The organism is Burkholderia reimsis (genome assembly GCF_003294055.1).
Classification (GTDB): Bacteria; Pseudomonadota; Gammaproteobacteria; order Burkholderiales; family Burkholderiaceae; genus Burkholderia; species Burkholderia cepacia.
Genome location: NZ_QMFZ01000039.1, coordinates 1 through 81,019, shown reverse-complemented (window position 1 = coordinate 81,019; position 81,019 = coordinate 1). Strand labels below are relative to the sequence as shown.

64 protein-coding genes and 2 pseudogenes are annotated in these 81,019 nt (G+C 62.1%); 24 read left to right on the top strand and 42 right to left on the bottom strand.

Annotated elements, in window-relative coordinates:
* The first annotated feature begins 325 nt into the window (after positions 1–325).
* On the top strand, positions 326–907 hold the full coding sequence (gene hfq / locus DPV79_RS33215) for an RNA chaperone Hfq (RefSeq protein ID WP_059484282.1): 582 nt from the start codon (positions 326–328) through the stop codon (positions 905–907).
* Between the two features lie 77 nt (positions 908–984).
* Here hfq and DPV79_RS33210 read toward each other — a convergent pair whose 3' ends face one another.
* The 14 genes from DPV79_RS33210 to DPV79_RS33145 all read right to left on the bottom strand — a co-directional run bounded on the left by DPV79_RS33210 (position 985) and on the right by DPV79_RS33145 (position 14,829).
* Positions 985–1,692, bottom strand: coding sequence for a DUF2968 domain-containing protein (locus DPV79_RS33210; RefSeq protein ID WP_059552078.1), 708 nt, complete (start codon positions 1,690–1,692; stop codon positions 985–987).
* A 54-nt stretch (positions 1,693–1,746) separates the two neighbouring features.
* Positions 1,747–3,138, bottom strand: a complete 1,392-nt coding sequence (locus DPV79_RS33205; protein ID WP_048020714.1) for a sigma 54-interacting transcriptional regulator — start codon at positions 3,136–3,138, stop codon at positions 1,747–1,749.
* 108 nt (positions 3,139–3,246) lie between these two features.
* Entirely contained in the window at positions 3,247–5,274 is a 2,028-nt protein-coding gene (locus DPV79_RS33200; protein WP_225740283.1) for a pilus assembly protein TadG-related protein, read from the bottom strand.
* 9 nt (positions 5,275–5,283) lie between these two features.
* Positions 5,284–5,613, bottom strand: coding sequence for a DUF3613 domain-containing protein (locus DPV79_RS33195; RefSeq protein ID WP_042977063.1), 330 nt, complete (start codon positions 5,611–5,613; stop codon positions 5,284–5,286).
* A 20-nt stretch (positions 5,614–5,633) separates the two neighbouring features.
* Entirely contained in the window at positions 5,634–6,476 is an 843-nt protein-coding gene (locus tag DPV79_RS33190) for a tetratricopeptide repeat protein (protein WP_021162471.1), read from the bottom strand.
* Positions 6,477–6,494: 18 nt separating this feature from the next.
* Positions 6,495–7,487, bottom strand: coding sequence for a type II secretion system F family protein (locus DPV79_RS33185; RefSeq protein ID WP_042977051.1), 993 nt, complete (start codon positions 7,485–7,487; stop codon positions 6,495–6,497).
* A 4-nt stretch (positions 7,488–7,491) separates the two neighbouring features.
* Positions 7,492–8,493 (bottom strand): type II secretion system F family protein, encoded by a 1,002-nt coding sequence (locus DPV79_RS33180; RefSeq protein ID WP_021162469.1) that lies wholly within the window; start codon positions 8,491–8,493, stop codon positions 7,492–7,494.
* Entirely contained in the window at positions 8,486–9,841 is a 1,356-nt protein-coding gene (locus tag DPV79_RS33175; RefSeq protein ID WP_021162468.1) for a TadA family conjugal transfer-associated ATPase, read from the bottom strand. Before DPV79_RS33175 ends, DPV79_RS33180 begins: the two co-directional genes overlap by 8 nt.
* A gap of 3 nt (positions 9,842–9,844) precedes the next feature.
* Positions 9,845–11,119 (bottom strand): fimbrial protein, encoded by a 1,275-nt coding sequence (locus DPV79_RS33170; protein ID WP_042977061.1) that lies wholly within the window; start codon positions 11,117–11,119, stop codon positions 9,845–9,847.
* A 60-nt stretch (positions 11,120–11,179) separates the two neighbouring features.
* Positions 11,180–12,511: a type II and III secretion system protein family protein gene (locus tag DPV79_RS33165; protein ID WP_021162466.1), complete on the bottom strand. Its 1,332-nt coding sequence runs from the start codon at positions 12,509–12,511 to the stop codon at positions 11,180–11,182.
* Between the two features lie 65 nt (positions 12,512–12,576).
* Entirely contained in the window at positions 12,577–13,503 is a 927-nt protein-coding gene (gene cpaB, locus DPV79_RS33160; protein ID WP_021162465.1) for a Flp pilus assembly protein CpaB, read from the bottom strand.
* A 66-nt stretch (positions 13,504–13,569) separates the two neighbouring features.
* A complete protein-coding gene (locus tag DPV79_RS33155) occupies positions 13,570–14,016 on the bottom strand; it encodes a TadE/TadG family type IV pilus assembly protein (protein WP_113047433.1) in 447 nt (148 codons plus the stop codon).
* The gene (locus DPV79_RS33150) at positions 14,013–14,513 is read right to left on the bottom strand and encodes an A24 family peptidase (protein WP_042977049.1); all 501 of its coding nucleotides are present in this window, start codon (positions 14,511–14,513) and stop codon (positions 14,013–14,015) included. Before DPV79_RS33150 ends, DPV79_RS33155 begins: the two co-directional genes overlap by 4 nt.
* 97 nt (positions 14,514–14,610) lie before the next feature.
* Complete coding sequence (locus tag DPV79_RS33145) at positions 14,611–14,829, bottom strand: Flp family type IVb pilin (protein WP_021162462.1); 219 nt, start codon at positions 14,827–14,829, stop codon at positions 14,611–14,613.
* A gap of 678 nt (positions 14,830–15,507) precedes the next feature.
* Between DPV79_RS33145 and DPV79_RS33135 the strand changes: the two genes are divergently transcribed.
* The 4 genes from DPV79_RS33135 (at position 15,508) to DPV79_RS33120 (ending at position 21,179) form a co-directional block, all read left to right on the top strand.
* A complete protein-coding gene (locus tag DPV79_RS33135; RefSeq protein ID WP_059855361.1) occupies positions 15,508–17,256 on the top strand; it encodes a collagen-like triple helix repeat-containing protein in 1,749 nt (582 codons plus the stop codon).
* A gap of 40 nt (positions 17,257–17,296) precedes the next feature.
* Positions 17,297–18,718, top strand: coding sequence for a collagen-like triple helix repeat-containing protein (locus tag DPV79_RS33130; RefSeq protein WP_021162387.1), 1,422 nt, complete (start codon positions 17,297–17,299; stop codon positions 18,716–18,718).
* Between the two features lie 144 nt (positions 18,719–18,862).
* A complete protein-coding gene (locus tag DPV79_RS33125) occupies positions 18,863–20,551 on the top strand; it encodes a ShlB/FhaC/HecB family hemolysin secretion/activation protein (protein ID WP_021162389.1) in 1,689 nt (562 codons plus the stop codon).
* A gap of 166 nt (positions 20,552–20,717) precedes the next feature.
* Positions 20,718–21,179: a DUF2147 domain-containing protein gene (locus DPV79_RS33120; RefSeq protein WP_021162390.1), complete on the top strand. Its 462-nt coding sequence runs from the start codon at positions 20,718–20,720 to the stop codon at positions 21,177–21,179.
* A 118-nt stretch (positions 21,180–21,297) separates the two neighbouring features.
* On the opposite strand, the gene DPV79_RS33115 is transcribed toward DPV79_RS33120, so the two are convergent.
* The 6 genes from DPV79_RS33115 to typA form a co-directional block, all read right to left on the bottom strand.
* Positions 21,298–21,708: a transposase gene (locus DPV79_RS33115; RefSeq protein WP_059484293.1), complete on the bottom strand. Its 411-nt coding sequence runs from the start codon at positions 21,706–21,708 to the stop codon at positions 21,298–21,300.
* A gap of 144 nt (positions 21,709–21,852) precedes the next feature.
* Positions 21,853–22,950 (bottom strand): cell division protein ZapE, encoded by a 1,098-nt coding sequence (gene zapE / locus DPV79_RS33110; RefSeq protein WP_027787679.1) that lies wholly within the window; start codon positions 22,948–22,950, stop codon positions 21,853–21,855.
* A gap of 98 nt (positions 22,951–23,048) precedes the next feature.
* On the bottom strand, positions 23,049–24,479 hold the full coding sequence (gene lpdA / locus DPV79_RS33105; RefSeq protein ID WP_048020748.1) for a dihydrolipoyl dehydrogenase: 1,431 nt from the start codon (positions 24,477–24,479) through the stop codon (positions 23,049–23,051).
* 81 nt (positions 24,480–24,560) lie between these two features.
* Positions 24,561–25,835 (bottom strand): 2-oxoglutarate dehydrogenase complex dihydrolipoyllysine-residue succinyltransferase, encoded by a 1,275-nt coding sequence (odhB, locus tag DPV79_RS33100; protein ID WP_042977010.1) that lies wholly within the window; start codon positions 25,833–25,835, stop codon positions 24,561–24,563.
* Between the two features lie 135 nt (positions 25,836–25,970).
* Positions 25,971–28,835, bottom strand: coding sequence for a 2-oxoglutarate dehydrogenase E1 component (locus DPV79_RS33095; protein WP_021162396.1), 2,865 nt, complete (start codon positions 28,833–28,835; stop codon positions 25,971–25,973).
* A gap of 317 nt (positions 28,836–29,152) precedes the next feature.
* Complete coding sequence (typA, locus tag DPV79_RS33090) at positions 29,153–30,979, bottom strand: translational GTPase TypA (protein ID WP_021162397.1); 1,827 nt, start codon at positions 30,977–30,979, stop codon at positions 29,153–29,155.
* Positions 30,980–31,305: 326 nt separating this feature from the next.
* Between typA and DPV79_RS33080 the strand changes: the two genes are divergently transcribed.
* The 4 genes from DPV79_RS33080 (at position 31,306) to DPV79_RS33065 (ending at position 36,236) form a co-directional block, all read left to right on the top strand.
* Positions 31,306–31,797 (top strand): MarR family winged helix-turn-helix transcriptional regulator, encoded by a 492-nt coding sequence (locus DPV79_RS33080; protein WP_042977011.1) that lies wholly within the window; start codon positions 31,306–31,308, stop codon positions 31,795–31,797.
* 87 nt (positions 31,798–31,884) lie between these two features.
* The gene (locus tag DPV79_RS33075) at positions 31,885–33,381 is read left to right on the top strand and encodes an efflux transporter outer membrane subunit (RefSeq protein WP_113047432.1); all 1,497 of its coding nucleotides are present in this window, start codon (positions 31,885–31,887) and stop codon (positions 33,379–33,381) included.
* Between the two features lie 52 nt (positions 33,382–33,433).
* On the top strand, positions 33,434–34,648 hold the full coding sequence (locus DPV79_RS33070) for an HlyD/EmrA/EmrK family protein (RefSeq protein ID WP_059526464.1): 1,215 nt from the start codon (positions 33,434–33,436) through the stop codon (positions 34,646–34,648).
* 28 nt (positions 34,649–34,676) lie between these two features.
* Positions 34,677–36,236, top strand: coding sequence for a DHA2 family efflux MFS transporter permease subunit (locus DPV79_RS33065; protein ID WP_113047431.1), 1,560 nt, complete (start codon positions 34,677–34,679; stop codon positions 36,234–36,236).
* Positions 36,237–36,321: 85 nt separating this feature from the next.
* Here DPV79_RS33065 and truB read toward each other — a convergent pair whose 3' ends face one another.
* The 9 genes from truB to DPV79_RS33020 all read right to left on the bottom strand — a co-directional run bounded on the left by truB (position 36,322) and on the right by DPV79_RS33020 (position 48,499).
* Complete coding sequence (gene truB / locus DPV79_RS33060) at positions 36,322–37,254, bottom strand: tRNA pseudouridine(55) synthase TruB (RefSeq protein ID WP_113047430.1); 933 nt, start codon at positions 37,252–37,254, stop codon at positions 36,322–36,324.
* A 13-nt stretch (positions 37,255–37,267) separates the two neighbouring features.
* A complete protein-coding gene (gene rbfA, locus DPV79_RS33055; RefSeq protein ID WP_021162402.1) occupies positions 37,268–37,666 on the bottom strand; it encodes a 30S ribosome-binding factor RbfA in 399 nt (132 codons plus the stop codon).
* Positions 37,667–37,780: 114 nt separating this feature from the next.
* Positions 37,781–40,705 (bottom strand): translation initiation factor IF-2, encoded by a 2,925-nt coding sequence (gene infB, locus DPV79_RS33050; protein WP_113047429.1) that lies wholly within the window; start codon positions 40,703–40,705, stop codon positions 37,781–37,783.
* A gap of 91 nt (positions 40,706–40,796) precedes the next feature.
* Positions 40,797–42,272, bottom strand: a complete 1,476-nt coding sequence (gene nusA, locus DPV79_RS33045; protein WP_006476166.1) for a transcription termination factor NusA — start codon at positions 42,270–42,272, stop codon at positions 40,797–40,799.
* On the bottom strand, positions 42,272–42,730 hold the full coding sequence (gene rimP, locus DPV79_RS33040) for a ribosome maturation factor RimP (protein ID WP_014897219.1): 459 nt from the start codon (positions 42,728–42,730) through the stop codon (positions 42,272–42,274). Before rimP ends, nusA begins: the two co-directional genes overlap by 1 nt.
* A gap of 458 nt (positions 42,731–43,188) precedes the next feature.
* Positions 43,189–44,955, bottom strand: a complete 1,767-nt coding sequence (gene rluB / locus DPV79_RS33035) for a 23S rRNA pseudouridine(2605) synthase RluB (RefSeq protein ID WP_113047428.1) — start codon at positions 44,953–44,955, stop codon at positions 43,189–43,191.
* Between the two features lie 60 nt (positions 44,956–45,015).
* Complete coding sequence (gene scpB, locus DPV79_RS33030) at positions 45,016–46,047, bottom strand: SMC-Scp complex subunit ScpB (RefSeq protein WP_113047427.1); 1,032 nt, start codon at positions 46,045–46,047, stop codon at positions 45,016–45,018.
* A gap of 272 nt (positions 46,048–46,319) precedes the next feature.
* Complete coding sequence (locus DPV79_RS33025) at positions 46,320–47,522, bottom strand: pyridoxal phosphate-dependent aminotransferase (RefSeq protein ID WP_113047426.1); 1,203 nt, start codon at positions 47,520–47,522, stop codon at positions 46,320–46,322.
* A 74-nt stretch (positions 47,523–47,596) separates the two neighbouring features.
* On the bottom strand, positions 47,597–48,499 hold the full coding sequence (locus DPV79_RS33020) for a LysR family transcriptional regulator (protein ID WP_021162406.1): 903 nt from the start codon (positions 48,497–48,499) through the stop codon (positions 47,597–47,599).
* Between the two features lie 430 nt (positions 48,500–48,929).
* On the opposite strand from DPV79_RS33020, the pseudogene DPV79_RS33015 reads away from it, so the two are divergent.
* Positions 48,930–49,325: pseudogene (locus DPV79_RS33015) on the top strand (transposase); the annotation flags it as partial.
* Positions 49,326–49,522: 197 nt separating this feature from the next.
* Complete coding sequence (locus tag DPV79_RS43500; protein ID WP_060056313.1) at positions 49,523–49,774, top strand: hypothetical protein; 252 nt, start codon at positions 49,523–49,525, stop codon at positions 49,772–49,774.
* A gap of 191 nt (positions 49,775–49,965) precedes the next feature.
* On the opposite strand, the gene DPV79_RS33005 is transcribed toward DPV79_RS43500, so the two are convergent.
* Entirely contained in the window at positions 49,966–50,283 is a 318-nt protein-coding gene (locus DPV79_RS33005; protein WP_011351791.1) for a hypothetical protein, read from the bottom strand.
* Between the two features lie 157 nt (positions 50,284–50,440).
* Between DPV79_RS33005 and DPV79_RS33000 the strand changes: the two genes are divergently transcribed.
* The 3 genes from DPV79_RS33000 to DPV79_RS32990 all read left to right on the top strand — a co-directional run bounded on the left by DPV79_RS33000 (position 50,441) and on the right by DPV79_RS32990 (position 52,053).
* On the top strand, positions 50,441–51,157 hold the full coding sequence (locus DPV79_RS33000; RefSeq protein ID WP_021162408.1) for a YdcF family protein: 717 nt from the start codon (positions 50,441–50,443) through the stop codon (positions 51,155–51,157).
* A 224-nt stretch (positions 51,158–51,381) separates the two neighbouring features.
* Positions 51,382–51,660 carry a hypothetical protein gene (locus DPV79_RS32995; RefSeq protein ID WP_011351789.1) on the top strand — a complete coding sequence of 93 codons (279 nt, stop codon included), beginning with the start codon at positions 51,382–51,384 and terminating at the stop codon, positions 51,658–51,660.
* Between the two features lie 135 nt (positions 51,661–51,795).
* Positions 51,796–52,053, top strand: coding sequence for a hypothetical protein (locus DPV79_RS32990; protein ID WP_021162409.1), 258 nt, complete (start codon positions 51,796–51,798; stop codon positions 52,051–52,053).
* A 40-nt stretch (positions 52,054–52,093) separates the two neighbouring features.
* Here DPV79_RS32990 and DPV79_RS32985 read toward each other — a convergent pair whose 3' ends face one another.
* Both DPV79_RS32985 and bamC read right to left on the bottom strand, forming a co-directional pair.
* Positions 52,094–52,384, bottom strand: a complete 291-nt coding sequence (locus DPV79_RS32985) for a putative quinol monooxygenase (protein WP_021162410.1) — start codon at positions 52,382–52,384, stop codon at positions 52,094–52,096.
* 522 nt (positions 52,385–52,906) lie between these two features.
* On the bottom strand, positions 52,907–54,115 hold the full coding sequence (bamC, locus tag DPV79_RS32980; RefSeq protein WP_059682802.1) for an outer membrane protein assembly factor BamC: 1,209 nt from the start codon (positions 54,113–54,115) through the stop codon (positions 52,907–52,909).
* 439 nt (positions 54,116–54,554) lie between these two features.
* On the opposite strand from bamC, the gene DPV79_RS43495 reads away from it, so the two are divergent.
* Entirely contained in the window at positions 54,555–54,920 is a 366-nt protein-coding gene (locus DPV79_RS43495) for a transposase (protein ID WP_244321843.1), read from the top strand.
* Entirely contained in the window at positions 54,860–55,765 is a 906-nt protein-coding gene (locus DPV79_RS32975) for an IS3 family transposase (protein WP_244321844.1), read from the top strand. Before DPV79_RS43495 ends, DPV79_RS32975 begins: the two co-directional genes overlap by 61 nt.
* A 113-nt stretch (positions 55,766–55,878) precedes the next feature.
* Here DPV79_RS32975 and DPV79_RS32970 read toward each other — a convergent pair whose 3' ends face one another.
* From DPV79_RS32970 to DPV79_RS43490, 5 genes are all read right to left on the bottom strand, one after another.
* Positions 55,879–56,163 carry a PAAR domain-containing protein gene (locus tag DPV79_RS32970; RefSeq protein WP_113047424.1) on the bottom strand — a complete coding sequence of 95 codons (285 nt, stop codon included), beginning with the start codon at positions 56,161–56,163 and terminating at the stop codon, positions 55,879–55,881.
* Positions 56,164–56,177: 14 nt separating this feature from the next.
* Positions 56,178–56,984: a hypothetical protein gene (locus tag DPV79_RS42305; protein WP_133295749.1), complete on the bottom strand. Its 807-nt coding sequence runs from the start codon at positions 56,982–56,984 to the stop codon at positions 56,178–56,180.
* 115 nt (positions 56,985–57,099) lie between these two features.
* Positions 57,100–58,263, bottom strand: a complete 1,164-nt coding sequence (locus DPV79_RS32965; RefSeq protein WP_113047423.1) for a DUF2515 family protein — start codon at positions 58,261–58,263, stop codon at positions 57,100–57,102.
* A 12-nt stretch (positions 58,264–58,275) separates the two neighbouring features.
* Positions 58,276–60,948 carry a type VI secretion system Vgr family protein gene (locus DPV79_RS32960; RefSeq protein WP_113047422.1) on the bottom strand — a complete coding sequence of 891 codons (2,673 nt, stop codon included), beginning with the start codon at positions 60,946–60,948 and terminating at the stop codon, positions 58,276–58,278.
* 972 nt (positions 60,949–61,920) lie between these two features.
* A complete protein-coding gene (locus DPV79_RS43490; RefSeq protein ID WP_244321842.1) occupies positions 61,921–62,745 on the bottom strand; it encodes a hypothetical protein in 825 nt (274 codons plus the stop codon).
* 816 nt (positions 62,746–63,561) lie between these two features.
* Between DPV79_RS43490 and DPV79_RS32950 the strand changes: the two genes are divergently transcribed.
* From DPV79_RS32950 to DPV79_RS42300, 8 genes are all read left to right on the top strand, one after another.
* Positions 63,562–64,962, top strand: a complete 1,401-nt coding sequence (locus DPV79_RS32950) for a tyrosine-type recombinase/integrase (protein WP_165843606.1) — start codon at positions 63,562–63,564, stop codon at positions 64,960–64,962.
* 82 nt (positions 64,963–65,044) lie between these two features.
* Positions 65,045–65,416 carry an IS66 family insertion sequence element accessory protein TnpB gene (gene tnpB / locus DPV79_RS32945; protein WP_133295748.1) on the top strand — a complete coding sequence of 124 codons (372 nt, stop codon included), beginning with the start codon at positions 65,045–65,047 and terminating at the stop codon, positions 65,414–65,416.
* 111 nt (positions 65,417–65,527) lie between these two features.
* Positions 65,528–65,908 (top strand): hypothetical protein, encoded by a 381-nt coding sequence (locus tag DPV79_RS32940; RefSeq protein WP_113047419.1) that lies wholly within the window; start codon positions 65,528–65,530, stop codon positions 65,906–65,908.
* Entirely contained in the window at positions 65,905–68,400 is a 2,496-nt protein-coding gene (locus DPV79_RS32935) for an Hsp70 family protein (RefSeq protein WP_113047418.1), read from the top strand. Before DPV79_RS32940 ends, DPV79_RS32935 begins: the two co-directional genes overlap by 4 nt.
* A gap of 2 nt (positions 68,401–68,402) precedes the next feature.
* Positions 68,403–69,863: an ATP-binding protein gene (locus DPV79_RS32930; RefSeq protein ID WP_113047417.1), complete on the top strand. Its 1,461-nt coding sequence runs from the start codon at positions 68,403–68,405 to the stop codon at positions 69,861–69,863.
* Positions 69,864–70,084: 221 nt separating this feature from the next.
* Positions 70,085–71,644, top strand: a complete 1,560-nt coding sequence (locus tag DPV79_RS32925; RefSeq protein ID WP_113047416.1) for an amidinotransferase domain-containing protein — start codon at positions 70,085–70,087, stop codon at positions 71,642–71,644.
* A gap of 11 nt (positions 71,645–71,655) precedes the next feature.
* The gene (locus tag DPV79_RS32920; RefSeq protein WP_425267370.1) at positions 71,656–72,930 is read left to right on the top strand and encodes an IS256 family transposase; all 1,275 of its coding nucleotides are present in this window, start codon (positions 71,656–71,658) and stop codon (positions 72,928–72,930) included.
* Between the two features lie 409 nt (positions 72,931–73,339).
* Positions 73,340–74,092 carry a lysozyme inhibitor LprI family protein gene (locus tag DPV79_RS42300; RefSeq protein WP_208866759.1) on the top strand — a complete coding sequence of 251 codons (753 nt, stop codon included), beginning with the start codon at positions 73,340–73,342 and terminating at the stop codon, positions 74,090–74,092.
* 28 nt (positions 74,093–74,120) lie between these two features.
* Here the strand turns inward: DPV79_RS42300 and DPV79_RS32910 are convergent, their stop codons facing one another.
* The 5 genes and pseudogenes from DPV79_RS32910 to DPV79_RS43905 form a co-directional block, all read right to left on the bottom strand.
* Positions 74,121–74,582: a hypothetical protein gene (locus tag DPV79_RS32910; protein WP_113047435.1), complete on the bottom strand. Its 462-nt coding sequence runs from the start codon at positions 74,580–74,582 to the stop codon at positions 74,121–74,123.
* 159 nt (positions 74,583–74,741) lie between these two features.
* Positions 74,742–76,985 carry a DEAD/DEAH box helicase gene (locus DPV79_RS32905; protein ID WP_113047434.1) on the bottom strand — a complete coding sequence of 748 codons (2,244 nt, stop codon included), beginning with the start codon at positions 76,983–76,985 and terminating at the stop codon, positions 74,742–74,744.
* Positions 76,957–78,255: an ATP-binding protein gene (locus DPV79_RS32900; protein WP_113047414.1), complete on the bottom strand. Its 1,299-nt coding sequence runs from the start codon at positions 78,253–78,255 to the stop codon at positions 76,957–76,959. The genes DPV79_RS32905 and DPV79_RS32900 overlap by 29 nt, the downstream gene beginning before the upstream one ends.
* A complete protein-coding gene (locus DPV79_RS32895; protein ID WP_113047413.1) occupies positions 78,252–80,654 on the bottom strand; it encodes a tellurite resistance TerB family protein in 2,403 nt (800 codons plus the stop codon). Before DPV79_RS32895 ends, DPV79_RS32900 begins: the two co-directional genes overlap by 4 nt.
* Before the next feature lie 252 nt (positions 80,655–80,906).
* A pseudogene (locus tag DPV79_RS43905) lies at positions 80,907–81,019 on the bottom strand (IS30 family transposase); the annotation flags it as partial.

Below are 81,019 nucleotides of genomic sequence, written 5' to 3'. Positions count from 1 at the left end.
GACCCACCCTGCCCATCGTCCCTTGCTCATGTTCTGAATCCCTGATATGCCGGCCTGCCCGGCTCGCGCAGCCAATGTACGCGTCGCGCGGAGACCAAGGTGCTACGGCGCTGCGAGAGTCGTAACGCGGCGTAACGAAATGGCATTGGCCGTTCGGCCGAATCGCGAAAATGCGCTGGAACGTCTATAGTGGGTTACGGTTCGACACAATCACGACTGCGCGTTTCCCGATTGAACAGGGTAGAATCCCGCCAAACACCTTGTGGACGAACACGCCACACACACGCACAACATATTCTCTGACGCAGGCTCCTGCCGCACCTCAATGGCCAATCCCGCAGAATCCCATCCGCAAAACGACTTCATCAATTCGGCGCGCAAGGAACGTAAGCGCGTTGAAATCTATCTCGTCAACGGCATTCGTCTGACGGGGTGTATCGAGTCGTTCGACCAGTACCTGGTGATGCTGCGCACCCCCGTGGGTCTGCAAGGCATCTACAAGCGCGCGATTTCCACGATCCAGCTCGACACGGGCGGCTCGCGCCCGGGCGGCAGCGGCGGCCCCCGCGGGCCGCGCACCGGCGGGCGCCCGGGCGGCCGTGAAGGCGGCGGTCACAGCCCGTACGGCTCGCACGGCGGCCCGCGTGAATCGCGCGGCGACGGCGGCTACGGCTCCCGCGAACCGCGTGAAGGCTATGGCTCGCGCGAACCGCGCGAGGGTTACGGCTCGCGTGAGCCGCGTGAAGGCTACGGCGCCCCGCGCGAACCCCGTGAACCGCGCGAAAGCTACAGCGCACCGCGCGATGCCGGCGACGCATCCGGCAACGCTTCGCCGTCGGATTCCCGCGGCGGCAACGGGCCGGTGATCGTGACGCGCCGCCGGCGAATCGTGCCGGACGGCCAGTAAAACAAAAGGGCAAGCCAACCGGCTTGCCCTTTTTGCTTGTGCGGCCGGCGCGGCATGTCGCCGCACCGCTGCCTGGTTCAGCGCGCCGTCGTCGGCAAACCGGCGTCGGCCTCCCGCTGCAACGAACGCACCTGCTGCTGCAACGCCCGCAGTTGCGACTGAAGCTCGGCCTGCTGCGCCTGCAATGCGGCCGTCTCGTTACGTACGGTCTTCTGACGATCCGCGACTGCTGCCTGCTGCTGGCGTGCGATCGAGATATCCGCCTGCAGACGCCGCGCGCGATCCTGCGTGACTTCGATCTGCTTGTCCATCTGCGCCTTCTGCGATTCCAGCTTCGCTGCCCGCAGTTCGTTTACAGCCAGCCGCTCCGCCTGGCGCGAGAAATCGCGGTAGATCGCTTCCGCACGCGTTTCGTCGTAAGTCTTGATCACGCGCCAGAACGCCTTCTGCTGGAACAGCGCGACGAAATACGCGCCGTCCTTTACGTTGAACAGCAGGCTCGCACCGTAGCTGCCGTTGTAGCTCGTGCGCATTTCCGTCAGCGAGTGCGCCTGGATCTGGCGCTGCAGGTCGTCGACCGTGCTCGGCCCCGTCGACTCACCTGCCTGCGGCTGCACCGACGTCTGGACCTGCGGATCGACCACCGGAATCGCAGCCACCGGCGCCGACGCCTGCTGTACTGCCGGCGACCCGCTGTCCGCCAGGCTCTGCGCATAAGCGCCCTGCATGCCTCCCACCACGGCGAGCAACACGCACGCCTTTCCCAACCCCGTCATATGGCTCATGAAGTTCTATTCCCGCCCGTGTCGTTGTAATTCAGCGCGATTTTATCTCATTAATTACTCACTTTCGCGGGTCTCGGGCTCCTCGTCAAAGATCTGATATTTGCGCATTTTTTCCCACAATACCTTGCGGCTGATACCGAGCTGCTGCGCCGTATCCTGACGCCGCCAGCCGTTGGCGTCGAGCGCCGCAATCACGCGGTTGCGCTCGTTCATGTCCCACTTGCTGCGATCGACGAAGACCTCGGCCGCGCTCTCCGCCGGTACCGGCTGCGCCGAACTGCGCGCATGCGCGATCAACCGCTGCAACCGCGCGGCATCCCACCCGCCCGTCTGCCGCACCGTCACGCCGACGCGCTCGGCGAGGTTGCGCAGTTCGCGCACGTTGCCGGGGAAATAGCTGTCCGCGACAGAATCCGTCAGCCAGTACGGCAGATCGGACAACTGGGCGAGCCGTGCCTCGCCGACCACCTGTGCGACGAACGACTTGAACAGCGCGATCTTGTCGACGGCACCGCGCTCTTCCAGCGACGGAATGCTCAGCTCGATCACCGCGAGCCGGTAGTAGAGATCGGCGCGGAACAGGCCATCCTTCACGAGTTGCGGCAGCTTCTTGTTGCTCGCCGCGACCAGGCGGAAATCGACCTTGACCGGCGACGTTGCGCCGACACGCAGCACCGCGCCGTCCTCGAGCACGCGCAGCAGCTTGACCTGCTGGTACAGCGGCAGATCGCCGACTTCGTCAAGGAACAGCGTGCCGCCGCCTGCCTGCTCGAAATAACCTTTATGCGCAACAACCGCGCCCGTGAACGATCCTTTCGCATGACCGAAGAACAGCGATTCGAACAGGCCGTCGGGAATCGCACCGCAGTTCACCGGCACGAATTCGCCGTGCCGGTAGCGCGAATGCTTTTCGTGCAGCAGTTGCGCGATGCGCTCCTTGCCGACGCCGGTTTCTCCGTGCAGCAGCACGTTGGTGTCGCAGTCGGCGAATGTATCGACTTCGTGCAGCAGTGCCTGCATCGATTCCGAGTGCGCGACGAGTTCGGTCGGATGCGACGTTTCGGCCGTATGCGCCCGCAGTTGCGTGACGAGCTTGCCGATCATGCCGCGCAGCTCGGCGCACGTGAAATCGAGCGGCAGGATGTGCGAATACTCGGGCGGATACTGCGAAGCGTCGTGATCGCGCGCCGCGCCGACCCAGACGACCGGCATGCCGATGTTGGCCTGCCAGTCGCGCAGGAACGCTGCGCCGATTTCGATCATCGTCACGCTGATGATCGCCAGTGACGGCCGCAATGCGGCGCGCTCGGGCGAGATCTCCGCGTTGTCGGCGCGGATCACTTCGACGTCGAAGCTCGCCATGCACCGGGCGACGCGGTCGACAATGTCCGCCTTGCCTTCCCAGACGTACAGGTCGAGCTCTTCGATTGCGGGCGTGGTTCTCATGATTCGGGTGCGGCTTCAGAAATTGACGAGTGGCTCGGCATTGCAGGTCAGTGAGCGGTGGCAGGCGGCAGCGACGCTGCCTGCTTTGACGACAGAATGTTCAGGCATTTATTGAACCAGCATAGGGTTGCCGCATTTGATCGAGTCCGGTGTGTTCGTGACATAGGCATTCCCGAGGCTGAGGCCGAGCAGGCCCGTGACCGAGGTCAGGAGCGAATCAATCGGTTGCAGGAGCAGCGGGACAAGTGTAGTACCCAGAGCGGACAAAATCGGCCCGAGAACGACGTTCAGCACCGGTGTGACAACATCACCCAGCAATGCGAGCAAACCGCTGTCGGCGGTCAACTGGATCGACAGGCCGCTGTTAAGTGCGCTTTGAACCGCGGGCGACAGAAGCTGATCCGTGCCGGTGCTCAACATGTATGGCGATGCAGGGGTCGGCGACGCGGATGAACCCGGACCCGGGTAGGTAAACGGCAACGGTGTCGCACTTTGATTGGCAACGGGAATGGTCAACTGTCCGGGCGTCAGGTTGATCTTGACCGAGATCTGGTTCAGGTCGAGGAGCCCCAACGTCAAGGTCTTGACCAACGTCGACAACCCGGAAATCAGGCCGCCCAGGTTCAACAGATTAAGCAGGCTCTGCAGGTTGACGGACACCAGCGTAATCGGCGTGGCGCTACCGTTCTGCGTATATCCGCTCGATGCATTGAGGTTGATCGGCGTATTCGCCGAGCCGCCGAGATACACGGCAACCAATCCGGTCTGCACGTTCACCGTTGCCCTTTTCGTGCCGTCCGCAGAACAGGTGACCGACGCCAGGCCCGCCGTTGCCGGTGCCACATAGGCGGTGATCGGCAGTTGCACCGCCGCGAGCGGCGTGGGACTACCCGACGGGCACGTGCCCCCCGGATAGACCAGCCCGCCGGTCGGACAGGTCGACAGCAGCGATATCGACGTATTGAGGAAAATGTTCCCCTGCGCGGTCGATGTATTGGTCGTGCAATTGGACGTCCCGCAATTCGACGGCCCCGGCGGACCGCTCGCCGTGGACGGAGGATTCGCCCCGAGCTTGACCGAACCCGATACGTTCACGTTCAGCAGCGGCGCGAGCAAGGTAGGCGTCTGAACCGTGACGCTGGGGATGTTGACCGAACTCGTGCCGTTCGCGATCTGCAATGCCGTCGACAGCAATCCGAGTGCATTGACGCTGGCGTCGACGGCGGAGGTTCCCGTAGCGGTAGCAGCAGAAACCAGCTGGCCGAGCGCGATCTGCGGACCGCCGCAGACGCTCCCGGAACAGAGCGCGGCGACAATCGCGTTCAGAACGTTCAGGTTCGCCCCGACCAGATTCTGCTGCGTCGCCGCCTGCACTGCGGCGTTGGCCAGTTGCCCGAGCGTCACGGTACCATTCAATACGCCCGTGGTCGTGCCGACCGGCAGATTGGCGAGAATGCCGGCCAGTTTCAGGTTGACTTGCGCCAGCCCCTGGTAGTCGAGCACCTGCAGACTCAGTGCATTCGGAGACCCTGTCAGTACCTTAAGCAACTGATTGGCCAACCCGCCGTTCAATGTCGCCAGCGACGTGGTGAGCGTAAAGGTATCGGTCGGCACGCTCTTGGCGATGGCTGATCCACCGATCGTGACGCCACCGCGAAATATCCCGTCGACCGGCTCAGCCACCGTGACACAAACGGCATTGGTCGATTGGCCATTGACTGTTCCGGCCGACAGACCGGCGCATTGGCCACCGGTGATCGGGTCTCCAGACATCCAGGTGAACTGCGCGCTGCCGCTGCCCTGAGGCGCCGTCCAGATGCCGCAGGACACGGAAACGCTCGAACCTGTCGGCAATGGATTCGTCGATGGGTTGGCGATTTGACCGGCAGCGGTCTTAGCTGCCTGACAAGTCGAGTCGGTGGCAATTTGCGACACCGCTGACAGCGCGGCCAAATCGGCCGCCGCTTGCATTCGGCGTCTTTCAGCATAGAAATGGCCGACGTCGATCGCGCCCAGCACGATAATCGCAACCAGTGCCCAGATCGTCGCCATGACCGCGACGCTCCCCCGCTGGCGATTTCTCCGCGGACCACCAGCGCCACACCGCCGCGCCGCGTGCGATTGATCTGCGCGCATGATCATCTCTTATTGCGCGCCCTGGCCGCCGCCCGACATGCCACCCGTTGCACCGAGTTGCGAACTTATCGAATCCGGGATCTTGTTCTTGAACGAATCGAGATAGCGCTGGTAGGCAAGCGATGCGACATCGCCGAACACCGGTTGCGCCGGCGCCGCCGCGCGATTGTCACGCTGCATCGCGAGCCAGTTCTTGGTCGAACGGCCTACGTCTGACGCGCCCGGTTCCACGGGTTGTTGACCATATGCCGCGCCGGAGCTCGTTACGATGCAGGCGATCGCACCGAGCGTCGCGATCCAGCCGATGCGTACGCTTCGATTATGTTTGTTCTCGTTCATGTTGCTCCCCGGATATCCGTTCATTGTGCAAACCGTTGCAACAGCGGCACTGTCTGGTCGTAGCCGACATTGTTCGCCATCGGCGTGATCGGTGTTGCCGCGCTGCGGCGCGAAACCACCGGCGGTGTCGCGACTGCACGCTGCTGGGCCCGCACGGCCGCAGCGATCTTCGCAGCATCGCTGTTGATGTCCTTGCGAACATCGGCCGACAGATGCTGCTGGTTCATCAACCGTTGCGCATCCTGCGCACGTCCTGCCGCAAACAGATACAGCGCGAGGTTGCTGACGATCTTCGGATTGCGCTGATCGAGTTCGGCCGCCTTCATCAGCGGCACCCGTGAACCAACGACGTCGCCGCTGCGCAACTTCGCGTAAGCAAGGTCGGAAAGCAGCGACGGATCCGTCGGCGCAAGCTCCGACGCCTGCGTCAATGCCTGCACCGCACGCTCGAAATCCCCCGCGGCGCCCGCCAGCAACCCAAGCCCGCGATAGCCGCGCGCAGCGAGCGGCGTCTTCAGCAACTGGTTATACGCAGCCGCGCTTGCTGCCGGCTGATCGGTCATCCGCAACGCATCCGCGCGCAGCAGAACCGATTCCGGCATGACGCCGTATGTCTTGTCGTACGCATCGATGTGCGCGAGAGAAGCGTAATAGAGCCCTTGCGTTTGCATACGCTGAATCAGGCCCAGATACATCCCCGGTGTATCCGGCACGGACTGCTTCTGATCTGCTGCCTGCATCAGCGCCGCACGCTCGGTCTGCGCACCGACGCCATACCCGCTTTCCTTGGTGGCGCATGCGCCAAGCAACAGGACCGCCGCCAACATGCCCGCCCGCGTCACTGTTTCGCCGATTCGCTTCATGGTCTGTCCTTCCGTCCTTCAATGCTGCGACGCCAATGCGCGCATCACCGCCAGCATGCCCGGCCCGGCCGTCACGATCAGCAATGCAGGCAACAGCGTCAGCACCATGACGCCCGTCATCTTCACGGTCAATCTGCCGATGCGTTCACGCAGCATCGCGCGGCGAGTCTCGCGCAAACGATCGCCGAACTGCTTGAGCGGCTCCTGCACCGCGCCGCCATGCTTGTCGACCTGAATCATCAATCGCACGATCGCGCGCAAATCCTCGTTGTCGAATCCGCCGGACAGCCGTTGCAGCGACTGCTCGCGCGTACGTCCTGCAGCGAACTGACGCTGCGCGATTCCCACCTCCGACGACAGCACCGGCAGCATCCCGCGAAAATCGTTCGTCACGACCTGCAGACTCTGATCGAGCGACAGCCCGACACCTTGCAGCAAGCGCAACATGTCGACGAGCAGCGGCAGTTCGTCGACGACGCTCTGCCGACGCGACGCCGCACGGCGCTGCACATAGAGTTTCGGCAGCATGAAGCCGAGCCCGAAGGCGACGAACATGCCGACCATCCAGACACTGCCTTTCATGCGCCCGCTCGCGAAGATCGCAAACAGCAGCGGCAGCGCGATCCCGCACGCGACCCGCGCGCTCAGAAACAACCCGCGCGTGCGTGAGTCGACATATCCGGCTTGCTCGAGCAGGCGACGATCCTCTTCCGCGACAGCGTATTTGCCGAATCCGGTATCCAGCCAGCGCATGCCCGCCGCCGACAACCGGTCCAGCAAACGCTGGACGCGTTGCCCGCCGCGCACGTCGGGTTTCGCAGGCGCATCGCCGTTCGGCGCGGTCCGTGCTTTCGCTGCCTCGAGTGCAGCCATGCGCCGATCCAGCGCATCGACCAGCGCACGTTCGGCACGCCCTGCTGCATGCGCACGCAACACGGCGACCATGCCTAGCAGCAGCACGCCAAGTGCGCCCACTGCCAGCGCAATCGCTCCGATTTGAGTTGCTGTCATAGCCTCACCTGAGCCGAGCCATTCGGTACAGCCATATGCTGCCGGCCACTTGCGCCAGGAATGCGATCGTGAGCAGCGACCGACCGCTCGGATCGCCCCACATCCCGTACAGATACCTCGGGTTTGTCATCACGACAAAGCTGCCGATCGCGATCGGCAGCATGACGAGGACGAACGCCGACAGCCGTGTTTCCGACGACATCGCTGCCAATTCACGCTCGGCCTGCTCGAGATCGCGCATGAACACCGACATCCGCTCGAGCATCACGTCCGCACGACCGCCGTATTTGACCGACAAGCGCAGCACCGAGCCGACGAGTTCAAACTCTTCCGTCCGGTAGATCTTCGCGATGTGCATCATCGCGCGATCGATCTCGATACCGCCTCGCAGCATCCGGGACACGACGTCCAGGCAGCCGCGCAGCGGCTCCTCGGTCGTCAGGAGTGCTGCCTGGAAGGCGGCCGGCACGCTGTTGCCCAGCGTGACGAGACGCACGATCCCGTCGAGGAACGACGGGATCTGCCGGACGATCTTCAACCGCCGCCGCTGAATCCGTGACGCGAGCCAGACGCCGAGTATCGCGCTTCCGCAAATGAGCGCAGCGAAACACGCGAGCATGCCGCCGTGACTGCCCGCAATGAATGCAACCACGACAAGCGCTGCGAGCGCGATGAACGCCTTGCCGCGCGCGTCGTCTATCCCCGCACGACTCGCGAGGTTCGACAGATATTCGGATGCCGTCGCATACCAATGTGCCCAGATTGCGTCGGACGATGCGTTCCGTGCCGCGCCTGGCTGCATCGGCACCGCGCGCGCGGCACCGGCCGCCGCCGGCCGTGCTGCCTGCGCGGGGACACCGGCACGTGCGCCGGGTTCGAGCCGGCTGTCGATGAAGCGCTTGGCGTCGGTTCGTACGCGCCGGGTTTCAGCGTGACGCCACAGCATCATCGCGGCAGCGACGCACACCATCGCGAAGGCCAGCGCCCACACCATCGCGCTATACATTGAAGCCCCCGCCGCCGCGGCCGAACCCGCCGCCACCGAAGCCGTCGCCGAACCCGCCGCTCGTCAGCGTCTGGCGGAAGCGCGCAAGCTTCGGCGAATGCGGATGAATGCCGAGCGTTTCCCAGTGATCGACTTCCTCGCCCTCCGCCGTCACGCGCGCTTCGTAGCGGTAAAGCTCCTGGGTCGCGATGATGTTGTCGGACAGCCCGGTCACTTCCGTGATCGACAGGATCCGCCGCCGCCCGTTCGACAGGCGCCCGATCTGCACGATGAAATCGATCGCATTCGCGATCTGCCGGCGCAGGCTCGACTCGGTGCCCTGGAAACCCGCAAAACCCGCCAGCATCTCGAGACGATACAGACACTCGCGCGGCGAACTCGCGTGCACGGTACCCATCGAGCCGTCGTGACCCGTGTTCATCGCCTGCAGCATTTCCAGCACTTCGCCGCCGCGCACTTCGCCAACGATGATCCGGTCCGGGCGCATCCGCAGCGTATTGCGCAGCAGGTCGCGAATCGACACGACGCCGGTACCGTCGAAACCGCCAGGACGGCTCTCGAGGCGCACAACGTGCGGGTGGTTCAGCGACAGCTCTGCCGTATCCTCGATCGTCACGACACGCTCGATCTCCGGAATGTGGAATGCGAGCGCGTTGAGCAGTGACGTCTTGCCGGAACTCGTCCCGCCCGACACGAGAATATTGCAGCGCGCCTCGACCGCTGCCTGGAGCAGCGTGTTGATCTCTTCGTTGAACGTCCCGTTGCCGAGCAGGTCGGACGGTTTCAGCGGATCCTTGCGGAATTTCCGGATCGATACGACCGGGCCGTCGATCGACAACGGCTCGATCACGACGTTCACGCGGCCACCGTCGGGCAGCCGCGCGTCGACCATCGGGTTCGACTCGTCGAGACGACGGCCGATCGGTGCGAGGATCCGGCGCACGATCCGCAGCAGGTGCGCGTTGTCGGTAAAGCGCACCGGCAGCTTCGCGAGAATCCCGTGACGCGACACGTACACGTCCTTGTAGCCGTTGACCAGGATGTCTTCGACTGCCGGGTCCGCGAGCAGGTCCTCGATCGGTCCGAAGCCCGCAAGCTCCTTCGTCAGGGCCTCGGCGATCGTACGCACCTCGTTCTCGTTGAGCGGAATGCGGCGCAGGCGCACGAAGCTGTCGATCTCCAGATCGACGAACTGGTTGATCGCCTGTCGGGACCAACGGCCGAACTCGGCGCCCAGTTCTTCGATACGCGTCAGCAAGTGCTCGTGCGCGGCATTCTTGATGTCGTGGAATTGCTGCGTCTGGGAGAACGGCGCTGCGCCGTCGGCGAATTGAATGTCGTGTGCCATCGCTTACGACCGCTTGGACGAGGGTTGAATGAAGCGCTTCAGCGCAGACAGGCCGGAGGCCGGTCGCGCAGCGGTCGATCTGACCGACACGCCGGGCAGCCGCGCGGCGAGCGACTCGAGCGCGCGCACGTACGGGTCGCGCTCCGTCACGTCGACGATGAGCCGGCCCTGGTTTGCCGCATGGCCGATCGCGACGCGGCGCGACGGCAACGTACCCACCAGCGCAAGACCGAGACGCTCGGCGATCTGTGCAGGCGTCAGGTCGAGTGCGGGATCGTACTGGTTGACGACGAGCCGTACACGATCGGTATCGACACCCGCGTCGCGCAGCCCTGTGAGCAGATCGGCCGCGGACACGATCGACGCGACGCCCTGGTCGCAGACGAGCCAAGCTTCATCGGCCGACATCGTAATCTGGGCAACGAACTCACGGTTCGAAAAACCACCGAGATCGACGATCTGCTGATCGAAAAATGCGCGAAACCGGTTCAGCACGCCAGCGCACGATGCATACGAGACATCACGCAGCCCGCCGAGATCGGCCGGCAGTGTCGTCAATGCAACACCGCTCCCATGCCGGGTCAGTGCGGCATTCACGAAGGTTCGGTCGATGCGACGCAGGTTGTGAACGGCATCGATGAAATGGAATTCGCAGCGGGTGTTCAGGAACAGCGCACCGTCGCCTGCCGGCAGCCCCAGGTCAACGAGGGCGGTCTGGCGACCGGCCGGCGTGCCGCCATTCGACTCGCCGGGCGCCCCCGGGCTCACCGCGTGCTTCTGCAGCCACACGGCGAGATTCGCCGCGAGCGTACTCACGCCCATGCCGGCGCGCGCGCCAAGCAATGCGACGAGCTTGCCGTGACGGCTTGCCGGCTCGCCGACGTTTGCCAGCAGCCCGCGCGTCGTGCGCAACGCCTCTTCCGCCGCAGCCGACACGTCGATGAAATCACGCACACCGGCGCGCAATGCGGCGAGCGTGCTCTCCGGCTGTGCGAGCGAGCCGAGTGCGATGATCGGCAGCCCCGGATGCGATGCACGTACCGCCGCCGCGACCACGCTCGCAGCCGCGTTGCCGTCGGAAAAATCGATGAACACGAGCGCCGGATTGAGCCCCGTGATGCGCTGAGCAAGCACACCCGGCTCGAGCGACGCGGCCTCGACCGCACCGGCCGATACGAGCGTATCGGCCAGCCAGCGGACATGCGCCTCGTGCTGTGACGCGCAAACGAAATAGTCGGTCACGGCGGGTTCACACAATGACTGGATTCGCGCATTCATGTCGAACACCCCCGACTACACAAAGCGTGGCGACGCGTCGCAATCCGCGAGACATCCCACTCATTTTGAAAACCCCGGAGCGGCGTCCGGCGACGCAGCTCCGCCCAGATACGATTTCCAGACCGGTCCATCGTGCTGCTCGGACAACTCGCCGGGTGTTGCGGGCAGCACGGCCCCCTTGGAGATCGGCGCGACAAGGTGAGGAGTCACGATGATCAGCAATTCCTTGTCGTTTTGCTGATAGTTCAGATTCTTGAAGAACGTACCGATAATCGGCAGATCGCCCAGCAACGGCACCTTGCTCACGTTCGACATCGTCTGGCGATCGATCAGACCGCCGATCACGAAGCTTTCGCCGTCGCCGAGCTCGACGGTCGTATCCGCGCGGCGCGTCGTGATACCAGGCACCGCAACGCCACTGATCGTCACGCTGTTCACAAAATCGAGCTGACTCGACTCGGGAGCAACCTTCAACGCGATCCGGTTCGGGCTCAGGACCGTCGGCATCAGCGAGAGCCCGACACCGTATTGCTTCCACTGGATCGCGGTCGAGCCGAGCCCTTGCGGTGACGGCACCGGAATCTCGCCGCCCGCGAGAAAGCTCGCGCTCTGCCCGGACAGCGCGACGAGCGTCGGCTCCGCCAGCACGCGAGCGAGATTGTTCGCCTCGAGCAGTGACAGATCGGCAAAAATGCCGCGCCCGGCGGCGTTCACGACCAGGTTGAACGCCGACGCGACCGGCGATCCGAGCGTCGGAACGTAACCTGCGGTACCTGGGCCGGACCCTCCGCTATACGACTGCACGCCCCCCGGCGAAAACGATCCGAACGAAAAGCCGTTGCTTTGCTTGAAGAAATTGAACCCGACTTGCTTGAGCACCGAACGGCTGAATTCGACGACCCGCACGTCGACCTGCACGACGCTCTTGCCGGGAACCGTCGAGCGGTCGATCACGGCCCCCTTCCCGCTCGTGTTCTTGCCGACCGCGGCCGCACGCGCATGTGCCTCGAGCGACGCCGACGAGCCTTGCAATACCGCCGTTCCGCCGTAGGCATTCACGCGCGGCGTAGAGCCGTCGAGCACCGCTTGCGCGGCCGCGTCGACGACCTCGACATTCCAGACCGTCGGCTCGTCGTGACCACGCTCCCACAACATGACGTTCGTCGCGCCGGGCGCCTTCGCGGTAAGCAGCACCGATCCCGAGCGGCTCCCCTTCATGATCAGCACGTCGGCTATCGCAGGATCGCCGACCGCGACACGCTGCAGCGTGCGGCTCGCCGAAATCTGCCTTTGCGCGCCGACCGCAAGCTCGATCGTGCCGCTCGCAGTCGCGAACGATGCGAAAGTCATGGTGAAGATGGCAATCGCGAATGCACTCAGTGTTTTTTTCATCGTTTGGTAGACCGTCGCGCGGCCTTTTACTTGTCGTCGCTAATATCGATGGCCGTCGATGTCTTTCAATAGGCAACCGTTTCCGACCGGCCGCCGCGGATCACTTCGATGTTGCCGCCCCCCCCGCTCGGCCGCACCACCGGCAGCAAACGCGGCGGTAACGGCGGCACGTTCACATTGGCCACCGGCGCTCTCGTTGTACCGGACAGTTGTTGCAACGAAACGCCCGCTGCAGCCAGTGCCGACGGCGACAGCTTGTTGTCCGTACGTACCGCAACCGTCTGTACCGCAAGCTCGTCGTCACGCGGGTTGCGCAAGGCGAACGTCAGCCGGCCGCTCGCTTCGCCGAGCGTCAGCGCGTCGACCTGCGCGGTCGGTACCGCGAGCACCGCGATGCGGACACCGGCCGGTTGCCCGTTGCCACCGTTGTTGTTCCCGCTGTCGCGATCCGCTGTCGCATCACCGAACGACAGCACACGGACCTTCGACAACAGAAGACGCGCCTGCGACTGCGAGACCTCGCCGTCAAGCATCGTGCCGCCGCCTTCACGCTTCAGATTCAGGAACACGTCGACATAATTGCCGGGCCGCAGCCGGTTGCCGACTGCATTCGATTCGTCGACGCGAACTGCAACCGCGCGCTCGCCGGGCTGTACGTCCTCGGCAAGCCCCGATACCAGCGCATCCGCAACGACCGGCGCCGAGGCCGGGATCTCCCGAACAGGCACGCGGCCGACAAGCGGAACGGGATCACTGAACGCGCCCACCGGTACTAGCGCAGTCGACTGGATCTTCAGCGCGTCAGCCGGAATCGGCTGACCGCCCGGCAAGGTCCGCGTCGCAATCACGACGGGTACGGCTGTTGTCGTCGCAGCTTGCTGGACCGGCACGGGACGCGAAGCGCTTCGTCCAAGCACCCAGGCATAGATTCCAAGCAGAACAGCGATCGCAATCAGCAGCCCCGCAATGATCTTCGTTACGTTGTTGGCCATGTTGTCGAATGGATGCAGGAATAAAAACCAGTTAGCTTCTTGCGGCGTGATTCGTGGATGACATGCTCATAGCATGGTCTGCGGGATCTGCACCACTGCAGTGCCCGTCAAAGGTGCCGTCATGAAGGCCCCCAGCAACGGCATGATCGTCATCCAGCTGTCCGGCGTATAGCTCACCGTGACCGTCAGGCAGTACAGCAACGGCGTCGGTGTCCCGTTGTAGTTGCACTGCTGCGCCACAACGTTGGGCGGACTACTGTTCAGCCAGCCAAGGACATTCTGGGTCGTCGTCTTCGCGTTCGCGACGCGTGTCGTGAGATCCGGTGCGTAGCTCAATCCAGCGCGCGCGCCCTCGCTTGCCGCCAACGTCAAGCTCTGCTGAATGACAAAAATCATCCCGAAACTCAGAATCGCGTAGAAGATCACGAAGAACAGCGGAAACACGATCGCAAACTCGACCGCTGTCGCTCCGCGTTGCCGCCGACGTCCTCGCCATGCGTTCTGTCGTTTCATCGCACGCCCCCCGTTGCGGCAAGATAGAGCAGCCATACGGCAGCCGGCACCGCGAGGCATGCGGCATAGGGCGTTGCCCGATATCTCCCGAGTCTCAGTGCAGGCTCGCGCGGTCGCCACAAGCCTCCGAGCGAGGTGCGCGACAGCACCATCAGCACGAGCGCGTGCAGGCTGGCAGCCAGACTGGCGGCCACCCACAGCCACAGCAGCGCATGCACACCACACCAGATGCCGAGCACGGCAAAAATCTTTACATCTGCTGCGCCCATCACGCGCAGAAGGAAGAACGGCATAAGCCCAATCAGGCCGACCAGCATGCCGGCCCCTGACTGAAGCATGGAAATGCCAAATGGATTCGCGGCCACGCATGCGCCGGCGAACCCACTGACCAGTCCGACCAGAACAAGCGCGTTCGAAATACGGCGGAAACGAATATCGCTGACCACGACAAAACCTGCCCAGGTCAGAAATACCCCGCTAAAAATAAGATGTCCCATCGCGCCACGATCCGCAGCAAATACGAGGGCAAGCGGATTACCGAAGCAATCCGCCCGCTACTGCGCCAAGACGACTTCCGAAAAAGAAGTGGTCAGCTTAGCCCGCCGGGGTTGCCCGGATCGCGTTGGCAGAACAGTTGGTAGCCGAAGGGGAGGACACGCAAGTGCCAAGATTAGTGAACATATTGCCGAGGCTGCTGCCGATGTTCGTCACCCCGGCAACGATTGCAACAGCAATCAGACCCGCAATCAGACCATACTCGATCGCGGTAACCCCGTCTTCTTCCTTAAGGAAGCGCTTGATGAGTGCTTTCATTTTATTCCTCGTGCCTGTATTTACGTTCGTTGGCCTTTTATACGTATACATCCCCGCATATCTGGCCGGTTGCCCCGCGCTGTTCGCCACATCTGCTGTAACGACAACCAGGTGCACTTTCTTTATAGATTGCCCCGAGGGGCATGGCTCACCATTTGATGCAAGTTAACATTCGCGATAGCAACCCTCCTCGAACGTTGTGTACCGAACCGTACATTTCCTTACATCTGCTTCGGATTCTATATCCGATCCTATTTAAGTTCCAACCTCTTTTAACGACTTGGATCGAAAAAAATGACCAGGAGCACAACGTATTTGTACGGCGTTTCGGTACGACTTACACATAGGATTTACGATAGGTTAGATGTGCACACCTAATCCATCTGTAAAACAGTTGCCTCGTCCACCAAGCCTGCTCGGCCTCCCACGTTACGTTGCACGCGTAACGCCAATGTTGTGACGTTACGTTACGAAACGATCGAAATCGTTCTCATTCGTCTGCACTTAAACAGATTCAACAATCTTTCAATTCCCATAACTTCCTTTTCTGACAAGGAATTGCCTCGTTTAAAACCTGTTGCCGAACCGTCGGGCATCGAAATGGCACGACAGTTGCAGAGTAGTCCTCGCACCACTCAACACAACGCAGTTCACAACACATGTTAATGCGAGGACAAAATGGACATTAAGGTTATCCCTCATGGCGTGTTCCGGACGACTCTGATCGCGGCCACCGTTGCAGCCATGCTTTCCCTCTCCGCGTGCGGCGGCTCGGGTTCCATCAGCCAGGGTCTTGGCGGCGGCTCGAGCTCGGGCGGCGGCGATACGATCTCCACGTCCGGCACGAGCGGAACTTCGGGCTCGTCGGGCACGAGCGGAACTTCGGGTACCAGCGGCACCAGCGGCACCTCGGGTACCAGCGGTACGTCCGGCACAAGCGGGACCTCCGGTACCAGCGGTACGTCGGGCACGAGCGGCACGTCCGGTACGTCCGGTACGTCGGGTGTGTCGTCGAACCCAGTGGGAACTGTCCTCGCAAGCAGCAGCAACATCTTGACGGGTGTCGGCGGAACCGTCTCGGGCCTCGGTTCCGTCATCGGCAGCCAGACGCTGCCGGGCGTCAACCCGGCCACCACACAAGCCGCGGGCGGCATCGTGCAAAGCGTCGGCGGCGCAGTGACTGCACTCGGCAATGGCCTCGGCAACGGTCTCGGTCAGCTCGGCGCGACGAAGGACCCGGTCGGCACCACGCTCGCCAGCACGGGTGGCGTCGTCAACCAGCTCGGCAGCGCAGTCACGCAAACGGGGACCCTGGTCTCGAGCCTCGGCAGCGGCCCGCTCTCGCCGCTCGCACCGGTCACGGGCGCCGTCGGCGGCCTCGTGTCGACGCTCGGCGGTGCCGTCTCGAACGGCGGCAATACCCTCACCAACGCACTGTCGACCGGCCCGATCCAGCAGGTCACGCAGACGGTCAGCTCCGCCATCACGCCGATCACGACGATGGTCGGCCAGACGACCCAGACGATCGGCACGGCAACCGGCCTCGGCGCGCCCGTCAACACGCTGCTCGGCACGGTCGGCAACGGCCTGAACCAGGCCGGCGCCCTGCTCGCGTCGACGGGCGGCAACCCCGTCACGACCGGTCTTGGCAACACGGTCTCGTCGACGGGCAACACCGTGAAGGCCGTCGGCGGCCTGCTCACGGGCGGCACCGGCGGCGTAACCAACCCGCTCGCGCCGCTCACCGGCCTCGTCTCGACGGTCACCGGCGCACTCGGCGGCGCAACGGGTGGCGGCAGCGGCCCGCTCGCACCGGTCACCGGTCTCGTCTCGACGGTCACGGGCGCACTCGGCGGCGCAGCAGGCGGCGGCAGCGGCCCGCTCGCACCGGTCACGGGTCTCGTCTCGACGGTCACGGGCGCGCTCGGCGGCGCAGCTGGCGGCGGCAGCGGCCCGCTCGCACCGGTCACGGGTCTCGTCTCGACAGTCACGGGCGCGCTCGGCGGCGCAGCTGGCGGCAGTGGAGGCCCGCTGGCACCGGTCACCGGCCTCGTCTCGACGGTCACGGGCGCACTCGGTGGCGCAGCAGGCGGCAGCGGCGGCCCGCTCGCGCCGGTCACCGGCCTCGTCTCGACGGTCACGGGCGCACTCGGCGGCGCAGCAGGTGGCAGCGGCGGCCCGCTCGCACCGGTCACGGGTCTGCTCGGTACCGTGACGGGCGCCCTCGGCGGCGCAACAGGCGGCGCAGGCGGCAGCAGCCCGCTCGCCCCGGTGACGAACGTCGTGTCCACGGTAACGAGCGCGGTCGGCGCACCGGCATTGACCGGCGGCACGGGCGCCGTCACGAACTCGGGCTCGGCGTCGAATCCGCTCGCACCGGTCACGTCGCTGATCGGCGGCCTGCTCGGTGGCACGCACGGCAAGTAAACCAACATCCATCAATCGACAAGACAGCGAGGAGTCAATCATGTCCCAGCAACGTTCTCTCACGACAGCCGCCCTGCACCAGTGGCGCGTGCCCCTCACGGCCTTCGCCGCAGCCTGCCTGCTGGCCGCCTGCGGCGGCGGCGGCGTGAGTTCGCCGCCGACCAGCAGCAACAACAACCCCAGCAGCACGAGCGGTACACCGAGCACGAGCGGCACCAGCGGCACGTCCACCGGCACCAAGGGCGTCGTCAGCACGGTTGGCCAGACGGCCACCGACCTCGGCAGCACGGTCGGCAACATCACCGTGCCCGGCCTCGGCGACGGTGTGACGAAGGGCGTCGGCAGCACGCTCTCCAGCACGGGCACGATCGTCGGCGCAGCTGCCGATGCCGTGAGCAACGGGCTGGGACAGATCGGTACGACCAAGGATCCGGTCGGCACGACCGTCGCGGGCCTCGGCAACGTGGTCGGCGCGACGAGCAACACGGTGTCCGGCCTGAGCTCGACGGTCAAGGCGCTCGGCACGGGGCAACTCGCGCCGCTCGCGCCCGTCACGACGCCAGTCGGCACCGTGCTCGACACGGTGGCCAATGGCTTGACGGCTGCCGGCACGACGATCGGCTCGACGCTGTCGTCGGGCGCCGTGCAGCAAGTGACGCAGCCGCTCAGCTCGGCGATCACGCCGCTCGTGATTACCGCAGGCCAGGTCACGCAACAGGTCGGCACGACGACCGGCCTCGGCCAACCCGTCTCGGGTCTGCTCGGCCAGGTCGGCGGCGCGATCAGCTCGGCCGGCAAGCAGGTTGGCGGCACGTCGAGCCAGCCGCTCGTCGGCGACGTCGGTCAGCTCGTGACGGCGGTCGGCAACACCGTGACCAACGCGGGCGGCCTCGTCAACCCGAACGGCCCGAACGGCGCGGCGCCGATCCCCGGCCTGATCACGAGCCTCGTCGGCGGCTCGACGGCGACCGTGCAGAACGGCACGTCGTCGGGTTCCGGCTCGACGAATCCGCTCGGCGGCCTGCTGTCGGGTCTCGGCTCGACGCCGCTCGGCTCGCTCACGGGCGCACTCGGCGGCGCGACCGGCGGTTCGGGCAGCAGCCCGCTCGCGCCCGTCACGGGCCTCGTCTCCACCGTTACCGGCGCACTGAGCGGTGCGGCGGGCGGTAGCGGCGGCCCGCTCGCCCCCGTCACGAATCTCGTGTCGACGGTCACGGGCACGCTCGGCGGCGCAACGGGTGGCGCAGGCAGTGCAAACCCTCTCGCGCCTGTCACCGGTTTGCTGAATACTGTCACCGGAGCAGTTGGCGGCGCAGCGGGATCCGGGGGAGCGAGCCCGCTCGCACCGGTCACGTCACTGGTCGGCAGCGTCACGGGAACGGCAACGTCGGGCGGCGGCTCGACGGGCCTGCTGGCACCGGTAACGGGGTTGCTGGGTACGCTGGGTAGCGTTGGCAAGTAAGGAGGACGGTCGCACCTTCGCAGCCGGAGCGGAGGGTGCGACCGTACAAACACAACCGGCATTGCGGCACGCGGCGCGCGGCACCCTGGTGTCGCGCGCCGGCATTACAAAGAAGACGAAAAGCAAGGCCTACGAGGAAGAACAATGAAATCCAGACTCGACAGATGGATGATGCTGCTCGCCGCCATCGCGGCAGCCAGCACGGCACAGGCACAAACGCGCGTCGGCGGTAACCCGCTCGACTCCCTGCCCCAGATCAACGCGCCGAAAACCGGCCCGAACGTAACCGTGCAGGTCGCGCCCCAGGCACCGCAACTGCAGGAGCTGCTGTCGCGCCACCTGACACCGACGACCTTCCAGGTCGAAGGCGTAAAGTCGGTACCGTTCGAGGAAATCTCGCGTCGCTTCACCCCCCTCGTCGGCAAGGACATCACGATCGGCGATCTGATCGAAACCGCCAACGGCGTGACGAAGCTGTACCAGGAACGCGGTTACGCGCTGTCGTTCGCGTTTGTTCCCGCGCAGACGTTCGAGAACGGCGTCGTGCGCATCACGGTTGTCGAAGGCTATGTGTCGGACGTCAAGGTCACCGGCAAGCCCGGGGCAATGGAATCGAAGATTCGCGCGATCGCAGCGCATATCACCGACGATCGCCCGCTGCGCCGCGCAACGTTCGAGCGCTACGTAAACACGTTCGGCCTCTTGCCCGGCCTCACGGTGAAGGCGAACGTACCACCGCCGCAAACCACCGACGGCGCCACGACGCTCGAACTTGCCGTCGACCGCAAGGCATTCAACGTCAGCACCGGTATCGATTTCAACCACCCGGGCGTACAGGGCCTCATCACCGCGACCGAAAACGGCCTCACGAAGTTCGGCGAGCAGCTGAGCATCTCCGCACTGGCGCCGCCGGGGCGTGACAAGCAGACCTACTTCGCGTTCAGCGGCGCGGTGCCCGTCGGCAGCAGCGGGCTGATCACGCGCCTCGATGCAAGCACCTATCGCGGCAAGCCTACTGACAATCCGGGCCTGCCGTCGTCCGTCCAACGCACCGTCAAGAACGAGAAGCTTGGTCTTTCGGCATCCTATCCGATACTGCTGAACAACCAGCGCAGCTTGCTCGGCACTGTGTCGGGTTATGCCGCACACAACGAAGACCGCTACCAAAGCCAGACCAACGGCAATACCCTCGAAAACCGGTCACAGGTCCGCGTGATGCAATTGCAGCTCGACTACACGAGCGTCGAACCGAAGCAGGTGCGAAAACTGAGCGTCAACGTCGCCAAGGCATTCGACATCCTCGGTGCATCGAAATCGCAGACTGGCGTGGTTAACGGTGTGGGGGTTACATACGCCGACCCGACGTCGCTGACCTTTGTCCGTACCGGCGCGACCTTCACGCAAACCAACGAATGGCCGTTCCGGATCGGCACGTCAGTCTCGCTGACCGGGCAATACAGCCCTGACTCACTGCCGACGTCCGAGCAGATCTCGTTCGGCTCGACGCGCTACGCGCTCGGCTATCAGCCGGGCGAAGCGTCGGGCGACTCGGGATGGGGGATGTCGCTGGAGGTCAACCGTGGCTTCACGCCGGGCTGGACGTATATGAAGTCTGTAACGCCGTACATCGCCTACGACATGGCGCGTGTGTACCTGCATTCAGGCACGCCGTCGCCCAACCGCATGTCGTCGGTCGGCATCGGTGTGCGTTTCACGGACAGTCGCTTCTACAGCCTCGACCTGAACGTCGCGAAGCCGGTGGGTGACGCGCCAGTCGAAAGCGCATCACGCAGCCCGCGCATCAACGCCGCATTCTCGTATCAGCTCAACTGATCGGTCACCAAACAGCCCGCGCCATGCAGGCTGTTTCGATTAGAGCCCCCTCTATCAAACGTGGCGCGCGGTTTCACGTATTCTGGCGAAGCTCGCAACATGCCCGCCCCATGCAGACGGTCGTGCGGGCAAATCGAACACGACATGCAAAACAAGGAGGACGACAATGATTCAACTGACCCGCCCGTTGCGTGCAATCGCCTTCGCCGGCGCACTGCTCGCTTGCGCCGCCCCCACGTTCGCACAGGCAGACAGCCCCATCGGCATGTGGCAGACGATCGACGACAACACCCATCAGCCGAAGGCACTCGTGCAGATCGCCGAGGACGGCGACGGTGCGCTGACCGGCAAGGTCGTCAAGGGCCTCGGCGCGAACGATACGCCCGATCGCCGCTGCACCGCCTGCACGGACGAGCGCAAGGATCAGCTCATCAAGGGCATGACGATCATCAAGGCGATGAAGAAGGAAGGCGACCACTGGGACGGCGGCAACATTCTCGACCCGGAGAACGGCAAGGTCTACAAGTGCAAGATGACGCTCGAAGACGGCGGCCAGAAACTCGTCGTGCGCGGTTATATCGGTGTATCACTGCTCGGCCGTTCGCAGACCTGGGTTCGCCAACAATGACGCGCGGCGCGCGCTGAAACGCGCGGCTCGATGAAAAAACCGGCCTGACGATGAATTCGTCAGGCCGGTTTTCTTTTGGTGCGCGTGTCGGCGCAAACAACGCAGTAAACAGCAGACATCAGGCTGCGTGCTTCATCGCACCCGGCGCATAACTGCCCGGCGTGCGACCCACGGGTACCACGCCGCTGCGCGCCTCCGCCGCCTTCGATTGCGTATGCTTGCGCATCCGCACCGACAATTCATTGCACAGGTTCACGCCCGAATCGCCGTAGAGTTCACGCATCACGCTCATCAGCGTGCCCGTCTCGTGCCAGACCTTGAAGCGGCGATGGCATGTCTGATACGAAGGGTAACGGCGCGGCATCGCCGACCACGTTGCGCCGCTGTAGATGACCCAGAGCACGCCGTTCATCACGGCACGGGTATTGGCCAGCGGCCGACCGCGCAACTCGGTGCGCGGCTGCATTTCGGGCAGAAGCGGCGCGACGCGGCGCCACTCGTGGTCGGTCAGATCGCGATACGGTGTCATGGACATCTCCAGCCTTGGTAACCATGACACAACGATATCGGCTCACCTCAACCATGAATATAAGACAAGTCCGAAAATACCCCGAGATCGCCTGAATTTGACCGGAATTGACGTTTGAATACCGCCAATTGCCGGAAATCGCACTCAGGTCAGCGACGTATCGACGATGCGGCGCGGCGTTTCGAGATACTCCTTCGACTGCATCTCGACGATGCGCGAGACCGTACGCGCAAACTCGTTGGCCATCGGACCTTCGACGTACAACTGCTCCGCCGGCACCGCCGCGGACATCAGCAGCTTGACCTTGTGGTCGTACAGCACGTCGATCAGCCACGTGAAGCGGCGCGCCTCGGACGCCATCCGCGGCGACATCTGCGGTACCTCGGACAGCACGATCGCGTGGAACCGGCTCGCGAGTTCGAGATAGTCGTTCTGCGAACGCGGGCCGCCGCACAGCGTCGCGAAATCGAACCATACGACGCCGTCCGCCTTGCGCAGCGCCTTCAGCTCACGCTTCTCGATATGCAGGAGCGGGCTTTCATCGGGTACCGCCGCAAGCTTGCCGAACGCATGGCGCAGTTCGCGATCGGCGTCCGCGCCGAGCGGCGTGTGATACATCTTCACCTGCGCGAGCGTGCGCTGGCGATAATCGACGCCCGCGTCGACGTTCAGCACGTCGAGCTTGTCCTTGATAAGCGCAATCGCCGGCAGCATGCGGTCGCGATGCAGACCGTCCGGATACAGGTCGTCGGGATCGTAGTTGGACGTCATCACGAACTGCACGCCGTTGTTGAACAGGCGGTCGAGCAGACGGTACAGGATCATCGCATCGGCAATGTCCGACACGTGGAACTCGTCGAAGCAGATCAGGCGGTAGCGCTTCGCGATACGCCGCGCGAGTTCGTCGAGCGGATCGGCCTGCCCTTTCAGTTCCTCGAGCTCGCGGTGGACTTCGCGCATGAATTCGTGGAAATGCAGGCGCGTCTTGCGCTGCACGGGCACGACCGCGTAGAAGCTGTCCATCAGGAAGCTCTTGCCGCGACCGACGCCGCCCCACATGTAGACGCCGCGCGGGAGGTCGGGATGATTGATGAGCTTCTTGAATGCGTTCGAGCGGCGCGCCTTGTACTCGACCCACTCGTCGAAACATTGCTGCAGGCGATCGACGGCCGCGCGCTGCGCGGGATCGGACTGATAGCCGCGCGTGGTCAGTTCGCGCGTGTAGTATTCGGTGACGTTCATCGGGCAAACCGGAAAAAACGAAGGCGGACGGGAAACCCCGCCCGCCCTCGTCATGAGACGGCTGCGCCGGCCGATGGCCGGCCGGCGCTATACCGCGCTCAGCTGTTCAGCGAGCGCTTGTCGACGGCGAGCGCCGCTTCGCGCATCACTTCCGACATCGACGGGTGCGGATGGCAGATACGGGCGATGTCTTCCGACGCCGCCTTGAATTCCATCGCCACCACGGCTTCCGCGATCAGGTCCGACGCGTTCGCGCCGATCACGTGCACGCCGAGCAGTTCGTCGGTCTTCGCATCCGCGATCATCTTCACGAAACCGTCCGGCGCGTTCATGCCGAGCGCGCGGCCGTTGATCGAGAACGGGAACTTGCCCGACTTGATCTCACGGCCTTCCGCCTTCAGCTGCTGCTCCGTCTTGCCGACCCATGCGATTTCCGGGTACGTGTAGATCACCCACGGAATGCAGTTGTAGTCGATGTGCGGCTTCTGGCCGTCGATCACTTCCGCGACCAGCACGCCTTCGTCTTCCGCCTTGTGCGCGAGCATCGGGCCGCGCACCACGTCGCCGATCGCGTAGACGTTCGGCACCGCCGTGCGGCAGTGGTCGTCCACGTCGATGAAGCCACGCTCGTTCGCCTTCAGGCCGATTGCCTCGAGGCCGAGGTTGTCGGTGTTCGGCACGCGGCCGACCGACACGATCAGGCGGTCGGCGTCGAGCGTCTGCGCGTTGCCGTCCTTGTCCGTGTAGGCGATCGACACGCCGTCGGCGGTCGTCTTCACTTCGCCGATCTTCACGCCGAGATGGATGTCGAGGCCCTGCTTCTTGAACAGCTTGGCCGCTTCCTTCGCGAGCGCTTCGTCGGCTGCGCCGAGGAATGCCGGCAGCGCCTCGAGCACCGTCACTTCGGCACCCAGGCGACGCCACACCGAGCCGAGCTCGAGGCCGATCACGCCTGCGCCGATCACGGCGAGCTTCTTCGGCACCGAGTCGAACGTCAGCGCACCTTCGTTGTCCGACACGATCTTGTTGTCGACCGGGATGCCCGGCAGGTGACGCGCCTTCGAGCCCGTCGCGATGATCACGTTCTTCGCGGTGACGACTTCGGTTTCACCCTCGCCGCTCACTTCGATCTGCACGCCGGCGTCGGTCTTGCCGGTGAACTTGCCATGGCCCTTCAGCCAGGTGATCTTGTTCTTCTTGAACAGGAACTCGATCCCGCTCGTCATCTTCTCGACGATCGCGTCCTTGCGGCCGAGCATCTTCGCGACGTCGATCTTCACGCCGTCGACCGTGATGCCGTGGTCGGTCAGGTGATGCGACGCGTTCTCGAACTCTTCCGACGACGCGAGCAGCGCCTTCGACGGGATGCAGCCGACGTTCAGGCAGGTGCCGCCGAGCTTCAGCGCGCCGGCCGGGTTCTTCCACTTCTCGATACAGGCAACGGTCTTGCCGAGCTGCGCGGCGCGAATCGCGGCGATGTAGCCGCCGGGGCCGGCGCCGATCACGACGACGTCAAATTCCTTGGACATGACAATCCTTTCTACTTGTACGCCTGCACGTTCGCGCGCGGGCGCGAACGTGCAGAACGGGTCGATGCAGTGAGACTCGGCTTACAGGTCGAGCAGCAGGCGTGCCGGATCTTCCAGCGCATCCTTCATCGCGACGAGCGACAGCACGGCTTCGCGGCCGTCGATGATGCGGTGGTCGTACGACAGCGCGAGGTAGTTGATCGGGCGGATCACGATCTGGCCGTTTTCAACGACCGGACGCTCCTTCGTCGCGTGCACGCCGAGGATGGCCGATTGCGGCGGGTTGATGATCGGGGTCGACAGCATCGAGCCGAACACGCCGCCGTTCGAGATCGAGAACGTACCGCCCGTCATTTCCTCGATCGACAGCTTGCCGTCCTTCGCCTTCTGGCCGAATTCGGCGATCTTCTTCTCGATCTCGGCGAGGCTCAGTTGATCCGCGTTGCGCAGGATCGGCACGACGAGGCCGCGCGGCGAGCCGACGGCGATACCGATGTCGAAGTAGCCGTGGTAGACGATGTCGTTACCGTCGATCGACGCGTTCACGAGCGGGAACTTCTTCAGTGCGTGGACAGCGGCCTTCACGAAGAACGACATGAAGCCGAGCTTCACGCCATGTTCCTTCTCGAACTTGTCCTTGTACTTGTTGCGCAGCTCCATGACCGGAGCCATGTTGACTTCGTTGAACGTCGTCAGGATCGCGTTGGTCTGCTGCGATTCGAGCAGACGCTCGGCGATACGCGCACGCAGACGCGACATCGGCACGCGCTGTTCCGGACGGTCGTTGAGCCACGTCGTCGCCGACGCCGGCACCTTCACTTCCGGCAGCGACGGCTTCGCCGCAGCCTTTGCCGGTGCGGCAGCCGGAGCGGCCTTCGGTGCGCTGCCCGCGGCCAGCGCGTCGCCCTTCGTGACGCGGCCGTCGCGGCCCGAACCTGCGACGTCGCCCGCCGACAGGCCCTTCTCTGCCAGCAGCTTCGACGCGGCCGGCGATGCCGTAGCCGAGCTCGATGCCGTTGCGGTAGCCGGCTGTGCTGCCGGTGCGGCTGCAGCAGGCGCTGCGGCCGGCTTGACTTCGGCCGCGCCCGCAGCAGCTTCGGCTGCACCTGCCTTCGCTTCCGTATCGATCGTAGCGATCAGTTGATCGGCAACGACGGTGTCACCGTCGTTCTGCAGCACTTGCGCGAGCACGCCCGCGGCCGGTGCCGGCACTTCGAGCACGACCTTGTCGGTCTCGAGTTCGATCAGGATTTCGTCCTGCGCGACTGCTTCGCCCGGCTTCTTCTTCCACTGCAGCATGGTGGCTTCCGAAACCGACTCCGAAAGCTGGGGGACTTTGACTTCTACGATAGCCATGTGATTTTCCTGGATGCTTAATCTGGGGTGTGACGAGGTTCGTGCGATTCCTTCGGCCGGTGCGGCGCGCAGCGCGCCCGGCGAGCCAAAGGAGACGGGAAAGCGCGCTGCGCCTTCCCGTTTCGCTTCCGTCGGTTATTTCGCGATCGATGCGCTCTTCAGGCGGCCGAAAGCACCTTCGATGAGGGCCTTCTGCTGCTCGTAGTGCTTCGCGTAGTAGCCAACCGCCGGCGAGGCCGAAGCCGGACGGCCGCTGTATGCCAGCTTCTGCCCTTCCTTCATGCCTTCCTTCAGGTGGTGCTCGACGTAGAACCAGGGGCCCTGGTTCTGCGGCTCGTCCTGCACCCAGACCACTTCAGTCGCGTTCTCGTACTTCTTGATTTCGGCTTCGAACTGCTTGTGCGCGAACGGATACAGCTGCTCGATACGGATGATCGCGACGTCGTTCGCCTTCGCTTCGCGGCGGTGCGCGACGAGGTCGTAGTACACGCGGCCCGAGCACACCAGCACGCGCTTGACCTTCTTCGCGTCGATGCCGCCGTCGGTTTCGCCCAGCACCGGCTGGAACGAACCCTTCGCGAGTTCCGACAGGTCCGACACGGCTTCCTTGTGGCGCAGCAGCGACTTCGGCGTTGCGACGATCAGCGGCTTGCGGAACAGGCGGATCATCTGGCGACGCAGCAGGTGGAAAATCTGCGCCGGCGTCGTCGGTTGAACGACCTGCATGTTGTGATCGGCACACAGCTGCAGGAAACGCTCGATACGCGTCGACGAGTGTTCCGGACCCTGGCCTTCGTAGCCGTGCGGCAGCAGCATCGTCAGACCCGACACGCGGCCCCACTTCACTTCGCCCGACGAGATGAACTGGTCGATCACGACCTGCGCACCGTTGACGAAGTCGCCGAACTGGGCTTCCCACAGCACGAGCGTGTTCGGCTCGGCGGTCGAGTAACCGTATTCGAAGCCCAGCACCGCTTCTTCCGACAGCACCGAGTCGATCACCGTGAACTTCGCCTGACCGTCGGCGATGTTCTGCAGCGGCACGTACGTGCCGTCGTTCCAGCGCTCGCGGTTCTGGTCGTGCAGCACCGCGTGACGGTGCGTGAACGTGCCGCGGCCCGAGTCCTGGCCCGTCAGGCGCACCGAGTAGCCCGATGCGACGAGCGACGCGAACGCGAGGTGTTCACCCATGCCCCAGTCGAGCGGCTGGTCGCCACGCGCCATGTTGCGGCGGTCGTTGATCACGCGCTCGACGAGCGGGTGAACCTTGAAGTTTTCCGGGACCGTCGTGATGCGTTCGCCCAGGCGCTTCAGTTCGGCGAGCGGCACGGCCGTGTCGGCTGCATCCGTCCACTTGCGGTTCAGGAACGGAACCCAGTCGACCGCGTACTTGCTCTTGTAGTTCGACAGGACCGGATCGACCGTGTGGTGACCGTCGTCCATCGCCTTGCGGTACGCCTTCACGTAGTTGTCGGCGTCTTCCGCGGTGATCACGCCCTGCTGCACGAGCTTCTCGGCGTACAGCGCACGGGTGCCCGGGTGCTGTGCGATCTTCTTGTACATCAGCGGCTGCGTGACCGCCGGCGTGTCCTGCTCGTTGTGACCCAGCTTGCGGAAGCAGACGATGTCGATCACGACATCCTTGTGGAACTGCATCCGGTAGTCGATCGCGATCTGCGTCGCGAGGATCACGGCTTCCGGATCGTCGCCGTTCACGTGCAGCACCGGCGCCTCGATCATCTTGACGACGTCGGTACAGTACAGCGTCGAGCGCGCGTCGCGCGGGTCGGACGTCGTGAAGCCGATCTGGTTGTTGATGACGATGTGCAGCGTGCCGTGCGTGCCGTAACCGCGCGTCTGCGCGAGGTTCAGCGTTTCCATCACGACGCCCTGGCCAGCGAAGGCCGCGTCGCCGTGGATCTGCACCGGCAGCACTTGCAGGCCGTCTTCGTCGCCGCGACGATCCATCCGCGCCTTCGCGGAACCTTCGACCACCGGGTTCACGATTTCGAGGTGCGACGGGTTGAACGCGAGCGACAGGTGGACCGGGCCGCCTTCCGTCGACACGTCCGACGAGAAGCCCTTGTGGTACTTCACGTCACCTGCCGGCAGGTCGTCGACGTGCTTGCCTTCGAATTCGGCGAACAGGTCGGCCGGCATCTTGCCCAGCGTGTTGACCAGCACGTTCAGACGGCCACGGTGCGCCATGCCGATGATGATTTCCTGCACGCCGCGCTTGCCCGCGTGCTGGACGACTTCGTCCATCGCCGCGATGAAGCTTTCGCCGCCTTCGAGCGAGAAGCGCTTCTGGCCGACGTACTTGGTATGCAGGTAACGCTCGAGGCCTTCGGCGGCCGTCAGGCGATTCAGGATGTGCTTCTTCTCGTCAGCCGAGAAGTTCGGCGTCGCGCGGGTCGATTCCAGACGCTCCTGCCACCAGCGTTTCTGTTCCGGGTCGCTGATGTACATGTACTCGGCGCCGATCGTGCCGCAGTACGTGTCACGCAGGCCCTTGACGATGTCGCGCAGCGAAGCCTGGTCGAAACCGAAATACAGGTTGCTTGCGCTGTACGTCTGGTCGAGGTCGCCTTCGGAGAAGTCGTAGAACGCGGGTTCGAGTTCGGGAATGGCGGGACGTTCGCGACGCTTCAGGGGATCGAGATTGGCCCATTGCGAGCCGAGGAAGCGATAAGCGCTGATGAGGGACTGCACGTGCACTTGCTTGCGCGCCGCAGCAAGGTTGGTGCTGCTTTCGCGCGGGATGAAGGCATTGGCCTTCGCACGCTCGGCGAACGATTCGACGATCGGGAAATGAGCGACGTCATTGGCATTCGAGCCGTCCGTTGCAGGCACGTTCTGCAGCGCGTCGAAATACTCTCGCCAGTTCTCCGGCACCGATGCCGGATTGTTGAGGTATGCATCGTACAGTTCTTCAACGTACGAAGCATTGCCGCCGAACAGATAGGAGTTCAGCTGAAACTGCTTCATTACATCTGACATTTTACGCTCACCTTTCTTCGAGCTTCTCGAGAAATAGCGGGTTACTCAACCTTCCGCGACACGGCCTGACCGTTTAGCGGATTGCGAATCAAGTCTTGCTTGGAAGGACCTAAAACTTGCGTGCGCGCAGCATATCACAGAACCGATACCGGAGTTCACGGCGAAATGTGCCTGAAAGCACCGCGCGACGGGGTTTTGCCGGATTGCCACGACCCGCGGGAACAGTGTTTTGCAGCGCACCCGGTTGCACATCGTTCAGATGCAAAAAAGGCCACCCGAAGGCGGCCTTTTTCGTCCCGCACGGAAACGATCGACGCTTAGTCGACCGCGCCTTCGCGGCTCGCGCGGCGACGCTCGTGCTCCTTCAGGAAGCGCTTGCGCAGGCGGATCGACTGCGGCGTCACTTCGACGAGCTCGTCGTCGTCGATGAATTCGACCGCGTACTCGAGCGACATCTGGACCGGCGGCACCAGGCGCACGGCTTCGTCGGTGCCCGACGCACGCACGTTGGTCAGCTGCTTGCCCTTGATCGGGTTCACGACGAGGTCGTTGTCACGGCTGTGGATGCCGATGATCATGCCCTCATAGAGCGCATCGCCCGGCTTCACGAACATGCGGCCGCGATCCTGCAGCTTCCACAGTGCGTAGGCGACCGCTGCGCCGTCGTCCTGCGAGATCAACACGCCGTTACGACGCTCGAAGACCGAACCGTCCTTGACCGGTGCGTACGAGTCGAAGATGTGGCTCATCAGGCCCGTGCCGCGCGTGAGCGTCAGGAATTCGCTCTGGAAGCCGATCAGGCCACGCGCCGAGATCTTGTACTCCAGACGCGTGCGGCCACGGCCGTCCGATGCCATGTCGAGCATCTCGCCCTTGCGGCGGCCGAGCTCTTCCATCACGCCACCCTGGTGCTCGTCCTCGACGTCGACGGTCAGCAGCTCGTACGGCTCGTGACGCACGCCGTCGATTTCCTGCATCACGACGCGCGGACGCGACACGGCCAGCTCATAGCCTTCACGGCGCATGTTCTCGACGAGAATCGTCAGGTGCAGTTCGCCGCGGCCCGACACTTCGAACACCGTTTCGTCGCCGGTGTCCTTCACGCGCAGCGCGACGTTGTGGTTCAGTTCCTTCATCAGGCGGTCGCGGATCTGGCGGCTCGTCACGAACTTGCCTTCGCGGCCGGCGAGCGGCGACGAATTGACGAGGAAGTTCATCGTCAGCGTCGGCTCGTCGACGGTGATCATCGGCAGCGCTTCCGGCGTATCGACCGCGCAGATCGTTGCGCCGATACCGACGTCTTCAATACCGTTGATCAGCACGATGTCGCCCGCTTCGGCCGATTCGACCTGCACGCGCTCGAGGCCCGTGAACGACAGCACCTGGTTGATCTTGCGGTTCAGCACTTCGCCTTCCGGGCCGAAGCGCATCGCGACCGGCTGGCCCGGCTTGATGCGACCGCGCGTGATGCGGCCGACGCCGATCCGGCCGACGTACGTCGAATAGTCGAGCGACGTGATCTGCAGTTGCAGCGGCGCGTCCGGATCCGCCGGACGGACCGGCACGTGCTCGAGGACTGCCTCGAACAGCGGGCGCATGTCGCCTTCGCGCGCAGCCGGGTCGAGCGACGCATAGCCGTTCAGGCCCGATGCGTAGACGATCGGAAAATCGAGCTGCTCTTCGGTTGCGCCGAGCTTGTCGAACAGGTCGAAGGTCTGGTTGATGACCCAGTCGATCCGCGCACCCGGACGGTCGATCTTGTTGACGATGACGATCGGCTTCAGGCCGAGCGCCAGCGCCTTCTTCGTGACGAAGCGCGTCTGCGGCATCGGGCCCTCGACCGCGTCGACGAGCAGCAGCACCGAGTCGACCATCGACAGCACGCGCTCCACCTCGCCGCCGAAGTCCGCGTGCCCCGGCGTGTCGACGATGTTGATGTGCGTGCCTTCGTACTCGACCGCGCAGTTCTTCGCGAGAATCGTGATCCCGCGCTCCTTTTCGATGTCGTTCGAGTCCATCACCCGCTCCGCAATCTGCTGGTTCTCGCGGAAGGTGCCGGACTGGCGGAGCAGTTGGTCGACGAGCGTGGTCTTGCCGTGGTCGACGTGGGCGATGATGGCGATATTGCGAAGGGCGCGGGTCATAGAAACCTGGAAATCGTTTGAACGCGCAAAAGCGCCCGCTCGTTTTTCACGGGCGCGCGCATTGCAGCTTGGAAAGCCACAAATTATAGCACGTGAGAATGTCGGCAACCGACCGGCACGTTGCAACGCAGCAGGCTGGCCGACACACCCTCCCCTCGAACGCGCCAATCTGTCGACGCCCATGTCGCCGTCGGGCACAAAAACCTTATTGATATGAGGGATTTTTGCGACGCAAAGCGCGCCCGTTGCCGTTCGATTAACATTTGCCGCGGCAAACAACTGTGCCTATACTGCTGCCTAGTCAACTATTGCAGCTTCAGGGTTTTATGTCGGATTCTTCTACCCCATCCCCCGTTTCGCCGCTGTCCACGTATCAGATGAACGACAGCGTCGGTTATCTGATGTCGCGCGTGAAGTCGGTGATGACCAACCTCGTCACGCAACGCACGCAGGAAGAACTCGGCATCACGGGCACGCAGGCGAGCATGCTGTTCATGATCGCGGTCGGCAAGTGCTCGACGGCCGCCGAGCTTGCCCGCGAGTACGGGATCGACGCGAGCGCAGTCACGCGCCTGCTCGATCGGGTCGAAAAACGCGGCCTGCTGTCCCGTGTCCGGAGCATCGAGGATCGACGTGTCGTGCGCCTCGAGCTGACCGACGAAGGCCGCGCGCTCGCCGAACGGCTGCCGCCGATTTTCCGCAGCGTGCTCGACCAGGTGCTGGACGGGTTCACGCCGGAAGAAGTCGGGTTCCTGAAGAGCATGCTGCGCCGCATTCTCAGCAACTATTGCGAGACCGCCGGCGGCAGCATCACGTAATAGTTGCCATAACAATTACTTTTGACAGATTAATGTAAGGAAATCCTTGCAGTGTCCATCATTCATTCCGAGTCAGGGATCAGCGCGATGAAATCCTCCCCGTTGTCCGTGCGCGCCGGGTCGTGCCGCACCGCCCTCGCCGTCGCGGTCGCCGCACTGGCGTTGGCGGGCTGCGCGAACTACATCGGCATCAAGAGCGACAAGCAGATCGCCCCCGCGTCGCAATTCGAATCCGCCCAGAGCCTGCCGGCCCAGGGCGGCCAGTGGCCGGCGCTCGACTGGGCCAGCCAGTTCGGCGATCCGCAACTGCCGAAGCTGATCGACGAAGCCCTGCAGGGCAATCCGTCGATCGCGCAGGCACAGGCGCGCATCGCAAAGGCGTCGTCGTACATCGAATCGTCGCGTTCGAACCTGATGCCCAAGGCGGAAGCCAGCTATTCGTGGACGCGTGAGCTGTATTCGTCGAACGCGCTGTTCCCGCCGCCGTACGGCGGCCAGTGGTACAGCGAGAACAACGCGCTCGCGAGCGCGTCGTGGGAACTCGACCTGTGGGGCAAGAACCGCGAGCGCCTGCACACTGCCGTGTCGCAGGAAAAGGCGGCCGAAGCCGACATGCAGCAGGCACGCATCACGCTCGCGTCGTCGGTCGCACGCACCTACAACTCGCTCGCGCAGCTCTATGCGCTGCGCGATATCGCCCAACGCGAGATCACCAACCGCGAGACGGTCGGCAAGATCACCGACGGCCGCGTGTCGGCCGGCCTCGACACCAACGTCGAACGCCAGACGGCCCGCGGCAATATCGCGACGACCCAGGCTTCGCTGTCCGATCTCGATGGGCAGATCGCGACGGTGCGCTACCAGCTCGCGGCACTGCTCGGCAAGGGCCCGGATCGCGGGCTGCAGATCGCGGCGCCCGTGATGAACCCGAGCGGCGAAATCGCACTGCCCGGCAACCTGCCGGCCGATCTCGTGTCGCGCCGCCCCGACATCGTCGCCGCGCGCTGGCAGGTCGAAGCCGCGATGCACGACGTGAAGGAAGCGAAGGCCGAGTTCTACCCCGACGTGAACCTCGCGGCCGGTTTCGGCTTCGATGCGTTCGGCTGGGGCAAATTCCTGAACTTCGCGAGCCGCCAGGCGCAGTTCGGCCCGGCGATCCACCTGCCGATTTTCGACGCCGGCGCGCTGCGCGCGCAGCTCAAGGGCCGCTACGCGGACTTCGACCTGTCGGTGGCGAACTACAACCAGACGCTGATCAGCGCGCTGAACGACGTCGCGACGCAGGTCGCGTCGATCCGCGCAGTCGATCGCCAGATGGGCGATGCGCAACGTGCCCTCGACGCATCGACGCGCGCATACGACCTCGCGGTCATCCGCTACAAGGCCGGCCTGTCGCCGCAGCTGCAGGTGCTGACCGCGGACAGCAACCGCCTCGCATCGGAGCAGACGGTGACCAACCTGAAGATGCGCCGGCGCGACATGCAGCTTGCCCTGATCAAGGCGCTGGGCGGCGGGTTCGACGCGACCGGCACGCCGCTTGCCGCGCCCGACGCCGACAAGCCGACAAAACAGGCCGCCAACTGATCCGGCGCCACCACTACGCAGACACTCGAAATAACGGACGGAGAAAATCGCCATGAGCGACCAACAAAACGCCGCCAGCGCGCAGCCGCAGAACAACGGCAAGCGCAAACGGATGATGACGCTGCTCGTCGCGGTCATCGTGATCGCGGCCATCGCGTATGGCCTGTACTACTTCCTCGTCGCCCGCTTCCATGAAGGGACCGACGACGCGTACGTGAACGGCAACGTCGTGCAGATCACGCCGCAGGTCACCGGCACCGTGATCGCGGTGAAGGCCGACGACACGCAGACGGTGAAGGCCGGCGATCCGCTCGTCGTGCTCGACCCGGCCGACTCGCAGGTCGCGCTGCAGCAGGCCGAAGCCAATCTCGCGCAGACGGTGCGCCAGGTGCGCGGCCTGTTCGTCAACGACGACCAGTATCGCGCGCAAGTCGCGCTGCGCCAGTCCGACCTGTCGAAGGCCGAGGACGACCTCCGTCGCCGCGTGGCCGTCGCGCAGACGGGCGCCGTGTCGCAGGAAGAAATCTCGCACGCACGCGACGCCGTGCGCGCCGCCCAGGCATCGCTCGACGCCTCGCAGCAGCAACTCGCGTCGAACCGCGCGCTGACCGCGAACACGACGATCGCATCGCATCCGAACGTGATGGCCGCAGCCGCGAAGGTTCGCGACGCGTACCTGGCGAACGCGCGTAACGTGCTGCCCGCACCGGTCACCGGCTATGTCGCGAAGCGCTCGGTGCAGGTCGGCCAGCGCGTGTCGCCGGGCACGCCGCTGATGTCGGTGGTGCCGCTGAACGCGGTGTGGGTCGATGCGAACTTCAAGGAAGTCCAGCTCAAGCACATGCGCATCGGCCAGCCGGTCGAACTGACGGCCGACATCTATGGCTCGTCGGCGGTCTACCACGGCAAGGTGGTCGGCTTCTCGGCAGGTACGGGCTCGGCGTTCTCGCTGCTGCCGGCGCAGAACGCGACGGGTAACTGGATCAAGGTCGTGCAGCGCCTGCCGGTGCGTATCGAACTCGATCCGAAGGATCTCGACAAGCACCCGCTGCGCATCGGCCTGTCGATGCAGGTCGACGTGGACATCAAGGACGAACGCGGCGACCAGCTCGTGAACGCACCGAACACCGTCTACGAGACCAACGTGTTCGCGAAGTACGGCGACGAAGCGGACGCCGAAATCGCCCGCATCGTCGCCGAGAATGCCGGCGGCAACGCACCGGCGCCGGCTGCGGCGAAGTCGAACGCCGTCGCGAAGATGATGTAACCGTTCCGACTCCGGAAAGACAACCGACATGGCACAGGCACCTGTCTCTCACCCGCCCTTGCAGGGCGGGCAGCTCGTGATCGGGACGATCGCGGTATCGCTCGCGGTGTTCATGAACGTGCTCGACACGTCCATCGCGAACGTCGCGATCCCGACCATCTCGGGCGACCTCGGCGTGTCGTCCGACCAGGGCACGTGGGTCATCACGTCGTTCGCAGTCGCGAACGCGATCTCCGTGCCGCTCACCGGCTGGCTGACCGACCGCTTCGGGCAGGTTCGCCTGTTCCTCGCGTCGATCATCCTGTTCGTGATTTCGTCGTGGATGTGCGGGCTCTCGCCCACCCTGCCGTTCCTGCTTGCGTCGCGCGTGCTGCAAGGCGCGGTGGCAGGCCCGATGATTCCGCTGTCGCAAGCGCTCCTGCTGTCGAGTTATCCGCGCGCCAAGGCGCCGATGGCGCTCGCGCTATGGGCGATGACGACGCTGATCGCGCCCGTTGCCGGCCCGATCCTCGGCGGCTGGATCTCGGACAACTACTCGTGGCCGTGGATCTTCTACGTCAACATCCCGGTCGGCATCGCCGCCGCCGCCGCGACGTGGGCGATCTACCGCAATCGGGAATCGGCCGTGCGCCGCGCCCCGATCGACGGCGTGGGCCTCGCGCTGCTGGTCGTCTGGGTCGGCTCGCTGCAGATCATGCTCGACAAGGGCAAGGATCTCGACTGGTTCGCGTCGACGACCATCATCGTGCTCGCGCTGACCGCGGTCATCGCGTTCGCGTTCTTCGTCATCTGGGAACTGACCGCCGAGCACCCGGTCGTCGATCTGTCGCTGTTCCGCATGCGGAACTTCACCGGCGGCACCGTCGCGCTGTCGATCGGGTACGGCCTGTACTTCGGCAACCTCGTGCTGTTGCCGCTGTGGCTGCAGACGCAGATCGGCTACACGGCGACCGACGCCGGTCTCGTGATGGCGCCGGTCGGGCTGTTCGCGATCCTGCTGTCGCCCCTCACCGGGAAGTACCTGCCGCGCACCGATCCGCGCTTTATCTCGACGGCGTCGTTCCTGACGTTTGCGCTGTGCTTCTGGATGCGGTCGCGCTACACGACGGGGGTCGACGAATGGTCGCTGACGCTGCCGACGCTCGTACAGGGCATCGCGATGGCCGGCTTCTTCATCCCGCTGGTATCGATCACGCTGTCGGGCCTGCCCGGCCACCGCATTCCCGCGGCATCGGGCCTGTCGAACTTCGTGCGGATCATGTGCGGCGGCATCGGCACGTCGATCTTCCAGACGGCCTGGGACCATCGCAACAACTTCCATCACGCGCAACTGGTCGAGCAGGCGAACGTCTACAACCCGACGTTCAACCAGGCCGTCACGCAGATGGGCAACCTCGGGCTGACGCGGGACCAGGCACACGGGCTGATCAACAACCTGGCCACGCAGCAGGCCGCGCAGCTCGGCGTGAACGACCTGTTCTACATCTCGGCGGCGATCTTCGTGCTGCTGATCGGGCTGATCTGGATCACGAAGCCCGAGCGCTCGGGCGGTGGCGATGCAGGTGCCGCGGCATCGGCTGCACACTGAACACGCTGCCTGGACGCAAACAAAAAGCCCCGCTTCGTGAAGCGGGGCTTTTTCATTCAGACGGGTGCGCGTTCGCGCGGCTGCGTCAGGCTGCCGTGACGACGAGCCGCTCCGGTGCCAGTACGCCGTTTGCCTTGCGGGCCACGCCGAGCAGGCGAGTCGCGTCGTAGACGCGCACGCGCCCGCCTTCGGCTGCATCGATCGGGTCGAGCGACGACAGCGGCAAACGCTGGCCGTGCAGGAACCGCTTCGCGCTGGTTTCATCGAGACGAACCAGCGGAAACGTCGACAGCAACGCATCGACCGGCTGGAGCCACGCATCACGCGCCGCTTCGTCGGCATCGGACAGCGCATCGAGCGTCACCGCATGCTCGAGCGTCAGCGCACCGACGCCCGTGCGCCGCAGCATCGTCAGATGCGCGCCGCAACCGAGCGCCTCGCCGATATCCTCTGCCAGCGTGCGCACGTAAGTGCCCTTGGTGCAGGTCACGCGAAACGTCACGTCAGGCAGGTCGCACGCGAGCAGGTCGAGGGCGAGGATCGTCACGTTGCGGCCCTCGCGCTCGACGGTTTGCCCCGCGCGCGCATATTCGTACAGCGGTTTGCCATCGCGCTTGAGCGCCGAATACATCGGCGGCACCTGCACGATCTCGCCGGTGAAGCGCACCAGCGCGGCTTCCACCGCCGCACGGTCGCATTCGACGGGGCGCGTGTCGATCACCTCGCCTTCCGCGTCGCCGGTGGCCGTACGCTGGCCGAGACACATCGTCGCTTCGTAGGTCTTGTCCGCTTCGAGCAGATCCTGCGAGAACTTCGTCGCCTCGCCGAAACACAGCGGCAGCAAACCCGAAGCCAGGGGATCGAGCGTACCGGTGTGACCGGCTTTCTTCGCGAGCAGCAGGCGCTTCGCGCGAATCAGTGCATCGTTGCTCGAAAGGCCGACCGGCTTGTCGAGCAGGAGGACGCCGTCCAGCACGCGCCGGGGCACGCGCGGACGTTGGGATGCTGCAGTCGTCATAGGCCGGTCGGGGTCAGTCGTCCTTGGTAGCCGCGTCGGCCTCGTCGTCGTCCTTCGCGCGCGTCGAGTTCGCTTCCTTGATCAGGCGCGACATTTCCACGGCCTTCTCGATCGTCTGGTCGTAGTGGAAATGCAGCGTCGGCACCGTATGGATGTGCAGGCGCTTGAACAACAGGTTGTGCAAGTGACCCGACGCGTGGTTCAGCGCTTCCTGCGTCTTGGCCGGATCGCCGGTCAACGCGGTGAAGTAGACCTTCGCGTGCGCGTAATCCGGCGTGAGTTCGACGCTCTGGATGGTCACGATGCCGATGCGCGGGTCTTTGACCTCGCGCATGATGAGTTCGGACAGATCGCGCTGAATCTGGTCGGCGATCTGCACGTTGCGATTGGGGGAAGTACGTTTCCTGGACATGATCGATCCGTGATCCGTTTATCAGGATGAAGCGGCGGCCAGTGTTGGCGCGCCACCATGAAAATGGGCGGGACAGGCCCAAGCCTGCCCCGCCCATGAGCCGATGCGCGAGGATTACAGCGTACGCGCGACTTCGGTCACTTCGAAGACTTCGAACTGGTCGCCTTCGATGACGTCGTTGAAGTTCTTCACCGACATACCGCACTCGAAGCCTTGCTTCACTTCCTTCACGTCGTCCTTGAAGCGCTTCAGCGATTCGAGTTCGCCCGTGAAGATCACGACGTTGTTGCGCAGCACGCGAACCGACGACGAGCGCTTGACGATACCGTCCGTGACCATACAGCCGGCGACCGTGCCGACCTTCGGCACCTTGAACACCTGGCGCACCTCGACCATGCCGGTGACGACTTCGCGCTTCTCCGGCGCCAGCATGCCCGACATTGCCGCCTTCACCTCATCCACTGCGTCATAGATGATGTTGTAGTAGCGGATGTCGATGCCGTTCGCTTCGGCCAGCTTGCGCGCCTGTGCATCCGCACGCGTGTTGAAGCCGATGATGACAGCCTTCGATGCCGTTGCGAGGTTGACGTCGTTTTCGCTGATGCCACCCACCGCGCTGTGCACGATCTGCACGCGCACTTCGTCGGTCGACAGTTTGAGCAGCGACTGCACGAGCGCTTCCTGCGAGCCCTGCACGTCCGCCTTGATGATGAGCGGCAGGTTCTGCACTTCGCCTTCGCCCATCTGCTCGAGCATGCTTTCCAGCTTCGCGGCCTGCTGCTTCGCCAGCTTCACGTCGCGGAACTTGCCCTGACGGAACAATGCGATTTCACGCGCCTTGCGCTCGTCCGGCAGCACGATCACTTCCTCGCCTGCGCCCGGCACTTCCGACAGACCCTGGATTTCGACCGGGATCGACGGGCCGGCTTCCTTCGTCGGCTTGCCGTTCTCGTCGAGCATCGCGCGCACGCGGCCGTAGGCCGTACCCGCCAGCACGATGTCGCCGCGGTTCAGCGTACCGGACTGCACGAGGATCGTCGCGACCGGGCCCTTGCCCTTGTCGAGCTTCGCTTCGATCACGATACCCTTGGCCGGCGCTTCGACCGGTGCCTTCAGCTCCAGCACTTCGGCTTGCAGCAGCACGTTCTCGAGCAGATCGTCGATACCCGCGCCCGTCTTCGCCGACACCGGCACGAACGGCGAATCGCCACCGTATTCTTCCGGCACGACGCCTTCCGCGACCAGTTCCTGCTTGACGCGATCGGGGTTCGCTTCCGGCTTGTCGATCTTGTTGATCGCGACGACGATCGGCACGCCACCCGCCTTCGCGTGAGCAATGGCTTCCTTCGTCTGCGGCATCACGCCGTCGTCGGCTGCCACCACCAGCACCACGATGTCGGTCGCCTTCGCGCCGCGTGCACGCATTGCCGTGAACGCTTCGTGACCCGGCGTATCGAGGAACGTGATGACGCCACGCGGCGTATCGACGTGATACGCGCCGATGTGCTGCGTAATGCCGCCCGCTTCGCCTGCGGCAACCTTCGCGCGGCGGATGTGGTCGAGCAGCGAGGTCTTGCCGTGGTCGACGTGACCCATCACCGTGACGACCGGCGGACGCGGCAGTTGCTCTGCGTCGGTACCGGTTTCGCCTTCGACGAGCAGCGCTTCCGGATCGTCCAGCTTCGCGGCAACCGCGCGGTGGCCCAGTTCCTCGACGACGATCATCGCCGTTTCCTGGTCCAGCACCTGGTTGATCGTGACCATCTGGCCCATCTTCATCATCACCTTGATGACTTCGGAGGCCTTGATCGACATCTTGTGCGCGAGATCGGCAACCGACACGGTTTCCGGCACGTGCACTTCACGGACGATCGGCTCGGTCGGCGCCTGGAAGGACGATGCACTGTCCTGGTGACGGCCACGGCCCTTCGGGCCGCCGCGCCAGCCGCGGTCGACGCCGCCGCTCGAATCGCCGCGCGTCTTGATGCCGCGACGCTTCGACGCGTCGTCCTGCCAGCCGCCCTTGCCTGCGCCCGGCTTCTTGCGGTCGCCCGCGCCTGCCGGCGCCTGCGTCGTTGCCGGTGCCGCACCGGCCGGCTTCTTCACGGCCGGACGCGCCTGCGCGCCTTCCGGCTTTGCCGGCTTGTGCAGCGTGCCCTTCGCTTCGGCCGGCTTCGGCGGCTCGACCGGCTTCGGCGGCTCGACTGCCTTGACGACAGCCTTGCGCGGCGTGTTCATCATCTCGCGAATCGCACGTGCTTCGGCTTCTGCCGCCGCACGGCGCTTGCTGATCTCTTCCTGCTCGGCGCGCGCCTTGTCCGCTGCCTCGCGGGCAGCGTCTTCAGCCTTCTTCGCCGCTTCGCGCTGCGCCGCACGTTCGGCGGCTGCGCGCGCTTCGTCCTGCGCGGACTGCGTCGATTGCGGAGTCTCCGCTTCCTGTTCGGCTGCAGCAGCCTGCTGCGCGGCTGCCTGCTGCTGTGCCGCCGCAGCTTCGGCCGCGGCACGCTTCGCTGCCGCTTCTTCCTCGGCGCGACGGCGCTCGGCTTCGGCCGCTTCCTCGCGGGCACGACGTTCCGCTTCCTCGCGCTCGAGGCGCTCCTGACGCTCGCGCAGTTCCTGCGCCTGCTTCTCGAGCAGCTCGGCCTCGCGGCGCGCTTCTTCCTCGCGACGCTTCAGTTCTGCATCGTCGTCCGCTTCGGCGACCTGCGCCTGACCCTGTTCCGCACCTTCGGCCACGTCGTCGCGCTTGACGAACGTACGCTTCTTGCGGACCTCGACCTGAATGGTGCGAGCCTTGCCCGTCGCGTCAGATTGCTTGATCTCCGACGTATGCTTGCGGGTCAGCGTGATCTTGCGCTTGTCGCCGTCGGTTGCGCCGTGCGACTTGCGCAAATGATCGAGCAGACGCGCCTTGTCCGTTTCGGACAGCGCATCGTCTTCACTCGCTTTCTGGACGCCCGCTGCCTGCAGCTGTTCGAGCAGCACACCAGCAGGCATTTTCAGTTCCGCGGCAAATTGGGCTACGTTGTTACTCGCCATTCATTCCTCTTAGTGCAAGGACCGATTCCTTGCGGTTAGCATCGGGTCAGGCCATACGGCCGCCATCAAATCAGTGCGCCATGGTCATTTCTCACTGGAACCAGTGTTCACGTGCTTTCATGATCAACGCCTTAGCGGCATCCTCTTCCATCCCGGTCATGTCGACCAGTTCATCCACAGCCAGCTCGGCGAGATCGTCGCGCGTCTGCACGCCGTGTTCGGCCAGCTTCGCGAGCAGCTCCGGCGTAATGCCGTCGAGGCTCTTGAGATCCAGCGCTGCGTTCTCGACCTTTTCTTCGTTCGCGATCGCCATCGTCAACAGCGCGTCGCGTGCGCGGTTGCGCAGTTCGTGCACGGTGTCCTCGTCGAACGCCTCGATTTCGAGCATTTCGTTGAGCGGCACGTACGCGATCTCTTCCAGGCTCGTAAAGCCTTCGTCGATCAGGATGTCGGCAACTTCTTCGTCGACGTCGAGACGCGCCATGAACAGCGCACGCAGCCGGTCGCGTTCTTCACCCTGCTTCAGGGCGGATTCGTCCGGCGTCATGATGTTGATCTGCCAGCCGGTCAGTTCGCCAGCAAGACGAACGTTCTGACCGCTGCGGCCGATCGCGACAGCCAGCTCGTTCTCGTCGACGACGACGTCCATCGAGTGCTTTTCTTCATCGACGACAATCGACTGGACAGCTGCCGGCGCGAGCGCGCCGATCACGAACTGGGCGGGATCCTCCGACCATAGCACGATGTCGATGTTTTCGCCACCGAGCTCGTTGCGCACGGCCTGCACACGGGAGCCGCGGATGCCGACGCAGGTGCCGATCGGATCGATCCGCTTGTCGTACGCGATGACGCCGATCTTCGCGCGCACGCCCGGGTCGCGGGCAGCCGCCTTGATCTCGAGCAGGCCCTGCTCGATTTCCGGCACTTCCATCTCGAACAGCTTCATCAGGAACTCGGGCGCCGTACGCGACAGTTCGATCTGCGGGCCGCGCGCGGTGCGGTCGACCTTCGCGATGTACGCACGCACGCGGTCGCCCACGCGCAGGTTTTCCTTCGGGATCAGCTGATCGCGGCGCAGCAGCGCCTCGACACGGCCCGATTCGACGATGAAGTTGCCCTTGTCGAGGCGCTTCACCGTACCCGTCATGATCTTTTCGCCACGCTCGAGGTAATCGTTCAGGATCTGCTCGCGCTCGGCGTCGCGCACCTTCTGCAGGATCACCTGCTTCGCGGCCTGCGCGCCGATGCGACCGAACTCGATCGACGGAACGGGTTCCTCGACATACTCGCCGACTTCGACGTCGGGCTTCTGCTCACGTGCTTCGAACAGCAGGATCTCGCGATCCGGCTCCTGCAAGCCTGCCTCGTCGGGCACGACGAGCCAGCGACGGAAGGTTTCGTGCTCGCCGCTTTCGCGATCGATATGGACGCGGATTTCGGCGCCTTCGTCGAACAGCTTCTTGGAAGCAGATGCGAGCGCGGCCTCGAGGGCGCCCAGCACCACATCCTTGTCGACGTTTTTCTCGCGCGCCAGCGCATCCACCAGCATCAACACTTCGCGACTCATTATTTGCGGCTCCTAAAGTCAACTTGCGGAATCAGGCGGGCTTTGTCGATATCGGCCAGCGTGAAATCCAGCATGGCCGCCTCGCCCTTCTTCCTCTCAAATTCCAAACCGATCGTTTCGCCATTCGGCGCGTGCAGAATGCCCCGGTACGTCTTGCGCCCGTCCAGCGGCTTTTTCAAGGTCACGGAAACTTCGCTGCCGGCGAAGCGCTCGAAGTCGGCCAGCTTCTTCAACGGGCGGTCGAGCCCCGGGGACGAGACTTCGAGCCGTTCGTAATCGATGTTTTCGACCGTCAAGACGTGCTGGAGCTGACGCGTGACCTTTTCGCAATCTTCGAGCGAGATGCCGGCAGGCTGATCGATATAGATGCAAAGCATGCCGCGCCCAGTGCGCTCTAGATCCACCAGCTCGTAACCGAGCCCGGTGACCGTGGTTTCTATCAGTTCCGTCAGTTGCACAGTGTCCTCTCAGGTGTTCGCGCCCGCCGCTCGCGATTCACCCGCGGGCGCGCGCCTTAGCCGGCGCAGGAAGCGCTACCCGAGATGCCTAACCGTTTCAGCAAAAAAAAATGGGCGGAACGCCCATCTTCTTACTGGTGGTCGCACCTGAGCCGCACATTGAATCCGTACGCCCAGCGACTCCGCGATTATAGCGATTTTTGGCGCAAACGCCAAGCCAGCCGGCAAATGCAGCGTGTCGCCTGCCTTTACCGACCCAAAAATGCGAAATCGGGTTATCCGATCCGCCGGCACCATCCTGCCAGGCCGGAGATCGGTCATGCCGGCTGCGACGCAGCGGCACGCGACTATATATAGTCGAAAGCCATCAGCGCAATACGCCGTGCCGGCAAAAATCGGCGGGATGCCGATCGGGCCGGCACGCCGGCGGCTTTGTGCCGCCGTGCGCCAATGTGTGTTTAGCGGCTGCGCGTACGACTGCGCTGCTGTCGCTGGCCACCGCCGCGCGGACCGCCGCCGTTGCCGGCGCCGTCAGCCCGATTGCCGTTCGGATTGCGATTGCCGCCACCCTTGCTGCCGCCACGCTTGGCGCCCGCGCCTTCGCGCTTGGGGCCTGCGCCGTACGACGCGCGGTTGCCGTCGACATCACGGCCGCCACCCGTGCGATTGCCGTCGCGACCACCGCCCGCGCGGTTGCCATCGCGGCCGCCGCCGGCACGATTGCCGTAACCCGACGGCGCAACCGGCAGGCTGCCGTAGCCGCTCAGGCCCGGCAGACCCGGCCCACCGCGCCGACCGCCGCCGCGACGCGGCTGATCCAGCTGCCCGTGCGCCGTCAGCACCGGCTCGCGGCTGATGAAGCCCATCGATGTCTGCATCGGATCGGGCTGGCGACGCTCGGCCTGGCCGGCACCGCCGCGCTTGCCCTTCTCCTCGGACGGCGCCTTCAGGCCGACGGTCGCCATCAGCTTGCGCACCTGCGTGTCGTCGAGCTCCTCCCAGCGGCCGCGCTTCAGGCCGCGCGGCAGCGGAATCGGGCCGTGACGCGTACGGATCAGGCGGCTCACCATCAGGCCAACCGCCTCGAACATCCGGCGCACTTCGCGGTTGCGGCCTTCGGCCAGCGCGACGTGATACCAGTGGTTCGTGCCCTCGCCGCCGCCGTCGCGGATGCGCAGGAAGTTTGCCGGGCCGTCATCGAGCTCGACACCATGCAGCAGCTTCTGACGCATGCCTTCGGCCAGCTCGCCGACGACGCGCACCGCGTATTCGCGCTCGACGCTGTAGCGCGGATGCATGAAGCGGTTTGCGAGGTCACCCGAAGTCGTCAGCATCAGCAGACCTTCGGTATTGAAGTCGAGACGGCCGACCGCGAGCCACTTCGCCGTCTTCATCGGCGGCAGGCGGTCGAACACCGACGGACGGCCTTCCGGATCCGCGTGACTGACGATCTCGCCCGTCGGCTTGTGGTACAGCAGCACCCGCGGCGGCTTGTTCGGCAGCTTGCGCTTGACCGGCTTGCCGTTGATCCGCACCTGGTCGGTCGGCATGATGCGCTGGCCGATGTGTGCGGGCTCGCCGTTCACCGACACGCGGCCGGCGACGATCAGTTCTTCCATCTCACGGCGCGAGCCCATGCCCGCTTCCGCCAGCACCTTGTGAAGCTTCGGCGCGTCGTCGTCCGGCGACAGCACACGCTTGTTCGCCGGCTGGTTGCGGCCGCGACGCAGCATCGGCGCACGCACGCCACTACCGCCCGCGGAATTGTCGGCGTCGAATGCCGGCGACGTCACGTAGGCGAACAGTTCGTCCTGGGACGCATCGCCTTCCGTCTTCACCGCACCACCTTCAGCCTTCGATGCGCCGCCGCGACGACCCTGGCCGCCCTGACCGCCCTGGGCCTTGGTCGCGCTTTCGCGCTTGCCGGCCGGCTTGCGACTGCCCTTGGCCGCGCCTTCCTTGCGCGGCGCACGTGCCGGCTGCTGCGCTTCGGCGGCTTCGGCCGGCTGCGCGTCAGCGTCTTCGCCACCCTGCGGCTCGCCTTCGGCGCCCTTCGACTTGGCCGCCGCGCGACGTCGCGCGATCAGGCTGCGCGGGCCTCGCCGCAGACCGCGGCGGGGACGCTCGTCACCGCCCTCGGCCGGAGCGCCCTGCTCCGGTGCATCGTCGGCACGCGCTGCCTGCACGGCAGGCGCGGACGACTCAATATCGTGGATATCTGTCAAAACAACCTCAAAATGTCAGGTCTCGCGCCCGGCGCGGGCGCGGCAAGAAGTTGGCCGCGATCAGGCGCGACGCTGTTCGGGTTCTGCTTCGTCGTCCGGCAGCGCGTCGACACCGATGGGTGCACTGGCGCTTCGTACGGCATCGGCGAGACTGTCGGACGTGTCGTCCAGCATCTCGCCGCCCGCAGGACGGGAACGGGAGGCATCGGCCTGACCAGCCTCGCCGGGCATGTCGCCGGCCTCTTCCGTTCCGTCTCCGGCAACCGCTTCGGCGGCCGGCTTGCGATCTTCCTCGCTCCAATCCGCGCGCAGCGGCTCGGGCTGCACACCGGCCGGCACTACTTCGGCGCCAGCCTGTTCCAATTGTTCCGCCTGCCCGCGATCAGCCTCGAGCGTATCGCGGCTCGCGATTTCCTGCGTCGGCACGACGTCCGCTGCGGAATCGCCCGGCACTCCTGCCGGCTGGCCGGCGGATGCCTCGTCCGCCTGCGGGGCGTCGCCCGCTGCGTCGTCGGCAATCGACATGTCTCCGTCGAAATCCATCGCCTGCTGCGCCAGCAGCGCAGCCTCGATGTTCGCGGCCGGCTCTTCGAGCGCCGGCAGATCATCGAGCGCCTTCAGGCCGAGGTCGTCGAGAAACTGCTTGGTCGTCGCATACAGCGCCGGGCGCCCCGGCACGTCACGATGACCGATCACTTCGATCCAGCCGCGATCCTCGAGTTGCTTGACCACCTGCGTATTGACCGTGACACCGCGAATCTCTTCGATGTCGCCGCGCGTGACGGGTTGCCGGTACGCGATGATCGCGAGCGTCTCGAGCACCGCGCGCGAATATTTCGGCGGCTTCTCGGGATGCAGGCGATCCAGATAGTGACGCATCGCCGGCTTGCTCTGGAAGCGCCATCCGGTCGCCAGCGCCACCAGTTCGACGCCGCGGCCGGACCAATCCTGTTTCAGATCTTCGAGCAACGTGCGGACCGTGTCAGCCGACACGCCGTCGGCAAAGAGCTTGCGCAAATCGCCGAGCTTCAGCGGTTCCTGCGCGCAGATCAAAGCAGTCTCGAGGACGATCTTCGCCTCTTGGGTATTCATGCAGCTAGGCCAGACCCTGTGGTCAAACGAACCGGATCAACAAACAGACGAAAGGAACGGAAGACGCGCTCGCCCGATTCTGATCGGTCATATTGATGGGAGCACGAACCGGGGGCGGCGAACCAACTTCAGGCCAGGCCCAAACCGGACGGAACAGCACGGCTCAACGACGGAACCGCGTGACTGAGCGCCATATTACGCAAAATTGCCCGGTGCGTAAAGATGAGCCGAACCGGCTGCCGCCAGCGCGCCGAATCCGCTCCGGCCCCGCTTCAGCGGGTGGCCGCTCCGCGCGCGAGAAAGCTGCGCAGCCGCTCGACGCCCGCGTCGAGTCGTGCCGGATCGCATGCGTAGCACCAGCGCACGAACCCTTCGCCTTCCGGACCGAATGCGCGCCCGGGCGCAAGGCCGAGCCCCGCTTCACGCACCAGCGTCTTGCAGAACGCCAGACTGTCGGCCGCGCCCGGCAGGCGCAGGAACAGGTACATCGCGCCCGGTGGCGGCGGCACCTCGACGCCCGGCAGCGTGCGCAGCGCGGCAACCAGGTGATCGCGCGCGTCACGCAGCGCCGCGACGAACGACCGCACGAACGGCTCGCCATCGCGCAGCGCGACCTCGCCCGCGGCCTGCACGAAACCCGGCGCGCACGACGTGTTGTATTCGACGAGCTTCGACAGGTCGCCCATCACCGCTGCCGGCGCGATGAGCCATCCCAGGCGCCAGCCCGTCATCGCCCACGCTTTCGAAAACGAATTCACGACAACGACCCGCTCGTCGCGCGACGCGATGTCGAGGAACGACGGCGCGCCGTCCGCACCGAACGCAAGCCGCTCGTACACCTCGTCGGCAACCAGCCAGATGCCGTGGCGGCGGCAATGGGCGAGCACGGCCTGCTGGTCGTCACGCGACATCGTCCAGCCGGTCGGATTGTTCGGCGAGTTGATCAGCAGCATCCGCGTATCGGGCGTCAGCGCCGCAAGCAGCCGCCCGATCTCGAGCTGCCAGCCTGCCTCGCCATAGCCGAGCGGTACGCATTCGACCCGCGCCCCAAGAATCTTCGGAATCTCGACGAGATTCGGCCACAGCGGCGTAACCGCGACGACGCGCTCGCCCGGACCGACCAGCAACTGCGCGGCCAGCATCAGCGCGCTCACGCCCGAACTCGTCACGGCCACGGTGTCGGCCGCCGTCGCACCGTGACGGGCGCTGACGTAGGCCGCAATCGCGTCGCGCAGCGGCGCGGCACCGAGGTTGTGCGTGTAGAAGGTTTCACCGTCGCGCAGCGCCGCCGTCGCGGCGTCGCGGATGAAGTCCGGCGTCACGCGATCGGATTCGCCGAACCAGAACGGCAGCATGTCCGGCACGCCGAAGCCGGCGTTTGCCACTTCCCGGATCAGCGACGGACGCAGCGCGTGCACCACATCGCGCGCCGCCAGCGCGCCAGACACCGAAAGAGAATCTGCAGAATGCGCCATCGAGCACCACCATCGAGGAACACGATCCGCGTAGTGTACCGGCCCCAAGCCGGACCGGCGCACGTCGGTGCGCGTCAGTCGAGGTCCTCCGCCCTCGCCGGCATCTGCCGCACAAGCTCCCAGATCGCCTGAGCGGCAGGCGACAACGACCTGTCGCGGCGGCGCACCAGCTCGACCGTGCGTTCGGTGCGCGGCGTGAGCGGCCGCGCGACGAGGGTCGAGCCGGCCGGCAGCGGCAGCGACAACCACGGCTGCACACTCACACCGACGCCGGCCTCGACGAGGCCGAACACGGTCGCCGAATGCCCGAGCTCCTGCATGACCGTCGCGTTGACACGGTGGGCGGCCAGTGCGGCATCGATCAGCGGCCGGCTTCCCGACGCATGATCGAGGAGCACGAGGCGCTCGCCGTCCAGCGCCGTCCAGGGCACCTCGGCACGCGCCGCGAGCGGATGGTCGGCGCGCGCGACAAGGCAGAACGAATCGGTCATCAGCGGTTCGCAGACGAGATCGCCAACCGCGAGCGGCCCGATCACGACGCCGAAATCGACCTCGCTCGACTTCACCTTGCGCAACACGTCGCTCTGCACGTCGTCGCGCAAGCCCAGCGTCACGAACGGGAACTGGCGCTCGCACGACGCAACCACGCGCGGCATCAGCCGGCATGCGATCGTCGGGCTGGCCGCGACGATCACGCGCCCCCGGCGCTGCTCGCCGATTTCGCGAATCTCGCGCAGCGTGTCGTCGAGATCGTCGAGCAGACGAGACACGCTCGCGATCAGGTTCGCGCCGACATCGGTCAGCTGCACGTCGCGCGTCGTGCGGTCGATCAGCTTCAACCCGAGCTCGGCCTCGAGCTCGCGCACGCAGCGGCTGACCGCGGACTGCGTGAGCCCGATTTCGTCGCCCGCACGACTGAAGCTCCTGAGCCGCGCTACCTCGATGAAGACGCGAAGCTGGCGCAGCGTGACGTTCATTTCCTGACCTCATCAATCGTCGATATCGATGCACGATTTTAATGCGCGAATCCGGCGTCGACGTGCGAATCAGGCATCTGCCCCCATGTTTCGCTGCGGTGCAATACCGACGCGAACGCACGCGGTGCGGGCGAACTGCACAAGATTGGTGATTGTCCCGATTTGCTGGCGGGTTATTTTGGCGTCTTATACGCCCCTAGCTGACTTAGCCGTTAGCTCGCTGCCAAGCGGCTCTCGAGGGAATTACCTCCGACATGGCACGCTTCGTGCATCACCTGGCGCACAGGGCGCAGGTTTCGTCGGACGGAAGAGCAGAAACGCCGCTGCCGGCCAACCGGACGCCCCCACCCGGCACTCGACGATCGAGTGCTTGAAGAGTGCGCGGCGCAGGGCAGCGCACCGGAGTTAGCTTCGCTGAGGTGAGGACATGATGCTGTTCGACGATTTGAGAGATAACGAGTGGGCGCTGGTCGAAGGTCTGTTTTGCTCGGAACCCGCACGGAGTGAGCGGCGCGGCCGCCCCCGCGTGGAAGCCCGCTCGGTGGTGAACGCCGTGCTGTGGGTGCTGTCGACGGGCGAAGGCTGGTCGAAGCTGCCGGGCCGCTATCCGTCGCCGCCGACTTGCCGCCGTCGCTTCGACGAATGGCAGGCGGACGGCACGCTCGCCGAAATCGTGAAGCGACTCGGCACGAGCGGCCGGCAGATCTCCCTGCGCGGGCGCATCGGCGCGAGTGCTGCGAAGCCGCCCGCCCCGCCGAGCCGCGACCGGCTGCGCGGCGCCTTCTGGACCAATCCGGAATCCTGGCGCGCGCCCGTCAAGATGGCGTAACGAATGCTCGATCGGGCGGCTTCGGCCGCCCGGTTTCTTTCCGCGACGCGATCTGTTCGCGACGCCAGCGGTGCCGTCGATTACCATTGTCGTGGCGCGATACATCTATTTACCAATATTTACAGCAAGCCTGCACTCCCACGCTTACCTTAGCGACATATCAACAAGCCGCGTGGCTTGAAGGGAGCCCCGCCATGAAACCAATGTCACTGCTCGTTGCATGCGGCATTGTCATTTCCTTGGCGTTGTCCGCTCCAGCCCGCGCCGACGATCGCGCGAAACCGCCCCATCGCCAGCAGGATCACCGGAACACGCTCCGCCAGCCACCCTCCGCCAACCCGTCCGGCCGGCAGACCGTGCCGCGCGGCGACCTGCGCGGCGACATCGCCAGCAATGCGCGAGCGCGCATCGGCTCGCAGCCGTCGGACGTACCGCGTCATCCGTAGTCCTGCCAATTTCAGGATTCACCAAAGAAAATGCCCGCTGCCGGGAACTGCGCCGCATACGGCGAGTCACAACGTTGCCATGAGCACAGCGTGGCAACAGCAAAAGTATCCGGTACGCCCGTATCCTCGCGATACGGGCTTTTTTTGTATCATCCGCCGCGCGGGCGATGCGTGCGGAGAAATGTCGGCCGCTACAGGCGGCTTTCGAGAATCGCCACGGCACTCGCTTCGCTCAATGCGTAGTCGGCCATGCGGCGATCGGTCCAGGAAAGTAATTTCTCGTCGCGCTCGAGGCGCGAGAACTCGGCTCGGCCGCTTTCGGTCAGCACGGCAATGTCGACCGGTGCGTGAAAGCCCGGCGCAGGGGCTACGGTTTTCTGCCTGACCGTGTCCATCAGCCCAAGCGAACGGAGATACTCGAACACGCCCGGGCGGCGTGCCCACGGTACCTGGCGGTACTGCACTCGTCTCAATGCGTCGAGCACCGCTTCGTTGGAATACGTGGCCATCTCGATTCTTTCTTAAAGTGCAGCGACAATGCGAAGCGGCGCGCCGGGCGGGGTCTCCGCCCGCCGATACCGCCACCGATTCTGGAGGCCGACGTTCGGCGTCGCGTCAGGGCCGGATCGTCAGCCGTCCATAAAAAGACACCATACCCCAATCAAATTGATTCTGTTCGATTCATTTGTACTTCTCTTCATCTGTTTCATGCTCTGCCGCAAGCGGCGGCAAATCATCTCGATGGCCGCCGTTGCGCTGCTCTGGCTGCTCGCGACAGGCTGGCTCACCGCGCCGCTGATCGCGTGGACCGAAGCGGGAGTCGTACCTGTCGAGCACCCGGACATGCATGGGCGGACCACACTGATTCTCATCGGCGCCGGAACACGGCGCACCGACGCCGGGCTGCAGCCCCCGCCTGACGGAGCCGCCCGCATCCACAAGGTCGCGGCGCTCTACCACGCGTGCCGGCAGCAGGCCGCACACTGCACCGTGGTGATGTCGGGCGGCGACCCGCAGCATCACGGAGAAACCGAAGCGGCCGTCTACGGGCGCCAGCTCGTCGCCGAAGGCGTCGCTCCCGCGGACCTCGTTCTGGAACCAGATAGCCGCACAACCTACGAAAACGCGAAATTCACCGCTCCTATACTACGCTCACAGCATGACGACGCGCGCATTCTCGTCACTTCGTCATATCAGATGCGTCGCGCATTGCTCGATTTCCGCCACTTCGGGATCGACCCGCAGCCCGTTTATGCGAATCGACGGCGCGCGCAAACGGGCTGGCTGCCGCGCTGGCGCAACCTGGCCAACGCCGAACAGGCGCTGCATGAACTGGTCGGCATCGCGCAGTTCCACGTCTATCGATGGCTCGGATGGTTCTGACTGACGGCTGCGGGATACCCGAGCGGGAATGAGCGCGCCGACGACGATGGCAGGCGCGTGACGAAGTGTGCGAAGTGTTGCGCGACTTCAACGGGGCCTTGCGTCCCGCCGCGATCCGATGCACATTGATCCGTCACTTTTGTTACACTCGACACGCACTCGATTGCAGTCGCCAGACAAAACGGCAACACTCGGGTTCATCACCACTTAGCGGAGGTAAAGCAATGAAGAAGACGTCCCTGGCTATCCTGGTAGCGATGTCGGCGCTGACTGGCGCAGCGTATGCGCAAGAGAGCACGGAAATCAAGACGATTACCGATCCGGCCAAGATCTCCGAGATCGAGCAGCGCGCGCAGGCGCTGCAGCAGCAGCAAGCGGCCGAAGCCGCACAGCCGGCGATGCAGGAAGAGCATCACCACGGCAAGAAGGCTGCTCACCACAAGGCTGCCGCGAAGAAGGCCGGCAAGAAGGCTGCCAAGGCCGCAGACGCTGCCAGCCAGTAAGTTCGGCGGTACCGCACAAGAAAAAGCCGAATCCGGGCAACCGGGTTCGGCTTTTTTGATTGCGGCGCGCGTGCGCTGTGCTAAAGTCGCGCACCGAATTTTTCCACCCGTGCGCACCCCGGTGCGGAGGACAGCATGAGCAACATTCAACTCGACATCGAGTGGACCGAAGCCGCCACTCGCCAGATCAAGCAACTGATGCCCCGCGGCTCGGCCGACGCGTTCCTCGCGCTGCCGCCGATCGAGTGCCTGCCGATGGAGGGCGACGTGCTCTTCCTCGGCCCGCAAGGCAAACAGCAACCGTTCATCGTCGCCGAGCGCCAGTATCATCACGACGGCGACGCCGACTGGACGATCATCCTGATCCTCGACGTCCCCAACACGTCGCACTGACGCACCCCGCGACCGGACACGTCCGGTCGCTCCACCCGGCTCAAACGAGCTTCGACAGCACGCGGATTTCGGAACGCTCGATCCAGTCCGCGGCCGCTTCGCGATAAGCCAGAATGTGCGCGGAACGCGCATGGGCAGCAAGCGCCTCCTCGCTTTCCCAACGCTCGATGAATACGAACCGCGCGGGCTCCTTCAGATCCCGATGCAGGTCGTACTGCAGCGCGCCTGCTTCGTTGCGGGTCGGCTCGACGATCCCTTCGAGCTGGACGCGCAACTTTTCCTCGGCGCCCGGCTTCGCCACGATCAGCGCCACGACTGCAATTTCCGCCATTCCACCCCCTCATCTGGAAAAGTCCGAGAATACGCGAATCGTGTATCGGCTGCGCCGGCACGGCCTCACACGACGGCCAAAAAAATAGCCCGCGCTTCAGAGAAGCGCGGGCGAAACCGTCGCCCTACGAGGATAGGCGACGGGGCCATCGGGATCCGCACGCTGGCGCGGATCATCATCAGTTGTGCCGACACTTGCCGCATCGGCATTCGAAGACGTCGATACCGTTGATCGGGCGCTCGCGGCGCACCCCCGGTATCTGACGCCATCCTCCCTGTTTCAACGATTCCAACATATAAAGCAGGTTGCGTGCCAGCCATCACACGCGAACCACCTCATTGATTTATAAGGACAAAATTTATCCGGACGACGATGCCGCATGTGTTCTGCCGCCGTAACACGCGGATGTTACGTAACGTCACGAGAAGGGACCGACCACCCTTCTCATGTGTGCGCGGCGAGCGGCCATGAAAAAGCCCGCCATGTGGCGGGCTTTTCATTGGTGCGGAGAAACCGCGGAAATCAGCGGAGCTGATTCACGAGCAACCCCATGATCTGGCGAGCCGGCGACGATGAGTCGATCGCACCCGAATCGTCAACGACCGCCACGCGCGTCTGGTCGGCCGTGAGCGCCTTCACGTTGACACGGTACTGCTTCGCCTGCTTTTCCTTCTTGCCGTGGAACAGCTGGCTCCAGAAGCCCTGCTCGGCCGAAGTCAGATCCTTCGGATCGACATAACGCACGAAATACAGACCCTTCGTGCGATCGCGATCGTCGACCGTGAAGTTCGCACGATCGAGCGCAAGACCGACGTGCAACCACGACCGGTCGTACGGCTCGCCAAGCGTGACTTCCGACGGCACGGCCGCGTCGGCCGCATCGTTGCCTTGCGCCGACGAGCGGGAGACGTTTTGCGCAGCAATCGCGGCAGCCGCCTTCGACGACGCGTCGGTGTCCGCCTTCTTGTCCTTCGGGATCGTGTTGTCCTTGATGTTCGCGATCGGCGGCTCGCCGTTCTTCGCGCGCTGCTCGTTCTGTGCGAGCACGGCCATCAACCGCTTCAGGTATTCAGTCTCGAGCGCCGGATCGTTCGGCTTCGGTTCCCACTTGCTCGAATCGTTGTTCGCGCCCGTGATCGCCTCACGCATCCCCTTCTGGCTGATGAACACGTAGGTGCCGCCATTCGGCGCCGAATCGAGACGCGTACGGTACTTGTTGCGCTCGGCCGTCACGTACGAGTTGCCCATCGCCTTCGAGATCACGCTGCGGATCAGGCCGTCGTTGATCTGCGGATGGGTTTCGTTCCAGTCGGTTTCCATCACGCCCTTGTCGCGCTGGTCGACGACGAGCAGGAAACCCTGCTCCTGCCAGAAGCGGCGAACCTGCGTCCAGACGTCGGCCGGCTGCTTGCCGTCGATCACGAGCCAGCTCTCGGTGCCGTCGCGCTGGATATGCATGCCGGCCACGGCCGGAGCAACGGTGTCCAGCGCAGGTGCCGCCTGCTGGACCTGCTGAAGCGCGGACAGGGAAGTCGCGCCGCCCTGGGGCGGCAGCGAACGCTGATCGGCCGTCTCGTCGAGCATGTTGGGCGGCACTGCGAGCGACGCTTCCTTCGATTTCGAATCGCTCTTGTAGTCCACTTTCGTGGGCGACGACGTACCGCAACCGGCGACGAGCGCGCCGGTGGCGAGCACTGCAGCGAACCGCATGGTAAGACGAAGATCAGTCATGTTCGGGGAATCCTCTTCCGCTAAATCACGGCGCTTTCCGTGGATCAACCTTGCATTTTACCGGGGCCGCGCCGCGATGTGCAAAAAAGCGACCGGCAAGAAAAAACCCGCGTCAGCCCAAGCTGACGCGGGTTCTTGTCTGGTCGGGGCGAGAGGATTTGAACCTCTTCGAACCCACGGTGGAATAAGGCTTTCCGGGGTCGTGTCGGTCAAAACCACCGCGCCGATTGACACAAAATTCGAGGCAGTGTGGCACGACCAAGCACATACACCCCGTGGCGGCAACCTTGCGCGTTTCAAGGAGTGTTCGCCATCCGATGGGCGCGGCGCCCGGTTCATGCTGGAGCAGCCCCCCCCCTGAAACACCGGACACAGTCTCCCGCTTAAACTAACGGGTAGGCATAAGACTGTGTTTTTGACTAACACCAGGCAGGAAGTGATGGACGTGTTGACGGGCCCGGAGCGTCGGCGGCGCTGGACGGCAGAGCAGAAGCTGTCGATGGTGCGCGAGAGTTTCGAGCCGGGGAAATCGGTTTCGTTGGTGGCACGCCAGCACGGCGTGAACCCGAACCAGCTATTCCATTGGCGCAAGCTGTACCAGGACGGCAGCCTGTCGGCGGTCAAGGCTGGCGAAGAAGTCGTTCCGGCATCGGAATTGGCTGACGCGCTCAGGCAGATTCGCGAGCTGCAACGGATGCTCGGCGAGAAAACGATGGAGAACGAGATTCTCCGAGAAGCAGTCGAATATGGCCGAGCAAAAAAATGGATAGCGCACTCGCCATTGCTGCCGGGGGACGACCAGTGAAGCTGCTTTGCGAAGTTCTCGGCGTGTCGCGCTCGAACGTATCGGCACGCCGGTCTCGCCCGGCCGACTGGCAAGACGGACGGAAATCCAGACAAACCGACGATGCTCCGGTGGTCGAAGAAATCCGCCGGGTCATTGGCGATTTGCCGAGCTATGGCTATCGCCGGGTTTGGGGCATGTTGCGAGCTGAACGTGAAAGCGCCGGGCTGGCGCCGTTCAATGCGAAACGGGTCTATCGAGTCATGAGCATGCACGGGCTGCTGATGGAGCGCCGTCCGGCTCCACCGCGTCCTCAGCGACGACACGAGGGCAAGGTTGCCGTGGCCCGCAGCAATCAACGTTGGTGTTCCGATGGCTTCGAGTTCCGGTGCGACAACGGAGAGCCGCTGCGTGTGACGTTCGCGCTGGACTGCTGCGACCGGGAGGCGATGAGCTGGGCGGCTACGACAGCAGGCCACAGCGGCGACATCGTGCGCGATGTCATGCTGGCGGCGGTGGAAAATCGCTTCGGCAATGCGTTGCATACGCCATCTGAAATCGAGTGGTTGAGCGACAACGGCTCGGGCTACACGGCTGACGATACGCGCCGGTTTGCGGCGAAAATCGGCCTGAAACCATTGACCACGCCGGTGTGCAGCCCGCAAAGTAACGGCATGGCCGAGAGCTTCGTAAAAACGATGAAGCGCGATTACGTCGCCTTTATGCCGAAGCCGGATGCGGCGACTGCCGCAAGCAACTTGGCCATCGCATTCGAGCATTACAACGAGAAGCACCCCCATAGTGCGTTGAAGTACCGCTCACCACGAGCATTCCGGCGCGCGACGGAATCAGCAACCTTAGTGTGAAGCTGTGTCCGGGATTACAGGGTCAACTCCACATGCCCCTTAAGAGTCCCCACGCGCAAACAACGTCGAGAAAAAAACAGGGCCCCTACGTGTGCGAACCAAACTGAAGACCGTCAATCGTTCGGCGCTGGCTGCGCGATCAGGACCGCACCGCAAGTTGTTTTATGACCCTCCAGCGCCATCGGCTGCCCAAAATCCTGACACCCGGCCATCCCTTCAGCAATTTCAAACAGATGCGGCGCACAAAGTGGGCAAGTCACTTGATCCCCCTTGCGGGCAATTGGAACCTTCGACGTGCCCCATGTTGAAGACGGACTACCCGAAATCACTTTACCGCCGTGGCTCGTCGCATCACCAACCACAATTTGCGCTCGCCCGTGCAAGTTTGCTCGTTGCATCGATTGCCCCCGGATCAATGAGCAGCAGCCTTAGCCGAGAAGTCCGGAGCCTCGAACGGCGGAGCCTGATACGTCGTATCGATCGTGTAGCCCTGGGCCTTCAGTTCAGCCTCGCGCTTCGATCGCTCTTCCACCGCCGGCTTCAGTTCATCGGACAGATATTTTTCCCAGTGCCTTCTACGTTCAATACTGTCTGAAAAATATGGGCTGTAATTGTCGGATGCGGTACTAATCTGAACATCAGATAAATAATATCCCATACCATCAGCCCCAGATGACTGATATGATACCGACAAGGTTAGAAATACACCATCCGCATAAAAATACCATCTCGGCTCAACAGCCATCAAACCCTTCCACTCCTCCACGCTTGGCGTATAGGTTGAATCTATCGAGTAAAGAGCACCAGACTTTGTTAATGCGTAAGACGTGGCCTCCTTTCCAGCCAGACGAGGATCTGAAGTTTCTATGTATCGCGCCCACCCCGCAGATCGCAATCTATCAAGCAGGCCAGCAATCTTATCTCGAGCCTCTTCATATGAGATTATTCGCGACGATGATGGATTAAAACTTACATCCCAATTGTCAACCCCACTCTCAGGACTATCCTTATCCCCTAGACCTGTCACGATCAAGGCATTGTCCAGATCGAAAGAATATTTTCCTTGCACGTATTTTACCAACCCAAGCTTATGCGGATCATCCCAATGAGTCTTATATGCATACACACCAGATGGATGACTCATCAAGGAAAACCCCTGAGCCGTGGCATCTGACTTACCTTCGGCTCCGAACTTGATCGTTACGACTTGACCAGACATTTTCTCATCCTTCTCGTATTGATTGGTCCGTAACGCGAGAAACGCAGCGCACAGAGCTATCACCACAAAAAACAACCAGAGTAATTTACTCGATTTTATTGTGACCCGCATTGACTTAATCATCCTTCAACCGACCACCCATCGCGGCAATCCCCTTCAACTCACCAAGCATATATTCGCGTTTTTTTTGCATCAAGAAGTGGAATAGTTTTCCAGTGTCTTTAATCCATGCCATCCGCTGAGGATAATCCTCAAGAATAAGATCCTTTGGCGCATTCGAGCGATACTGCATATCAGAAGTTTCGTTCTTAGAGACAAAACTCAGCTGCAGTGGCGGAATCATGGCATTGAACGGATGCAGTGGGTAGTTCCACCATTGATCGGGATCAGTGACCGCACCAGAAAAACGTTGAACCTGAAGTCGACGAATAAAGGCCTTGTCGTTATAGATCAAGTCTTGCAGCACCTCGCCCTGTTCATGTTGCGCCATCACCCAAAGATGATTGAATGCAAGCGATGCCTTCTTCTTTTCATTTGTTGTCTCTTCCCACTGCTTCACGAGATCAAATCCGCTGGCTACCCGGGGCGTCCATTGAAAGTAGCCATAGCTTGGAGAGCCTGGGGCGATGGGTTTACCGGAGCCGGCATCGTCCATATTGGCACTGGCTTCGATATACACGGGACACTTCGGGACGACTTCAGCGGCCCACTGCTGCCGCATCAAATTGTTCTGCACGGCGGGGGCAAACTGACGGCTATCGCGCTGTTTCGCACACTCCTGAAACATCACAGGGTCGGCGGCATAACCATAACACCAAGGCAACAGATCATTGTAGATCCAGAGGTTGCCTTTACCTAAGCCTTCATGGACAGCGTCCATGCCAGGCATCTTTTTGACCTGCCAACTCTCTATATTGGCGGATACCTGTTTGGCAGCGAAGGCGCCAAGTCCAGTCCAGTAGAAGCGGCCGAGTTTGTTCTTCTCGCCGAGATGGAACTCTTCGAGGAACATACGCGCATAACTTGAGGCCACTCGTCGGGCTCTCGCACCGTATTGCTTGGAGACAAAGTTGGCATCCCCAGGCTCGATCGTGGTTTCGGAAATGGTATGCGAACTGAATCGATAGTCAGGCGTCCCATCTTTCAGGATCGGAGTGCGGGTATCTAATTGGGCCATCGCATATTGCTGAGCGAGCGACCATATGAACTTGCAGTCACAGTGCGCATCGATGCATGTATTGCTTTTCGGATCGGTGGTGCTTTCTGCCAGAGTAGCCATATGTGCAACCTTTTAATTATCCGCATCAGTAAAGAGTTCGTCCCAATGAGCCGCAAATTTCACACCCTCTTCTTGTGGCGTATTCAGGGTGGCCGAGCGACCAAGCGAGTTCGTCTGAAACACGTGCGAACCGGAATCGGACGTCATACGATAGGCAACACCTGGTAACGGCCTCCCCGATGGCGTCAGCATCTTGAACGTCTGGTCGTTCGCCTCGACGGCCGGTGTGCCATTTGGGGCAACGCCCATCGGCTTCGAGGGTAAGTTGCTCACCTGAGCATTGACCTCATACACCCCGCCACCTACGGTAATCTTGCCGCTCTTCAAGCTGATATAGCTATCGCCACCGTGCAACATCACTTCGTCAGTCGCCTTTATTGTGATTCGGTTAGCGGTCTGCGTAATTTCGAGCTTCGCCAGCAGGTTGAGGTTCTTCTGAAGCGCCCTGATATCGATGTCTCCCGCGTACGACACCATTCGGATACCCAGTTTGTACGCAAACAAGCGAATGGCGTTTCGAGCAGTAACTAGCAGGTTGCTGCCGCTGCTGACGCTAACATGGGCGCCGCTCGTGAGCGCCATATGTTCACCGCTCGCAAGGTGGGTACTGCCTGCCGTCGTCGCCTCAATTCCGGCCGGTGATGCGAGAACCAGATGGGGTTTTGACAGTTCCGGAAACGCGTCGCTCCCTTGCCCCCCACCCGCCCCTCTGATCTCATCGCTCTGTTTCCGAAGTGCCTTGGCAACCTCGGGCTGATCCTGCGCATCCTGCGCGTGCGCCTGGACGGCCGCATTGGCAAGCGTATCGTGCAAGTCCCTCGCTTGTACCAAACGCTGCACCGTCTCGCCCATGTCCTTCACTGCGGCCGCCGCACCCGAGCGAGCCTCGGTTGTCACCAACATCCCTTGGTTCGCCCGCAGCACGCCCCACGAGTCGGTTGCCAGCTCCCAACCGATTCCGCGTGCTTCCCCACGCCCTTCATTGCCTTCAATGCGCGTGTTGTACCCGACCACTAGGCGAGACCGCTCATGGTCGCTCGCGACTTGCACTTGAAGTTTGCCCGGCGTGTCGTCGGCAACGATATGGTTCGCCATCGTACTGGCCAAATCTCGCGAACGTAGACCAGACAAGGCTTGGTTATCCGGGAGCTTCCACTGGACAAAATTGACGCCGTTCGGCACGCGGCCCGTAATAAGGGGACGATCGGGACACCCCTCCAAAAATGACACGACGACTTCATCGCCGATACGCGGGACATGGATCATTCCGAATCCCTGTCCCGCCCACGGATGACTCACACGCACCCAGCACGAACTCCGCGTATCGCGTTGCCCGATTCGATCCCAATGGAATTGAATCTTGGATCGGCCTAACTCATCGGTATAAATACTCTGCTCCCGCGAACCAACCACGGTCGCGGTTTGCATCTGCATAATGGGCTTCTGGTGCTCAAACGGGCTGCGGAAAGGCACGGATTTACGTTGCGCCTCCAACTCGATCAGAAAGAACCCTTCGGAGCCATCGTAATGTGGCGCGCGGGACGGACGCGCTCCGTCCTGATTCGCCAACGCCTCTGCCAATTGGCGTTGCAAACTCCCAGGGAGATTTGCATGATGGATTGAAACCGGAAGATTATTCTCGACCAGCCAAAGCACTTCGATAATGGCGAACTCGTTACGCTCTGAGGAGTCAAGATCGTGTTGTGGATGCCCGACAAGTGTAAATGACCGCCCCGCATCAGCGCTGCGCAGTCCGCCAGTGCCGTAAAACCTCTTGGCACGAGACTCCCACTCTTCCATGCGAATTTTAGAGAGGTGATCCCCACGCTCCTGCTCAAGATACGTATACGGGCCGGTGTACTCGTACATCTCCAACTGTTCCGGTAGTTCATGGGACATCGTCGGGATGTTGGTACCCTTCGGATTCGCGAGCGGTGAGGGACTCTTGTAGTCGAACGTGCGAGTGGTCAGCGCGGCGCTATGGAGGGTGCGCAGGCCGGACCAGTGGATCAATCCATCGACCTCGCTATTCACACCGTCGCGCGAGAACTGCACTGAACGCACGACAAGCGGCTCACACGAATCCAAACGATCCGTGATGGTCAGGGTATGAGATTTTCCGTCACTGGCCTGCGTCCAAATGCTGAACAGCCCCTCCTCCTCCATCAACCGATGAACGAAATTCCAATCGTCCTCATACTGCGTGCAATATGATTTCGGCGGAAGTGGCTTCGAGAGTGCAAAATGGAATCGGCCTCTCGCTTGCGAATGCGTGTTGAATACGTCCCGGAGGATTTCATCCACCGGTTTGTCCTGCCAGATCCGTTGATCGCGGCGAAATTTCAGAAAATGCATCCACGAAGCGAAGCTGATTTGGAAGCTGGTTAGCCCGCCTTCCGACCCCAACCGCCGCACCGCATAAACGTAACCGTGTCGTGGAAGGTAGGAGTGGTCGGCCTGCTGGAGCCATAAAGTTATGGGCTGGCCTATCAGCCTCGTCAGCTTAAGATCGCTGCGCGTCGACGCCACATCGAGCGTGAAATCGTAATGTCGTCCAATTCTGGACCGGCCTACAGTGCGCGTAGGCAGTAACACATTGTCCCCCAGCGGGGTGTCGAGTTTCAGCAAACGATCCTGTTGGATCGGCCCGCCTTGAATCGCCCTCACGATGTCTTGCACACTCATCCCGATCCTTTATATTACTTTTAGCTTACTTGCCACCAAGGTAGCCCAGGTTCTCTCGCCGGGTATTCTACAGCCTAATAGCTAGTGCTTTCCCTTACTCGCGCCTCGCTGTCGGTCAACCAATGCAAAACCCATGAAAGGTTTTCGATAGCATCAGCACTGCCATCACCGATGCGTGCCCCCCTGTCACTCCCAGCAGTTCCGTCTGCCCCTAGAACCTCTGTCGGACTATTGGAAGGGAAGACACGCCCATCCTGCAACGGAATGGCGGAAGGTGCCGAGGGCGCGGAGTCAAAGGCGATAGTCCCGCTGGCGCGGCGAAACGCCAGCCATCAGCATTCCGAGGCCAACGCAAACCGCATGTGGTCCCCGGTGACGAAGCTGTGCTGCACACCGGCCCGGATGAAGTTGTTCGAGAACTGCATCGCCATTGCCTGGAACTGGAGAAACATCTTCCCGGACCACTTGTCCACGAGGAGCAGCTGATTCCGTAGCCCGACGTGTACGGGGCTCGCTTCTGCGCCTTGATGAGCGCCGACTCTGGCACGTACTTCATGTGGTCGCCGTCGCGCTCATTGAGCCACTTCGAGATCCCCGGGGAGAACAGGCCGCGACGTTCATCCGCGCCGTACTTCGCGAACAACTCATGAAGCCGCTTGGCCTCGGGTTCTCCGATGCCGAGAGCGCCCAGTTGCACGGCCTTGCTCTTGTCGAGCTTGTCGTACTCGGCGGCCCACTTGCGAACATTGACGAGTTGGACGAGGCCAGCGGTACACCGGATGTTGTCCGACCAGCCCTTGAGCCCAGACAGTTTGTTCACGTAGTTGCCGGTCGTATTCATAGCGGTCTCGATGGCACGTATGATTTGGCGGGTCGTTCCGGTGCCGAGGCCCAGGAGCCCCTCCGCCTCACCGCGCTCAAGGGCACGGTCCGAGGAGTTCAGATGCACTCCAGTCTCCAACGAGCCCAGGATCATCTCCAGCTCCTGCATGTCCTTGTCGCCCCTTGGCTACCCGTTTCAGGATGTACTGATTGTCCCGCGCACCCTTGAACGCCAGGATCTTCATCCCCCTTCGCCGTCAGCGCTGCCGACGCGAGGTCCCCGATTGCCGAGAAGATGAACCCGCCCATGTAACGAACGACACCCATCTGGCGCAGGCGGTCTGCGGCCCACATAACGCCGTTGTGGTCCTTCACGTCGTACTTGCCGAGAATGCGGTCGTGAGCCGCTTGCACGTCAGTCTCAGCCGACTTCTTCTCGGCCTGGAGGGCTGCACGTTTCTGCGGATCCGCGATGCTACCGATCAAGCCGTCGTAGTAGTCCTGGACTTCGCGGAGGATGTCCCCGATGTCCCGCCCATCTAGAGAGCGATGCGCTCCCAGTTGGCCGCCCAGATCCTTGTAGTAGCCCTGGAACGCATCGTCCGCGTTGCCGGCCAGGAACCCGTTCTCCACGAGATGGTTGTACTCTTCCATGCTGAACTGGAACTGCCGCTCCTTCAGACGACCCGAGGTAGGCGACTTGTCGAGCAAGATGCCACGCGGCGCACGGTCGGTGCCCCGCAGTGAGCTCACGAGGTCGTCCACATACTTCGTGAACGGCGACGCGGTGGCAATTCCCTTCCGCGCCTCGAATGCGACCTTCCGAAGCTGAGGTGCGGCCCGGTCTGCGGCTTTCGCGGCTGCCCGTGCCTCCATGCCCGTTTGCTTCATCGTGTCATAGGCGAACTTCCGCGCATCACGCGCGTCATCCAGCGCCCGCTTCAGCGAGTCAACAGCGGCTAGATGGTCGGCCACCTCCTTTCGCAAGCCAGTAGCCAGAAGGGCTTAGCCTTCGTTCTTGATGAGGGGTTGACATCCTTCGCTGCTGCGTCATGCCAGCGGCGCATGTCGGCCTGCTGCCGCGCTAGTTTGTCGAAGGTCGCATTGGCTTCCCAGGGATCAGCCTGAGCGGCACTGAGCTCGACTAGGGCTTCGCGGATTTCCTCGCGAACCTCCTGAATCTCCGCGCGGGTAAGTGTCACGAATGGGCGGGCTTGTTCTTGGCCCTGAGAGCGTCAACCGCCGCTGCCAATCAGCAATGATCTCGTGCACCCTCGTGCCGACCTCAGCTCGATTGCTTGTCCTGAGGCTTCCCCGGAATGCGTCGGTCTTAGGCTGTCTTGGGATTGCGGAAGTGTTGTTGCAGGTCTTTGGGCACGCCGATCCGGAGGTGGAACACGGACGAGCCGGGGCGCAAATAGACGCCAGTGGGAAGGGTTGCCAAGTCAGTCATCTCCGCATAGTTGCACGGCGGGATCGACACACCAAACTGACACACCCGGAAAAAGGAAAGGCCTGGAAAGCTACGCCAGATAAGGAAACCCTTTACTGACAAGCCTTCCAGGCCTTGATTCCTGGTCGGGGCGAGAGGATTTGAACCTCCGACCACCTGCACCCCATGCACGTTTTTGTCGCTTCCGCTGAGTTCCGCCGGCATCCGACAAAACGACATAACCAATTGATTTTTATGACAATTTAATAAAACACTTGCCAAGCAATTCCATTACAATACGACCTAAGCTTTCGGATCTGTGGGGGCAAATGTGGGGGCAATTTGCCCCGGAGGTTACAATGAGCACGCTCACCACAAGGGAATTGCAAGGGCTAATTCCGGCTGACAACGGCCGTCGCCTATCCGACGGACATGGTGTCTTTGGCGTGGTCCGTGCCGGGGTGAAGGGCATATCGGTTCAATTTTCATTGCGCTACCGAGCAAGCGGCGGGGTCCGTGAGATCCGTCTCGGCACGTTTCCGAAGGCGAGCCTGCGCCAGATTAGAGATGCCCGCGACCGTGCGCGTGCGTGTATTAGTTCCGGGGACGATCCGCTGGAACAGAGACGCATCGAAAGGCTGAGGAAGCTAGTCGACACGAGTGCAGAAGTCCGCACCCTCGAGGACAAACTCGCCCGTAAGACGGTCAAACAGCGATTCGACGAGTGGGCCGAGTCCGCCCTGCAGAAGCGAGCAGACAACGGACAAGAAGTCCGTCGCGCATTCAAAAAGGATGTCCTTCCAGTGATCGGCGACATCGCGATGGAAGACGTACGCCGCTCTGACATCATGTCCGCACTGGACGCGATTATCGCGCGAGGCGCGAACCGGCTCGCCAACCGGACTCTCACCGATCTCAAACAATTCATCAAATGGTGCCAGGCGCGGGAGTACGTTTCCGCCAATCCTCTGATGATGGTCTCAAAGAAGGATGTCGGCGGGACAGACGCCGAACGAGAACGAACCCTTTCCGATCACGAGATCGGCGCCTTTCCGAAAGCACTGGAGTCTGCGAACTTGCCGGAGCCTACAAAGCACGTATTGATGTTGATCTTGGCGACCAACGCACGCGTGGGCGAGGTCATTAAGGCACGCAAGCGCGACATCAACCTTGAACTTCGGACTTGGCGCGTACCAGTTGAAAATGCGAAGAACGGGGATGCACACGTTGTATTTCTGTCTGACTACGCCACAACGCACATGAGCGCCCTCCTTCAACTGTCCAACAGCAAGGAATGGCTGCTACCCGCCCGCCGGCACAACGACAAACCGGAAACGCACATTGATCTCAAAAGTATCACCAAGCAGGTAGCCGACCGTCAGTTAGTCTTTTACGAGCGTGGCGCACATACGAACCGAACCGCTAAAACGAACACCCTCGTTCTCGGTGACGAGAAATGGACTCCGCACGACTTACGGCGAACAGCCGCCACCTTGATGCAGGCGGCGGGAGTATTGCCCACCGTGATCGACAAGTGTATGAACCACCGCGAGCAGAACCGCATGAAACGCATCTATCAGCGGTACCCATATACGGTCGAGAAGCGCGCCGCATGGCACCTGCTAGGGGCACGACTGGAACAACTGACGGGCCTGGATAGATCTGCAGAGCGAGCTGAGCATGACGGGGCCACGGAAATGAGGGAGCACGCCATACAGGCTGCCGCGATCGACGTCTCGACATCAGAGCCGGGGGGATAGGGCTCGCACTCTTTGGCGCCGGTGTGGAATCCATACGTAAGCGGCCAGCCAACCCGTCTGAGTTTGGCCGAGGCGCTTGGACATGCGTGCTGGTTTCGACACGGCCTTGGCGCGTGTGGTCAAGGTGTTCGGCGCCGCACACCCACATCATGCCTATCTGTTCGCCAATCGGCGCGCCAACCGCACGACGGTCCTGATTCACGACGGGATCGGTATCTGGCTGGCCGCGGGACGCCTGAATCAAGGGCAGTTCGCCTGGCCGCCCATCGGCAGTGAGTGGCCGCACAAGACACTAGACTTCGATGCGCCGGCTGACCACTGCGCCTCAACCTCACAACAACCCCCTCCTCTTTTCATCTCAGCAGCTGGAAATAGTGAAGCCGCAGACGAGGCCTTCGATCTCTGCTTTCGTATTTACCCTTGTCGCATACGATTCTTCAAAATGATCTGCTAAAGTCAAAGGCGAAGAACAGAAGCTGGTCGAACTCGCTTACAGGGCAACGAAAAAAGCGAATGGCCAAGCCGAATCCTGTTCATTCCGCTGTCAACGGCGGTCGGGGGAAGCATGGAAGAAGCGCGCGGTGTTGCGGGCGACCATCCCGCGAAAGAGGCGTTGATAGACGTTTCCATAGAGGCGTGGCGCTTTGCCCGCGTATTCGGTCGGTTGCTTGGAAAGCTCGAAGTAAGTGAGACCCCACGCTACGCCAACCAATCCCGCTATTTCCTCAAGAAGATCGATGATGGTCTCAACGCGTGCGGTCTGCGCATTGTCACCCTTGAGGGGCAACCCTACGATCCGGGCATGGCAGTCTCCGCCTTGAACATTGCCGACTTCGGCCCCAACGATTTCTTGGTCGTCGACCAGATGGTCGAACCCGTTGTCATGGGTCCCGATGGCCTAGTGCGCAGCGGAACTGTAATGCTTGTGAAGGCGGGGCGTCCATGAAGAACTACATCGGGATCGACCTCGGAACGACCAACAGCGCGATCTGCGCCTATGATGGCGAGAGCCTGCGCCTATTCAAGAGCCCTGACCAGAATGACGTCACGCCGTCGGCCATCTTCATCGACAAGCGCAACAACAAATATGTAGGCAAGCGCGCCTACGATAACGCCGCGCGCAATCCACAGAATGCGGCCACGTTGTTCAAACGGTTGATGGGCACTAGCACACCGATTCGCTTGCCTGCGGTCGACGTGACCATGACACCGGAGGAGTGCTCTGCCGAAATTCTGCGTGTGCTCTTCGGTTACCTGCCTGAAGAAACTCGCAACAAACCTGACACCGGAACCGTAATCACCGTTCCCGCTGCATTCAACCAGATGCAAAAGGAAGCGACAATGGCCGCGGCGGAAATGGCCGGACTGGGAAAGGTCGCCCTAATGCAAGAGCCGGTCGCCGCGGTCATGAGCGTTATGCGTCACCGCACAGGTGATGGAATGTTCTTGGTCTACGACCTAGGCGGCGGGACACTGGACATTGCCATTGCCGAGAGCATCAGTGGGCGAGTCAGTCTGCTTTCCCACAGTGGTATTGCCATGTGTGGCGGCAGAGACTTCGACCGACTTCTTCTCGACAACGTCGTGAAGCCCTGGCTTCTGGAGCACTTCGATTTACCAGAAGACTTCTCAACCGACACGCGCTACACGACCCTGCGCTACATGGCCACCTGGGCGGCTGAGAAGGCAAAGATCGAATTGTCCTCGAGCGATGAGGCGGTGGTAACACTCGACGACAGTGAACTGCGAGTGCGCGACGCATCCGGGAACGACATCTACCTTGACATAGCCGTGACCCGGCATCGGTTCGACGAATTAATTACAGGAAAGGTTGACGAATCCGTCGACGCGGCACGTGAAGCAATGGACAAGGCAGGATTGAGTCCCCACGACATTGGGCGCGTTGTATTCGTAGGAGGCCCGACTCAGTACAAGCCGCTTCGAGATAAGGTCGCCTTCGAACTTGGCATCGCGGCGTCCACCGACGTCAACCCGATGACAGCCGTGGCCGAGGGTGCATCTGTGTTCGCGGAATCCATCGACTGGGCTAGCCAAAACCGAGGCCGCAAAAGCGGGCGAGGCGCTCTGGCAGCTGGAGGTGAGCTAGATCTGGCTTTTAACTATCAGGCACGCACGCCGGACTCAAAGGCCAAGGTGATTGCCAAGCTCGGCGGCAAGGCCGCGGACAGCACCGCCTTCCAAATTGATAGCCTCGATACCGGATGGTCTTCCGGCCGCATCGCCCTCAAAGACGGGGCAACGGTCGAGATTCCATTGGCCAAACCTGGTGAGAATCTGTTCAAGGTGTTCGTATTTGACGCCGCGGGCGGACCTGTGCGGATGAGCGAGGACAAGATCACCATCTCGCGCACTGCAGCGCAGATCGACGCAATCCCGGCCTCTCATTCAATTGGCATGGAGGCACGAGAGAAGATCGGCGGGCGTCTCGTCCTCGACTATTTGGTCCAGGAAGGCGACCAACTGCCGATAAGCGGCAAGAAGACCTTCAAAGCTGATGAGTCCCTGCGCGCCGGTGCCGCAGGCTCAATCAAATTCAAATTATGGGAAGGCTCAATTGAGGATCCTGTTTCGGACAATCGGTTCATCGGCATGTTCGAGATCAAGGGCTCGGACTTCGCCACTGGCGTAATCGCCAAGGGCGCGGAACTGCAATGTGAATACGAGGTGCTCGACTCGGGCAACATCGTTCTCGAGGTCACGGTGCCTTCCATCGGCGGCTCGTTCCACAGCGGCCGGAATTTCTATTCGCGACAGGAAGGGCAAATCGACTACACCAAGGCGGCCAAGCTCATCGGCGAAGAGTCTGAGCGCGTCGGAAGCCGGCTCCACGAGATCGCCCAACAAGTTGACGATTCACGCCTCGACTTGGCACGCGAGCGGCTGGAACGGGCGGCGACAATAGAGGGTGGCGAACACGATCCCGAAACCGCAAAACAAGCGATGGACGACATCCAGGAGGCGAAGAAGCTACTGGCCAAGGCGCGAAAGGATCACCTCAAAGTCATCCGGCGGATGGAGCTCGACAAGGCGGTCGAATTCTTCGACTCGCGTATCCGGCAGTTTGCACGGCCTGCGGAATCTGGATCTTTTGACAACCTCGCCAAGACGGCGCAGCGCGCGATCGACAATAATAGCGGCGATTTCGAGTCACACCTTGATGAAATGCGCGGAAGGTTCTTTTCGATCCTCTGGCGCCAGGACTGGTTCATCATCGACCGCTTCAAATGGCTCTCCGAAGACACATTTCTGTTTCCTGACACCACCGAGCACGAGGAACTCTGCCGGGTCGGACGACAAGCCCTGCAAGCTAGCGACATCGACAAGTTACGTCAGGTGGTAGGCCACCTCGACTCGATACGCGTCGGCACGTCCAGAGAGGACGACATGGTCGCTGGGTCGAACATCCTAGTGGGCTGATCGTGGCGCTCGAAAGCTGGCTGCCAATTGGATATGAACTGCCGGACGGGGCTCGCTGCGGGCGGCCGAGGTACACCGATTTCAACTGGCAAATCGTAGAGACTCAGGGTGCCGGATACGCCCTGATCGCGAGAGAAGACCTATTTGCCAAGTGGGCAGCCTCGGGACTGGCTGATGTCGGCGACTTCCACCGTTTCATGTTCGGGTCCGAAATCTACCGCGAGGTTTCTTGCGGCCCGAGCCAAATGCTCGCTCCGCTGTCCGACTGCCGCTCGCCTGTTAATAAGAGCGAGGCGCTAGCGTTCGCAACGGCCCTGAGAGAAACGCGCATGATCGATGCAGACAGTCAGCTTCAGGACGCTATCTACGTCGAAAAGTTCAGCCGACTACTGCCCACTTACGGGATCACTTCGCACACGGACGACGACACGGTGCTCGGCTACTGGCTGACGGGCGGTGCCCGCGTCTCCACCAAATCGTTTCGACGCTTACAGCAGATGCTCACGTGGTTGGGAACCACACACCTGTACGAAATTATCCTGACGGCGGGGCTCGATGCCACCGACGACCCAAACGCCGAAGCGGCCGACGATTCTCGCGCTCTGGATTCAGACGAGCGCGGCACGACGTTTCTGCACCAGACGGACGCCCACGGGGGCGACTTGAAGCGACGGGCGACGATCGACTCGGGCAAGCCGTTCTCGCTTCCTGGGCGCGTGGAGTTGGAGGCATTTTTCAGCGAACACATAGTCGACATCGTCCGACACAAGGAGCGCTATCAGGAACTTGGCATCGGATTCCCTTCGGCGACCGTCCTATACGGGCCGCCCGGATGCGGGAAGACCTTCGCGGTCGAACAGCTAGTCGAGTTTCTCGGGTGGCCGTGCTTCCAGATCGACGCTTCAACAGTCGCGAGCCCGTTCATCCACGAAACCAGCCGCAAGGTTTCCGAGATGTTTGAGAAAGCAATGCGGAGCGCACCGTCAGTGCTGGTGATTGACGAAATGGAGGCTTTCTTGGCCGATCGGGAGACTGGCGCGGGAAGCCACCACCGAGTCGAGGAAGTTGCCGAATTCCTGCGGCGAATCCCAGAGGCTGCCAAAAACGAGGTCCTCATCATTGCGATGACCAATCGCGTGGAGATGATCGACCCAGCAATTATGCGTCGTGGCCGTTTCGACCATGTCATCGCGGTTAGCTATCCAGACGAGACCGAAGTAGCGGCGTTACTCACCAAGTTGTTGGCAAATCTACCGAAGGACCGAACAGTTGATCCGGTGCCGTTGGCCCAAAAGCTCGCCGGGCGGCCACTCTCAGACGTTGCGTTCGTGGTTCGCGAAGGTGCGCGGCTTTCCGCCCGCGCCGGCGCCAGTCGTCTCGGGCAAGAGTCCCTTCTCGCAGCACTTGAGTCTGCACCGTCCCGGACTGAACTGGGCTCCGGTCGACGCATCGGGTTTGTCTAACGGGAAGGTGCCTTCTCGAACGCTGCGGAGAAATATCGCAAAGGCCAAACGTCCTCCTCGATCAACGTCTGTCCAAACTAGACCTCGGGAGACGCAAGTCGTAAGCGACCTAGTTCAGAAGTCGAGCCAAAGATCGATAAGTTCAGTGCAATGGCCAGCATCTGCAATACGCGCCGTGGTGAATCCTAGTTCGAACCGCGGTGCAACAAGGCGAGATCGAAATGAGTAAGAACACGACCGACACGGCCCTGCATCGAAACCCCTTTTGCGTCCTCGGCGTCACCACACGTGACGACCGCCGAAAAATAGTCGCAATGGCTGAAGAACAGTCCCTACATCTCGACAGTGACGTCTGCCAAAAAGCGCGCTCCGCACTCACCAATCCTAGGACGAGGCTTTCGGCCGAGATGGCGTGGATGCCAGGAGTCGCGCCGCGAATCGTCGAGAACTTGATGCAAAGCCTCTCCGACAATCCACAAGCCATTCGGTCCGAACAAGGGCTGCCTGGCCTGGCGAGAGCGAACCTAATGGCAACTGCCTGCGAACTCGTCGCCGACGACGAATCGGTGTTGCCCTTGGCCAGATTCATTCGCGACTTCGCCGAGGTGGTTGAAACCATCGATCTTGAGGAGGTCCTGCGTGATGTCAACGAGGATCGCAGCATCTCCGGGTTTCCGGAGGTGCAAGCCGCCGAATTGGTCGAGGAAGAATTATCTGAACGTCGCAAGGCCTACCGATCGGCCCTCAGGAACCTACTGGACACGATGGAGCCGCCCAAGCTGATCGAAACCTTGTCGACGGTGGTGAACCTCGCCACCGACAAGGGAAACACGCACGGCCCCACTCTACTCGACGACTTAGTTGACAGCTACGAGGTTGAGGCGCAGGGACTCTTGCAAAAAGAGGCAGAAACCCTGTTTATCGTCATCGAAAGTGCACGTCAGGCTGCGCCGCGCGGTGCACAAGCGGTCGACGTGGTTCTCGATGGGCTCGAGAAGATTGCGCGCAACTGGTATCGATTCACGAAGCCGATCCAGACTAGCGCGAAATCCCGCGGTATCGTTCATCAACCGAGCCAGGATCTCGCGTATGCGCTGAGAGGCGTTGGGGTCATGCTAAATAACGAACACAGTATGCTTGACCAAGCCGACCGGATAACTCGACTACTACGCGAGCTCTTTGCAGAACTGCCCGAGGTTGCAGAGAGAGCTCAGGAAGACTCCGAAGTGATTCGGGGGCTGCGGTTGCAGGGGGAGGAACGCGACCGAGATAACGAGCAGTGGGCGCGCGACATTACCTTCTGCGCAGAAGTTGGTCTAATTTTCAAAGAGGAGTTGGCGATCTCACCGCAAGGCATACGCTGCAACGGGCGCTCTATTCCACTCAACTCGATTACGCGAGTGCGCTGGGGGGGAGTGCGTCGATCAGTAAACGGAGTTCCTACTGGAACAGACTACACAATTGCCATCGGCGACAACGATTCCGAACAGGTCGTCAAACTACGTAAGGAAGCAACCTACTCGGGATTTGTCGCCGCGCTTTGGCGTGCCGTCTGCGTCCGCCTTGCCCTAGAGATGATCGCCGCTCTCGAAAAGGGTCAATCATTTTCCTTTGGGGATTTCGTAGTCGAGGACGACGCTGTGACTTTGGTTCGCCATAAATTCTTTGGATCGAACGAACGGGTTCGCCTTAACTGGCACGAGGTCCGTGTTTGGAGTGCGGATGGTCGATTATATGGACCTATCCGTCATTTTGTGGGCGGGGCATATCATGAGAGGTAAAAGTCATGGATATGCCAATGAAGAAGAAAAGGCAAACTGTAGCGCGTCAGGCAGCGGCCCGCGGGCCGCTGCCTGAACTGCCCAAGGAACTGCTGGACCAACTGGTCAAGGGGCCGATGACACCGGCCGAAGTGCAGGACCTGATGCTGGCGTTCAACAAGGCAGTCATCGAACGTGCGATGGGCGCCGAGATGAATCTGCATCTGGGCTACCCGCCGGGCCAGGCCAAGCCCGTAGGGCAGGCCAACGAGCGCAATGGCGCCAGCGGCAAGACGGTCATCACGGATCGCGGCCCGGTTCGTGTCGAAGTCCCCCGTGACCGTGACGGCAGCTTCGAGCCGATCCTGATTCCCAAGCACGAGCGTCGTTTCACCGGCTTCGACGAACGCATCATTGCGATGTACGCGCGCGGCATGAGCGTGCGCGAGATTCAGGCGTTTCTGGCCGAGAGCTACGGCACTGAGGTATCTCCCGACTTCATCAGCTCAGTCACCGACGAGGTGATGGCCGAGGCGCTGAGCTGGCAGAGCCGCCCACTCGAGGCGATGTATCCGGTCGTGTTCTTCGACGCACTGCGGGTCAAGATCCGCGATGACGGCGTGGTCAGCAACAAGGCCGTGTATCTGGCCTTGGGTATCCAGGCCGATGGCCAGCGCGACGTGCTGGGCCTCTGGATCGAGCAGACCGAGGGGGCCAAGTTCTGGCTCAAGGTGTTCAACGAACTGAAGACTCGCGGCTGCCAGGACATCCTGATCGCCGTGGTCGACGGCCTGAAGGGGCTGACCGAGGCGATCGGCACTGCCTATCCCAAGACGACTGTCCAGACCTGCATCGTGCACCTGATCCGCAACAGTCTCGAGTACGCTAGCTACAAGGACCGTAAGGTACTCGCCGCAGCACTGCGCCCGATCTACGCGGCCGCCAGCGAAGACGCCGCGAGACAGGCGTTACAGGACTTCGCTGACGGCCCCTGGGGCGAGAAATACCCGACCATCGTGCAATCGTGGCAGCGTGCATGGGAGCACGTCGTACCGTTCTACGTGTTCCCGCCAGAGATTCGACGGGTCGTGTACACCACGAACGCCATAGAAAGTTTGAATATGCAACTGCGCAAGATCATCAAGACGCGCGGCCACTTCCCGAATGACGAGGCGGCGATCAAGCTGCTCTGGCTGGCGCTGCGCAATGTGCTGGCCAAAACGGTACGCACTGCCTTCGACTGGAAATCAGCGATGAACCAGTTTGCTATCCTGTTCGGCGATCGGTTTACGCAGGCGCGCGGATAACCTGTTGTTCAACCGCCTCGCCCACAAAAATGCGGACAGGTTCTTTTATATTGGCACCCCCGACCGGAAAGGTGCCTATGGATCAGCGTCTTACGTCCACGTCTGTAACACGCACATCATTGAGCACATCATTCGTGGAGGATTCGAAAAAGGCATTCATAAATTAAGTGACTACGTTAGGGGATGATCTTCCATGGCGAATGAAAAAAGTAAGAAGGGATTCGCAGGGCTCGAATCGATGGCCTCAGATGTCACGACTCTCCCAATCCCCCCTACTAGTCCGCCCTCACCGGAACGAAGCGATACTCTACAAGCCGGCGAGTCAGCACCCATCTATGCAGGAGCACTGCAGCCCACTTCCGGACCCAATGGTTCTGCGAAATGGTGGGCTATCGGAATCGGTTTACTAGTGCTGTTCGCATTCCTTCTGAATTCTCATACTCCATCTCAGTCGCCTCCAGTGCAGGGCATCGAAACCAACCAAACATCATCAAGTGGTTTCGAAACTCCGAATTCATCTCTTTCCGCTACGTCAGAGCAGACAATCGCCTCCAACGAAGAAAACGTTCCGCCTGCCGGCAAAGGACTAATACTCGACCGCTCACAGATTCGCTATTGTCTTTCACAGAAGATACGGCTGGAAGCGTGGGATGGGCAAGTAATCCAAACTTCGGAGATATCCGTGAACGCGTTCAACGTGGCAATAGCGGACTACAATTCCCGATGTTCAAATTTTCGCTATTACGTCAGCGAATTCCAGCGTGTCCGCGCCGAAGTCGAGGTAAACCGCGCGGCCCTGACACAGCAGGGCTTTTCCAAGGCTGCTGCGGCAAATCAATACGATGCCAATTTGCAAAATGCACCGGCAATCAAAACTAGCTTTGACTGCGCGAAAGCCCGCTCGGATGCGGAGCATCTAATTTGCAGCGATGCTCAACTAGCGGCGGAAGATGTCGAGCTCGCAAGCCTCTTTGCCCATGCCAAGGCGGTGGTTCGGGACCGGGTCGCATTCAGGGAGCACGCGAGGCAGCAATGGAACTATCGCGAGCGCAACTGTCACGACCGGCTTTGCCTAGGTCAATGGTATGCAGGTCAGCGGCAGTGGCTGACGACAGTCGTAGAAAGTCAGGGAATGATGAATGCACCCGGTGAAAATGATTGATGTTGCACGAACTCGATAGAACAGTCGCTTAGCTACACAGAACCTTTAACGTTCCTGTTGCCTCTGGCGGCTCTACACGATAGCCGGCATGCCTGAGGACTAGCGCGCACAAGGAGAGAAAGTCCTCCACCGACAGATCATTCTTCGCGTCGTTCGTCCGCCACGCACAGATTTTGAAAGAAGCCTCATTGGCTGAAGCCTCGACGTGGTCCACCGTGGGCAGCAGCGCGAAACCACCCTTGTAGTGGTGCCCGCCCTCTTGCGAATCGGCATTGACATAGGTCGAGATGAGATGCCAGTCAAGCGACTTGCCTGTGTAGGCGTCCAAGCCACCGCTCGCGACAACGTCCGCGTGGATCGCATCTCTGTATTGCGCGCCCGTCGCGAGCATGCCGCGCTTGCGATCTCGAACGACATGTGCCCGCGCTTTTCGCAGCAGCAAACGCGCGTAGACCTCCTCGGAGACCACCCCTTCGAGAAATGGCGACATCGACCGCTTTCGTGTCATCGTTGTTGTCCTCTTGCGCCCGTGGTTCGTGGCAAAAAATCGGAGCCGTGCACCGGCAGGCTCCGAAGGAAGAAATGATCGAGTAGGCGGTCACGAAACATCCGCCCCCTGGCATTTCTGCCGCTTCGTGTCTGTCTTCGCTTACTCGCCATCGCAACAAGCACTTCTGAGCTCACTGGCGAAAGCCAACGCGCCATCAATATCCAGATGTGTCGACGCGAACGCACGCCGCCTCACTTTTTCAGGTAGCGCCCAATCCCATTTCTCTTGCTCGAGATTTTCAATTTTCCCGAGCGAATCCAGGGCTGTCGTCGCATCCCATTCACCGATCTCCCCAAAGACGTTGACTAGACGGTCAACGTTTCCGTTGGTAACGCTGACCACCACACCACCGTTGAAGGCATCGATTTTGTGGGCCTTGAGCAGCAAGACGAGTGTGTCGTTAATCCAGTCACCGCGCCAAGTAGCGATGTGCACTGCCGCTCCTTCCGATATGAACGTGGCGGAAGCCAACGAGGCATCAGCATAGTAGCGACGTGCCTCTTGCAGCAGTTCACGACCGCGTGCGTCCAGAGTGAGTTCCGCCTGGTCACTTGCAAGAACGCGCCGCATTTCGCGCCGAACTTCGTCGTGAACCATTGCACCGTAGCCGTCAAATTGTGGCGGCGCACCACCGTGGTCAGGCAGCACATAGATGGTCTTGTTTTCCTGATCTACTTCCTGGACGCGCCAGCGCCGCCCAGCAAAAATCAGCCCCTGTCCGATTGTCAGTGGATGTGCTACTGGCAGGCTCCCGAGTTGGCGCCCTTTGGCAATCAGTCGGAACTCCTCGTCAGTCGCAAACGCGGAATAGAACTCATAGTGGTTGACCAACTTCTCGCCCGCCTCGCCGTGCAGCAGCAGGCCGTTCGACGACTGCACAATGAGGTCGAGCTTGCCAAGATGAAGCAGAATCTCCGTGAATGTCTGCTTATCGATCGCGTCGAACGTGCCGCTCGCAATCAGGCTGCTCCATAGATATCCTGCAGTGCACCCTCCGCGTTCAGCGATGATTGAAAGAATCTGTTGTACGAGAGTCGATGCATGGAGGCCGCCGATTCGTGGTGGCTCGAACCATTTCCGCATCAGCAGATGCACCATAGCGACCGACTGAACCAGACCTTCGCGTATCCTGTCCGAAAAGTCGGACTGCGGTGTTAGATCGGACTCTATACAGTAGCCACGGAGGATGGATGGTTCTCCTTTGCGGCGGCCGGATCGACCTAGACGCTGACGCAGGCTCGCCACCGAGGGCGGTGCCCCAATCTGCGCAATACTCTTCACTGAGCCAATATCGATTCCGAGTTCAAGTGTAGTCGTGCAAATGGCGCTAGCCGGTCTTGCACCTTCCTTCAAAGCTCGCTCGGTGTCCTCTCGTAGTTCCTTCGAAAGGCTTCCGTGGTGAGGCCAGAATTCGTTGGGATACGCGTCGCGCTCGCACGCGCGGCGCAAAAGATCCGCGTACGTTTCCACCTGTCTGCGGCTGTTCGGAAATATGAGATTGTTAGAGCCGCGCAACGACGCATAAAGCTGATTCGCAACGTCAACGGTACTTCCTGGGAGCGCATCCTCAAGCTCCGGACTTTCAAGATCAGGTTCGCGCTCTACGCGTGGCGGTCGATGCACGAAGCCCTTGATTAGGACCTTCAGCTCCTGAGTGGTACTTTTTGACTCAATGATGCCAATCGTCGACTCGCCACCCGGACGCAAGAACCGCGCGGCGAGCTGCATGTCCCCGAGGGTCGCCGATAGGCCGACACGTGGCACTGTATGACCACATGCACGTTCAACGCGATACATCAAGGACTGAAGCTGCTTTCCTCGCTCGGAGCCGATAAAAGCGTGCAATTCGTCGACAACGATGTAGCGCAGAGAAGCGAATGTCGCCTCCATGGACGACCCGCGGTTGACCAACATCGCTTCTAGGGATTCGGGTGTTATCAGAAGAACGCCCGTCGGATTCCTGAAAAATCGCTGCTTCTTACTGCTGGAAACATCACCGTGCCATCCGACAACGGAAATCTCCAGCTCCTCGCAAAGGCTATCCAGCCGAGACCACTGATCGTTGATGAGAGCCTTAAGGGGACTAACGTAAAGAACTGATCCACTGCACGGAGACTCGCGCAGCAGGTTTGACAAGATCGGAAGAAATGCCGCTTCAGTCTTCCCAGCCGCTGTTTGGGCCGCAATGATGATGTCTCGGTCGGCATTGATTAGCGCAGGCACCGCACGCTCCTGCGCGTCGCGCAACTCAGTCCACCCTTCTCTCCAGATCCACCGGCGAATCCTTTCGTCGAGAAGGTCAAAGCTCCTCGAATCAGCCGAGGCGGAAGCTGGCGAATTCATCGTCACCCTCGGTCGCCACGTCACTCGTGCCCCCGGTGTCTTTCTCGACTTCGAGCGCGCCGATCAGTTGCTGCCATTCAGCTGTTGGATTCTGTTCGAGTACGGCCAAGAGATTGATGAAGGCGGTAATCGTAGTTCGTGGCGTGCGAAAATATTGGTCGCCGAGACGCATCGCGCAATGAGCCATGAAAGCGGGAATAGCTTCGGCCGGCAGTTGCGCCTTTGCCTCGTCGCCGAAAGCATGCACGAGGCGAATCTTGTCCAGCAGAACATAGAAGTCTTCCGGCGTAAGACTGGCAAGCCGGATGACGGGGCCCGTGTAATCGACAAGCCCGCTCGTGGCGAACGTATTTTCTGCGAGTCGCGACTGGAGAGCCGTATAGCTGTAAAGCCCGCGTTTCGTGTCCAACAGAAATTCAGGCGTGCCACCGAGGACGAATCCGAGCCCTTCCGCAGAACCCTGAAGAGAGTCGTTCAGGATCCTCAGGATTTGTTCGTAGTTCGCGTTCCGTGCCTGAACGTTCGCGAGCTTGTAAAGATTGACCAGTTCATCGAGGCACACCAGCAGCCCGCTGTACCCTGCAAGTCTTACGAAACGTGCCATTAGCTTAAGTTGGTCGTAGACCGACGCATCATCAATGATAGTGCGTACGCCCAGCGCGGCACGTGCATCCGTCTTCGTAGTGAACTCACCTCTCAACCAGCGAACGGCATCACCCTTGAGCTGCTCATTTCCCTCTTCAAACCCACGGCAATATGCGGCGATGACGTCGGCGAAATCATATCCGTTGACCATCTCGGTCAACTGGTTGAGCTGAGCACGAATAACCTCTTCGCTCGTTCGCCCTGCTGCCTTCGCTTCGGTTTTGGCTTGGCCGATGAATTTTTCGACGATGGCCGCCATGGCACCGCCATCAGCCTTCGTACGTGTTGAGATGTTCTTCGCCAGTTCAGCGTACAACGAGCGCGCCTGCCCGCCCGACGCATGCAATCGGCGGTCGGGATTCAGGTCCGCGTGGACCGTGACAAGTTTTTTCTCCAGGGCAATAGCCCGCACGAGATTCAAGAAAAACGTCTTGCCTGCACCGTACTCACCGATCACCACGCGGAAACTCGATCCGCCGTCGGCGACGCGCGCGATGTCCTGGATCAGGGCATCGAGTTCTTTCTGACGACCCACCTGAATCAGGTGTTGTCCGATTCGCGGAACGACGCCCGCGCGGAGTGACTGAAGAACCGCATCGCGATCCTTGGGACGAATTGTTGTCATGCTGCTAACCGTTGTGCAAGTTCCTGATTGATTTCGATTGGGTCGTCCCCGTCAATGAGCGGTTCGTCCCAGTGATCAAGCGCAGCCTCATTGACCTGTTCAATGGCGCCATCTAGCATCATTTCAAGGTCAGATGCAGCATCGACCAACTCCGCGCGCGTCCATTTCGGCCTCGTCAGCAGCAGCCGAAGGAACGCCGAGTGAGCATCGTCCATCCCGAGCAAGCTAAAGGACTCTGGCTTCGTTGCCAGGGCGGCGGCATGATCCGAAACTGGCTGGGCGCCCGACTCCTCGTCGGCAAACACGCCGGCCAACATTGCGGATACCTTTGCAGTCTCCTTTTGGAGCGCTTCGATTCGAGCCGAATCAAGTGTGAAGGTCGGCTGCGACGACACAAGCTTCAACGTAGGTGCGTTGGTGTGCGCTTGCGACAAGCTTGGAGAACCAACAACGGCATTACCGTGTAGATCCCTATATAACTGCTGCGGGTCGAGTCCGAGCATCTGGTACACTTTTTCTAGCAGCTTGACTTCCGCCGGCGACACAACACCGTCCGCGTTTGCGGTCTGGATCAGCAGCGTTGCAAGGGAATGCTTCGCGTCCACCGACAGTGGCTCAAGCCGCTTTTTGAGGCTTGCCAGAGTCGGCGGTTGTGCGATCTGCACCTGCACACGTGCTTTGAGCCGATCCTGCTGACGTGGGGCCATCTGCGACCAGGATTCAATCTGTCGATAGATGAGCTCAATTTCGGGCTCCGTCGCCGCCCCATCAGCCATCGCGATCGAAGCAGCCATGTCCACCGTCAACGCTAGCGTGAGATATGTCTCGTCCGCCAGGTTTGTGGAATTGCTAGGTGGCGTCGTGTACAACGCCACAAAATCCGTGTTCTTCGGTGTGCGCCCCGAAATTCGCACATCCGGCTCCATTGCTACGCCGGCTTCTCCAAGCACGCGAGCGAGGGTCGCCAGCTTGTCACGCGTGAGGTTCCCTGCTGCCTTGAACCGCTCAAACAGATTTCCGAAAGTTGTCACGACGGTACTACTAGCGACTGACGTGACGAGTGTTTCGAGTTCGAGTCGAGCACTCTCCTGCCAAAGCTCAACCGGGAGTAGAAGGGTGCTTTCCAGCGTACCCTCTGCGTCTGGGTTCCGCCCCAAAAATCTGCTGTAAGCGTCCAGTGCATCGGTGCACTCGTACACCAACTCCTGTAGCTTGTTTCTCGGGCCGGTCACGGCCGTGAGATCGGGCAACGAGGTAATGTAGTCCGGATATTCAATTTCGCGGAGCGCGTAGAACGATGTGGACGCAGGCGCTCGAAGCTTCGTTTTGTTCACGGGCAGTCTCATCCCGTCGCGATACTTCTCGACGTACTTCCTCTCGAACAACTGACGGAATTCGCGGGCACAACGGGTCACCGGCGTACGCTTGTTGACGGCACCGTCACCCAACACCCACGCGAGGGCCCACTCGACAGGAACGGGCGCTTTGTCCACCGACGCCTGGCCGAACGCTACGCGTATGCTAAGTGGCACTTCGAATGTGTTGCTGATTGGGCCTGGCCTCTGCTCATACTGCCGCCTGGGATGCACCGAATGCACGGAGATGAACTCGAGCAGATTGTCGACAGCGCTCGTGGAAAGCGTGTTCGAATATACAGTTTTCAGACGCAGCAGCTCAGTCGCGATAGCATCGAGCTCTCCCTTTTCGACGCGCCCCTGCATCCCATCCACGAGAATACGGCGTTCGAGTCCGTGGAGGTAGAACTGTACGAAGCCTCGATGCAATTGCGGATCTGACCGGTCGGATGCCAGCCATTGGATATATGTTCGTCGATGTGCAGCAGAAAACGAGTTGTAACTCAGCCAGTAGTCTTCGGGACCAACCGAGCTTTCACTCCCTTTCGCTGCCACGTTCGAATTCGGAACAACAGCGCACGCATCGAGGCCTTGGTACCCCTCGCCTCGTCGCGGTGTACCGAGAAAGAACATACCCCCAGTAATCGTTGTTCCGGCAATGTCCACAGCCTCGCCGCGATTGATCCAGTGAACTTTTGGCGAAGACTCGACGCTCGGGGGCGCGATCCGATAGGATGAGCCAGTTGAATCAGATGACAGCGTTACTGTCAAAAATTCCTCATCGTGCTCTGGCCGGGTCTCTAATGTAGCTTTCGGCATAACCTCCGCCGGCCCAATAGATTGCGACTCCGCCGAGCTTGTGCTCATGGAGTTCGTTGTCGGGGGCAATTGCTTTTTCTTTGTAAGGGCGGAAATGCTTACACAGACAAGGGTGAACACCAAAGCGATCGTCCAGCTCCCTTTCGGAGCCACAACGATAGCAATCAATAGGGCCATGACGAGCACGCCCACCCCGGCACCCGACTTTTTTGCCTTGCGGCTCATAGTTTTGGTCTCTCGCTTCTTCGAACTCAGCCGCCATCCGGTCAGGCAGTCCGATTGGACGATTATATTACGCTGGAATATGCGTCCTCGGGCATCGCGTTCGAAATCAAACGGCGGCTCCCTTTCGAAGGTTCTCCTCTTCGCGATGAACGGTTCGGCACACACTAGAGGGGGAGAGGCACACGGAAAATCGACGCTGCGCCCACGCGTCGGTTAGCGGGAACGCCTTGATATCGAGGGCGGTCTCAAGAATCAAGTGCAACGTTTAGCCAACCCGGCGGTAGCTAATTCCGTCGCCATGGCCTCTTCGGGGGTTTTCCAGTTGAGGGTTTGACGAGGGCGTCCGTTCATCAGCTTGGCAATAT

Excerpts from the sequence above, each read along its gene's own strand:
- hfq (WP_059484282.1), top strand. The coding sequence starts at position 326 with ATGGCCAATCCCGCAGAATCCCATCCGCAAAACGACTTCATCAATTCG.
- DPV79_RS33210 (WP_059552078.1), bottom strand. The coding sequence starts at position 1,692 with ATGAGCCATATGACGGGGTTGGGAAAGGCGTGCGTGTTGCTCGCCGTG.
- DPV79_RS33205 (WP_048020714.1), bottom strand. The coding sequence starts at position 3,138 with ATGAGAACCACGCCCGCAATCGAAGAGCTCGACCTGTACGTCTGGGAA.
- DPV79_RS33200 (WP_225740283.1), bottom strand. The coding sequence starts at position 5,274 with ATGCGCGCAGATCAATCGCACGCGGCGCGGCGGTGTGGCGCTGGTGGT.
- DPV79_RS33195 (WP_042977063.1), bottom strand. The coding sequence starts at position 5,613 with ATGAACGAGAACAAACATAATCGAAGCGTACGCATCGGCTGGATCGCG.
- DPV79_RS33190 (WP_021162471.1), bottom strand. The coding sequence starts at position 6,476 with ATGAAGCGAATCGGCGAAACAGTGACGCGGGCGGGCATGTTGGCGGCG.
- DPV79_RS33185 (WP_042977051.1), bottom strand. The coding sequence starts at position 7,487 with ATGACAGCAACTCAAATCGGAGCGATTGCGCTGGCAGTGGGCGCACTT.
- DPV79_RS33180 (WP_021162469.1), bottom strand. The coding sequence starts at position 8,493 with ATGTATAGCGCGATGGTGTGGGCGCTGGCCTTCGCGATGGTGTGCGTC.
- DPV79_RS33175 (WP_021162468.1), bottom strand. The coding sequence starts at position 9,841 with ATGGCACACGACATTCAATTCGCCGACGGCGCAGCGCCGTTCTCCCAG.
- DPV79_RS33170 (WP_042977061.1), bottom strand. The coding sequence starts at position 11,119 with ATGAATGCGCGAATCCAGTCATTGTGTGAACCCGCCGTGACCGACTAT.
- DPV79_RS33165 (WP_021162466.1), bottom strand. The coding sequence starts at position 12,511 with ATGAAAAAAACACTGAGTGCATTCGCGATTGCCATCTTCACCATGACT.
- cpaB (WP_021162465.1), bottom strand. The coding sequence starts at position 13,503 with ATGGCCAACAACGTAACGAAGATCATTGCGGGGCTGCTGATTGCGATC.
- DPV79_RS33155 (WP_113047433.1), bottom strand. The coding sequence starts at position 14,016 with ATGAAACGACAGAACGCATGGCGAGGACGTCGGCGGCAACGCGGAGCG.
- DPV79_RS33150 (WP_042977049.1), bottom strand. The coding sequence starts at position 14,513 with ATGGGACATCTTATTTTTAGCGGGGTATTTCTGACCTGGGCAGGTTTT.
- DPV79_RS33145 (WP_021162462.1), bottom strand. The coding sequence starts at position 14,829 with ATGAAAGCACTCATCAAGCGCTTCCTTAAGGAAGAAGACGGGGTTACC.
- DPV79_RS33135 (WP_059855361.1), top strand. The coding sequence starts at position 15,508 with ATGGACATTAAGGTTATCCCTCATGGCGTGTTCCGGACGACTCTGATC.
- DPV79_RS33130 (WP_021162387.1), top strand. The coding sequence starts at position 17,297 with ATGTCCCAGCAACGTTCTCTCACGACAGCCGCCCTGCACCAGTGGCGC.
- DPV79_RS33125 (WP_021162389.1), top strand. The coding sequence starts at position 18,863 with ATGAAATCCAGACTCGACAGATGGATGATGCTGCTCGCCGCCATCGCG.
- DPV79_RS33120 (WP_021162390.1), top strand. The coding sequence starts at position 20,718 with ATGATTCAACTGACCCGCCCGTTGCGTGCAATCGCCTTCGCCGGCGCA.
- DPV79_RS33115 (WP_059484293.1), bottom strand. The coding sequence starts at position 21,708 with ATGACACCGTATCGCGATCTGACCGACCACGAGTGGCGCCGCGTCGCG.
- zapE (WP_027787679.1), bottom strand. The coding sequence starts at position 22,950 with ATGAACGTCACCGAATACTACACGCGCGAACTGACCACGCGCGGCTAT.
- lpdA (WP_048020748.1), bottom strand. The coding sequence starts at position 24,479 with ATGTCCAAGGAATTTGACGTCGTCGTGATCGGCGCCGGCCCCGGCGGC.
- odhB (WP_042977010.1), bottom strand. The coding sequence starts at position 25,835 with ATGGCTATCGTAGAAGTCAAAGTCCCCCAGCTTTCGGAGTCGGTTTCG.
- DPV79_RS33095 (WP_021162396.1), bottom strand. The coding sequence starts at position 28,835 with ATGTCAGATGTAATGAAGCAGTTTCAGCTGAACTCCTATCTGTTCGGC.
- typA (WP_021162397.1), bottom strand. The coding sequence starts at position 30,979 with ATGACCCGCGCCCTTCGCAATATCGCCATCATCGCCCACGTCGACCAC.
- DPV79_RS33080 (WP_042977011.1), top strand. The coding sequence starts at position 31,306 with ATGTCGGATTCTTCTACCCCATCCCCCGTTTCGCCGCTGTCCACGTAT.
- DPV79_RS33075 (WP_113047432.1), top strand. The coding sequence starts at position 31,885 with ATGAAATCCTCCCCGTTGTCCGTGCGCGCCGGGTCGTGCCGCACCGCC.
- DPV79_RS33070 (WP_059526464.1), top strand. The coding sequence starts at position 33,434 with ATGAGCGACCAACAAAACGCCGCCAGCGCGCAGCCGCAGAACAACGGC.
- DPV79_RS33065 (WP_113047431.1), top strand. The coding sequence starts at position 34,677 with ATGGCACAGGCACCTGTCTCTCACCCGCCCTTGCAGGGCGGGCAGCTC.
- truB (WP_113047430.1), bottom strand. The coding sequence starts at position 37,254 with ATGACGACTGCAGCATCCCAACGTCCGCGCGTGCCCCGGCGCGTGCTG.
- rbfA (WP_021162402.1), bottom strand. The coding sequence starts at position 37,666 with ATGTCCAGGAAACGTACTTCCCCCAATCGCAACGTGCAGATCGCCGAC.
- infB (WP_113047429.1), bottom strand. The coding sequence starts at position 40,705 with ATGGCGAGTAACAACGTAGCCCAATTTGCCGCGGAACTGAAAATGCCT.
- nusA (WP_006476166.1), bottom strand. The coding sequence starts at position 42,272 with ATGAGTCGCGAAGTGTTGATGCTGGTGGATGCGCTGGCGCGCGAGAAA.
- scpB (WP_113047427.1), bottom strand. The coding sequence starts at position 46,047 with ATGAATACCCAAGAGGCGAAGATCGTCCTCGAGACTGCTTTGATCTGC.
- DPV79_RS33025 (WP_113047426.1), bottom strand. The coding sequence starts at position 47,522 with ATGGCGCATTCTGCAGATTCTCTTTCGGTGTCTGGCGCGCTGGCGGCG.
- DPV79_RS33020 (WP_021162406.1), bottom strand. The coding sequence starts at position 48,499 with ATGAACGTCACGCTGCGCCAGCTTCGCGTCTTCATCGAGGTAGCGCGG.
- DPV79_RS43500 (WP_060056313.1), top strand. The coding sequence starts at position 49,523 with ATGAAACCAATGTCACTGCTCGTTGCATGCGGCATTGTCATTTCCTTG.
- DPV79_RS33005 (WP_011351791.1), bottom strand. The coding sequence starts at position 50,283 with ATGGCCACGTATTCCAACGAAGCGGTGCTCGACGCATTGAGACGAGTG.
- DPV79_RS32995 (WP_011351789.1), top strand. The coding sequence starts at position 51,382 with ATGAAGAAGACGTCCCTGGCTATCCTGGTAGCGATGTCGGCGCTGACT.
- DPV79_RS32990 (WP_021162409.1), top strand. The coding sequence starts at position 51,796 with ATGAGCAACATTCAACTCGACATCGAGTGGACCGAAGCCGCCACTCGC.
- DPV79_RS32985 (WP_021162410.1), bottom strand. The coding sequence starts at position 52,384 with ATGGCGGAAATTGCAGTCGTGGCGCTGATCGTGGCGAAGCCGGGCGCC.
- bamC (WP_059682802.1), bottom strand. The coding sequence starts at position 54,115 with ATGACTGATCTTCGTCTTACCATGCGGTTCGCTGCAGTGCTCGCCACC.
- DPV79_RS43495 (WP_244321843.1), top strand. The coding sequence starts at position 54,555 with ATGGACGTGTTGACGGGCCCGGAGCGTCGGCGGCGCTGGACGGCAGAG.
- DPV79_RS32970 (WP_113047424.1), bottom strand. The coding sequence starts at position 56,163 with ATGCAACGAGCAAACTTGCACGGGCGAGCGCAAATTGTGGTTGGTGAT.
- DPV79_RS42305 (WP_133295749.1), bottom strand. The coding sequence starts at position 56,984 with ATGTCTGGTCAAGTCGTAACGATCAAGTTCGGAGCCGAAGGTAAGTCA.
- DPV79_RS32965 (WP_113047423.1), bottom strand. The coding sequence starts at position 58,263 with ATGGCTACTCTGGCAGAAAGCACCACCGATCCGAAAAGCAATACATGC.
- DPV79_RS32960 (WP_113047422.1), bottom strand. The coding sequence starts at position 60,948 with ATGAGTGTGCAAGACATCGTGAGGGCGATTCAAGGCGGGCCGATCCAA.
- DPV79_RS32950 (WP_165843606.1), top strand. The coding sequence starts at position 63,562 with ATGAGCACGCTCACCACAAGGGAATTGCAAGGGCTAATTCCGGCTGAC.
- tnpB (WP_133295748.1), top strand. The coding sequence starts at position 65,045 with ATGCGTGCTGGTTTCGACACGGCCTTGGCGCGTGTGGTCAAGGTGTTC.
- DPV79_RS32940 (WP_113047419.1), top strand. The coding sequence starts at position 65,528 with ATGGAAGAAGCGCGCGGTGTTGCGGGCGACCATCCCGCGAAAGAGGCG.
- DPV79_RS32935 (WP_113047418.1), top strand. The coding sequence starts at position 65,905 with ATGAAGAACTACATCGGGATCGACCTCGGAACGACCAACAGCGCGATC.
- DPV79_RS32925 (WP_113047416.1), top strand. The coding sequence starts at position 70,085 with ATGAGTAAGAACACGACCGACACGGCCCTGCATCGAAACCCCTTTTGC.
- DPV79_RS32920 (WP_425267370.1), top strand. The coding sequence starts at position 71,656 with ATGCCAATGAAGAAGAAAAGGCAAACTGTAGCGCGTCAGGCAGCGGCC.
- DPV79_RS32910 (WP_113047435.1), bottom strand. The coding sequence starts at position 74,582 with ATGTCGCCATTTCTCGAAGGGGTGGTCTCCGAGGAGGTCTACGCGCGT.
- DPV79_RS32905 (WP_113047434.1), bottom strand. The coding sequence starts at position 76,985 with ATGAATTCGCCAGCTTCCGCCTCGGCTGATTCGAGGAGCTTTGACCTT.
- DPV79_RS32900 (WP_113047414.1), bottom strand. The coding sequence starts at position 78,255 with ATGACAACAATTCGTCCCAAGGATCGCGATGCGGTTCTTCAGTCACTC.
- DPV79_RS32895 (WP_113047413.1), bottom strand. The coding sequence starts at position 80,654 with ATGAGCCGCAAGGCAAAAAAGTCGGGTGCCGGGGTGGGCGTGCTCGTC.